General features: G+C 71.4%; 107 protein-coding genes and 2 pseudogenes (2 of these 109 only partly in view). 43 read left to right on the forward strand and 66 right to left on the reverse strand.

Annotated features, from left to right (window positions below; all coding sequences use genetic code 11):
• Both QF037_RS10365 and QF037_RS10370 read right to left on the reverse strand, forming a co-directional pair.
• A protein-coding gene (locus QF037_RS10365) for a DMT family transporter (RefSeq protein ID WP_307023863.1) crosses the window boundary here: on the reverse strand, positions 1-493 show its 5' portion. It extends 455 nt beyond the left edge of the window; the window shows 493 of its 948 coding nt (coding positions 1-493); its start codon is at positions 491-493; its stop codon lies beyond the left edge, outside the window.
• Between the two features lie 90 nt (positions 494-583).
• A complete protein-coding gene (locus QF037_RS10370; RefSeq protein WP_307023864.1) occupies positions 584-1285 on the reverse strand; it encodes an SDR family oxidoreductase in 702 nt (233 codons plus the stop codon).
• A gap of 247 nt (positions 1286-1532) precedes the next feature.
• On the opposite strand from QF037_RS10370, the gene QF037_RS10375 reads away from it, so the two are divergent.
• Entirely contained in the window at positions 1533-1667 is a 135-nt protein-coding gene (locus QF037_RS10375; RefSeq protein ID WP_307023865.1) for a hypothetical protein, read from the forward strand.
• 3 nt (positions 1668-1670) lie between these two features.
• Here the strand turns inward: QF037_RS10375 and QF037_RS10380 are convergent, their stop codons facing one another.
• From QF037_RS10380 to QF037_RS10390, 3 genes are all read right to left on the reverse strand, one after another.
• A complete protein-coding gene (locus tag QF037_RS10380; protein ID WP_307023866.1) occupies positions 1671-2579 on the reverse strand; it encodes a class I SAM-dependent methyltransferase in 909 nt (302 codons plus the stop codon).
• A gap of 189 nt (positions 2580-2768) precedes the next feature.
• A complete protein-coding gene (locus tag QF037_RS10385) occupies positions 2769-4481 on the reverse strand; it encodes a glycoside hydrolase family 6 protein (RefSeq protein WP_307023867.1) in 1713 nt (570 codons plus the stop codon).
• 57 nt (positions 4482-4538) lie between these two features.
• On the reverse strand, positions 4539-5948 hold the full coding sequence (locus QF037_RS10390) for a cellulase family glycosylhydrolase (protein WP_307023868.1): 1410 nt from the start codon (positions 5946-5948) through the stop codon (positions 4539-4541).
• 251 nt (positions 5949-6199) lie between these two features.
• Here QF037_RS10390 and QF037_RS10395 point away from each other — a divergent pair, with 251 nt between their 5' ends.
• Together QF037_RS10395 and QF037_RS10400 are read left to right on the forward strand one after the other, a co-directional pair.
• Entirely contained in the window at positions 6200-9115 is a 2916-nt protein-coding gene (locus QF037_RS10395; RefSeq protein WP_307023869.1) for a glycoside hydrolase family 48 protein, read from the forward strand.
• 281 nt (positions 9116-9396) lie between these two features.
• The gene (locus tag QF037_RS10400; protein WP_307023871.1) at positions 9397-12057 is read left to right on the forward strand and encodes a cellulose binding domain-containing protein; all 2661 of its coding nucleotides are present in this window, start codon (positions 9397-9399) and stop codon (positions 12055-12057) included.
• Between the two features lie 63 nt (positions 12058-12120).
• Here QF037_RS10400 and QF037_RS10405 read toward each other — a convergent pair whose 3' ends face one another.
• Positions 12121-14004 (reverse strand): rhamnogalacturonan lyase, encoded by a 1884-nt coding sequence (locus QF037_RS10405; protein ID WP_307023874.1) that lies wholly within the window; start codon positions 14002-14004, stop codon positions 12121-12123.
• A gap of 57 nt (positions 14005-14061) precedes the next feature.
• On the reverse strand, positions 14062-15012 hold the full coding sequence (locus tag QF037_RS10410) for a helix-turn-helix transcriptional regulator (RefSeq protein ID WP_307023876.1): 951 nt from the start codon (positions 15010-15012) through the stop codon (positions 14062-14064).
• Positions 15013-15074: 62 nt separating this feature from the next.
• On the opposite strand from QF037_RS10410, the gene QF037_RS10415 reads away from it, so the two are divergent.
• Both QF037_RS10415 and QF037_RS10420 read left to right on the forward strand, forming a co-directional pair.
• Positions 15075-15554: a hypothetical protein gene (locus QF037_RS10415; protein ID WP_307023877.1), complete on the forward strand. Its 480-nt coding sequence runs from the start codon at positions 15075-15077 to the stop codon at positions 15552-15554.
• On the forward strand, positions 15551-16012 hold the full coding sequence (locus QF037_RS10420; RefSeq protein WP_307023879.1) for a hypothetical protein: 462 nt from the start codon (positions 15551-15553) through the stop codon (positions 16010-16012). Before QF037_RS10415 ends, QF037_RS10420 begins: the two co-directional genes overlap by 4 nt.
• Here QF037_RS10420 and QF037_RS10425 read toward each other — a convergent pair.
• Positions 15996-16736 carry a class I SAM-dependent methyltransferase gene (locus tag QF037_RS10425; RefSeq protein WP_307023881.1) on the reverse strand — a complete coding sequence of 247 codons (741 nt, stop codon included), beginning with the start codon at positions 16734-16736 and terminating at the stop codon, positions 15996-15998. The two genes, QF037_RS10420 and QF037_RS10425, sit on opposite strands and share 17 nt — an antisense overlap.
• Position 16737: 1 nt before the next feature.
• A complete protein-coding gene (locus QF037_RS10430; protein WP_307023883.1) occupies positions 16738-17043 on the reverse strand; it encodes a 4a-hydroxytetrahydrobiopterin dehydratase in 306 nt (101 codons plus the stop codon).
• 118 nt (positions 17044-17161) lie between these two features.
• Between QF037_RS10430 and QF037_RS10435 the strand changes: the two genes are divergently transcribed.
• Positions 17162-17959, forward strand: a complete 798-nt coding sequence (locus QF037_RS10435; protein WP_307023884.1) for a helix-turn-helix domain-containing protein — start codon at positions 17162-17164, stop codon at positions 17957-17959.
• Here QF037_RS10435 and QF037_RS10440 read toward each other — a convergent pair.
• The gene (locus tag QF037_RS10440; RefSeq protein WP_307023885.1) at positions 17941-18366 is read right to left on the reverse strand and encodes a hypothetical protein; all 426 of its coding nucleotides are present in this window, start codon (positions 18364-18366) and stop codon (positions 17941-17943) included. The genes QF037_RS10435 and QF037_RS10440 overlap by 19 nt on opposite strands.
• A 239-nt stretch (positions 18367-18605) precedes the next feature.
• Here QF037_RS10440 and QF037_RS10445 point away from each other — a divergent pair, with 239 nt between their 5' ends.
• The 3 genes and pseudogenes from QF037_RS10445 to QF037_RS10455 form a co-directional block, all read left to right on the forward strand.
• On the forward strand, positions 18606-19469 hold the full coding sequence (locus tag QF037_RS10445; protein ID WP_307023886.1) for a helix-turn-helix domain-containing protein: 864 nt from the start codon (positions 18606-18608) through the stop codon (positions 19467-19469).
• A 101-nt stretch (positions 19470-19570) separates the two neighbouring features.
• Positions 19571-20380 carry an SAM-dependent methyltransferase gene (locus QF037_RS10450; protein ID WP_307023887.1) on the forward strand — a complete coding sequence of 270 codons (810 nt, stop codon included), beginning with the start codon at positions 19571-19573 and terminating at the stop codon, positions 20378-20380.
• Positions 20381-20594: 214 nt separating this feature from the next.
• Positions 20595-20786 (forward strand): annotated as a pseudogene (locus QF037_RS10455) (respiratory nitrate reductase subunit gamma); the annotation flags it as partial.
• Between the two features lie 4 nt (positions 20787-20790).
• Here QF037_RS10455 and QF037_RS10460 read toward each other — a convergent pair.
• The 7 genes from QF037_RS10460 to QF037_RS10490 form a co-directional block, all read right to left on the reverse strand.
• Positions 20791-21003 (reverse strand): hypothetical protein, encoded by a 213-nt coding sequence (locus QF037_RS10460; RefSeq protein ID WP_307023889.1) that lies wholly within the window; start codon positions 21001-21003, stop codon positions 20791-20793.
• Between the two features lie 38 nt (positions 21004-21041).
• Positions 21042-22895: a molecular chaperone DnaK gene (gene dnaK, locus QF037_RS10465; protein WP_307023891.1), complete on the reverse strand. Its 1854-nt coding sequence runs from the start codon at positions 22893-22895 to the stop codon at positions 21042-21044.
• Between the two features lie 150 nt (positions 22896-23045).
• Entirely contained in the window at positions 23046-23474 is a 429-nt protein-coding gene (locus QF037_RS10470) for an OsmC family protein (RefSeq protein WP_307023893.1), read from the reverse strand.
• A gap of 49 nt (positions 23475-23523) precedes the next feature.
• Positions 23524-25338: a vWA domain-containing protein gene (locus QF037_RS10475; RefSeq protein WP_307023895.1), complete on the reverse strand. Its 1815-nt coding sequence runs from the start codon at positions 25336-25338 to the stop codon at positions 23524-23526.
• Positions 25335-26396 carry an ATP-binding protein gene (locus QF037_RS10480; protein ID WP_307023897.1) on the reverse strand — a complete coding sequence of 354 codons (1062 nt, stop codon included), beginning with the start codon at positions 26394-26396 and terminating at the stop codon, positions 25335-25337. The genes QF037_RS10475 and QF037_RS10480 overlap by 4 nt, the downstream gene beginning before the upstream one ends.
• 288 nt (positions 26397-26684) lie before the next feature.
• Positions 26685-28760, reverse strand: coding sequence for an alkaline phosphatase family protein (locus QF037_RS10485; protein WP_307023899.1), 2076 nt, complete (start codon positions 28758-28760; stop codon positions 26685-26687).
• Between the two features lie 86 nt (positions 28761-28846).
• Positions 28847-29248: a hypothetical protein gene (locus QF037_RS10490; protein ID WP_307023901.1), complete on the reverse strand. Its 402-nt coding sequence runs from the start codon at positions 29246-29248 to the stop codon at positions 28847-28849.
• Between the two features lie 83 nt (positions 29249-29331).
• Between QF037_RS10490 and QF037_RS10495 the strand changes: the two genes are divergently transcribed.
• Both QF037_RS10495 and QF037_RS10500 read left to right on the forward strand, forming a co-directional pair.
• Positions 29332-30105 carry an MBL fold metallo-hydrolase gene (locus QF037_RS10495; protein WP_307023905.1) on the forward strand — a complete coding sequence of 258 codons (774 nt, stop codon included), beginning with the start codon at positions 29332-29334 and terminating at the stop codon, positions 30103-30105.
• Positions 30102-30716 carry a DedA family protein gene (locus tag QF037_RS10500; RefSeq protein ID WP_307023907.1) on the forward strand — a complete coding sequence of 205 codons (615 nt, stop codon included), beginning with the start codon at positions 30102-30104 and terminating at the stop codon, positions 30714-30716. Before QF037_RS10495 ends, QF037_RS10500 begins: the two co-directional genes overlap by 4 nt.
• A 96-nt stretch (positions 30717-30812) precedes the next feature.
• On the opposite strand, the gene QF037_RS10505 is transcribed toward QF037_RS10500, so the two are convergent.
• From QF037_RS10505 to QF037_RS10520, 4 genes are all read right to left on the reverse strand, one after another.
• Positions 30813-31880, reverse strand: coding sequence for an MBL fold metallo-hydrolase (locus QF037_RS10505; protein ID WP_307023908.1), 1068 nt, complete (start codon positions 31878-31880; stop codon positions 30813-30815).
• Positions 31877-33124, reverse strand: coding sequence for an aminotransferase class I/II-fold pyridoxal phosphate-dependent enzyme (locus tag QF037_RS10510; protein ID WP_307023910.1), 1248 nt, complete (start codon positions 33122-33124; stop codon positions 31877-31879). The genes QF037_RS10505 and QF037_RS10510 overlap by 4 nt, the downstream gene beginning before the upstream one ends.
• Positions 33125-33279: 155 nt before the next feature.
• Positions 33280-33903, reverse strand: coding sequence for a hypothetical protein (locus QF037_RS10515; RefSeq protein WP_307023913.1), 624 nt, complete (start codon positions 33901-33903; stop codon positions 33280-33282).
• Positions 33904-34040: 137 nt separating this feature from the next.
• Positions 34041-34835: an RNA polymerase sigma factor SigF gene (locus QF037_RS10520; RefSeq protein ID WP_307023914.1), complete on the reverse strand. Its 795-nt coding sequence runs from the start codon at positions 34833-34835 to the stop codon at positions 34041-34043.
• Between the two features lie 236 nt (positions 34836-35071).
• Here QF037_RS10520 and QF037_RS10525 point away from each other — a divergent pair, with 236 nt between their 5' ends.
• Positions 35072-36865, forward strand: a complete 1794-nt coding sequence (locus tag QF037_RS10525) for a thiamine pyrophosphate-requiring protein (RefSeq protein WP_307023916.1) — start codon at positions 35072-35074, stop codon at positions 36863-36865.
• Here the strand turns inward: QF037_RS10525 and QF037_RS10530 are convergent.
• Complete coding sequence (locus QF037_RS10530; protein ID WP_307023918.1) at positions 36819-36980, reverse strand: hypothetical protein; 162 nt, start codon at positions 36978-36980, stop codon at positions 36819-36821. The genes QF037_RS10525 and QF037_RS10530 overlap by 47 nt on opposite strands.
• Positions 36981-37112: 132 nt before the next feature.
• On the opposite strand from QF037_RS10530, the gene QF037_RS10535 reads away from it, so the two are divergent.
• The 5 genes from QF037_RS10535 (at position 37113) to QF037_RS10555 (ending at position 41298) form a co-directional block, all read left to right on the forward strand.
• Positions 37113-37493 (forward strand): DUF2795 domain-containing protein, encoded by a 381-nt coding sequence (locus QF037_RS10535; RefSeq protein ID WP_307023920.1) that lies wholly within the window; start codon positions 37113-37115, stop codon positions 37491-37493.
• Between the two features lie 63 nt (positions 37494-37556).
• Positions 37557-37988, forward strand: a complete 432-nt coding sequence (locus QF037_RS10540; protein WP_307023922.1) for a CBS domain-containing protein — start codon at positions 37557-37559, stop codon at positions 37986-37988.
• Complete coding sequence (locus tag QF037_RS10545) at positions 37985-38644, forward strand: diguanylate cyclase (protein ID WP_307023924.1); 660 nt, start codon at positions 37985-37987, stop codon at positions 38642-38644. The genes QF037_RS10540 and QF037_RS10545 overlap by 4 nt, the downstream gene beginning before the upstream one ends.
• A gap of 6 nt (positions 38645-38650) precedes the next feature.
• On the forward strand, positions 38651-39193 hold the full coding sequence (locus QF037_RS10550; RefSeq protein WP_307023925.1) for a type 1 glutamine amidotransferase domain-containing protein: 543 nt from the start codon (positions 38651-38653) through the stop codon (positions 39191-39193).
• Entirely contained in the window at positions 39193-41298 is a 2106-nt protein-coding gene (locus QF037_RS10555) for a catalase (RefSeq protein WP_307023927.1), read from the forward strand. The genes QF037_RS10550 and QF037_RS10555 overlap by 1 nt, the downstream gene beginning before the upstream one ends.
• Before the next feature lie 33 nt (positions 41299-41331).
• Here the strand turns inward: QF037_RS10555 and QF037_RS10560 are convergent, their stop codons facing one another.
• The 3 genes from QF037_RS10560 to QF037_RS10570 all read right to left on the reverse strand — a co-directional run bounded on the left by QF037_RS10560 (position 41332) and on the right by QF037_RS10570 (position 44201).
• Positions 41332-41610, reverse strand: coding sequence for a DUF6158 family protein (locus QF037_RS10560; RefSeq protein ID WP_307023929.1), 279 nt, complete (start codon positions 41608-41610; stop codon positions 41332-41334).
• A gap of 120 nt (positions 41611-41730) precedes the next feature.
• Positions 41731-43350 (reverse strand): ABC-F family ATP-binding cassette domain-containing protein, encoded by a 1620-nt coding sequence (locus QF037_RS10565; protein WP_307023932.1) that lies wholly within the window; start codon positions 43348-43350, stop codon positions 41731-41733.
• A gap of 185 nt (positions 43351-43535) precedes the next feature.
• Positions 43536-44201: a histidine phosphatase family protein gene (locus QF037_RS10570; RefSeq protein ID WP_307023934.1), complete on the reverse strand. Its 666-nt coding sequence runs from the start codon at positions 44199-44201 to the stop codon at positions 43536-43538.
• A gap of 69 nt (positions 44202-44270) precedes the next feature.
• Between QF037_RS10570 and QF037_RS10575 the strand changes: the two genes are divergently transcribed.
• From QF037_RS10575 to QF037_RS10585, 3 genes are all read left to right on the forward strand, one after another.
• Positions 44271-45764 (forward strand): bifunctional phosphatase PAP2/diacylglycerol kinase family protein, encoded by a 1494-nt coding sequence (locus tag QF037_RS10575; protein ID WP_307023935.1) that lies wholly within the window; start codon positions 44271-44273, stop codon positions 45762-45764.
• Positions 45765-45864: 100 nt separating this feature from the next.
• Positions 45865-46686 carry a class I SAM-dependent methyltransferase gene (locus QF037_RS10580; RefSeq protein WP_307023938.1) on the forward strand — a complete coding sequence of 274 codons (822 nt, stop codon included), beginning with the start codon at positions 45865-45867 and terminating at the stop codon, positions 46684-46686.
• Positions 46687-46728: 42 nt separating this feature from the next.
• Positions 46729-46899, forward strand: coding sequence for a hypothetical protein (locus QF037_RS10585; protein ID WP_046257982.1), 171 nt, complete (start codon positions 46729-46731; stop codon positions 46897-46899).
• Positions 46900-46924: 25 nt separating this feature from the next.
• Here QF037_RS10585 and QF037_RS10590 read toward each other — a convergent pair whose 3' ends face one another.
• The 13 genes and pseudogenes from QF037_RS10590 to QF037_RS10650 all read right to left on the reverse strand — a co-directional run bounded on the left by QF037_RS10590 (position 46925) and on the right by QF037_RS10650 (position 56576).
• Positions 46925-47221 carry a gas vesicle protein K gene (locus QF037_RS10590; RefSeq protein ID WP_307023941.1) on the reverse strand — a complete coding sequence of 99 codons (297 nt, stop codon included), beginning with the start codon at positions 47219-47221 and terminating at the stop codon, positions 46925-46927.
• Positions 47218-47407 (reverse strand): annotated as a pseudogene (locus QF037_RS10595) (gas vesicle protein). Before QF037_RS10595 ends, QF037_RS10590 begins: the two are co-directional and overlap by 4 nt.
• Positions 47404-48168, reverse strand: coding sequence for a GvpL/GvpF family gas vesicle protein (locus tag QF037_RS10600; protein WP_307023942.1), 765 nt, complete (start codon positions 48166-48168; stop codon positions 47404-47406). Before QF037_RS10600 ends, QF037_RS10595 begins: the two are co-directional and overlap by 4 nt.
• A complete protein-coding gene (locus QF037_RS10605; protein WP_307023944.1) occupies positions 48168-48494 on the reverse strand; it encodes a gas vesicle protein in 327 nt (108 codons plus the stop codon). The genes QF037_RS10600 and QF037_RS10605 overlap by 1 nt, the downstream gene beginning before the upstream one ends.
• Complete coding sequence (locus tag QF037_RS10610) at positions 48491-49597, reverse strand: SRPBCC family protein (protein WP_307023945.1); 1107 nt, start codon at positions 49595-49597, stop codon at positions 48491-48493. The genes QF037_RS10605 and QF037_RS10610 overlap by 4 nt, the downstream gene beginning before the upstream one ends.
• The gene (locus QF037_RS10615) at positions 49594-50271 is read right to left on the reverse strand and encodes a DNA primase (protein ID WP_307023947.1); all 678 of its coding nucleotides are present in this window, start codon (positions 50269-50271) and stop codon (positions 49594-49596) included. The genes QF037_RS10610 and QF037_RS10615 overlap by 4 nt, the downstream gene beginning before the upstream one ends.
• On the reverse strand, positions 50268-50531 hold the full coding sequence (locus tag QF037_RS10620; protein ID WP_307023949.1) for a gas vesicle protein GvpG: 264 nt from the start codon (positions 50529-50531) through the stop codon (positions 50268-50270). The genes QF037_RS10615 and QF037_RS10620 overlap by 4 nt, the downstream gene beginning before the upstream one ends.
• A 4-nt stretch (positions 50532-50535) precedes the next feature.
• Entirely contained in the window at positions 50536-51306 is a 771-nt protein-coding gene (locus QF037_RS10625) for a GvpL/GvpF family gas vesicle protein (protein ID WP_307023951.1), read from the reverse strand.
• The gene (locus QF037_RS10630) at positions 51303-51734 is read right to left on the reverse strand and encodes a gas vesicle structural protein GvpA (protein ID WP_307023953.1); all 432 of its coding nucleotides are present in this window, start codon (positions 51732-51734) and stop codon (positions 51303-51305) included. Before QF037_RS10630 ends, QF037_RS10625 begins: the two co-directional genes overlap by 4 nt.
• Positions 51735-51783: 49 nt before the next feature.
• Positions 51784-52137 carry a gas vesicle protein GvpO gene (locus QF037_RS10635; protein WP_307023957.1) on the reverse strand — a complete coding sequence of 118 codons (354 nt, stop codon included), beginning with the start codon at positions 52135-52137 and terminating at the stop codon, positions 51784-51786.
• A 61-nt stretch (positions 52138-52198) separates the two neighbouring features.
• Entirely contained in the window at positions 52199-53125 is a 927-nt protein-coding gene (ligD, locus tag QF037_RS10640; RefSeq protein WP_307023959.1) for a non-homologous end-joining DNA ligase, read from the reverse strand.
• A complete protein-coding gene (locus QF037_RS10645) occupies positions 53122-54975 on the reverse strand; it encodes a transketolase (protein ID WP_307023962.1) in 1854 nt (617 codons plus the stop codon). Before QF037_RS10645 ends, ligD begins: the two co-directional genes overlap by 4 nt.
• Positions 54972-56576, reverse strand: a complete 1605-nt coding sequence (locus tag QF037_RS10650; RefSeq protein ID WP_307023964.1) for an FAD-dependent oxidoreductase — start codon at positions 56574-56576, stop codon at positions 54972-54974. The genes QF037_RS10645 and QF037_RS10650 overlap by 4 nt, the downstream gene beginning before the upstream one ends.
• A gap of 138 nt (positions 56577-56714) precedes the next feature.
• Here QF037_RS10650 and QF037_RS10655 point away from each other — a divergent pair, with 138 nt between their 5' ends.
• Complete coding sequence (locus QF037_RS10655; RefSeq protein ID WP_307037096.1) at positions 56715-57674, forward strand: LLM class F420-dependent oxidoreductase; 960 nt, start codon at positions 56715-56717, stop codon at positions 57672-57674.
• 2 nt (positions 57675-57676) lie between these two features.
• Positions 57677-58768 carry an enolase C-terminal domain-like protein gene (locus QF037_RS10660; RefSeq protein WP_307037098.1) on the forward strand — a complete coding sequence of 364 codons (1092 nt, stop codon included), beginning with the start codon at positions 57677-57679 and terminating at the stop codon, positions 58766-58768.
• Positions 58769-58802: 34 nt separating this feature from the next.
• Here the strand turns inward: QF037_RS10660 and QF037_RS10665 are convergent, their stop codons facing one another.
• Both QF037_RS10665 and QF037_RS10670 read right to left on the reverse strand, forming a co-directional pair.
• Positions 58803-59840, reverse strand: coding sequence for an SDR family oxidoreductase (locus QF037_RS10665; RefSeq protein ID WP_307023966.1), 1038 nt, complete (start codon positions 59838-59840; stop codon positions 58803-58805).
• A gap of 3 nt (positions 59841-59843) precedes the next feature.
• Positions 59844-60365 carry a phage holin family protein gene (locus QF037_RS10670; protein WP_307023967.1) on the reverse strand — a complete coding sequence of 174 codons (522 nt, stop codon included), beginning with the start codon at positions 60363-60365 and terminating at the stop codon, positions 59844-59846.
• Positions 60366-60459: 94 nt separating this feature from the next.
• Between QF037_RS10670 and QF037_RS10675 the strand changes: the two genes are divergently transcribed.
• Together QF037_RS10675 and QF037_RS10680 are read left to right on the forward strand one after the other, a co-directional pair.
• Complete coding sequence (locus QF037_RS10675; protein ID WP_307023969.1) at positions 60460-61008, forward strand: hemerythrin domain-containing protein; 549 nt, start codon at positions 60460-60462, stop codon at positions 61006-61008.
• A 97-nt stretch (positions 61009-61105) separates the two neighbouring features.
• On the forward strand, positions 61106-61453 hold the full coding sequence (locus QF037_RS10680; protein ID WP_307023971.1) for a VOC family protein: 348 nt from the start codon (positions 61106-61108) through the stop codon (positions 61451-61453).
• 8 nt (positions 61454-61461) lie between these two features.
• Here the strand turns inward: QF037_RS10680 and QF037_RS10685 are convergent, their stop codons facing one another.
• From QF037_RS10685 to QF037_RS10745, 13 genes are all read right to left on the reverse strand, one after another.
• The gene (locus QF037_RS10685) at positions 61462-63372 is read right to left on the reverse strand and encodes a DUF5107 domain-containing protein (RefSeq protein ID WP_307023973.1); all 1911 of its coding nucleotides are present in this window, start codon (positions 63370-63372) and stop codon (positions 61462-61464) included.
• Between the two features lie 46 nt (positions 63373-63418).
• Positions 63419-64312, reverse strand: coding sequence for an arginase family protein (locus QF037_RS10690; protein WP_307023975.1), 894 nt, complete (start codon positions 64310-64312; stop codon positions 63419-63421).
• A gap of 5 nt (positions 64313-64317) precedes the next feature.
• Positions 64318-64878, reverse strand: a complete 561-nt coding sequence (locus tag QF037_RS10695) for a GNAT family N-acetyltransferase (protein ID WP_307023977.1) — start codon at positions 64876-64878, stop codon at positions 64318-64320.
• 19 nt (positions 64879-64897) lie between these two features.
• Positions 64898-65140, reverse strand: coding sequence for a LapA family protein (locus QF037_RS10700; protein WP_307023979.1), 243 nt, complete (start codon positions 65138-65140; stop codon positions 64898-64900).
• Between the two features lie 58 nt (positions 65141-65198).
• Complete coding sequence (locus tag QF037_RS10705; protein ID WP_307037828.1) at positions 65199-65513, reverse strand: hypothetical protein; 315 nt, start codon at positions 65511-65513, stop codon at positions 65199-65201.
• A gap of 118 nt (positions 65514-65631) precedes the next feature.
• Positions 65632-66555: a S66 peptidase family protein gene (locus QF037_RS10710; protein ID WP_307023981.1), complete on the reverse strand. Its 924-nt coding sequence runs from the start codon at positions 66553-66555 to the stop codon at positions 65632-65634.
• Positions 66552-68504: a dipeptidyl-peptidase 5 gene (locus QF037_RS10715; RefSeq protein ID WP_307023983.1), complete on the reverse strand. Its 1953-nt coding sequence runs from the start codon at positions 68502-68504 to the stop codon at positions 66552-66554. The genes QF037_RS10710 and QF037_RS10715 overlap by 4 nt, the downstream gene beginning before the upstream one ends.
• 15 nt (positions 68505-68519) lie before the next feature.
• Entirely contained in the window at positions 68520-69824 is a 1305-nt protein-coding gene (locus QF037_RS10720; RefSeq protein ID WP_307023985.1) for a M20/M25/M40 family metallo-hydrolase, read from the reverse strand.
• The gene (locus tag QF037_RS10725) at positions 69817-70650 is read right to left on the reverse strand and encodes a M55 family metallopeptidase (RefSeq protein WP_307023987.1); all 834 of its coding nucleotides are present in this window, start codon (positions 70648-70650) and stop codon (positions 69817-69819) included. The genes QF037_RS10720 and QF037_RS10725 overlap by 8 nt, the downstream gene beginning before the upstream one ends.
• Before the next feature lie 82 nt (positions 70651-70732).
• Positions 70733-71458 (reverse strand): class I SAM-dependent methyltransferase, encoded by a 726-nt coding sequence (locus QF037_RS10730; RefSeq protein ID WP_307023989.1) that lies wholly within the window; start codon positions 71456-71458, stop codon positions 70733-70735.
• A 153-nt stretch (positions 71459-71611) separates the two neighbouring features.
• Positions 71612-74089 carry an ATP-binding SpoIIE family protein phosphatase gene (locus QF037_RS10735; RefSeq protein ID WP_307023991.1) on the reverse strand — a complete coding sequence of 826 codons (2478 nt, stop codon included), beginning with the start codon at positions 74087-74089 and terminating at the stop codon, positions 71612-71614.
• 189 nt (positions 74090-74278) lie between these two features.
• Positions 74279-76708: an MFS transporter gene (locus QF037_RS10740; RefSeq protein WP_373463696.1), complete on the reverse strand. Its 2430-nt coding sequence runs from the start codon at positions 76706-76708 to the stop codon at positions 74279-74281.
• Positions 76709-76859: 151 nt separating this feature from the next.
• Positions 76860-77303: an SRPBCC family protein gene (locus QF037_RS10745; protein WP_046257957.1), complete on the reverse strand. Its 444-nt coding sequence runs from the start codon at positions 77301-77303 to the stop codon at positions 76860-76862.
• A 157-nt stretch (positions 77304-77460) separates the two neighbouring features.
• Here QF037_RS10745 and QF037_RS10750 point away from each other — a divergent pair, with 157 nt between their 5' ends.
• The 4 genes from QF037_RS10750 (at position 77461) to QF037_RS10765 (ending at position 81190) form a co-directional block, all read left to right on the forward strand.
• A complete protein-coding gene (locus QF037_RS10750; RefSeq protein ID WP_307023993.1) occupies positions 77461-78501 on the forward strand; it encodes an Rv2578c family radical SAM protein in 1041 nt (346 codons plus the stop codon).
• 135 nt (positions 78502-78636) lie between these two features.
• Entirely contained in the window at positions 78637-80208 is a 1572-nt protein-coding gene (locus QF037_RS10755) for an alpha/beta hydrolase (protein WP_307023995.1), read from the forward strand.
• Positions 80209-80276: 68 nt separating this feature from the next.
• Positions 80277-80675 (forward strand): RidA family protein, encoded by a 399-nt coding sequence (locus tag QF037_RS10760; RefSeq protein WP_307023998.1) that lies wholly within the window; start codon positions 80277-80279, stop codon positions 80673-80675.
• Between the two features lie 20 nt (positions 80676-80695).
• On the forward strand, positions 80696-81190 hold the full coding sequence (locus tag QF037_RS10765) for a GNAT family N-acetyltransferase (protein ID WP_307023999.1): 495 nt from the start codon (positions 80696-80698) through the stop codon (positions 81188-81190).
• On the opposite strand, the gene QF037_RS10770 is transcribed toward QF037_RS10765, so the two are convergent.
• On the reverse strand, positions 81187-81762 hold the full coding sequence (locus QF037_RS10770; protein WP_307024003.1) for an adenylosuccinate lyase: 576 nt from the start codon (positions 81760-81762) through the stop codon (positions 81187-81189). The two genes, QF037_RS10765 and QF037_RS10770, sit on opposite strands and share 4 nt — an antisense overlap.
• Before the next feature lie 378 nt (positions 81763-82140).
• Between QF037_RS10770 and QF037_RS10775 the strand changes: the two genes are divergently transcribed.
• The 9 genes from QF037_RS10775 (at position 82141) to pssA (ending at position 93092) form a co-directional block, all read left to right on the forward strand.
• Positions 82141-83946, forward strand: coding sequence for a 3-hydroxyacyl-CoA dehydrogenase family protein (locus tag QF037_RS10775; RefSeq protein WP_307024004.1), 1806 nt, complete (start codon positions 82141-82143; stop codon positions 83944-83946).
• A 136-nt stretch (positions 83947-84082) separates the two neighbouring features.
• A complete protein-coding gene (locus tag QF037_RS10780) occupies positions 84083-84892 on the forward strand; it encodes a TetR family transcriptional regulator (RefSeq protein ID WP_307024006.1) in 810 nt (269 codons plus the stop codon).
• Between the two features lie 419 nt (positions 84893-85311).
• On the forward strand, positions 85312-86649 hold the full coding sequence (gene ccrA, locus QF037_RS10785) for a crotonyl-CoA carboxylase/reductase (protein ID WP_307037102.1): 1338 nt from the start codon (positions 85312-85314) through the stop codon (positions 86647-86649).
• Positions 86650-86666: 17 nt separating this feature from the next.
• Positions 86667-88715: a protein meaA gene (locus QF037_RS10790; RefSeq protein WP_307024008.1), complete on the forward strand. Its 2049-nt coding sequence runs from the start codon at positions 86667-86669 to the stop codon at positions 88713-88715.
• Positions 88712-89671: an HpcH/HpaI aldolase/citrate lyase family protein gene (locus QF037_RS10795; protein ID WP_266820829.1), complete on the forward strand. Its 960-nt coding sequence runs from the start codon at positions 88712-88714 to the stop codon at positions 89669-89671. Before QF037_RS10790 ends, QF037_RS10795 begins: the two co-directional genes overlap by 4 nt.
• Before the next feature lie 4 nt (positions 89672-89675).
• Complete coding sequence (locus QF037_RS10800; RefSeq protein ID WP_307024013.1) at positions 89676-90203, forward strand: MaoC family dehydratase; 528 nt, start codon at positions 89676-89678, stop codon at positions 90201-90203.
• A gap of 3 nt (positions 90204-90206) precedes the next feature.
• Positions 90207-91421, forward strand: a complete 1215-nt coding sequence (locus tag QF037_RS10805) for an acyl-CoA dehydrogenase family protein (RefSeq protein ID WP_307024016.1) — start codon at positions 90207-90209, stop codon at positions 91419-91421.
• 170 nt (positions 91422-91591) lie between these two features.
• A complete protein-coding gene (locus tag QF037_RS10810; protein ID WP_307024018.1) occupies positions 91592-92251 on the forward strand; it encodes a phosphatidylserine decarboxylase in 660 nt (219 codons plus the stop codon).
• A 22-nt stretch (positions 92252-92273) separates the two neighbouring features.
• On the forward strand, positions 92274-93092 hold the full coding sequence (gene pssA / locus QF037_RS10815; protein WP_046257944.1) for a CDP-diacylglycerol--serine O-phosphatidyltransferase: 819 nt from the start codon (positions 92274-92276) through the stop codon (positions 93090-93092).
• Between the two features lie 70 nt (positions 93093-93162).
• On the opposite strand, the gene QF037_RS10820 is transcribed toward pssA, so the two are convergent.
• The 5 genes from QF037_RS10820 to QF037_RS10840 form a co-directional block, all read right to left on the reverse strand.
• Positions 93163-94434, reverse strand: a complete 1272-nt coding sequence (locus QF037_RS10820; protein ID WP_307037105.1) for an ABC transporter substrate-binding protein — start codon at positions 94432-94434, stop codon at positions 93163-93165.
• A gap of 86 nt (positions 94435-94520) precedes the next feature.
• Complete coding sequence (locus tag QF037_RS10825) at positions 94521-95594, reverse strand: branched-chain amino acid ABC transporter permease (RefSeq protein ID WP_307037107.1); 1074 nt, start codon at positions 95592-95594, stop codon at positions 94521-94523.
• A 40-nt stretch (positions 95595-95634) separates the two neighbouring features.
• A complete protein-coding gene (locus QF037_RS10830) occupies positions 95635-96525 on the reverse strand; it encodes a branched-chain amino acid ABC transporter permease (RefSeq protein WP_307024020.1) in 891 nt (296 codons plus the stop codon).
• Positions 96522-97286 (reverse strand): ABC transporter ATP-binding protein, encoded by a 765-nt coding sequence (locus tag QF037_RS10835; RefSeq protein WP_307024022.1) that lies wholly within the window; start codon positions 97284-97286, stop codon positions 96522-96524. Before QF037_RS10835 ends, QF037_RS10830 begins: the two co-directional genes overlap by 4 nt.
• Positions 97287-97290: 4 nt before the next feature.
• Positions 97291-98085, reverse strand: coding sequence for an ABC transporter ATP-binding protein (locus QF037_RS10840; protein ID WP_307024024.1), 795 nt, complete (start codon positions 98083-98085; stop codon positions 97291-97293).
• A 181-nt stretch (positions 98086-98266) separates the two neighbouring features.
• Between QF037_RS10840 and QF037_RS10845 the strand changes: the two genes are divergently transcribed.
• A complete protein-coding gene (locus QF037_RS10845) occupies positions 98267-99463 on the forward strand; it encodes a PucR family transcriptional regulator (protein WP_307024026.1) in 1197 nt (398 codons plus the stop codon).
• Here the strand turns inward: QF037_RS10845 and QF037_RS10850 are convergent, their stop codons facing one another.
• Positions 99464-100582: a glycerate kinase gene (locus QF037_RS10850; RefSeq protein WP_307037109.1), complete on the reverse strand. Its 1119-nt coding sequence runs from the start codon at positions 100580-100582 to the stop codon at positions 99464-99466.
• Positions 100583-100887: 305 nt separating this feature from the next.
• On the opposite strand from QF037_RS10850, the gene QF037_RS10855 reads away from it, so the two are divergent.
• Together QF037_RS10855 and QF037_RS10860 are read left to right on the forward strand one after the other, a co-directional pair.
• On the forward strand, positions 100888-101958 hold the full coding sequence (locus QF037_RS10855) for an ADP-ribosylglycohydrolase family protein (RefSeq protein WP_307024028.1): 1071 nt from the start codon (positions 100888-100890) through the stop codon (positions 101956-101958).
• Positions 101959-102064: 106 nt separating this feature from the next.
• The gene (locus QF037_RS10860) at positions 102065-102559 is read left to right on the forward strand and encodes an NUDIX domain-containing protein (RefSeq protein WP_307024029.1); all 495 of its coding nucleotides are present in this window, start codon (positions 102065-102067) and stop codon (positions 102557-102559) included.
• Positions 102560-102581: 22 nt separating this feature from the next.
• Here the strand turns inward: QF037_RS10860 and QF037_RS10865 are convergent, their stop codons facing one another.
• On the reverse strand, positions 102582-103727 hold the full coding sequence (locus tag QF037_RS10865; RefSeq protein WP_307037111.1) for an RNA polymerase sigma factor: 1146 nt from the start codon (positions 103725-103727) through the stop codon (positions 102582-102584).
• Positions 103727-104140: a YciI family protein gene (locus QF037_RS10870; protein WP_307024031.1), complete on the reverse strand. Its 414-nt coding sequence runs from the start codon at positions 104138-104140 to the stop codon at positions 103727-103729. Before QF037_RS10870 ends, QF037_RS10865 begins: the two co-directional genes overlap by 1 nt.
• A 186-nt stretch (positions 104141-104326) precedes the next feature.
• Here QF037_RS10870 and QF037_RS10875 point away from each other — a divergent pair, with 186 nt between their 5' ends.
• On the forward strand, positions 104327-105073 hold the full coding sequence (locus QF037_RS10875; RefSeq protein ID WP_307024033.1) for an SIR2 family NAD-dependent protein deacylase: 747 nt from the start codon (positions 104327-104329) through the stop codon (positions 105071-105073).
• A 37-nt stretch (positions 105074-105110) separates the two neighbouring features.
• Here the strand turns inward: QF037_RS10875 and QF037_RS10880 are convergent, their stop codons facing one another.
• Genes QF037_RS10880 through QF037_RS10890 form a run of 3 tightly spaced genes read right to left on the reverse strand, consistent with a single transcriptional unit; the run spans position 105111 to position 109260 of the window.
• Positions 105111-105638, reverse strand: coding sequence for a methylated-DNA--[protein]-cysteine S-methyltransferase (locus tag QF037_RS10880; protein ID WP_307024035.1), 528 nt, complete (start codon positions 105636-105638; stop codon positions 105111-105113).
• A gap of 9 nt (positions 105639-105647) precedes the next feature.
• Positions 105648-107132: a DNA-3-methyladenine glycosylase 2 family protein gene (locus QF037_RS10885; RefSeq protein WP_307024037.1), complete on the reverse strand. Its 1485-nt coding sequence runs from the start codon at positions 107130-107132 to the stop codon at positions 105648-105650.
• Positions 107133-107181: 49 nt separating this feature from the next.
• Positions 107182-109260 carry a heavy metal translocating P-type ATPase gene (locus QF037_RS10890; RefSeq protein WP_307037114.1) on the reverse strand — a complete coding sequence of 693 codons (2079 nt, stop codon included), beginning with the start codon at positions 109258-109260 and terminating at the stop codon, positions 107182-107184.
• A 57-nt stretch (positions 109261-109317) separates the two neighbouring features.
• Between QF037_RS10890 and QF037_RS10895 the strand changes: the two genes are divergently transcribed.
• On the forward strand, positions 109318-109674 hold the full coding sequence (locus QF037_RS10895; RefSeq protein WP_307024039.1) for an ArsR/SmtB family transcription factor: 357 nt from the start codon (positions 109318-109320) through the stop codon (positions 109672-109674).
• A 16-nt stretch (positions 109675-109690) separates the two neighbouring features.
• Positions 109691-110842 carry an MFS transporter gene (locus QF037_RS10900; RefSeq protein WP_307037115.1) on the forward strand — a complete coding sequence of 384 codons (1152 nt, stop codon included), beginning with the start codon at positions 109691-109693 and terminating at the stop codon, positions 110840-110842.
• A 39-nt stretch (positions 110843-110881) separates the two neighbouring features.
• Here QF037_RS10900 and QF037_RS10905 read toward each other — a convergent pair whose 3' ends face one another.
• Positions 110882-112254, reverse strand: the 3' portion of a protein-coding gene (locus QF037_RS10905) for a SpoIIE family protein phosphatase (RefSeq protein WP_307024041.1). Its footprint extends 370 nt past the window's final position; only the last 1373 of its 1743 coding nucleotides appear in the window; its start codon lies off the right edge, out of view — the gene reads right to left on this strand; its stop codon occupies positions 110882-110884.

A 112254-nucleotide genomic window follows, 5' to 3' on the forward strand; every position in this document is an offset into this window, starting at 1 on the left:
CCGCCGCGGGGTCGCTGCCGCTCGCGCCCTTCTCGAACAGCCCGCCGGTGAGCACCACACCGGCGACCAGGACCGGCAGCCACAGCAGGAAACGGCCCGGCACCCTCTCGCGGTCCACCGCCCAGGCCAGCAACGGCACCAGGACGACCTGCACATTGACCAGCACGGTCGACAGACCCGCGCCGACCTCGGTGATCGCCCTCGTCCACAGCAGCATGTCGCCGGCGAACAGCACCCCGCCCGCCAGTCCGTACGCCAGCTGCCGCCGGGGCGGCGGGCCTTCGCGCCGGTACTCCGGGAGGACCAGCAGCACCAGCGCGGGCAACGCGAGCAGACACCGGTACACCGAGGCCGTACCGGCGTCCGCACCGGACAGTTCGATGCACACCGGCGACACGGCCAGCATCAGCGCTGCGACCGCCTGCCCGGCTCGCGGGCCCATGGGTTCCCGGGGCGGGCGCAGACGGTCTCGGACGGTGTCGGTACGTGCCACGGAGCGGGTCCTCGCGACGGTTACGGAGATCGCCCGCCTACCCGCGCACCGACGGTCCATGCATCGGCCACCGGTCCGGCCGGGCGGTCGTCAGTTGGGCTGGCCGATCGGCCGTACGACCACGGTGTTGACGTCGACGCCCTCGGGCTGCCGGATGGCCCACACGACCGAGTCGGCGATCTGGTCGGCGGTGAGGAGGTGGCCGGGCGGGAGGCTGCCGTAGCTGTCCCAGAAGGGGGTCTCCACCCGGCCCGGCGCGATGTGGGTCACGCCGACGCCCCACTCGGTCACCTGGCGCCGGGTGTTCTCGGCGAGCCCGGTCACCGCCCACTTCGTCGCCCCGTAGATGTTGCCCGGACCGGGCACGAACCCGGCGACGCTCCCGACCAGGACGATCCGGCCGCGAGTCTCCTTCAGGGCGTCGATGGAGGCGCGGATGAGCAGCGCCGGGCCCAGCACGTTGGTCAGCACCATCTCGGTCCAGCCGGCGGGGTCGCCTTCGGCGACGGAGTCGTGGGTGGCGAAGCCGGCGTTGGCGACGACCGTGTCCAGCCGGCCGAATTCCTTGAGCGTACGGTCGACCGCCGACCGCACACTGTCGTAATCGGCCGCGTTGCCGACGAGCGTCAGCAGCTCGGCCGGGTTGCCGAGTTCCCCGGCGAAGCCGTGCAGCCGCTCCTCGCCTCGCCCGGTGACGGCCACCCGGTGGCCCGCCGCGAGCAGTTGCCGTGCGACCGCGGCGCCGATACCGCTGCCGCCGCCGGTGATCAGTGCGACCGGAGAGTCGGTCATGGTTACCCCCTGTGGTGTCCTGCGGATGCCGGGGAGTAGATCACTTGGAGCATTCTCGAAGTCAAGTACCGCAGCCGGCACGGTAGTCGGCGAGCCGTGGTGAGCATGGGTCAGTCGGCTCAGGTCGCGTGGATCGGCGGCGTGGGCGGCGACCTTGCGGGCTTCGCCGGGGTGACCGTGCTCGGGCTGGTCTGCGCTGCCCGCGCTCCCGCTGCCGCTCTCCACCCCGTTCGTGATGAGAGGCCCAGTGGGTCAGCCACTCGACCAGACCGCCCAGGAGCAGGCCAAGCGACCGGTGCTGACCGAGCACTTCGTGCAGTGCGGCACCCGCCGGGTGCAGGGCGCGGAGATCAGCGTCTGCGCCCGACCGGGCCGCTGCTGAGTGTCACACCCCGCGGGCGGCCGTGTGCACTGTGCGTGCCGCCAGGACGAAGACGTCCGGCCGGTGGTGGATGCTCGCCTTGTCGTCGGGGTCGACGAGCCGGTCGAGGGTGGCGCGGTCCTCGGCGTCGAGACGGTCGCCGAGGACCTCGTGCATCCGGGTCAGCGTGTTGACGGCGACATGGCGGGCCCGGTCCGTGGTCGGCGCGGGCAGGTCGAGCAGGAAGCTGCGGGTGCCGGTGGGCTTGAGGCCCACGGAGGCCAGTAGCGCCGGCCAGTCCTCGATCACGTCGACGGTGCCGGGCAGCCCGGCCCGCATCTGGCTGAACCAGTCCTCGTGCAGCGCGTCGAGCCGGGCCTGGAGTCCGGGACGGCCGATGCCGATGTCGCGCGGCAGGTACCGGGTGGGCAGGCTGCCCTCCAGCAGGGCCAGCGTGCCGCCGGGCGCGAGCCGGTCGGCGAACGAGGCGAGGGCGGCCCGCTGGTCGCCGAGGTGGTGCAGGCTCCAGCTGGCCCAGATCAGATCGGCCGGATACTCCAACTCCTCCAGTACGCCGGGCAGTTCACCGGTGAGGGTGCCGAACCGGTCCGCGACGCCGAGTCGGCCCGCCCGCTCGCGGGCCCGCTCCAGAAGCGGCTCGGAGCCGTCGACGGCGACGATCCGGGCGCCGGGAAAGTTCTCGGCGAGCAGACAGGAGGCGACACCGGGTCCGCTGCCCGCGTCGACGACCAGCCCGGGCTCGGTCTGCCGCTTGGCGAGCCAGGCCATCGCCCGCTCGTACATCGGCAGGTACAGCTCGGCCTGCTCCTCCAGCATCGGGGCCATCTCGGCCCAGTCGATGTCGGCGTGGTCGTGGGGGTGGCCGTGATCGTCGTGGGTGTGGCCGGGGTGGTCGTGGTGGTCGTGCGCCATGGGGGTCAGCCTCTCGTCCGGTTGCGGCCAGCGTGCGCCGACGCACCGTGGGGAGGCCACCACTGTTGCCGGGACGGCAAAAAATCGGGGGCGTCCCGGCTGACGGACCCGGTGGTCCCCCGCGCCCGCAAAGGGGCACGGGGGACCTGCGCGACCGGCCGTGACGGTCCCGCAGCCGCGTTCACGGTGTTACGACAGCGGCGGGTACGCGTTCGTCATCAGCTGCTGGAACTGCGCCGAGAACCAGTGCCCGGCGACCGGGGCGTTCGGCAGGGCGCCGGACATGTTGTTGTTGTTGCGCGGGTTGCCCGTGTACGTCGGGTCGCACATCCGGTCGAAGCCCTTGCCCTCGTCGTTGGGAATGGCAGAGCTCGAACCGTCGGACTCACCCGGGGGCTTCATCCACACGTAGGCGTCGATCCCTGCGGCCGGGCTGGCCTTCGGGCGCTCACCGAGACCCGCACCGGACTGGTTGCACCAGTTGCCGGTGTTGAAGCGGCGGTCGTAGCGGCCGCCGTCGACGTAGGTGTCGACGCTGGTCATGGCACCGGGGCCGGTGGGGCGGGCCGAACCGCCCCAGCCATTGCGGGAAGTGTCGATCAGCATGCCGACGCCGGAGTTGAAGCCGGTCGTCACCAGCTGGTTGCGGAAGGCCTGGGCGAAGGAGAGCTCGTCGACGTAGCGGTTCCAGTCGACCCACTTGGACTCGCGGACGGACTTGTCGGCCACGGAGTCGTTGATGGTGAAGTTGTTCTCCTTCAGGGCGCTGTAGTTGGCCGTGTTGGTGATGAAGCCGTGGACGTCGTTGACGGTGGCGCCCTCCGTGGTGGCCGCCTCCTTCATCAGGGTGGCAGTGGGCCCGAAGTTGTCGTCCCAGCCGATCCAGCCGTGGTGCCCGGCGTCGATGTAGTTGTAGACGTTGGGCACGTCACCGAGCTTGTTCAGGGCGTAGCCGACGCCCTTCTGGTAGTTGCCGTTGGCCTTCATCACGTCGCACTGCGGGGTGGCGGTGACCCGGCTGCCGGTGTTGGTGACGAGGTTGGGCAGCGAGTCGATCTCGATGGTGGTGACGATCCGCAGCCCGGCGTACTTGGAGTCGGCGAGGATCGCCTTGATCGGGTCGATGTACTGCGTCTTGTACTTGTCGATCTCCGTCGGGCCGAGCTCACCGTTGGAGGAGAGAGCCGCGCAGTCGCGTCCGGGCAGGTTGTAGATGACGAGCTGGACGACCAGTTCGCCGGAGCCCTTCTGGGTGAGCGCGGCGTCCAGGTGGTCGCGCAGGCCCATGCCGCCGTTCACGCCGTTGATGGCGGCGATCCGGTCCAGCCACACACCGGTGGGCTGGTTGGAGATACGGCTGCCGCCCGGTTCGGCGGCGGCCTTCGCGGACCACTCGGGGTTCACGTACACCTTGGCGCCGCTGTACGGGTTGTCGACGCGGGTTCCGGTCCCGGGGTCCGGCGGGTCCGTCGGACCGCCGCCGCCGTCGACGTTGCAGGTCACCCCGTCGAGGGTGAAGGTGGCCGGGATCGCGTTGGTGCCGCTGTAGGTGCCCTGGAAACCGAAGCTGGTCGAACCGCCGGTGGCGAGTGTGCCGTTGTAGGACTCGTTGGCGGCGGTGACGGCGGTGCCGCTCTGGGTGATCTTGGCGTTCCAGCCACTGGTGACCTGCTGATTGCCGGCGTACGCCCACTTGACCGCCCAACTGCTCTTGGCGGCACCGTTGTTGGTGATCGTCACGGCGGCGGTGAAGCCGGTGCCCCACTGGTTCTGGATCTTGTAGTCCACGGTGCAGGGGACGGCGGCCGCGCCGACGTCCGCCGGATTGACGGCGAGCGCCGTCCCGGAGGCCCCGGCGACCAGGGCTATGGCTGCGAGCAGCGCAGTTCTGGTACGACTCATGAGTGCGGGTTTCCTTCTCCGTCGCGAGGTTCTCGGATTTCGGTGGTGCGTGAGCGGTTATCCGTCGAGCGAGCGCAGGTGGTCGCGCAGCCCGGTGCCGTACGCCGTCGGCGTACCGCCGTAACTGGAGATCAGGGCGGGACCCGAGGTGCAGCTCCATGTGTTCCAGGTCCAGCCCAGGTAGGACAGGCCACGGTCGTCGAACCACTTCATGACCTGGTCGACGAAGGAGTGACCGCAGGTGTTCTCGCCGATCTCCCCGGCGACCAGCGGCACTTGGGCCGCCACCGGGGCGAGCTGGGAGTTCCGGCAGCTCTCGTTCGCGCAGGTGTTGACGTTGTAGACGTGCCAGGCGGCCGCGAGATTGTGCTTCGGATCGTCGGGCTTGTACGTCAGCCATTGGCTGAGGTCGTTCGAGTAGGCGATCCCGCCGGCGAGGATCAGGTTGCCGGCGCCGGTCGCCCGTACGGCGTCGACGAGATCCTGCATACCGGCGACCTCGTAGCCGATACCGGGGCAGGTGCCGCCGTCCCGCCAGCACTGCCAAGCCTGAGTGGTCGTGGCGGTGGCGCGGTCCGGGTAGGGCTCGTTGAACAGGTCGAGGACGACGGTCGGGTCGACCTTGAAGGTGTTGGCCACCGACGTCCAGAAGGACGGGGTGTACTGCATGCCGGGCATCGGTTTCTGGCAGGTGGCGTGCACGTCGGAGCAGCCCGCCGAGTTGCCCGTGTACTGACCGTGGGTCCAGTGCAGTTCGAGCATCGGCGTCATGCCGTTCGCCTTCACCTTCGCCACCAGGTCCTTGACGGCATCGATGTAGTGCGAACCGGCGTACTCCGGCTTGATGTTGGACAGGCCGAGCCAGCACTCGTCGTGCAGCGGAATGCGGACCGTGTTGGCATTCCAGTCGGCGATCGCCCTGAAGGCGGCGTCGTCGACCGGCCCGTCCCAGATGCCGTAGCCCTGCACACACATGAACTCGCCGCCGGAGCGGTCGACGCCGAGCAGACGACGGGTGGTGCCGTCGGCGTCCACGAGCTTGTTCCCCGAGGCCCTGAGGACCGGGGGTGTTCCGTCACCGGTGTCCGGTGGACCGGTCGGTGTCGGTGTGGGTGTCGGCGTGGGCGAGGGGTCCGCGTCGACGTTGCAGGTCGTGCCGTTGAGCTTGAACGAGGTCGGTGACGGGTTGCTCCGGGTACCGGACTGGGACCACTCGGCGTTCCAGCCCTGGCTCAGCTCCTGTCCGCCCGCGAAGTCGAAGGTGAGACTCCAACTGCTCACGGCGGCGGTGTTGTCGGTGATCGTCACGGCACCCTGGAAGCCGGACTCCCACTGGCTGGTGACGAAGTACTCCACCGTGCACGCGGGGGTGGCTCCCGACGCCGTGACCACCGGCACCGACACCGACCCGAGAAGGGCCACGGCGCCGACGCCGGCTAAAAGTACTGAACGCGGGGGGTGTCGCATGAGCGACTCCTTGCAGATCAGCGCGCCGTGACCGACACGTCGACTGATGGAACCGCTCCCACTGGTGTCACCGAAGTTAGCGCCAAGTGACGGCAAAGAACAGAGGAGTCACTTGACTTTTCCTCAACCACATTCATCGAATCTTTTCGACTCTTCAAGCATCTTGACCCCTCTCACCCTCATCCTCACTATGGGAGCGCTCCCACTGGTTCAAGCCTTGACTTCTCCGAGCCGCAAGGAGGAACCAGCACATGGCACCGAGAAGGAGACGCCGGACTGTCCGGCGCTTATGGACGGCTGTCACAGCCGCCCTGGCTCTGCCGTTCGCCATGCTGAGTGTGGCTTCAACTCCCGCACAAGCAGCGGCAGTTCAGTGCAGCGTCGACTACAAGACGAACGACTGGGGCTCCGGCTTCACCACGGACGTGACGATCACGAACCGCGGTACGGACGCCATCAGCGGCTGGACCCTGACGTATGCCTACGCCGGCAACCAGAAGCTGTCGAACGGCTGGAACGGCACCTGGTCCCAGTCCGGCCAGACGGTCACGGTGAACAGCGCGAGCTACAACGGGAACATCGCGGCCGGCGCCGCGGTCTCCACCGGCGCGCAGTTCACCTACAGCGGCACCAACGCCGCCCCGAAGTCCTTCGCGATCAACGGCACCACCTGCACCGGCGCGCACCAGCCGCCGATCACCGTGCTGACCAGCCCGGCTGCGGGCGCCGTCTACACGCAGGGCAACGCCGTCCCGCTCGCGGCGACCGCCGCGGCCGCCGACGGCGCGACGATCAGCAAGGTGGAGTTCTACGACAACACCACGCTGCTCGGCACCGACACGACCTCGCCGTACTCACTCTCGGCCTCCAGCTTGACCGTGGGCAGTCATTCGCTGCTGGCGAAGGCGTACGACAGCCTGGGCGCGTCGGCGGAGTCCACACCGGTCGGCATCACGGTCGTCTCGGGCCCCGCCATCGTGGCCTCGGCGACCCAACTCGCCGTGCAGCAGGGCGAGACGGGCACGTTCGCGGTGAAGCTGTCGACGCAGCCGTCCGCGAACGTGACGGTGACGACCGCCCGCACCGGCGGCAACTCGGGCCTGTCCGTGACCGGCGGGGCTTCCCTGACCTTCACCCCGTCGAACTGGAACACCGCCCAGAACGTGACCATCACGGCCGACTCCTCCGGCACCGGAGCCGCGACCTTCGAGTCGACGGCGACCGGGCACGCCAAGGCGTCGGTGACGGTCACGCAGATCGAGGCGGCGGGCGAGTACGACGCCCGTTTCCTGGAGCTGTACGGCAAGATCACCAACCCGGCGAACGGCTACTTCTCACCCGAGGGCATCCCCTATCACTCGGTGGAGACGCTGATCGTCGAGGCGCCGGACCACGGTCACGAGACCACGTCCGAGGCGTACAGCTACCTGCTCTGGCTGCAGGCCATGTACGGCAAGGTGACCGGCGACTGGACCAAGTTCAACGGTGCCTGGGACATCATGGAGAAGTACATGATCCCCACGCACGCCGACCAGCCGACCAACTCCTTCTACAACGCCTCGAAGCCGGCGACGTACGCGCCCGAGCTGGACACGCCCAACGAGTATCCGGCGAAGCTGGACACCGGGGTGTCGGTCGGTTCGGACCCGATCGCCGGTGAACTGAAGAGCGCCTACGGTACGGACGATGTCTACGGTATGCACTGGTTGCAGGACGTCGACAACGTCTACGGCTACGGCAACGCGCCCGGCAAGTGCGAGGCGGGTCCCACGGACACCGGCCCGTCGTACATCAACACCTTCCAGCGCGGTGCGCAGGAGTCGGTGTGGGAGACGGTGCCGCAGCCGACCTGTGACGCCTTCAAGTACGGCGGCAAGAACGGGTACCTGGACCTCTTCACCGGTGACGCCTCCTACGCCAAGCAGTGGAAGTTCACCAACGCCCCGGACGCCGACGCGCGTGCGGTGCAGGCCGCGTACTGGGCCGACAAGTGGGCCGACGCCCAGGGCAAGGGCAGCCAGATCTCCGCGACCGTCGCCAAAGCCGCGAAGATGGGCGACTACCTGCGCTACTCGATGTACGACAAGTACTTCAAGAAGATCGGCAACTGCGTCGGTCCGACCACCTGTGCGGCCGGGACCGGCAAGGACGCCTCGATGTACCTGATGTCCTGGTACTACGCCTGGGGCGGCGCCACCGACACCTCGGCGGGCTGGGCCTGGCGCATCGGCTCCAGCCATACGCACGGCGGCTACCAGAACCCGATGGCCGCGTACGCGCTGAGCGCCTACGCCGACCTGAAGCCCAAGTCGAGCACGGGTGCCGCCGACTGGGGCACCTCGCTGACCCGGCAGATCGAGTTCTACCGCTGGCTCCAGTCCAACGAGGGCGCCATCGCGGGCGGTGCGACCAACAGCTGGGCGGGCCGTTACGCGACCCCGCCGGCCGGCAAGTCCACCTTCTACGGCATGTACTACGACCAGCAGCCCGTCTACCACGACCCGCCGTCCAACCAGTGGTTCGGCTTCCAGGCGTGGTCGATGGAGCGGGTGGCCGAGTACTACCAGCAGACGGGGAACGCGGCCGCGAAGACCGTCCTCGACAAGTGGGTGGACTGGGCACTGGACCACACCACCATCAACCCCGACGGCACCTACCAGATCCCGTCGACCCTCCAGTGGTCGGGCCAGCCCGACACCTGGAACGCGTCAAGTCCCGGCTCCAACAGCGGACTTCACGTCACCGTCGCCGACTACACCAACGACGTCGGTGTGGCCGCCGCGTACGCCAAGACCCTGACGTACTACGCGGACCGCTCCGGTGACACGGCCGCCGCGACGACGGCCAAGGCGCTCTTGGACGGCATGTGGGACAACCACCAGGACGCCCTGGGCATCGCGGTGCCGGAGAACCGGGCCGACTACAACCGGTTCGACGACGGCGTCTACATCCCGAGCGGCTGGACCGGCACCATGCCGAACGGCGACGCGATCAACTCGTCGTCGACCTTCGACTCGATTCGGTCGTTCTACGAGGACGATCCGGCGTGGTCGAAGATCGAGGCGTATCTCGCGGGCGGCGCGGTGCCGTCGTTCACGTACCACCGGTTCTGGGCCCAGGCGGACATCGCCCTGGCCATGGGTTCGTACGCGGAGCTTCTCGAATAGCCCCCGCGAAGCGTTCCACGAGAAGGCCGGTGGTCGACGTGCGGGCCGTCTGCGGCTGGTCGCGCGGTTCCCCGCGTCCCTGACAGGGCGCGGGGGGCACCGCCCCTTCTCCGGAACCGCTTAACGGCTCCGCGTACGAGGTCTCGCCACCTGACGGCGAGGCCGACTCGCCGGGCGGCCCCCTCCCGCACTGGGGGTCGCCCGGCACCTCTCACCTCACATGGCAAGCGCTTGCTATTCGCACTTTCCCCTCCTCCCCCCACGTCCCGGAAAGGACCCCCGTGCGAAGAACACGCATCCTCACGGCCGTGCTGGCGCTCGCGGCCGGCCTGCTCGCGGGCACCCCGCCCGCACTGGCCGCCGACAGTCCGAAAACGGCCCTCGCCGCCGACACCTACACCTGGAAGAACGCCCGGATCGACGGCGGCGGATTCGTCCCCGGCATCGTCTTCAACCGCAGTGAGAAGAACCTGGCCTACGCCCGCACCGACATCGGCGGCGCCTACCGCTGGGTGCAGTCGAGCAAGACCTGGACGCCCCTGCTGGACTCGGTCGGCTGGGACGACTGGGGGCACACGGGGGTGGCGAGCCTGGCCTCCGACTCCGTAAACCCGGACCGGGTGTACGCGGCGGTCGGCACGTACACCAACAGCTGGGACCCCGGGAACGGGGCGATCCTGCGCTCCTCCAACCGGGGCGCGAGCTGGCAGAAGACCGATCTGCCGTTCAAGCTGGGCGGCAACATGCCGGGGCGCGGCATGGGCGAGCGGCTGGCGATCGACCCGAACAAGAACAGCGTGCTGTACCTGGGCGCACCGAGCGGCAAGGGCCTGTGGCGGTCGACGGACTCCGGCGTGACCTGGTCGCAGGTCGCGAACTTCCCCAACGTCGGCAACTACGTACAGGATCCGAGCGACACGTCCGGCTACGCCAGTGACAACCAGGGCATCGTCTGGGTCACCTTCGACGAACGCACGGGGGCCTCGGGCAACGCGACACAGACGATCTACGTCGGGGTGGCCGACAAGGACAACGCGGTCTACCGCTCGACGGACGGGGGCGCGAGCTGGTCGCGGCTGGCCGGGCAGCCGACGGGATACCTCGCGCACAAGGGCGTACTGGATACCGTCAACGGCTATCTGTACATCGCATACAGCGACAAGGGCGGTCCGTACGACGGCGGCAAGGGCCGGCTGCTGCGGTACGCGACCTCGACCGGTACGTGGACGGACATCAGCCCGGTCGCCGAGGCCGACACGTACTACGGCTTCAGCGGGCTGAGCGTCGACCGGCAGGATCCCGGCACGGTGATGGCCACGGCGTACAGCTCCTGGTGGCCGGACACCCAGATCTTCCGTTCCACCGACAGCGGCGCCACCTGGACGCGCGCCTGGGACTACTCCTCGTACCCCAACCGCTCGAACCGCTTCACGATGGACGTCTCGTCGTCGCCGTGGCTGACCTGGGGCGCGAACCCCTCGCCACCCGAGCAGGCGCCGAAACTCGGCTGGATGACCGAGGCGTTGGAGATCGACCCGTTCAACTCCAGCCGGATGATGTACGGGACGGGCGCGACGGTCTACGGTACGGAGAACCTCACGAACTGGGACTCCGGCAGCCAGTTCACCATCAAGCCGATGGCGCAGGGCCTGGAGGAGACCGCGGTCCTCGACCTCGCCTCGCCGCCGTCCGGCGGCGCCCAACTCTTCAGCGCTCTGGGGGACATCGGCGGTTTCCGGCACACGGACCTGACCAAGGTGCCGACGATGATGTACACCCAGCCGAACTTCACCACGACGACGAGCCTGGACTTCGCCGAGTCCAACCCGAACACGGTGGTCCGGGCCGGCAACCTCGACGCGGGCCCGCACATCGCCTTCTCGACGGACAACGGCGCCAACTGGTTCGGCGGGAGCGACCCTTCGGGGGTCAGCGGCGGCGGCACGGTCGCGGCGGCCTCGGACGGCAGCCGCTTCGTGTGGAGCCCGGCGGGCACCGGTGTGCAGTACACGACGGGCTTCGGCTCGTCCTGGGCGGCGTCGAGCGGCATCCCGGCCGGGGCGATCGTCGAGTCCGACCGGGTCGACGCGAAGACCTTCTACGGCTTCAAGTCCGGGAAGTTCTACGTCAGTACGGACGGCGGCGCGACCTTCACGGCCTCGGCGGCCACCGGGCTGCCGAGCGGCGACAGCGTCCGGTTCAAGGCACTGCCCGGCACCAAGGGTGACGTCTGGCTGGCGGGCGGCGCGACGGACGGCGCGTACGGGCTGTGGCACTCGACCAACGGCGGTACGTCCTTCACCAAGCTGTCCAACGTCGAGCAGGCCGACACCGTCGGCTTCGGCAAGGCGGCGACGGGGGCGTCGTACCAGACGCTCTACACCAGCGCGAAGATCGGGGGCGTACGCGGCATCTTCCGTTCCACGGACCAGGGTTCGACCTGGACGCGCATCAACGACGATGCCCACCAGTGGGGTTGGACGGGCGACGCGATCACCGGTGATCCGCGAGTGTACGGCCGGGTCTATGCGTCGACCAACGGCCGCGGCGTCATCTACGGCGACTCCTCCGATGCGGGCGGTGGCGGCGGTGGCGGCACCGACCCCACGCCGACGCCCACGGGTGCCTGCGCGGTGACGTACAAGATCACGAGCCAGTGGTCGGGCGGCTTCCAGGCGGACGTCCAGCTCAGCAACACCGGCTCCAGCGCCTGGAGCGGCTGGTCACTCGGCTGGACTTTCCCGGGCGGCCAGACCATCGGCCAGCTGTGGAACGCCGAGTTCACCCAGTCGGGTTCGGCGGTGACGGCGAAGAACGTCACCTGGAACGCGAACGTGGCGGCGGGCTCCTCCGTGAGCTTCGGCTTCACGGGGAACTGGTCGGGGACAAACACGAAACCGACGGCGTTCAAGCTGGGTGACCAGTCCTGCACGGTCCTCTGAGCGGACCGCGCACGAGGAGGCCCCGTCCGCTCCCGGACGGGGCCTCGTTGTATGTCGGTCAGGTCAGGGGGTGTAGACCGTCGGCCTCGGTGCCGTGGGCATGCCGTTGCCGATGAAGAAGCTCGGGTGCGGGGGCTGGTTGTAGGCGGTGTTCTGCCAGGCCAGGCCTGTGCGGTACATGGTGTCGTGGAGCAGGGTCGTGATCTTCGTGGTGGTCTCGTACGGCGTGGAGTAGATCCGCAGGGCCGTGTTGTCGGAGGTCGGCCAGACGACCTCCTCGCGCCAGTCGCCGAAGAGGTCGCCGGACAGGGACGGGGTGGCCTTGGTGCTGTTGTTGGAGTGGACGCTCGCGCCGGTCAGCAGGCGGGTGTCGGAGGAGGTGCCGTACTTGTCGATGTGGGTGCCGTCGAGGAGTTCGCGGGTGGTGTCGCCGTCCCACCAGGAGAGGAAGTTGACCGACGACGGTTCGCGGCCCTTCGTCGCGCCGCCCTCGTCGCGGATGGACGAGTCGGAGGCGGACCAGACCTCCGCGCCGTCATTGCCGGCGTAGATGTCACCCGCGACCCCACGGCCGTTGTCGCAGCAGGCGGCAAGCTTCCAACGGACCGCGCCTGTCGCGGGGTTGATGTAGAGCTCGGCGGGCTGGGAGGACGACTCCGAGACCTTGAAGTACTCCAGGCCGGACGTCGACGGGTCCAGGTCGCCCAGATGCTGCGCGTCGCCGTGGCCCGTCTTCGTGGTCCACAGACCGTTGCCGTTGTCGTCCACGGCCATCGCGCCGTACACGATCTCGTCCTTGCCGTCGTTCTCGACGTCCCCGACGGACAGACTGTGCGAGCCCTGACCGTCGTACCCCTTGCCGGAGTTGGTGGAGGAACTGGTGTCGAAGGTCCAGCGGCGGGTGAAGGTTCCGCCCCGCCAGTCCCAGGCCGCGAGCACCGAACGGGTGTAGTAGCCCCGCGCCATGATCAGCGAGGGCCGGGCGCCGTCCAGATACGCCGTGCCCGCCAGGAAGCGGTCGACGCGGTTGCCGTACCCGTCTCCCCACGAGCTCACCGTGCCGCGGGCCGGCACGTAATCGACACTCTGCATCGCCTTGCCGGTCTGGCCGTTGAACATGGTCAGGTACTCGGGTCCGGACAGGACGTACCCGCTGGAGTTGCGGTAGTCCGCCGACGAGCTGCCGATCACCGCGCCCGTCCCGTCGACGGTCCCGTCCGCGGTCTTCACGGCGACCTCGGCCTTGCGGTCGCCGTCGTAGTCGTACACCTGGAACTGTGTGTAATGCGCGCCGGAACGGATGTTGCGGCCCAGGTCGATGCGCCACAGCCGGGTGCCGTCGAGCTTGACGCCGTCGAGGATCGTGTTGCCGGTGTAGCCGGACTGGGAGTTGTCCTTGGCGTTGGTGGGCTGCCACTTCAGCACGAAGTCCAGCGCCCCGTCACCGTCGAGATCCGCGACGGAGGCGCCGTTGGCCTCGTAGGTGTAGGCGACTCCGTCGGGGGTGGTGCCGCCCGCGGGCGGGCTGATCGGTACGTCCTTGTAGCCGGTGCGGAACTGGATCGCGTGCACCGAGTCGGCCTGCTCCACACCGCCGACGATCGCGCGGACCGTGTAGTCGGCCTGGGAGGGGGCGCCGGAGTGGAAGTAGTTGGTGGAGCCGGTGACGGGCGTCGAGTTGACCTTCGTACCGGCCCGGTAGACGTTGAACGACACGTCGTTCGGGTCGGTGCCGAGCCAGCGCCAGCTGACCAGGTTGCCGGCGTCGGTGTGGACGCTGACGACGCCGCGGTCGAGTGCCTCCACCTGCCGGGCGGTCGCGGCCTCGGCCGTTCCGGTGGCGAGCTGGGTGAGACCGGCGGCGACGAGCGCCGTGGCGGCGGTCAGCGCGGACAGGACGGCCCTTCGTCTGCGGCGTGGGGGCGGCTGCGGGTGCGGGTGCTGCACGAGACGTACCTCCTGGGAGGACGGACGGAGTCCGTGAGGACGTGCGGGTTCCGTTCCTCAGTGGCCGCCGCGCGCGCTCGGGTTGCCGTACATTTCGGCCAGTTCCGCCGCCGTGCGGGCGAGCCGCTCGCGCAGCTCGGGCGGCTGGAGGACCTCGATGTCCGTGCCCATGCGCAGGAACTCCCCCAGGGCGTGGTCGACGGACTCGATGGGGACCGTGGCCACAGTCCCCCCGTCCTCGTCGGTACGGACGTCGGCCGCTCTGGCGAGCGTCACGCCCGGCGCCAGCCGCACCACCGCCTCGGCCCGGTACAGCCGCTCGTGGAAATCCCGCTGATGGGCCGCCCAGTACGCGGCCAGATCGAAGTCGCCGGGGCGCGTGAACTCTCCCTCGGTCACAGTGAGTTGGAGAATCTGGTCGACCCGGAAGGTGCGAGGCCCCGGGCCGGCCACGACGTACCAGCGCCCCGCCTTCAGCACCAGCCCGTACGGCTCCAGCCGACGCTCCACATCGGTCGGCGCACGCCAACGACGGTATACGATATTCAGTACACGGTTGTTCCACACCGCGTCGGCGACCGCCGGCAGATACGGCGTCTCCTCCGCCTCCGCGTACCAGCCGGGTGCGTCCAGATGGAAGCGCCCGCTGATCCGGTCGGCGTGCGCCCGCAGCTCCACCGGCAGCGCCGCCCGCACCTTGAGCTGCGCCGCCGCCAGCACCGAGCCCAGACCGAGCTCGGCGGCCGGACCGGGCACACCCGCGAGGAACAGCGCCTCGGCCTCGTCGGCGGTGAGACCGGTCAGACGGGTGCGGTAGCCGTCGAGCAGCCGGTACCCGCCGGCGTGGCCCGCGTCGGCATACAGCGGGACCCCGGCCGCGCTCAGCGCCTCCACGTCCCGGTAGACCGTACGCACCGACACCTCCAGCTCCTGCGCGAGCTGGGCGGCGGTCATCCGCCCCCGGGTCTGGAGCAGAAGCAGGATCGAGACGAGCCGACTGGACTTCACCCCCACAGAATCCCAGACTTCACTGACAGAGGATGTCAGTGAAGCGGCCCTAACGTCCCGGCATGAGCTTCACCGAGAAACTCCTCACCGTCCCCCCACCCATCGAGGTGGACGGCCGGCACATCAAGCGTTACCACGTCACCGCCGACCCGGCGGGCATCGCGCCCGACGTGGAGAAGGCGGCGTACGAGATCCTCCCGGAGCTGCTGCCTGAGCCGGACGGCACTCCGCCCGCGACCTTCGTCGTCCTGCACCGGGGCGGCGACGACGGCGCCTACCTCAACGCCTACAGCTGGGTGTGGGACAACGTCCTGCACTTCCGCGGCGCCTGTGCCGGGCAGCCCGTGCTCGGCTGCCCCGACCGCGACCCCACCCACTTCATCAGGCCCGACCTGCCGTGGATCGGCTGTGTCTGGGAGCTCCCGCCGATCCTGCACGAACGAGACGCGTGGGTGCGGCATCTGCTGGCCCCCGAAGTCCCGGACCTGGCCGCCTACTTGGCCGACTCCCTGCCCGAGGGAACCACGGGGGACCGCGCATGAGCAGCCCGCACGACTTCGACTTCTTCCACGGCGAGTGGCAGGTCCGCAACCGCCGCCGCACCGACTTCCTCGACCCGGACAGCGCCTGGGAGGAGTTCCCGGCGACCAGCCGCTGCTGGCCGTTGTTCGACGGCGCCGCCAACGTCGACGAGATCGACATGCCGCATCTCGCCGCGAAGGGCGCGACCCTGCGGCTGTTCGACCGGGAGAGCGGGCAGTGGTCGCTGAACTGGGCCTCCAGTCACAGCGGCACCCTCTTCCCGCCGGTCTTCGGCCGGTTCGACGGCGACCGCGGCGAGTTCCACGGCGACGACACGCACGACGGGAAGGACGTGCGGGTGCGGTTCGTCTGGTCCGACGTCTCTGACACCGGGGCCCGCTGGGAGCAGGCCTTCTCACTCGACGGCGGGGACACCTGGCTGACCAACTGGGTCATGGAGTTCACCCGGGTTTCCTGAAGGCCCGCAGCGCGAACACCGGGTCGGCGCGCGGCCGGTCCTGGTCCGGCAGGGCCTCGAGGCGAGCGGCGAGCGCGTCGGTGCGCGGGTCGCCCGGCGGCAGCAGGGTGAACCAGCCGCGCCGCAGGTCAGCGGCCGTCCGGCGAGGGCTGCGGCCCTGCCCCCGGCCCGGAAACCGGGCCCGCCCGGCGTCCACCAGGCCCTGCGCTGCGGCGTGTGCCTCGACGCGGGGCTCGGCGTCCGGGGCGGGCCGGCGGGGGCGCGGGGCGAGGACGGCGTCGATGTCGCTGCCGACGTCGTGCGCGGCCGCCTTGTCGACGGTGGTGACGTACACACCGCCGGGCCGCAGCACCCGGGCGCACTCGGCGACGATGCTGCGCACGTCCTCGGCGTCGACGAGATGCAGCAGCCACACACTGGTCACTGCGTCGAACACCCCGTCGGGGAAGGGCAGTCGGCGGCTGTCCGCGAGGACGATCGTCCCCGGCAGGCGGGCCGCGGCCGTCCGTGCCATGCCGTACGCCAGGTCGGCGCCCGCGACCCGCAGCGCGGGCCGTGCGCTCGCGAGCCGCCGGGTGACGATTCCGGTGCCGCAGGCCACGTCGAGCAGGCGGCGGGCGACCTCGGGGACGAGGCCCAGGACGGCGTCGGCGGCCGCGGCGGCGCGAGGTTCGCCGCCGCGGGTGATGTCGTAGGCGTCGGCCTCCTTGTCGTAGTCCAGCACCTCACCGGGCTCCGTGGCCGGGGGCGAGCGCCTCCACCCTCTGCGCGAGTTCGAAGTCCTTCTCGGTCACCGCGCCGCCCACGCTGTGCGTGTTCACGGTCAGGGACACCGTGTTGTAGCCGAGCGTGAGGTCGGAGTGGTGGTCGAGCTCCTCCTGGACCCGGGCGATGTGGACGACCATCGCCGTGGCAGCGAAGTGCGAGGACAGACGGTAGGAACGGGCGAGGCGGTCACCGTCGAGCGACCAGCCCGGCAGTTCCGCGAGCCGGTCCTCGATGTCCTTCTGCGACAGCGGTTCGAGGGGCATGACGCTGCTCCTTCCTGGACTGCGGGTTCTCCTTCAGCGTGCCACACGGAGCCCACCGAAGCCCTGGTCAGCCCGGTTCTCTTGCCCGGCGTGCCGCCTCGTCGTCTACGGTCCTCGTATGACCACCACTGCCGCCGACAAGGGCGTCGGCCCCCTGCTGCGGGCCTGGCGCGAGCAGCGCCGGGTCAGTCAGCTGGAGCTGGCGCTGCGGGCCGACTCCTCCGCCCGGCACATCAGCTTCATCGAGACGGGCCGCTCCCGGCCGAGCGAGGAGATGGTGCTGCGGCTGGCCGAGCATCTGGACGTCCCCGTGCGGGAGCGCAACGCGCTGCTGCTGGCGGCGGGTTACGCCCCGCGCTACTCGCAGACCCCGCTGGACGACCCGGCGCTGGACTCCGTCCGGGCGGGCATGGAGCGGCTGATCCAGGGCTACGAGCCGTATCCGGCACTGGTGCTGGACGCGATGTACAACGTGCTCGCGGCCAACCGGGGCATCCTCATGCTGCTCGACGGCATCCCGGAGTCGCTGCTCGAGCCCCCGCTGAACGCGATGCGGCTGACGCTGCACCCCGAGGGCATGGCCCCCCGGATCCGCAACCTCGGCGAGTGGCGCGGGCATCTGCTCGCGCAGATGGAGCGGCAGATCGCGCTGCACCGCTCAAAGCCGCTGCGGGAGCTGTACGAGGAGGTGGCGGCGTATCCCGTGCCGGACGCCGGTTCCGGTGAACCGCTGGAAGAGGCACCGTACTTCGCGCTGCCGATGCTGATCGAGCACGAGGGCCGGGTGCTGTCGTTCATCTCCTCCATCTCCACCTTCAACACCCCCATGGACGTGACCGTCGCCGAGCTGGCCATCGAGACGTTCCTCCCGGCCGACCCGGCGACGGTCAAGTACCTTCAGTCGCTGGTGTCCTGACGGGCCTTCAGAGCCAGGTACTGGAGGACGGCGAACCCGGCGACGGTCAGGGCCTGCACGACGGTCCACACGGCGCCCGCCGTCGAAGGGGTGAGCCACAGGACCAGAGCGAGGCAACTCACCGCGGTCCAGGCGAGGTTGATCTCGACGACGGCCCGGACCGGCAGCGCGGCGGGGCGGGCCCGGGAGGCCAGCAGGCCGACGGCCGCGGCGTACACCGCGAGGAACGCGCCGAGTGCGAGCAGCAGCGTGGAGTCGACCCCCGACAGGCGGCCCAGCGGCCCGGAGAGGGCCAGGTAGGCGAGGGCGTTCGCGCCGGTGACGACCGCGTCGAGGGCGAGGAAGCGTCGCAGCGCGGTGTGCGGGTCGCCGGTGCGGACAAGGGCGGACAGCTGGGCGGCGGACATGGCGAATCACCCTCCGACGGGGTCGAGTTGAGGCACGGAGAAAGGGCGGGACCCGGGTTCCGGACCGGAGTGCGCCGGCCCGGAACCCGGTGTCACCACGATCCCGTCCCGGGCCCGGCCGGTCGATTACCCCCGAAGTAATGCCACACGTGGTGAGCGCCTCACCCCCGACCCTGTGAGACCGGAAGCGGAACGTGGCACACTGCCCTGCATACTTCGGCGCGTAGGGGAGGCGTGGCGTGAGTGAGCGGCGGCCTGCGCCCACCGTGGGTCAGGTGGTGCTCGGCAGACGGCTCCAGGAGTTGCGGGAGGCGGCCGGGCTCAAGCGCGAGGAGGCCGCGAAAGTCCTCCGTGTGGCTCCCGCGACCGTACGGCGCATGGAGATGGCCGAGGTCGCGCTGAAGATCCCCTACGTGCAGCTGCTGCTGTCCACGTACGGCGTCGCGGAGGAGGAGACGGACGCCTTCGTCGCGCTGGCCGAGGAGGCGAACCAGCCGGGCTGGTGGCAGCGGTTCCACGATGTACTGCCGGACTGGTTCAGCCTGTACGTGAGCCTGGAGGGTGCCGCCCGCATCATCCGCTCCTACGAACCGCACTTCGTGCCCGGCCTGTTGCAGACCGAGGCGTACGCCCGCGCCGTCATGGAGGCGGGCACGATCGCGCAGCAGGGCTGCGACACCATCGAGCGGCACGTGTCCCTGCGGATGACCCGGCAGCAGCTTCTGGAGAAGCCCGATCCGCCCCACCTGTGGGTGATCATGGACGAGACGGTGCTGTGCCGGCCGGTCGGACAGGGCGGCGAGATCATGCGGGAACAGCTCGACAGACTCCTGGAGTTCGCCGAGCGCGACCGGGTCACCCTGCAGATCGCGGAGTTCGCCGCGGGCCCGCACCCGGGGACGTACGCGCCCTTCTCGCTGTTCCGTTTCGCCGAGCCGGAACTGCCCGACATGGCGTTCACCGAGTATCTGACCGGCGCCCTGTACCTGGACTCCCGCGCGGAGGTCTCCGCGCATCTGGAGGTCCTGGACCACATGACGGCGCGCGCCGCGTCGGCCGAGCGCACCAAGAAGATCCTGCGGGAGCGCCGCGCGACCTATTGAGCCACGCACCACTCGGGCCGCGCACGGCAACCTTCCCGTCATCCCCCGACGACTTGCGAGCAGACCCCGTCAGGCACCGCGCACCGAGGAGAAGACACCGCATGACCGGATCCGGATCCGAAGCCGCGCCCACCACCGTCGACACCAGCCGGCCGCATCCGGCGCGGGTGTACGACTGGTGGCTGGGCGGCAAGGACAACTACCCGGTGGACGAGGCGCTGGCCCGCAGGATCCTCGCCACGGACGGCACCGCGGTGCGCGGGGCGCGCGCCAACCGCCGGTTCATGCACCGGGCGGTGCGGACGGCCGCCGAGGCCGGGATCCGCCAGTTCCTGGACATCGGCACCGGCATCCCCACCGAGCCGAACCTCCACCAGGTCGCCCCGGAGTCGAGGGTCGTGTACGCCGACAACGACCCGATCGTCCTCCGGCACGCCCAGGCACTGCTGCACAGCACCCCCGAGGGCGCCACGAACTACGTGCACGCCGACGTCCGGGACCCCGGCACCATCCTGCGGCTGGCCGCGGAGACCCTGGACTTCGCGCGGCCCGTCGCGCTGTCCCTGGTGGCGCTCACCCACTACCTGGACGGCGAGCCCGACGGCGACGACGTGTACGGCCTGCTCGCGCGGTACGTCGCCGAACTCGCGCCCGGCAGCTTCGTGATCCTGTCCCAGGTCACCCCCGACCTCAGCCCGGAGGCGATCGCCAGGGCCGCGGAACATTTCCGGGCCGGCGGCACACCGTTCTACCCGCGGTCGCTGGCCGAGTTCTCGCGGTTCTTCGACGGTCTGGAACTGCTCGGCCCCGGCGTGATCCCGGTCTCCGGCTGGCGCCCGGGCCCCGAGGACGTGGCCGCCCAGGCGGAGGGCATCGTGCCCGTCTACGCGGGGGTCGCCCGCAAGGCGTGACCTGACCCGAACGGGTGCCGCCGACGGGTGCGCTCCGCCGCCCCGCCCTGGCTTCGAGAGGCACGGGCCGGCAAGGGAGCGCAGGTGACCGGCATCCGGACCCCGCCCTCGGGTTCTTCCGGCCCGGCACGCCCTCGTCCGACCTGCACAGCATGGGCCTGACGGGTGGCCGCGAGGCGGACCCGGGTGCGCTACCCCTACGTCCGCGGTGGCTCCGGTGCTGTACCAGGTCCACGCGGGCAGCGGGACGGCGCTGATCGCGTTCGTGCCGTACAGCCGGCCGGTGCACATGTTCAGCGCGCCGGTGCCGTACCTGTTCCGCCCGTATGTCGTGTACCGCGGCCGCGGCCCCGAGGAGCTGGGGCCGCGGCCGGAGCGGCGGGGTCGGGAGAAGACGGGCGCGTAGTTCGTCAGCCGCCGTCGATGTGGCCGGCCGGGGCGGCGCCGTCGACGTGGCCGTCCGTGCTGTTCTCGTGGTGGCCGGCCGGGGCCGCGTCCACGGACCAGTCCCGGTTGTCCGGCGTGTCCCAACCCCCGGCCACACCCACGGCCGCGGCCCCCGCGAGCAGCGAACCGGCCGCCAGAGCGGCTGACCGTGCGCGTCGTGTCCTGTGGTCACCCATGCGCGTTTCCCTCCGTGAAGCCCGCTGCGGCCGGTCTCTCAGGCCGCCCCGCCCTTGGGGTCCTTGTCGTCGTCGACGATCTCCGCGTCCACGACGCCTTCCTCCCCGGGAGGCGCGGGCTGCTGGTCGGTGGGTTCCGACTGGGCCTGGGCGTACATCGCCTGGCCCATCTGCTGGCTGACGGTGGCGAGTTTCTCGACGCCGGTGCGCAGCGCGTTCGTGTCGGCGTTCTGCTCCAGGAGCGTCTTCAGCTCCGAGATCGCCGACTCCACCTCGGACTTGGTGTCGGCGGGGACGCGTTCGTCGTTGTCACGGATGAACTTCTCGGTCTGGTAGACGAGTTGCTCGGCCTGATTGCGGGTCTCGGCCGCCTCCCGGCGGTTGTGGTCCTCCTCGGCGTACTGCTCCGCCTCTCGCATCATGCGGTCGATGTCGTCCTTGGGCAGGGCCGAGCCGCCGGTGACCGTCATCTTCTGTTCGCGGCCGGTCGCCAGGTCCTTGGCGGAGACGTGCATGATCCCGTTGGCGTCGATGTCGAACGCGACCTCGATCTGCGGGACGCCGCGCGGCGCGGGCGGCAGTCCGGTCAGGTCGAAGACGCCCAGCTTCTTGTTGTACGCGGCGATCTCCCGCTCGCCCTGGTACACCTGGATGCCCACCGAGGGCTGGTTGTCGGTCGCCGTCGTGAAGATCTCCGAACGGCGGGTGGGGATCGTGGTGTTGCGCTCGATGAGCTTGGTCATGATGCCGCCCTTGGTCTCGATGCCCAGGGACAGCGGGGTGACGTCGAGCAGCAGGACGTCCTTCACATCGCCGCGGATGACGCCCGCCTGGAGGGCCGCGCCGACGGCGACGACCTCGTCCGGGTTGACGCCCTTGTGCGGGTCCTTGCCGGTGAGTTCCTTGACGAGGTCGGTGACGGCGGGCATCCGGGTGGAGCCGCCGACGAGGATGACGTGGTCGACCGCGGCGAGCTTGATGCCGGCGTCCTTGACGGCCTGGTGGAAGGGGGTCGTGCAGCGGTCGAGCAGGTCGGCGGTCAGCTCCTGGAACTGGGCGCGCGTCATCTTCTCGTCGAGGTGCAGGGGGCCCTCGGCGGAGGCGGTGATGTAGGGGAGGTTGATCGTCGTCTCCGACGAGCTGGACAGCTCGATCTTGGCCTTCTCGGCTCCCTCGCGCAGCCGTTGCAGCGCCATCTTGTCCTTGCCGAGGTCGATGCCGTACTGCCCCTGGAACTTCTTCACCAGGTGCTCCATGACCCGCTGGTCCCAGTCGTCGCCGCCGAGATGGGTGTCGCCGTTGGTGGCCTTGACCTCGATGACGCCGTCACCGATCTCCAGCAGGGAGACGTCGAAGGTGCCGCCGCCGAGGTCGAAGACGAGAACGGTCTGCTCCTCGCCCCGGTCCAGGCCGTAGGCGAGTGCGGCGGCCGTCGGCTCGTTGATGATCCGCAGCACGTTCAGGCCCGCGATCTCCCCGGCCTCCTTGGTGGCCTGGCGCTGCGTGTCGTCGAAGTACGCCGGGACGGTGATCACCGCGTCGGTGACGTCCTCGCCGAGATAGGACTCGGCGTCCCGCTTCAGCTTCTGCAGGACCCGCGCGGAGAGCTCCTGCGCCCGGTAGCGGGTGCCGTCGACATCCCCCTGGTCCGGGAAGCGCCAGCTCCCGTCGCCCATGTACCGCTTCACCGAGCGGGCCGTCCGCTCGACGTTCGTCACCGCCTGCCGTTTGGCGACCTCCCCGACGAGCACCTCGCCGTTCTTGGCGAAGGCCACGACCGACGGTGTGGTCCTGGCCCCCTCCGCATTGGCGACGACTGTGGGGTCGCCGCCCTCCAGGACGGCCACCACGGAGTTCGTGGTCCCCAGATCGATCCCGACCGCGCGTCCCATCGCTGTCCCCTTCCGCCAGGGCACTTCCCGGACTCCAGCACAAAACTTGAGTGGGCTGTTGTCAATGCCGCGTACCCATTCCGGGTACCCGGAAATGCGCGCTGCCGCGCCCCTCGAGAGGGGGACGCGGCAGCGCGGGACGTACGAGTGTCAGGCGAGCTTCGCCGACAGGGTGATCGGTACGGCCTTGAGGGCCTGGCTGACGGGGCAGTCCACCTTGGCCTGCTCCGCCGCGGCGACGAAGCCGTCCTCGTCGAGGCCGGGCACGGTGCCCTCGACGGTGAGGTGGATGCCGGTGATGCCCTCGCCCGGCTGGAAGGTGACGTCGGCGGAGGTGACGAGCTTGGTGGGCGGGGTGCCGGCCCCCGCGAGGGCGTGCGAGAACGCCATCGAGAAGCAGCTGGAGTGGGCGGCCGCGATCAGCTCCTCGGGGCTGGTCTTGCCGTTGGCCTCCTGCGTGCGGGCAGCCCACGTCACCGGCTGCTCGGCGATGGCGCCGGAGGAGTCGAAGGTGACGACTCCGTTGCCCTCGAGCAGGTTGCCTTCCCAGACGGTGTGTGCGGAGCGCGTGGTAGCCACGGTCAGTCCTTTCGTGTGGTCCCGGTTCCGGGTGATGCACCCCATCCGATCACACTCCGGCGCGGCTCACCCTGAAGACCGGCCCGCGCGGGCTGAAGGGCAGCCGCGCGCCCTCCGGGATCAGATACGCGTGTTCGCGCCGCACCCTCAGCACGTCGCACCAGCCGTCCGTGATCACCAACACGGGCGCGCCGGGCGGGAAGTCGTCGGCACGGTGCAGCAGGTCGATCCCGGGCTGCAGGACCGTACCGCCGCGACCGCGCACCCGGACCCGGCCCGCGATCTCGGTGACCGGCAGATAACCGGCGTCGTAGGGGGCCGCGTCGCAGAACACGACGCGCGCCGCCGGTACGTCCCGGGCCTCGGCGTACGAGGCGATCGCGCCGAGCGCCTTGCCGAGCAGGGTCCGGTCCATGGACCCGGAGGTGTCCAGGACGACGCCGAAGGTGCAGCGGGCGATCTCCTCGGGCGGGAAGTACCGGCCCGCGCGCGGGATGTCGGGGGTGGACGACTGGCGGCGGGAGGGGCGCGCGTACGTCCGCAGCGGCTCCGGGCGGGGCACGAACTCGTCGAACCAGCGGGCCAGTCGGGCGTCCCACGGCAGCGGCGGGTGGCTGAGCGCGCGGATCTCCTCGACGAGGCCGCCGGGCAGGAAACCGCGGGCCTGCCGCTGGTGCAGGTCCAGGCCGTGGCCGAGGCCGCGGCGGTAGAACTCGTCGAGGTCGACGTAGTCCCGGGGCGAGCCGAGCGGGCCGCCGAGGACGTCGCCGAGGCCCTTGCCGCGCAGGGTGCCCAGGCGGCGCATCCGGCGCATGTCGCCGGCGATACGGTCGTAGACCTCCTCCGCGGACAGGTCCTTCAGCCCGGGGTCGTGGAGCAGCCCGTCGGGCATGGTGCCGACCTGCATGTCGGCCAGCCAGCCGTTGATGACGTAGTCGCAGGCGACGTTGAACAGGTACGGGTCGCGGGTGCCGCAGCGGTCGCCGTGGCGCAGGGCGGCGTGCAGCATCTCGTGGGCGAGGACGAACCGCCATTCCTCGTCGTCGAGTTCACGCAGCGGGTTGATGTAGATCTCGGCGAGTTCGGCGTTGACCGCGGCGACGGAGATGTCGTGGGCGCGGGCCAGTTCGGCGTCGGCGACCAGGGTGATGCCGGCCGCGATGCCGCCGAGCAGCGGGTAGGAGGAGACGAACCAGCTCAACGCCCGCTCCCACGGCTGGAGTCGGGTGGAGCCGCCGCGCATCGACGCACGGCGGCCGCCCGCCACGTCCATGGCGGTGGCGACGGTACGGGTGAGGGCGTGCGCGAAGTCCAGCTGCCAGTCCTTCGGGGCGCCGCCCGTCCACACGTCCCAGGGCACGAGCAGTTGGTCCGGTTCGTGGCCCGCCGTGCCGCAGTGCTCGTACACGGGCGGGATGCCGTCGCGGCGCCAGCGGGCGGCGAGCTGTTCCTCGTCGCCGTCGGGGTAGGACGGCGGCAGGTCCTCGGGGGTGCGGCCGATGGGGAAGCCGAGCAGGAAGCGGTTGACGACGGCGCAGCGGGCGGCCCGTTCGAACCGGTCGGGCTGGGTGCGGTGGCCCTCCTTCGCCGGGACGTGGCCGAAGCCGAGGTGGATGATGGCGTGGGCGACCGCCCAGGCCCAGTCGACGGGGTCGGCGCGCCGGGTGGGGTGGACGTGCAGGGTGCCGTCGGAGTCGACGCGGACCAGCCCGGAGGCGGGCGAGTGCGGGCAGTCCGCCTTGCGGCAGGTGCTGAACCCGATCGCGGCGAGGGCCCGGTTGGCCCGCACCAGCCGCAGTCCCTCGGCGAAGGCCTCGGCCGCGAGGTCCTTCTTCGGCGGCTTCGCGGCGCGCGTACGGCTCACTGCCGCGCCTCCACCAGCCGCGGCATGTCACGGGCCGCCTCGACCAGGAACCAGGCGGGCAGCAGCGGGTTGCCGTCGGTGTCCGGGGCGATGACGCTCTGCGCGACCTCCACCGAGATCTCGGCGAGCTGGACGAGCAGCGACTTGGCGCGGTACGCCGTCTGCTGGGCGGACGCCGAGAGGTGCTCCTTGCTGGCGGGCAGCTCCTTGACCAGACGGCCGCGGAAGGACTCGGCGAGGTAGTACAGGAGGTCGCGGTCCGCCATGCGGTGCGGCCAGCGGGCGTCGCCCTTGATGATCGCCTCGATGCCGTACTGGCCGCGCACGATCTTGACGTAGCCGCAGAACGCGACGGCGTGCGCGGGGGTCAGCGTGCCGTGCGCGATCACCTTCAGCGTCTCCTCGTCGAGGCCGCGGCCGAAGGAGTGCAGGGCGTCGGAGAGCATGTGCCAGGAGCGGGGCGTGGAGAACGGCTCCTCGGTCTTGGGCGGCTTGGACCACAGGTGGTCGGGCCGGTCGATGAGGTGGTCCAGGACCCAGGGGTGGATGCCGTTGCCCGCGGCCCAGACGAGCCAGTCCTTCGCGGAGGCCTCCAGATGGACGTGGGCGAGCCGGTTGACGAGCGCGGAGGCGATGGGGCGGGCGAGGGCGTTGTCGGTGGCCCGGTTGCCGGCGCCGATCACGATCGAGCCGGCCGGGAGGTCGTAGCTGCCGATACGGCGGTCCAGGATCAGCGAGTAGAACGCCTTCTGCACATCCGGGGTCGCCGCGTTGAGCTCGTCCAGGAACAGGCAGTAGGGCTCGTCGCGGGCGATCGCCTCCGGCGGGCAGAACACCGAGCGTCCGTCACGGATCTGCGGCACGCCGATCAGGTCCTCGGGAGCGAGCTGGGTGCCCAGCAGACTCACGCACTCCAGTCCCAGGGACTCGGCGAACTCCCGTACCAGTGAGGACTTTCCGATGCCGGGGGCGCCCCAGATGAAGACCGGCCGCACGGTCGCGAGACCGAGCAGCAGCTCCGGGATCCGGGCGGGAGTGACGGTGACGGCAGCCTGCACGCAGTGGCTCCAGGGGATGTTCGAGAAGGGCGCGCTGGTGCGCGGGGTCCGATGCGAACAGTGTGTGCGCAGCCGCCGCGGGACGCACACGATTTTCCGGGCCCGGGGCGCGGGGGGCGTACCACCGGAGCCGCTCACGGGTGGGACGGGCCGGCACGTGCGGGGTGCGCGGCAGTGACCGGAATGTGCCCTGGGCAAACCCGTGCCGCGGTGACACGGTGTGCGCGGTCCTCCGTGTGAGCCGCTCCTCCGTTCATGGGGGTATGGAGGAGCGGCGGACGCCGAGAGCTAGGCCGCGCGCCGCTCCTCGTCCTGACGTGCCGTCACAGGCACCTGGGGGCCGTCGGATTCGCGCAGCCAGCGGCACAGGACGCGGTGGACCTGCTCGGCGCCGACGAGCTCCTCGGTGTCCGCCACGGGCGCGGACAGGACGACGGGCGACAGCAGGAACGGCCGGCCCTGGGCGCCGCCGAGCCCGCCGTGCGAGCCGATCTGCTCCTCGAAGGCGAGGACTTCGCCGTCGACCGGGTCGTACCAGGAGTTGACCATGATGTCGGCGGTGTGCGCGAAGCCGTGCGTGCGGCGTACGACGTCGGCGGCGCCGGGCCCGAAGGCGGCCAACGGGCCCGGCTCCTCGTCGAGTCGGCCGACCGGGATCTCCGTACCGAACGGCCCGAGGACCACTCCGCCGTGCTCCTCGCTGCGGACGAGGAGGAACCCGATGCCCGGGTGGTTGGCGAGCGTGGTCAGCAGGGCGGGGTGGCGGGCGTCGATCTCCTCCTTGGTCATCCGGTGGGGCACGTCCGGGAAGGAGACCAGGCCGAGGTTGCCGGAGGCCAGCACGAGCGGCTCCGAGCGGCGGTGCGAGGGCCGGCGCTGCTCGTCGCGATCCTCGACGGGGATGCGCAGCGCGGCCCGCACGGCCGCGCGGGCCTCGGCGCCGCTGTGGGTGCGCTGCGCCTTGCGGGGCACCGGCAGCCCGCAGCCCGCCCGCACCAGGTCGCCGAGGGAGAGGCCGTAGCGGGTGCGGAAGGTCTCGCCGGGGCTCTGGCCGTGGTCGGACAGGACGACGATCCGGTACGGGCGCGGGGCGTGCTCGACGACGTTCTCGATCAACGCGAGGGAACGGTCGAGGCGTTCGAGGACCTTCTCGGCGTCGCGGCTGTGCGGTCCGGAGTGGTGGGCGACCTCGTCGTAGGCGACGAGGTCGGCGTAGACGGCGGTGCGGCCGGCGAGCATGTCGCCCATCACCGCGGCGACGACGACGTCCCGTTCGACGACGGTCGCGAAGGCGCGGATGAGGGGGTAGAGGCCGCCGCGCTTGACGCGCGGGCGGGCCCGGCGGGCACGGCTCCTGGTCGACTGCGCGATCTCCCGGCCGACCTCGGCGAAGAACGACAGGGCCGTGCGGACGGCGTTGGCCGGGTCGGAGAAGTACGCGAAGTAGCCCGCGCGGGACCGGGTCTCGCGGCTGCGGCGGCGGGTGGCGATGGACAGCACGAGGGCCTGCTCGTCGGCGCCGCCGCTGAAGAGGTTGCCGCGGCTGGCGCCGTCGGCGCTGAGCAGCCCGCCGTCACCGGTACGGGCCACCGCCCGGCGCTGGAGCTCGGCGGCGCTGGTGGGGCGGTTGCAGACCATCACCTCCTGGCTGTCCTTCTCGTACCAGCGGAAGGCCGGCACGTCCTCGTTGCTGCCGTGCAGGATGCCGAGCTGGCTGGCGCCGGTCTGGCTGGACCAGTCGGTGCGCCACGGGGTGAGCCGGTGGGTGCCGTCCAGCCACTGGGCGACGGTGGGCATGAGGCCCTTCTTCACCGCCGCCTCCAGGACGTCGTGGCCGACACCGTCCAGCTGGAGGAAGACCGTCCCCGGCGTGACGGGGCCGCCCGGTCCCGCGCTGCGGCGGCGGTCGGCGAGCCGGTAGAGCCGGCGCCGGTAGGCGTCGTCGTCGCGCACGGCCAGGGCGGCACCGGTGGCGGAGGCGACGGCCGACATCACGGCGGCGACCACGACCGCGGTCTCCCACGCGGCCGCGCCCCGCTCGGTCGGGTTCAGCCGCAGCGCCACGAGGAGCAGCGCGCCGTTGAGGAAGAACACCAGCAGACCCAGCACGAGGGCGGGCACCAGCAGCAGGAGCCGTACGAGAAGCGGCCAGACCAGCGCCGACAGCACACCGAAGGCGCCGGCGCCCAGGGCCGCGGTGACCGCGATGTCGGTGGCGCTGTCACCGTCCGCGGACCGGAGCTGGAACTCCGGCAGGATGCCGGCGAGCACGAGCATGGTGAGCGTGGAGACCGCCCACACCGCGACGCTCCGCCCCGTCTGACTGGCGACCCGCCGCCAACGCCCGCCTCGCACGCCCCGCACACCTCACGTCCCGGGCCCGTCGTCGGTGCGGGCCTGCACCCACCCTGTCACAACGGGCGGAGGCCCCCGGCGTCCCCGGGCAGGTGTCAGCGGCCGTCGTAGCCCGCGGTCGGCATCGACAGCCGGCGGTGGATCCTGGCCTTCATCTGGGCGTCGTACGACGGTTCGGCGCGCCCCACGGTCTCCACCCGCACCCCGCGCCGTGCGCACTCGGCGGCGAACTCCTCGACGGAGGACAGGGCGCTCTCCAGGACCCGGTGGCTGGGTGCGACGAACAGGTCGCTGCCCGGGCGGACGCCGTCCCACAGGACGCAGTGGTCGGCACGCAGACCCCGCACGAGGAGTTCCCGGCTGACGATGTAGCCCCGCTCCGCCGCCCAGCGAGCGCACATCGCGTGCTGGCTGCGGGAGTCCACCAGGAAGGGATCCGCCTCCAGCTCCTCCAACGGCGTCAGACTCGCGATCGCCGTGACCCGCATCGGTCCCATGGCGTCCCCCTCACCTCCGGGTTTCGCCGCCGACCATACTCCTGCCCGTAGGCTTCGGGGAGTCGCGCGAAGGAGGCAAAGAGGTGCCGGTGGAGATCACCTGGTGGGGTCACGCCACCTGCACGGTCGAGGACTCGGACGTCCGCGTGCTCACCGATCCTCTGTTCGCCCGCCGACTCGCGCATCTGCGCCGCCGCCGCGGGGCGGTGCCGGCGCCCGCCGCCTGGCGCGCGGACGTGGCGCTCGTCTCCCATCTGCACGCCGACCACCTGCACGTTCCCTCGCTGGCCCGGCTCGCACCGGGCACGCGCCTGCTCGTGCCCCGGGGCGCCGCCCAGGCCGTACCCGGGCTGCGCCGCCTCGCCCATCTCCAGGTCGACGAGGTGGCGCCCGGGGACGAGACGGTGATCGGGAACGTGGTCGTACGGACCGTCCCGGCCCGGCACGACGGGCGACGGCTGCCCCTGGGACGACACCGCTCCCCCGCGCTCGGCTACGTCGTCGAGGGCGAGGCGCGCACCTACTTCGCCGGGGACACCGGGCTGTTCGACGAGATGGCCAAGGAGGTCGGGCCGGTCGACGTGGCGCTGCTGCCAGTCGGCGGCTGGGGGCCGTACCTGGGCGAAGGGCATCTGGACGCGGGGCGGGCGGCCGAGGCGCTGGCCCGGCTCGAACCGGTGAGCGCGGTGCCGGTGCACTACGGCACGTACTGGCCGATCGGGATGGACGCCGTGCGCCCCCATGAATTCCACGCCCCCGGCGAGGAGTTCGTGCGACTCGCGGCCGAGCGTGCGCCGGGCGTGGCGGTGCATCTGCTGGAGCACGGTCAGACTGTGCGCCCCAGGGTGGCCCGGTGAGCTGGCTGGCGGCGGCGTCGACGGCGCCGGAGTCGACGCAGCAGGCGCTCGGGTATCCGTCGTTGTTTCTGCTGGTGTTGATCGGGGCGTTGGTGCCGGTGGTGCCGACGGGGGCGCTGGTGAGTACGGCGGCGGTGGTGGCGTTCCATCAGACGGCGCCCTTCTCTCTGGCCCTGGTGTTCGTGACGGCGTCGCTGGCCGCGTTCCTCGGGGACGCGACGCTGTACTGGCTGGGGCGGCGTGGGATGAAGTCGAAGAACGGGTCGCGGTGGCTGGAGGCGATCCGGTCGCGGGCGCCGGAGGAGCGGCTTGCGCAGGCGCAGGAGAAGCTGGCCGATCATGGGGTGACCGTCCTGGTGTTGTCCCGGCTCGTGCCGGCCGGTCGCATTCCGGTGATGCTGGCGTGCCTCATGGCGAAATGGCCGATGCGGAGGTTTGTCCGCGGCAACTTCCCGGCGTGCCTGGCCTGGGCGGTCACCTACCAGCTGATCGGGATTCTGGGTGGGTCGCTGTTCAAGGAGCCTTGGGAGGGGGTGGTGGCGGCGGTGGTGCTGACCGTGGTCATCAGTCTGGCGCCCAGTGTGTGGCGGCGGGTCCGGCCTGCCGCTTGAGGCTTCGTTGCGGGGTGCGGGTGTGCTGTGGCTGGTCGCGCGCCCAGCGGCGGAGCCGCTGATTGACACAGCCCCGCGCCCCTGGGTGAGTCCCCATCAGCGTCGGCCAAGCAGGACCCGGGATCCTCCTACCGGTAGGTCCCACAGGTTCTCCCTGTTCAGGCCCGCCTTCGCCCACGCCGCCCGCACCCTGGTCAGGGGTTCCAGGACCGGTTCTGCCGACAGGACGAACGTGCCCCAGTGCATCGGTGCCATTCTGCGCGCGCCCAGGTCCTGGGCCGCTCGTACCGCTTCCTCCGGGTCGCAGTGGACGTCGCTGAGCCACCAGCGGGGGTTGTAGGCGCCGATGGGGAGGAGGGCGAGGTCGATGCCGGGGTAGCGCCGGCCGATGCGGGTGAACCAGTGGCCGTAGCCGGTGTCGCCGGCGAAGTAGACACGCTGTCCGTCCCGGTCGGTGAGGACCCAGCCGCCCCACAGGCTGCGGCAGGTGTCGGTGAGGCTGCGCTTGGACCAGTGGTGCGCGGGGACGAAGTCGAGGCGAACGCCGTCGAGTTCGGCCGCCTCCCACCAGTCCAGCTCGGTGATGCGGGTGAAGCGGCGGCGGCGGAACCAGGGGCCGAGTCCGGCGGGCACGAACACCGGGGTGTCGCGCGGGAGCCGGCGCAGGGTGGGGGCGTCGAGATGGTCGTAGTGGTTGTGGCTGATGACGACGGCGTCGACGGGGGGCAGCGCGTTCCAGGCGACACCGACCGGGGTGATACGGGCCGGAGTGCCGAGGATGCGGCGGGACCAGACGGGGTCGGTGAGGATGGTCAGCCCGCCGATCCGCACCACCCAACTGGCGTGCCCCGCCCAGGAGACGGCGACCGTGCGGGCGTCCACGCGGGGCAGCGGGCCGGGCTCGAACGGCAGGCGAGGGATGTCGGCGAGGCTCTCCCGGCCGGGCCGGACGGAGCCCTCGCGGGCGAACCGGGCCATGGCCTTGAGGCCGGGCAGCGGGGCGGTCAGTCGGTCGTGGAAGGTCCGCGGCCACACCCGGTGTTCGCCCAGCGGCCGGGGTTCGGCGAGCGGCGGGACGGGCGGCGCGAAGGGCGAGAGGGCCGCCGGCTCGTCGGCGTCCCGGACGGTCGTACTCGTGCTGGTCGACTCGGACTGCTGCGTCATCGAGGAGGCTCCCATCGCTGAGCGTCATCGCGGAGGTCGTCGAAGACCGACTTCACAGTGATCAACGCGCGCTGCGTGTACGGCAGTTCCACCGGTGAGGGCGAACTGAGGCATTCCTCGAGTTCCGTGTCCGTTCCGGCGAGCAGCGAACCGGTCGACAACCGCACGCGCAGGGCGCCCAGGTCGTCGCCGAAGCGATGGCCGCCCGGGGCGGGCAGACCGAGCCGGGCCGTGAGGAACTCCTCCAGGTCCTGTGCGTCGCCCACCCCGTGCGCGCCGAGCGCGGTGCGCAACGGGCCGAGGTCGACGTAGAGATGCCGGCCGGCCCGCGGGGGCCGGGCCAGGGCGCCGGACGGAACGACGGCGGCGTGCGCGGCGGCGGCCACGCGCGCGTGCAGACGCACGGTGGCCGCCACGCGCGTGGTGACCGGTTCGGGTTCTGTCAGCGCGTACCCGGCCGCGGCGGCGACGGGGGCGGCGACGCGGGCGCCGAGGGCGGTGAGCACGTCCAGCACGCGCGCGTGGAGGTCGTCGGCGATCTCCCCCTCGGGGAAGCGGGCGACGGCGGCGGGCCAGCCCGGCGGCAGCAGGGCACCGGCCAGGTCGGTGACGACGGTGACCCGCTCCGGCAGCATCTCGGCGGGTCCGATCAGCACGGTGTCGTGCGGGGCGTGCACGGTGTCGCGCCAGGTCTCGTCGCTGACCACATGCAGTCCCTCGCCGACGGCGGCCTCCACGGCCTCGTGCACCGCCTCGGGCGGGGCCACCGTGGCGGTGGGGTCGTCGGCGACGGACAGCACGAGCAGCCGGGGGTCTCCGCCCTCGTCACGGACCCGGCGCACGGTCTCCAGCAGGGCGTACGGGTCCGGTACCCCGCCGCACTCCGCCGGTGTCCCCACATGGAACACGGGTCTTCCCAACAGCCGCGCGTACGGCGCCCACCAGGCCGCGCAGGGCCGGGGCACCAGGACGTCCCCGCCGAGGGCGGCGGTCAGGGCGAGCAGCAGCGAGGGGGCGCCGGGCGCCGCCACCACACGCTCGGGCCCGGCGGACAGTCCACGCCGGGCCCAGTATGCGCACGCGGCCTCCAGAAGGGCGGGCCCGCCGCCGACGGGTTCGCTCCCTCCGAGGGGCGCCGCGGCGGCGAGCACGGCCGACAGTTCGGGGAGCACCGGCAGTCCGTCGGCGGGCAGTGGCGGCCCGAAGCGGACGGGGCCGTGGCCTTCGGGATCCGTCCGCCGCATCCGTACCTCCGGGTGAGCTGCTGGGTCACGGTGCCGTCGGGTGTGCTCCCCGGTTCTCCCTCCGTACGACGGGGGCGGCGCCTCGGCGTCCGGGTACCCAGGGTGGCGTACGCCGATAGGAATCCGCTCGAGTTGCGCCGGTCACACTCCCCGGCTCAGACGTCCGCGCGGGACTCCTTGCGGCGCACCCGGTACACGGCCCCGCCGAGGGCGCCCGCGATCAGGAGGCCGCCGGTGACGAGGGCGGGTACGGAGTCGGTGAAGGCGCCGCCCTGGCCCGCCTGTACGCCGCGCTGGACGGTGGTGGCGGCGGAGCAGCTCTCGGTGCGCGGCTCGGTGCACGCGTGGCTCTCGCCACCGTGGGTCACCGTCAAGGTCGCGCTCCACTGTTTGCCCTGGCCGCCGGGCGCGTCCGGACAGGTGCCGTCGACGGTCCACGCGGAGTCCTCGCCGGCCGCGTCGGAGCCGGTCTCCAGATCCTGGGCGGAGGCGATCCGGGCGGTCCCGCGATAGGCGGGCCCGGACACCGCGGCGTCGTTCCCGGCGACCAGCTGGAGCGGCACGGTCTCCTCGTCGAAGGCCTGTGAGGTGGCCTCGAGGGTGGCCGGTGCCGTGCCGCCGGTGGGGTCGCAGGCGACGGACACGGTGACACTGGCGCCCGGCTGGACGGTACTCGGGCCGACCTCCGCGGCCGGGTCCGCGAAGGCGACCGGCACGGCGACGCCCACGGCGACACCGGCCAGAACGGCGACGGACAGGGCACGGGCGGTGCGGCGCATGGGGTGGGCTCCTTAGGCCTGCGGCTGCGAGGGCACGCAGCCATCACAGCCCGGCGAACCCGGCCCCGCGCGCGGCCGGACCCCATTGGCGGGACGTGCACGGCCAAGCGGGTGACGTCGGACCCGTCTCCCACGCGCTACGCGGCGTCCCTCATCACTTGTTCCCGCACCCGCCCGCAGCACCGGCTGATCAGCCGCGACACATGCATCTGCGAGATCCCCAGCTGCTCGGCGATCCGCGACTGCGTCATGTCGCCGAAGAACCGCATGTACAGGATCGCCCGCTCCCGCTCCGGCAACGCGGCGAGCCGAGGCTTCACGGCCTCCCGGTCCACCACCGTGTCCAGCGCCGGATCCGCCGACCCGAGAGCGTCGCTCAGCGAGTACCCGTCCTCGCTCCCCGGCAGTTCCGCGTCCAGCGACAGCGCGGTGAAGCTCTCCAGCGCCTCGAGCCCCACGAGGACGTCCTCCTCGCTCATGTTCGCGTGCGCGGCGATCTCCGCGACGGTGGGCCGCCGCCCGGAGATGGTCTGCGACAGGTCCTGGGAGGCGAAGCGCACGCGGTTGCGCAGGTCCTGGACCCGCCGGGGCACGTGCAGCGTCCACATGTGGTCGCGGAAGTGCCGCTTGATCTCGCCGGTGATGGTCGGCACGGCGTAGCTCTCGAAGGCGTTGCCGCGCTCCGGGTCGTACCGGTCGACGGCCTTGACCAGGCCGAGGGCCGCGACCTGGCGCAGGTCGTCGAAGCTCTCGCCGCGGCTGCGGAAGCGGCCCGCGAGCCGGTCGGCCATGGGCAGCCAGGCCTCGATGATCCGGTCGCGCAGGGCGTCGTGCTGCGGGCCCGGGGGCAGTGCGGCGAGCCTGCGGAAGGCTTCCGCGGTGTCGGGGGCGTCGTCGTGCGGGTGGTGCTTCGCGCTCACTCGAAGGGACATGGTGCGTCGCAACTCCCTAGTCGGTGCTCTGGGTTGGACGGTCACCGTGGGAGCGCGGCCGGACAGACACAGTCGGGGCGGCCTCGGAGCCTTTCCCACGGACGTGCCTCCTGTCCGAAGCACTGTGGGTGCGCCTGCCCCCGGCCCCGGGCCGCAAACCCGGGCCCAGGTTTTCCGGGAGCCCGCACGGTCACTCGTAAGGGGCCGTATGCCCCTATGTCCGGGAGGTCCCGTCCATGAGCACCAAGGTCTCCGACCACGTCCTGCAGCGGTTGCGCGAGTGGGGTGTGGACCATGTCTTCGGTTATCCCGGTGACGGCATCAACGGCCTGCTCGCCGCGTGGGGCCGGGCCGAGAACCGGCCGCGGTTCATCCAGTCGCGGCACGAGGAGATGTCGGCGTTCGAGGCGGTCGGCTACGCCAAGTTCAGCGGTCGCATAGGAGTGTGCGCGGCCACCTCGGGACCCGGCGCGATCCATCTTCTCAACGGTCTGTACGACGCCAAGCTGGACCATGTGCCGGTGCTGGCGATCGTCGGCCAGACGCACCGCACCGCGATGGGCGGCTCGTACCAGCAGGAGGTGGATCTGCACACCCTGTTCAAGGACGTCGCCTCGGACTTCGTGGAGACGGTGACGGTCCCCGAGCAGCTGCCGAACGTCCTGGACCGCGCGATCCGCACCGCGTACGCGCGCCGCGCCCCCACCGCGATCATCATCCCGGGCGATGTCCAGGAGCTCGAATACTCGGCCCCCACCCACGAGTTCAAGATGGTGCCGTCCAGCCTGGACCGCAGTTCCTGGACGGCCGTGCCGTCCGAGGAGTCGCTGCTGCGGGCGGCCGAGATCCTCAACTCCGGTGACAAGGTGGGCATTCTGGTCGGCCAGGGCGCCTCGGGCGCGCGGGACGAGGTGGCGCGCGTCGCCGAACTGCTCGGCGCGGGCGTCGCGAAGGCGCTGCTCGGCAAGGACGCGCTGAGCGACGAACTCCCGTACGTCACCGGCTCGATCGGCCTGCTGGGCACCCGTCCGTCGTACGAGCTGATGCGCGACTGCGACACCCTGCTGACCATCGGATCGTCGTTCCCGTACACGCAGTTTCTGCCGGACTTCGGCCAGGCGCGCGGGGTGCAGATCGACATCGACCCGCACATGGTCGGGATGCGTTATCCGTACGAGGTGAATCTCGTCGGCGATGCCAAGGCGACCCTGGAGAAGCTGATCCCGCTGCTGAACGCGGAGCGCGGACGCGAGTGGTACGACACGGTGTGCGACAACGTACGGCGCTGGCGCGACATCATGGAGCGGCGGGCGCTCCTGTCGGCGGACCCGATCAACCCGGAGTACGTGGCCCATGTCCTGGACCCGCTGCTGCCCGGGAACGCGGTCGTCAGCTCCGACTCCGGTTCCGCGGCCAACTGGTACGCGCGCCACCTGACGATGCGGGACGGCATGCGGTCCTCGCTGTCCGGCACGCTCGCGACGATGGGCTGCGGGGTGCCGTACGCCATCGGCGCGAAGTTCGCTCACCCGGACCGGCCGGCGATCGCGCTGGTCGGGGACGGCGCGATGCAGATGAACGGCATGGCGGAGCTGATCACGGCGGCCAAGTACCGCGACCAGTGGGAGGATCCGCGGCTGGTGGTGGCCGTGTGGAACAACCACGATCTCAATCAGGTCACCTGGGAGATGCGCGCCATGGAGGGCGCCCCTTCGTTCCTGCCCTCGCAGGAACTCCCGGACGTGCAGTACGCCGCGTTCGCCCGTTCCCTGGGCCTGACCGGCATCCGTGTGGAGAAGCCCGAGGACGTGGAGGCGGGCTGGCGTGCCGGGCTCGAGGCCGACGGGCCCGCGGTGATCGAGTTCCTCACCGACCCCGCCGTGCCGCCGATCCCGCCGCACGCCACCTGGGACCAGATGGAGTCGACGGCCGCGTCGATCCTGAAGGGCGACGCGGACCGCGGCTCGATGATCAAACAGGGGTTCAAGGCGAAGGTGCAGGAGTTCCTGCCGGGCCGGGAGAAGAAGTAGGCGGCAGCGGGACCGCCTCCTCCCGCTCCGTGGGCAGGAGCAGCTCCTCGTAGCGGCCCAGTGCCAGCACCGTGCCGAGCATGAGGAGCGGGATGAGCACAGCGAGTAGCACCATGGCGTTTCCCTCCCCGGGGATCGCGTGGGGGGCGTCCGGCCGGGTCTCCCCCGAAAGGGAGGACAAACCCCCGTGTCGGGGTCCGGTCCTCGGGTACGCGGAGCCCACCCCCGAAGATCTGGAAGGAGCGCCATGCAGCGTGGCAGCGACCGGCTGAGCGTCCACCGCGACGACGAGATGAAGCACGAACTACAAGGCCTGCTGAGGTCCGGGCATCCCACCCGGAGCGAGGAGTGGCACGACCCCGAGCCGACCGCCGACGACGATCCGGAGATCGCGGGCGGGCCCGTGGCGCCGGGCGGCTCCCGGGCGTCCCTGGGAGTGGTCCGGATGGAGCTGGCCCGGCATCTGAACCGCAGCGCGTTCCCGGCGAGCGCGCACCACCTGGCCGGCACGCTGCGCCGCGCGTACGCGCCGGACACCCTGGTCGACGCCGTGGCGCGGCTGCCGCACAAGGAGCACTACGCGACCGTGCAGGAGCTGGCCCAGGCGCTGACCCGGCCCGGCGCATAGGGCCCGGCCCCCGGGGTACTGCGGGCGGCGTCAGCCGAGAAGACCGAGGAAGGGCCCACAGTGATGGCTGAACTCGTGAAGGACGTCATGACCCCGGGGGTGGTCGCCGTCCGCCCGGACGCCTCGCTCGTCGAGGCGGCGCAGCTGATGCGCGCGCAGGACATCGGCGACGTCCTGGTGGCCGACGGACAGCGGATCGTCGGGATGCTCACCGACCGCGACATCACGGTGCGGGCGGTCGCCGAGGGCGTCGATCCGCTGACGGCGAGCGCCGGATCGGTGTGCACCCCGGACCCGGTGCTGGTCGCCCCGCACGACCCGGTGGCCGCCGCGGCGGCGCTGATGCGGGCGCACGCGGTGCGCCGGCTGCCGGTCGTCGAGGAGGGGCTGCCGGTCGGCGTGGTCAGCCTCGGTGACCTGGCCGAGGCGGAGAACCCCGGCTCGGTGCTCGCCGAGATCAGCAGGTCCGCACCCGACCACCAGGACACCGTGTGAGCCGGGACCAGGCCATGGAGGTCCGGGCCACGAGCGCCGGCGGTGTCGACGTCGGCGAGGTCACGACCCGCTATCTGCTGTACGGGCTGCTGCCGAGCTGGTTCGTGCCCGGACTCGCCGACTGGATGATGCACCGGCGCACCCGTATCGAGGACACGGCGGGCACCAAGGAGTCGGTGATCCACGCACTGATGATGGCCGAGGTCGGCATCCCGATCGCCGCCACGCTGCGCTACGAGGTCAACCCGGCCCTGCTCGCCGTGCAGCTGGGCGGCGCGGCGGTGCACGAGGCGACCGCGCTGTGGGACGTGCGGACGGCCGTGGACAGCGGCCGTGAGGTCCGGCCGATCGAGCAGCACATCCACAGCTTTCTGGAGTCGCTGCCGTTCGGTGCGCTGGCCTCGCTGATGTGTCTGCACGCCGACCAGGTGAAGTCCCTGCTGCGCGGGGGCCGCGGCGATCCGGACGCATGGCGTCTGGTGCCGCGGCGGCGGCCGCTGTCCCGTGCCTATCTGGCGGGCGTCGCGGCCGCGATCGGCAGCTGTGTGCTGCTGCCGTACGGCGAGGAGCTGTTGCGCTGCCGGCGGGCGGCCCGACGGAACAAGAAACGCGCGCCGAGCGACGAGGCCGAGTGGCGTGCCACGAAAGGACGTTGAGGATTCATGCGTATCGCATTCCTGACCGCGCCCGAGGGCGTCGAGCAGATCGAGCTCACCGAGCCGTGGAAGGCCGCCGTGGACGCGGGCCACGAGCCCGTCCTGGTGTCCACGAAGCCCGGGACCATCCAGGCCTTCCACCACCTCGACAAGGCGGACACGTTCCCCGTCCAGGAGGTGGTGGGCGAGACGACGGCGGACTCCTTCGGCGGGCTCGTGCTGCCGGGCGGCGTGGCCAACCCGGACAACCTGCGGACGGACGAGAAGGCGGTCCGGTTCGTCAGGGACTTCTTCGAGCAGGGCCGGCCGGTCGCCGCGATCTGCCACGCCCCGTGGACCCTCGTGGAGGCGGACGTGGTCCGCGGCCGGGTGCTGACCTCCTGGCCGAGTCTGGCGACCGACATCCGCAACGCGGGCGGCACGTGGGTCGACGAGCAGGTGAGGATCTGCGACCACGGCGCCGGCAAGCTGGTGACCAGCCGCAAGCCGGACGACCTGAAGGCGTTCGACGAGGCGTTCCTGGACGTGTTCGCGCGGGAGGCCGCCTGATGGACACCCCGCGCGACCGCAAGCAGGAGCAGCTCGAGGCCCACCGGGCGCAGGACCCGGCGGGCGGCCCGCTCACCACCGACCAGGGCGTGGAGGTCGACCACACCGACGACTCCCTCGCCGCCGGTGAGCGCGGTCCGACGTTGATGGAGGACTTCCACTTCCGGGAGAAGCTGACCCGCTTCGACCACGAACGCATCCCGGAGCGGGTGGTGCACGCACGCGGCGCGGGCGCGTACGGCTACTTCGAACCGTACGAGTCCTGCGCGGAGTTCACCCGTGCGGCCTTCCTCCAGGACCCGGCTGTGCGGACACCGGTGTTCGTGCGGTTCTCGACCGTGCAGGGGCCGAAGGGCTCGGCGGACACCGTGCGGGACGTGCGCGGTTTCGCCACCAAGTTCTATACGTCGGAGGGCAATTACGACCTGGTGGGGAACAACTTCCCGGTCTTCTTCATCCAGGACGGCATCAAGTTCCCCGACTTCGTGCACGCGGTGAAGCCCGAGCCGCACAACGACATCCCCACCGGCGCCTCCGCCCACGACACCCTGTGGGACTTCGTGTCGCTGCAGCCCGAGACGCTGCACGCGATCATGTGGCTGATGTCGGACCGGGCGATCCCGCGCAGCTACCGCATGATGCAGGGCTTCGGTGTGCACACTTTCCGGTTCGTGAACGCCGAGGGACGCGGCACGTTCGTCAAGTTCCACTGGAAGCCCAGGCTGGGCGTGCACTCGCTGGTGTGGGACGAGGCGCAGGAGTGCCAGGGCCGCAACCCGGACTTCAACCGGGGTGACCTGTGGGACGCGATCGAGGCCGGTGAGTACCCGGAGTGGGAGCTGGGTGTCCAGCTGGTACCGGAGGAGGACGAGTTCGCCTTCGACTTCGACCTGCTCGACGCCACGAAGCTCATCCCGGAGGAGCAGGTGCCGGTGCGGCCGATCGGCCGGATGGTCCTGAACCGCAACCCGGAGAACTTCTTCGCCGAGACCGAGCAGGTCGCCTTCCACACGGCCAACGTGGTCCCGGGCATCGACTTCACCAACGACCCGCTGCTCCAGGCCCGCAACTTCTCCTATCTGGACACCCAGTTGATCCGCCTGGGCGGCCCCAACTTCGCCCAGCTGCCGGTGAACCGGCCGGTGGCGCCCGTGCGGACCAACCAGCGTGACGGGTACGGCCAGAGCACGATCCACAGGGGCACGAACTACTTTCCGAACTCGCTCGGCGGCGGCTGCCCGGCCCACGCCGGTGCCGACGCCGGCGCGTACTCGCATTACGCGGAGCGCGTCGACGGCGCCAAGATCCGCCGCCGCAGCCCGAGTTTCCAGGACCACTACAGCCAGCCCGCGCTGTTCTGGAAGAGCATGAGCGAGTGGGAGCGACAGCACATCGTCGCGGCCTTCCGGTTCGAGCTGGGCAAGGTCGACGCGATGGCGGTCCGTGCCCGTACGGTCGAGCAACTGGCCCAGGTGGACGGTGAGCTGGCGGTCCAGGTGGCCCGTGGCATCGGGGTGCCGGATCCGGCCGTGCCCGGCGAGACGCCGAACAAGCTGCTCTCCCCCGCGCTGAGTCTTGAGTCCCTGCGCGGCGACGGCTCGATCCGCACCCGGCAGATCGCGGTGCTGGTCACCGACGGCGTGGACGCCGAGCAGGTGGTCTCGGTACGGGATGCGCTGGCCGCCGAGGGGGCGATCGTGGAGGCGCTGGCGGCGACGGACGGCACGGTCGCCGGTGCCGACGGTGAACGGTATACGGTCGACCGCGCACTGCCGACCGTCGCCTCCGTGCTGTACGACGCGGTCCTGCTGCCCGGCGGCCCCACGGGCACCCCGCCGCTCACCGCCGACCAGGACGCGATGCGCTTCGTCCGGGACGCGTACCGGCACGGCAAGCCGGTGGGCGCGCTCGGCTCCGGCGTGGGCGTGCTGTCGGCCCTGGAACCGGAGGGTCTCCAGGTGTCCACGGAGTTCCACCGCGTGGTCCGCGACCAGGGCGTCGTGACGGACACCTCGCCCGGAGCGGCGAGCGAGGAGTTCGTGCGCGCCTTCGTGGAGGCGGTCGGGGCGCACCGGCACTGGGACCGGCCGCCGGCCCGCCGCTAGCGGGCGCGGTCAGAGGGCCAGAGGGTCAGAGGGTCAGAGGCGGGGAGTCGCCGACTCCCCGCTTCCGCGTTGCCTGGCACCCTCGCGGGTGCGGCCGGCGGCGACCGGGCGCCGGGGGTTGCGGCGCAGGTACTCGCCCTCCAGCTCGGCCATCCGGCCGTTGTGGGCGCGCAGCGCGTCGTTCGAGGCGTGGAGCAGCGTGTCGTGGCGCGTGCGGTGGATGGTCTCCAGCTCTTTCATGAGCTGCTGGTCGTCCAGCCTGCTGGGGTCGACTCCGGTCATGGCGGTTTCCCACTCGTCGTGTGCGTTCATGGGCTTCGAGTACCCGCTCGGTGAGCAGTACCCCCGAGCGGCATCGGGACAGAACCGTGGATCTCGCCTTTCCGCACCCACTCTACGAACATCCGGGCCCCCGGGCCCGCGTATCGGGAACTACCGCGCCCGTTCCACCCGCCGCTCGTCCCACACCGGCTCCTGCGTCTCGCGGACGCGGCCGTCGCTGCCGAAGACCAGGTAGCGGTCGAAGGAGCGGGCGAACCAGCGGTCGTGGGTGACGGCGAGGACCGTGCCGTCGAAGGCCTCCAGGCCCTCCTGGAGGGCCTCGGCGGACTCCAGGTCCAGGTTGTCCGTGGGCTCGTCCAGGAGGAGGGCAGTGACGCCCTCCAGCTCCAGCAGGAGGATCTGGAAGCGGGCCTGCTGGCCCCCGGAGAGGCGGTCGAAGGTCTGCTCGGCCTGCTGGGTGAGCTCGTAGCGGCGCAGCCTCGACATCGCCGCGCCCCGGTCCTGGGAGTGTTCTGTCCACAGGATGTCCAGGAGCGTGCGGCCCAGCAGCTCGGGGTGCGCGTGCGTCTGGGCGAAGTGCCCGGGCACGACGCGCGCGCCCAGCTTCCACTCCCCCGAGTGCGCCACGGTGTCCCCGGCCAGCAGCCGCAGGAAGTGCGACTTGCCGGAGCCGTTGGAGCCGAGCACGGCGACCCGCTCGCCGTAGAAGACCTCCAGGTCGAAGGGGTTCATCAGGCCGGTCAGCTCGAGCCCCTTGCAGGTGACGGCCCGCACTCCGGTACGGCCGCCCTTGAGCCGCATCGTGATGTCCTGCTCGCGCGGCGGCTCGGGCGGCGGGCCGGCCTCCTCGAACTTGCGCAGCCGGGTCTGGGCGGCCTGGTAGCGGGAGGCCAGCTCATGGCTGATGGAGGCCGCCTGCCGCAGGTTCAGGACGAGCTTCTTCAGCTGGGCGTGCTTCTCGTCCCAGCGCCTGCGCAACTCCTCGAAGCGGGCGAAGCGTTCACGCCGGGCGTCGTGGTACGTGGCGAAGCCGCCCCCGTGCACCCAGGCGTCGGCGCCCGTCGGCGAGGGCTCCACCGACACGATCTTCTCGGCGGAACGGGCGAGGAGTTCACGGTCGTGGGAGACGAAGAGGACCGTCTTGCGGGTCTCCTTCAGCCGCTCCTCCAGCCAGCGCTTGCCGGGCACGTCGAGGTAGTTGTCGGGCTCGTCGAGCAGCAGCACCTCGTCGTTGCCGCGCAGCAGCGTCTCCAGCACGAGCCGCTTCTGCTCGCCGCCGGAGAGGGTGCGCACCTCGCGGAACTGGGCCTTGTCGTAGGGGACGCCCAGCGCGGCCATGGTGCACATGTCCCACAGCGTCTCGGCCTCGTACCCGTGCGCCTCGGCCCAGTCGGAGAGGGCCTGCGCGTACTGCATCTGCGCGGCCTCGTCGTCCACGGTCATGATGAGGTGCTCGGCCTTGTCGACGGCCCGCGCGGCCTCGCGGATGCGGGGCTGCGCCACCGACACCAGCAGGTCCCGTACGGTCGTCTCATCGCGTACGGAGCCCACGAACTGGCGCATCACGCCGAGGCCGCCGGTGACGGTGACGGTCCCGCCGTGCGGTTTCAGCTCTCCGGAGATCAGCCGCAGCAGGGTCGTCTTGCCGGCGCCGTTGGGTCCGACGAGGGCCACGACGGACCCTTCGCCCACCCGGAAGGACACATCGCCGAGCAGCGGCCTCCCGTCGGGGAGGTAGTACTCGAGGTGTGCGGCTTCCAGATGTCCCATGGGGCCGCATTCTGCGGCCCGGGGGCCGGGACGGGCAAACGCATATCCGACGCCGCGGCAGCTCGGCCGCACCCGGCGAGCCGTACACGGCCGACCGTATGCGGTCGACAGCCGACCGTACGCACCGGGCCCGGTACGTGCCGCCCGCTCCCGGCCCGGCATCGTCGCGGCACGCCACGTCGCGGCTATTCGACCTCGTCCAGCGGCCGACCGGCCGGTCCGCTCTGCGCCCCGCGCCCCGCGGAGTCCACGACCGCGCCCTCCCACGACAGGACCTTCCAGCCGTCGGCCGGGGAGCCCTCCAGGACCACCACGCCGGTGTTGTCGAGCGGGCGGGCGGCGGCGAAGCCGATGTCGATGTTGTCGGCGCGGGCCGAGGTCCACAGCCGGATCACCGCGCCATGGCTGACCAGGGCGGCCGTGCCGACCCCGAGGGCGGCGGCCTCGGCGACCACCGCGTCGTAGCGCGCGAGCACCTCGGCGCCGCTCTCGCCGCCCGGCATCCGCAGCTCCGTGTCGCCGGCCGGCCAGGCGAAGATCGTCTCCATGTAGGTCCGGCCCGCCTCCGAGTGCCCGTCCAGCATCTCCAGGTCCCCGGCGGACACCTCGCGGATGCCGTCGCGGACGACGATGTCGAGGCCGCGCGCGGCCGCCAGCGGGGCGGCGGTGAGCTGGGTGCGTATCAGCGTGGAGGCGTAGAGGGCCTCGATGTCCTCGTCGGCGAGGGCCTCGGGCAGGGCGGCGGCCTGGCGTTCACCGAGGGCGGTCAGGCCGGGTCCCGGGACGGCGGTGTCCAGCAGGAAGTCGACGTTGGACGGGGTCTGACCATGGCGGACGAGGAGCAGTCGCATGCAGAAAGCCTCCGGTGTCGGGTCCCGCCTCCGCACAAGAAACGGCCGCCTCAGGGTACCCGCCACCGCATGACCCCTGACGTGGACCTCACCCTCCTGAAGCCCGGCCGGCACGCCGTCCGCGACACGCTGCTGGCGCTGGACTGCCGGCTGTTCGAGTTCGCCGCCGCGCGGAACTGGCCGCTCGCCGAACCCGTGCTGCCGCGGCTGAGCCGGAGCGCGAACCACGGTGTGCTGTGGTTCGCCGCGGCGTCCGCGATGACGGCGAGCCGCACCCCGCGGGCCCGCCGGGCCGCCGCCCGCGGACTCGCCTCGCTGTCACTGGCCTCGCTGACCATCAACACCCTCGGCAAGCGGTCGGTACGCCGTACCCGGCCCGTCCTGGACCCGGTGCCGCTGGTGCGGCGGCTGAAGCGGCAGCCCATCACCACCTCGTTCCCGTCCGGACACTCCGCGTCGGCCGCCGCGTTCGCCGCCGGGGTCGCGCTGGAGTCGCCGGCCTGGGGCGCGGCGGTGGCGCCGATCGCGTGGTCGGTGGCGCTGTCCCGGGTCTACACCGGTGTGCACTTCCCGAGCGACGTGCTGGCCGGTGCGGCGCTCGGGGTGGGGGCCGCGTACGCCGTGCGGGGCATGGTGCCGACACGCGCCCAGATCGTGCCGCCCGCCCGGCCCCGGGCCGAGGTCCCGGCGCTGCCCGACGGCGAGGGTCTGGTCGTGGTGGCCAACGACGCCGCGGGCAGCGCCGACCGGGTGCACGCCCTCCAGGACGCCCTGCCGGGGTGCGAGGTCGTGGAGTGCCGGCCCGAGGACGTCCCGGCCGAACTGGAGAAGGCGGCGGCCCGTGCCCGGGTGCTCGGCGTGTGCGGCGGCGACGGCACGGTGAACGCCGCCGCCGAGGTCGCCCTGCGCCACGACCTGCCGCTCGCGGTCCTGCCGGGCGGCACGCTGAACCACTTCGCCTACGACCTGGGCCTGGAGAGCGCCGGTGATCTGGCCAAGGCCGTCCGGGGCGGCGAGGGCGTACGGGTGGACGCGGGCCGCTTCAGCTGCGGCGACGCCAAGGGGATCTTCCTCAACACGTGCAGTCTGGGCGTCTATCCGGAGCTGGTGCGCGAGCGGGACCGCTGGTCGCGCCGGATCGGCGGCTGGCCCGCCGGGGTGCTCGCGGCCCTGCGCGTCCTGCGCGCCGACCGGCATCCGCTGGAGGCCGAGTTCCGGGGCCGGGCACACCCGCTGTGGCTGCTGTTCGTCGGCAACGGCACCTACCAGCGGGTGGGGCTGACGCCGGGCCGCCGTCATGATCTCGCGGACGGCCAGCTCGACGTACGCGTGGTGCACGGCGGGCGGCGGCCCGCGGTACGGCTGCTGGCGGCCGCCCTCGCCGGGCCGCTGACCCGCTCCCCCGTGCACGCCGCGGTCCAGGTGGGCCGGCTCCGTCTGGCGGGCGTGGCACCGGGCTCGCTTCTCGCCTACGACGGTGAAGTCACCCGGGTGGAAGGGGAGGTGACGCTGGAGAAGCTGCCCGAGGCGCTCACGGTCTACCGCCCACTGCCCGGCAACTGATCACCCGTCAGTCCACATGGCAAAACACGGGTCTCACCATTCGACATGCGGGCGTACCGTGTCGATCACCGACAGGACGTCGAAACAGGGGAGTTCAGCCATGTCGAAACCGCAGGAGACCGCCGTCTACACGCACGGGCACCACGAGTCGGTGCTGCGCTCGCACACCTGGCGCACCGCCGCCAACTCCGCCGCCTACCTGCTCGGTTCGCTGAAGCCCCACATGAAGATCCTGGACATCGGCTGCGGCCCGGGCACGATCACCGCCGATCTGGCGGAACTGGTCCCCGACGGCCAGGTCACCGGTGTCGACCAGGCGCCCGGCGTCCTGGAGCAGGCCCGGGCCACGGCCGCCGGGCGCGGCCTGGGGAACGTCGACTTCGCGGTCGCGGACGTACACGCCCTGGAGTACCCGGACGACACCTTCTGCGTGGTCCACGCCCACCAGGTGCTGCAGCACGTGGGCGATCCGGTACAGGCGCTGCGCGAGATGAAGCGGGTGACGAGGCCGGGCGGGTTCATCGCCGTGCGCGACTCGGACTACGCGGCGATGACCTGGTACCCGGCATCCCAGGGCATGGACGACTGGCTGGACCTGTACCGCCGCGTGGCCCGCGCCAACGGCGGCGAGCCCGACGCCGGGCGCCGGCTGAAGTCCTGGGCCCTGGAGGCGGGCCTGACCGACATCACGGCCACCTCCGGCACCTGGACCTACTCCACCGCCGAGGAGCGGGCCTGGTGGAGCGGACTGTGGGCCGACCGCACCGTGGCCTCGGCGTACGCCGGACGGGCCACGCAGGGCGGGCACGCCACACCGGAGCAGTTGACGGCCGTGTCGGAGGCCTGGCGGGAGTGGGGAAAGCAGCACGACGGCTGGTTCGCCGTGCTGCACGGAGAAATTCTGTGCAGAAAGAGTGCCTGAATCTCCGTTTCCTGGAAACCCGGAAAGCAGGAGGTTCACATTATGGTTCCCATCCTGCTCGTACTGCTCCTGGTGTTGATTCTTTTCGGCGCCGGATTCGCAGTGAAGATTCTCTGGTGGATTGCAATCGCGGTGCTCGTGCTGTGGCTGCTGGGGTTCCTGATGCGCAGCACTACGGCGGGCGGAGGCAGGGGACGCTGGTACCGATGGTGAATCACCCCGGATAGTCCGGAGGAGTTCACTCCCGGGGAAGCAGCGGTCCGAGCGGCCCGAGGTCCAGATTCAGGTCCTCGGGCCGCAGTCCGTAGCGCTCGCGCAGCTCGGTCATACGGTCGTCGAGCAGCATCAGGGTGAGCCCGATCCGCTCCTCCTGCTCCTCGGTGAGTCCGCCGTCGTCGAAGCGGCGCAGCGCCTGGCGTTCCATGAGCTGGCGCAGCAGCTCCACCACGGTCAGGACGAGTTTGACGAGGTCGCGCTCGACGGTGTCCGGCTCGAGGTCGAGGCGATTGCGATTGCGGTTTCGGGCCTGGGTCACGAGGATTCCCCCCACGGCGACGGGACGTTCGCGTTCACGGAGCTGATCAGGGCGTTGAGGTCGATGCGGACGAGGTCGACGTCGGCGATGGCGCAGGGTGATGTCGCCGGTGATGACGACCCCGCCGGCCAGCAGCCGGTCCAGCAGGTCCACGAGGGCGATCTCTCGGCGTTCGACGACGGTCACGGCTTCTCCCCCGCGAAGGAATAGGCGGCCCACGGGCCGGTGAGTTCGACCCGCATTCCGGGGACCTCGCCTTTCGTACGGTCGACCAGTTCCACGAATTCCTCGGACACGGCCCGCGGCACGAGATACGCGGCATTGAGCACATTGCGCCCGGCCGCTCCGGAGAGCTTGGCATTCTGCGGCGGGTGCAGCCGGGAGTCCTCGGCGAAGGCGGACAGTGTTGCGTGCAGTCCGCTCGCGAATTCCTCGGCCCGCTGCCACTGGTCCTCGTGCGCCCGCACGCGGGAGCTGCGCCGGCGAAGGTAGTCCCGGCCGCTGGTGGCCTTCGCCGGCTCCTCCGCCGGTGCGTCGTCACCGGGCGGCTCGGTCTCGACGTACACCTTGACGCCCCACTCGACTCGCCCGGTCAGCCGGTCGAGGGTGCGGCAGAAGTCCGCCTCGCGGGCTTCCAGCATGGTGCGGACGCCGCTGTCGTCCCGGAAGACGGTGGCGAGCCGGAGCGGCAGCGGCGTCGTGACGACGGTGAGGGCGTCGATCACGCCCTGGTGGGCGCGGGCGGTCTCGGAGAGCCAGTCCAGGTCCTCCAGGTGTGCGTGGAGCGGGCCTTCGGCGAAGTCCCGCTCCGGCACGTGGCTGACCACCGCGACGAGGTCGTGGTGGACCAGCAGTCTGGGCGGATCGCCCGCCACTCCTGTCAGCTGGGACTGCAGGGGCGCCTTGAAGGGCCGGCAGACGGCATACACGTAACGCAGGCCGGTCATCAGGTCTCCTTCTCGGCTGTGCCGGGCTCCAGCCGGGCGATCCGCTCACGCAACTCGGCGTTCTCCCGGGTGAGTTGGTCACGACGGGCCTTGGTGGACAGGGCGGGGTCGTCCTCCCACCAGTCGATACCCATCTCCTTCGCCTTGTCGACGGACGCGATGATGAGGCGCAGTTTGATGGTGAGGAGTTCGATGTCGAGCAGATTGATCCGGATGTCGCCGGCGATGACCACGCCCTTGTCGAGGACGCGCTCCAGGATGTCGGCGAGGTTCGCGCTGCCGTCACTGCGGCCGTAGGGCTCGGGCAGCCGTCCGGGGGTCGTCATCGACGGCTCCCGCCCTCGGCGTACTCGTATTCCTCCTCGTCCGCGCCTTCCTCCTCGTACTCGCCCTCAGGCTCCTCTTCCAGCTCCTCTTCGCCTTCGGCCTCCTCCAGTTCGTACTGCTCCTTGCCGCCCTCCTCCTCGTCCTCCTCGGCGTACGGGCCGTCCTCCTCAGCTTGCTCTTCCTCGCCCTCGTACGCCTCCTCCTGCTCCTCCTGCCCGGCCTCCTCCTCGGCGACCGCGTCGTCGTGGCTCCGGACGACCTCGCCGTCGCGGATCTCACCGCGCCAGCCGTCCTCGACCTCGCCCTTGAGCGTGACGAAGCGGACGTAGTTCTTGAGGTCGAGGCGGGCCCGGCGGCCCTGGGCGCGCCAGATGTTGCCGGTCTTCTCGAAGAGGCCCTTGGGGTAGTACTCGATCACCAGCAGGACCCGGGTGAGACGGTCGGCGAGCTCGTGGAAGGAGACCACGCCCTTCGTGGTGCCCTTGGCGCCCTCCGAGGTCCAGGCGATGCGGTCGTCGGGGACCTGTTCGGTGGTTTTCGCCTTCCAGCTGCGGTTGGACCAGAAGATCTTCATCTGCCAGTCGGAGGTCGTGTCGTCGGCGCGGTTCGCGCTCTTCACGCCCTTCGCGAAGGTGCTGAAGTCCTGGAACTGGGTCCACTGGTCGTAGGCGGCACGCAGCGGCAGGCCGACGTCGACGTACTCCATGATGACGGTCGGCTTCTTGCCCGCCCCGCCCTTGCGCTTGCCCTTGCCGCCGAGCCCCTTGACGGCGTCGGCCACGTTGTCCTTGACCCGGGTGGCGCCCAGCTCCACGGCGGAGCGCAGCGGTCCCTTGCCCTCGGCGAGCTTGCGCCCGCCGTCGACGGCGAGCTTGGCGAAGCCGGGGCTCTTGCCGTCGGCGATGTCGTTGAGCTTGACCGTGGTCTCGCCGAGCTTGCGGCCTGCGCCGATCAGCAGCCGCTGGGCCTGCGCGGCGAGGTACTCCTGCGCCTCAGCCTTGAGCCGGTCGGTGGCCTCGCTCTGGGCGATACCGCCGAGCGGGCCCGCCTTCTTCGTCGCTCCGCTCGCCGCGGAGGTCGCGGATCCGACGGTGTCGGTCATCGCTCACCGCCTCCCTTCGGCACCCTGGACCTGGCTCCGCGGGCGGCGGTGCGGGCCGGGGCGGTCTTCTTGCCGGTCGTCTTCTTGGCCGTCGCCGCCTTCTTGGCGGCGGTCTTCTTCGCCGGAGCCTTCTTGGCGGGCGCCTTCTCGGCGGTCTTCCTGGCGGTCTTCTTCGCCGGAGGCTTCTTCTCCGCCGCCTTGCGACGCGGCTCGGGCTCCTCCTCTTCCTCCGGTTCCTCGTCCCTGTCCTCGGGCTCCTCGTCCCTGTCCTCGGGCTCCTCGTCCCTGTCCTCGGGCTCCTCGTCGTACTCCTCCTCGGACTCCTCGTCCTCACCGAGGTCCGACGTGTCCGGTACGACGCCCGCGATCTGGTCGCGGACCTCGGCGGTACGCCCGTGCAGCCGGTCGGCGATCGCACCGATCTGCCGCTCGACCATGGCACCCGAGGCCGCCTTGCCGACACCACGCAGGTCCTCGCGCAGCTGGTCGCCGATCTCCTTGAACTGCGGGTTGTCCCGCAGCTGCCCAGACACCAGGTCCGCGAGCGCCCGCGGACTCAACTGCATCCGCTTGCCGGCCACCAACGTGCCGACGGCGAACGCCAGTTTCATCTTCTTCGTACGCCCGAGGACGTATCCGGCCCCTACCGCGAGGCCCAGTCCGAGTCGGTTCATCCTGATGTCCAGTCGTCGGTTCCGGCACGATTGCGCGAGCCGATCTCCAGGCGGTCCAAGAGCTCGTCCTCCAGTCGGTCGAACTCCTCCTCGTCGATCTCCCCCGCCTCCAACCGCTCTTCCAGCCGGCCGAGTTCGGCCCGTATCGTGGCCGGGTCGTAGTAGATGCGTTCCGCCTCGTGCAGCACCTGCCCGATCACCCACGCGCTGCCACGCACCGGGGCGAACGGCAACAGCAGCACCTCGCCGATCAGGCCCACGTCCTCACTCCTTCGAGCTCTCGGCGCCGATCGTGCTGCCCGCGTGCTCGGCGGGGCCGGGCTCGACGAAGCTGTACGGCGGCAGCGGGCCGTTGACCCGCAGTTCCAGGTGGGGGTGGGACTTGCGGACCTGCTCCACCGCAGCCATGAACGCCTCGGCCGATTCGCGGTCCACCAGGAACGACACATTGGCGAGCCAGCCCGTGGACTCGGGACCCGCGCTCACGGCCGTGGCAGCGGACTCCAGCTCGCGCTGCACCTCGGCCGCGTCCTCGGCCTCCCGTGCCTTCACGGCGGAGACGACCATCTCGCCGAGCCTGAGCTTGTCCTCGTAGGAGCCGCCGCTCGCCTGCCGGTTGGCCTCGGTGAGGGCCCGCAGCTCGGGGCTCTCGGCCATCACGCGGTGCAGTACGGCCTCTTCGTCGTGCGTCGCCTTGACGTTGTACTCGACCTTGCCGTCCAGCGTCCGCAGCCGCTCCTGGTAGTGCTCGGCGCGTTCGCCGAGGACGTTGACGACGGTCTCGTCGTCGGGTGCGACGCTGCCGAACCGCATGGGCAGCACACAGCCGTCGGAGCCGGCCTCGGCGAGCACCGCCTGGTGGGCGAGCAGATCCTTGCGCTTGGGCCGCAGCCCCTCGGGCGCATCGCTCACGACGGCCGCGAGATCACCCGCCGTGAGGACGCGCACGGGCCGCGGCGGGTCGCCGACTCCCGTCAGGTCCTCGGACAGCGAGACTCCGGAGCCGCCGATGATGCCGTACACATAGGTGCTCACTCCTGCTCCTCCTTCCGGCGCGAGGCGGTCGACTTGCGGGCGCGCGGCCTGGGCTGCGACTCGCCCTCGCCCTCCTCGCGGGCCTGCTTGAAGGCGTCCGAGACGGTCTGCGCGGCACCGCTCAGCGCACCCTTGGACTTGCCCCGGGCGCCGGACTCGGTGACCTCACCGACCAGGTCGGGCAGTCCGGGACTGCGGTGCGGACCGGCCTCGAGGTCGAGGCGGTTGCACGCCTCGGCGAAGCGCAGATAGGTGTCGACGCTGGCGACGACGACCCGGATGTCGATCTTGAGGATTTCGATGCCGACCAGGGATACCCGTACGAACGCGTCGATCACCAGGCCCCGGTCGAGGACCAGTTCCAGAACGTCGTAGAGGCCGCTGGTGCCGCCCGAGCCGCCGCTCTGTTGTGCCGGGACAACGGTCATGCCGACCGCGCCTCCTTTTCTGTGAGTGTGAGGGGAACGAGAAGGCGACCTAGCGGCCGCCCGCCCTGTGCGAGTCGGCCCGCCCGCGTTCGTAACGGCGAACGCGCCGGTAGCCGGTGAGTTCTCCCTGCGGGTCCAGTTCGACCTGATAGCTCGCCATCAGGCTCATCGTGTCCGGAACCCTGGCGAGCTCGAGGACCTCGACCTCCAGGGACCAGCCGTCCTCCGTCTGTCCGAAGGACGACACCGACTCGGCGGGCATGCCGGTGAGCTCCTCGAGCTGGGTGCGCCCATGACGCAGCACCTGCATGGGGCTCGGCCGGTCTTCCGCGGTGTCGCTTTCCGATCCTTTGCGTGATTCCTGTGAGCTCTGTGTGTCTGATGTGTTTTTTGTGTTCGACATGGCCACCTCTTACTCCGGGTGGCCGTAAGTCCGCTGGCCAAACCTGCGCAACGTAGCCGGGTCAGCCGCGCAACGCGTTGAGCCTGCGCCGGGCGGGGCCGAGGGCGCGGCCCTTGGCCATCACGCCGGCCCAGGGATTGGTGCGGGCCTGCTCGACGGCGTCCTCGATGCTCCAGCGGCGGGCGTCGAGGCCCGGGTCGTCGAGCTGGGTCCAGGACATGGGCATGGCGACAGGGGCGCCCCGTTTCGCGCGGACGGTGAACGGCACGACGGCGGTCTGGGCGTAGCCGTTGCGCTGTACGTCCAGGTAGAGCCGCTCGCCGCGGTCCTTCTTGCGGGCGGCGGTGGTGAACTTCCCGGGGTGGGCGGCGGCGAGGGTGTCGGCGACGTCCTTGGCGAATTCCCGCACCTCGTCGAAGTCGTGGTGCCCCTGCACCGGGACCACCACATGCAGACCGCGCGAACCGGTTGTCATCAGCGCGGAGGGCAGTTTCAGCTCGTCGAGCAGCTCCGCCAGCAGCCAGGCCGCCTCGTGGACCGGCGCGAAGTCGTCGCTGAAGGGATCGAGGTCGAAGACCATCCGGTCGGGCTGCTCCACGCGTCCGACGCGGGACATCCAGCGGTGCAGGGTGAGACAGGCCTGGTCGGCGAGGTAGACCAGGGTGGCGGTGTCGTCGCACACGGTGTGGCGGACGGTGCCGCCCTCCTTGGTCACCTCGACGCGGCTGATCCAGTCGGGATAGCTGTCCGGGGTGTTCTTCTGCATGAACGTCGGGCCGTCGACGCCGTCCGGGAGCCGTTCCAGCATCAGGGGGCGGCCGCGCAGGTGCGGCAGCATGAAGGGGGCGACGGCCCGGTAGTAGTCGACCAGGTCGGACTTGGTGTACTCCTTGCCCGCCCCGTCGCCGGGGAAGAGGACCTTCTCCGGCCGGTGCACCTCGACGGTGCGGCGCCCGGCCCGCACCGTCCGGGTGGCGTCCTCGCTCACCGTACGATCGCCTCCTCCACCAGCAGCCGTGCGGCGGCCGCGATGGACTCGGCGTCGATGCCCGCGGCGTGCAGCTGCTCGTCCGGCGCGGCCGAGCCCGGCATCGTCCGGACGGCCAGACGCACCAGCCGCGGGACGGGCCGCCCGTCGACGAAGGCGTCGAGCACGGCGTCCCCGAGGCCGCCCTCCTCGTGGTGGTCCTCCACGGTCATCAGGCAGCCGGTCTCCTCGGCGGCCCGGCGCAGGGTGAGCCGGTCCACGGGCTTGACCGAGTACAGGTCGACCACCCGGACGGCGATCCCCTGCCCCTGGAGCGCGTCGGCGGCGGCCAACGCCTCGGGCACGGTCACTCCGGCCGCGACGAGGGTCAGCCGGTCCCGGTCGGAGGGGCGCAGCACCTTGCTGCCGCCGACCGGGAACTCCTCGTCGGGCCCGTAGATCACCGGGCTCTTGCCGCGCGAGGTGCGCAGATAGCGGACGCCCTCCAGGCCCGCCATGGCGCCGACGAGGTGCGCGGTCTGGTTGGCGTCGCACGGGTACAGCACGGTCGAGCCGTGCACCGCCCGCATCATCGCCAGGTCCTCCAGACCCATCTGCGAGGGCCCGTCCTGTCCGATGGCGACGCCCGCGTGCGAGCCGACCAGGTTGATCCCGGCGCCGCTGACCGAGGCCATGCGCACGAAGTCGTACGCGCGCGTGAGGAAGGCCGCGAAGGTGGAGGCGTACGGCACGAAACCGCGCGCGGCGAGTCCCACGGCCGCGGCGACCATCTGCTGCTCGGCGATGTAGCACTCGAAGTAGCGGTCGGGGTGTTCCTTGGCGAAGAACTCCGCGCGCGTGGAGTCGCTCACCTCGCCGTCCAGGGCGACGACGTCGCCGCGGGCGGTGCCGAGGGCGGCGAGGGCCTGGCCGTAGGCGTCCCGGGTGGCGACGCCGCCCTCGGCTCCCTTGTCCCAGCGGGGCAGCTCGAGGTGTCCGGCGCGTACGGCGTGCAGCATGCGGGCGGCGGGCGGCTCGTGCACATGGATGCGCAGATCGCGACGGCCGCCGAGTTCGGCGATCGCCTCGTCGGCGTCGGGCAGCGGCTTGCCGTGCAGGCCCTCACGGTCCTGGACGGCCTCGACGCCCTTGCCCTTGAAGGTGCGGGCGAGGATCACGGTGGGCTGCCCGGAGGTGGAGATCGCCTCGCCGTACGCGCGGTCGACGGCATCCACGTCGTGTCCGTCCACCTCGATGGTGTGCCAGCCGAAGGCCTGGAAGCGGCGGGCATAGGCGTCCAGGTCGTGGCCGTGCCGGGTCGGGCCGCGCTGGCCGAGCCGGTTGACGTCGACGATGGCGGTGAGGTTGTCGAGGTGCTCGTGCGCGGCGTGCTCGGCGGCCTCCCACACCGACCCTTCGGCGAGTTCGCTGTCCCCGCACAGCACCCACACCCGGTAGCCGGTGCGCTCCAGCCGCTTGCCGGAGAGCGCGATCCCGACACCGACCGGCAGGCCCTGCCCGAGCGATCCGGTGGCCGTCTCGACCCACGGCAGCCGCCGGGGTGTGGGGTGCCCCTCCAGCCGGCTGCCGAGCCCGCGGAAGGTGGCCAGCTCGGCGTCGTCGATCGCGCCGACGGCTTTGTAGGAGGCGTAGAGGAGGGGCGAGGCATGCCCCTTGGACAGGACGAAGCGGTCGTTGCCGGGGTGGGCGGGGCGGTCGAAGTCGTAGCGCATGTGATGGGCGAGCAGTACGGCCATCAGATCGGCGGCGGACATCGACGACGTCGGATGCCCCGACCCGGCGGCATCGGCGGCGCGGACGCTGTCCACGCGCAGCTGCTGTCCCAGGTCGACGAGTTCGGCGGTGTTCATGAGTCTCCCTCTGCGGGGGTGGCGGGGCGGTCCTCGGGGCGCTTGACAGGGCCGGGGGCGGTGTCGGGGTCCGGGCCGGGTGCCCCGGCGGGGCCGGGGTTCGCGGCGGGCTCGCCGCCGGGCTGGTTCCTGGCCGGTTCGCCTCCCGGCTGGTTCTTCGCGGGTTCGCCGCCGGGCTGGCCCTTGGCAGGCTCGGCGGTCCCTCCGATCCCGGTGGGTCCCTCGCTCGCGGCGCTCTTCGCGGGCTCCTCAGCGGGGCGGTCCCGCACCTGTCCCCGTGCGCTCACGTCCGGCCCCCGCTCCGGCCGCCCCGGCACCCGTGCCAGTTCCGGCGACGCCGTGTCCAACGGCACCGACCAGGACCGGACGAGCCCCAACTGCACGGCCTGGCGCGGGAGTACGGAGTCCAGCAGCCAGTCCGCGGCGACCCGGACCCGGTTGCCGGGCATCGCCGCGAGGTGGTAGCCGCGGGTGACGAGACCGGCCAGCGGCCCGGGCAGCGGGACGCCCAGCGGGTTGGCCGCGGCCTTGGCGCCGCCGAGGTCGACGACGAAGCCCAGGTCACGGTGGCGGTACGCGCGGCGGTCGCCGATCCCCAGCGACGCGGCGACATTCCGTGCCGCGATCTGTCCGTGCCGCCAGGCGTGCTGCGCGGTCATCGGGGTGAAGGAACCGGGGTCGTTCAGATCGGGCACGGCGGCGGCGTCCCCGCAGGCGAACACCTCGGGCCGGCCCGGCACCTGGAGGTACGGATCGACGATCAGCCGCCCCCGCTCCAGGGGCTGCCCGACACCCTCGACCAGCGGATCGGGCCGTACGCCGACGCACCACACCAGCGTCCGCGTCTCGACGAACTCCCCGTCGGTCAGCAGGACTCCGTCGTGCGTGGCCTCCTTCACGGAGGTCCCCATACGGACGTCGACACCCCGCTCCCGCAGCACCCGGTCGGCGGTGCGCGAGAGCCGTTCGTCCATCTCGGGCAGGACGCGCGGCGCGACGTCGAGCAGCAGCCAGCGCGGCCGCACCCCGTCCCGCGGCGGGCGCCTGCGCGCCTGGGCGTCCGTGTACATCTGCCCGTGCGCGGCGACCTCGGTACCGGTGTAACCGGCGCCGACCACCACGAACGTACAGCGGGCGGCGCTGTCCTTCGCACCGCCCGCGAGTTCCATCTGCCGGGTGACGTGATCGCGCAGATACAGCGCCTCGGGCAGTCCCCGGAACCCGTGCGCGTGCTCGGCGACACCGGGGATCGGCAGGAGTTTGTTGACGCTGCCGACGGCGATCACCAGCCGGTCGTAGGGCAGCGTGCCGACACCGCCCTCGGGGTCCGTGTAGCGCACGGTGCGCCCGTCCAGGTCGATGCCGTCGGCCTCGCCGAGCACCAGGCGCACCCGGGGCAGCGTGGCCGAGAGGGACACGGTGACCCGGCGCGGCTCCAGGACGCCGGCGGCGACCTGGGGCAGCAGGGGCAGGTACAGGAAGTAGTCGGTCGGGTTGAGCAGGGTGATCTCGGCCTTGTGCCGGGTGAGCCGGGACAGGGTGCGGGCCGTCCGGTACCCGGCGAAACCGGCGCCGACGATCACGATGCGGGGTCGACTCACAGTGCGCCTCCGGGGCTGTCGCGTACCTCGGGAGCCTTCCGCGTAACCCTGGTCAGGGGGCCCAAACGTGCGCCGGTTTCCGTGGATGCCACCGGGTACCCGGACCGCGTCCCGTCCGTGGAACCACCGGAGGCACCCATGCCCGAGTACGGCTACTTCCTGTCCTGCGAGGAGTTCGGCCCCGCGGATCTCGTCGAGCAGGCGAGGATGGCGGAGCAGGCCGGGTTCCGCTCGCTGTGGATCTCGGACCACTACCACCCGTGGAACGACGCCCAGGGCCAGAGCCCGTTCGTCTGGTCGGTCCTCGGCGCACTCTCGGAGGCGGTGTCGCTGCCCGTGGAGACGGCGGTGACCTGCCCGACCGTGCGCACACACCCGGCGGTCGTGGCGCAGGCCGCGGCGACCACGGCGGTGATGACGGAGGGCCGTTTCCGGCTGGGGGTGGGCAGCGGCGAGGCTCTCAACGAGCACATCCTGGGCCACGTCTGGCCGCCCGCGCACATCCGGCTGGAGATGCTGGAGGAGTCGATCCAGATCATGCGCCGGCTCTTCACCGGCGAGGAGGTCAACCACCACGGCACCCACTACACGGTGGAGAACGCCCGCCTCTACACGGTCCCCGACCAGCCCGTCCCCATCGACATCTCCGGCTTCGGCCCGGCGGCGACCTCGCTCGCGGCCCGGGTGGGCGACGGCTACATCACGATGACGCCGGACGAGTCGATGGTGACCCAGTTCCGCAAGGGCGGCGGGGGCGCCAAGCTGGTCAGCGGCGGGACCAAGGTCTGCTGGGGCACGGACCGCGAGGAGGCGGTACGGACCGTGCACCGGCTGTGGGGGAATCAGTTCCTGCCCGGTGAGATGGCCCAGATCCTGCCCTCGCCGCGCCACTTCGAGCAGCTCCAGCCGCTGGTGACCGAGGAGACGGTGCGTGAGAAGGCGGTGTGCGGGGACGACGTCGACGAGCACGTGGCGGCACTGTCCGCGTTCGCCGACGCCGGTTTCGACCGGGTCTACGTCAACCAGATCGGCCCCGACCAGCGCGGCTTCTTCGACTTCTACCGCACCAAGGTGCTGCCCCAGCTGCAGCAGACATGACGATGAAGCTGCGGCTCCCGGCGGTGTCCGTGTACACGGCGCCGACCGACGCCCCCGAGGCCGACGGCACCTTGGCCTGGCAAACCACGACCATGGTGGTCACCGAGGTGACCGCGGGCGACGCGACCGGCACCGGCTGGACGTACGGCCCGCGGGCGGTCGGCGACTTCCTGCGCGGAGAGCTGGCCCCGCTGGTGGAGGGCCGCGACGCGCTGGACATCCCCGCCGTGCACGACGCGATGTGCAGGTCGGTGCGGAACGCCGGCCGCCAGGGCATCGCCGCCTGTGCGATCTCGGCCCTGGACATCGCCCTGTGGGACCTCAAGGCCCGTCTCCTGGAGGTCCCCCTCACCGGGCTCCTGGGCGCCGCCCGTCGGCGGGTCCCGGTCTACGGCAGCGGCGGCTTCACCACGTACGACGACACGCATATGGCCGCCCAGCTGGGCGGGTGGGTACATGGGCAGCAGATCCCCCGGGTGAAGATCAAGATCGGCGAGAGCTGGGGCCGGGCGGTCCCCCGTGATCTGGCCCGGGTCCGCGCGGCGCGCCAGGTCATCGGCTCCCGTGCGGAGTTGTACGTCGACGCCAACGGCGCGTACACCCGCAAGCAGGCGGTCCGGGTCGGCGGGGTCCTCGCCGAGCTGGGTGTGGGCTGGTTCGAGGAACCGGTGTCGTCGGACGACCTGACGGGACTGCGCCTGGTGCGGGACGCGGTGGTGTGCGATGTGACGGCGGGCGAATACGGCTACGACCTCCCCTACTTCGCCCGCATGATCGCCGCCGGAGCCGTCGACTGCCTCCAGATCGACGCCACCCGCTGTGGCGGCCTGACGGAGTTCCTGCGCGCCGCCGCGCTGGCCCACGCCCACGGCCTGGAGATCTCCACCCACTGCGCCCCGCACGCCCACGCCGCGGCCGCCGCCTGCGTACCCAACCTGCGCCACATCGAGTGGTTCCACGACCACGTCCGCATCGAGTCGATGCTGTTCGACGGGGCGCTGGATCCGACGGGCGGTACGGTCCGGCCGGTGACGGGCATCGGTCACGGGCTGACGCTACGGGTGGAGGAGGCAAGGGAGTTCAGGGTCGCCTGACGCCGTACGTCGAGTTCAACGCTGTACGTCGCGTTCAACGCCGTACGAGACGGGCGAGCCTGCGGGCCGCGAGCGCGCCCGCACCCACCACGAGAACCTTCCCCACCTGACCCCGCCTGAGGGACATCCACTCCTGCCGGCTGACCGGACGGGACTCCTCGTCGAAGCGCCCGTGCGCCCCGAAGTCGTGACCGTGCGGGCCGTCGGCCGGACTCCACAGGTTTCCGGTGGCGCCGTGCGCCCCCTCGTCCTGCTGTGCCTCGAACGCGGTCCGCGCCAGATAGCGGTCCAGCACCCCGGGCACCACGGCGTTGGCGATCAGCGTCGCCGCGGTGGAGCCGCCCACCCAGTACTCCCGCCGCCGTCCATGAGCCGCCGCATGCACGACCGCGCGGGCCGCCACCTCCGGCTGGTACACCGGTGCGACGGGCCGGGCCCGTCCCGGCATCCGGTTCAACACCCAGTCGAACTGGGGGGTGTTGACGGCGGGCAGCTGCACCATCGTCGTACGGACACCACTGCGGGAGTGCAGCAGCTCGCAGCGCAGCGACTCGTTGAAGCCCTGGATGGCGTGCTTGGCACCGCAGTACGCCGACTGGAGCGGAATGCCGCGGTACGCGAGCGCCGAGCCGACCTGCACGATCGTGCCCCGGTCGCGCGGCAGCATGTGCCGCAGCGCGGCCCGGGTGCCGAACACATAACCCAGGTACGTCACTTCGGTCACCCGGCGGAACTCGTCCGGGGTGATCTCCGTGAACGGCGCGAAGACCCCGGCGAAGGCGTTGTTGACCCACACGTCGATGTGGCCGAACGCGTCGGCGACCTTCTGCGCCGCGTCGTCGACCGCCTTGGCGTCGGCCATGTCCACGGTGACGACGAGCGCCTCACCTCCGACGCGCTGCACCTCGTCCGCCGTCGCGGCGAGGCCCTCGCGTCCCCGGGCCAGCAGGGCGACCCGGTCGCCGCGGGCGGCGAAGGCCAGGGCCGTGGCCCGCCCCACGCCGCCGCTGGCCCCGGTCACCACGACGGCCCTGCCCCGACGGGGCAGGGCGTTCCGCAGCCGTTCCACCACGCATCACGCCCGGTGGTGCGGCTGTTCGGGGTCGATGTCGTCGGGACGCGGCGGTACGCCGGGGCCGGGCATTCCGGCTGCCGGTGTGCCCGCGCCGGGCGCCCCGGTCGCTCCGCCCGCGCCGCCGGGCGCGACGGGCGGCACCGGCGGATACGGCATGCCGGTCCCGCCGGGCGGGGTGGCCGGTGCGCTGCCGCCGACGACGTGGTCGCTTCCCGGCGTGTGCCGGGACGCGGAGGGCCGGGCGGCGCCGCGCAGCACATAGGCGACAACCCCGAGGATCGCCGCGGTGATCAGCGCGGCGGCCCAGTCCGGCAGGCCGAGGGCGAGGGCGAGCCCCACGGCCAGCGCCAGGGCGGCGCCCGCGTAGAGGGCGACGGCGCCGGACGCGGCGTACAGCATGGCCTTGCGGCGCTGCTTGCGCGTCTGCTCGCGCAGTTCCTCGCGTACGGTCTCGCGCGTCACCTGGGCCAATTCCTCGACCAGGTGCTTGTCCAGATGCTCAAGATGATCCAAGCGGTCCATGGCCGACGGGTACCCGTACACCCGTACGCATAACGCGGTCCGTCACGGCCACCCGTACGGCAACGCACCCCTACAGGAGGAAGAAGAGAAGAGGATGACCGAGCGCACCGACGTAGTGGAGCTGCTCAAGGCGCAGCACACCCGGATCCGAGAACTGCTCGACGAGGTGGCGGCCACCAAGGGCGACGAACGGAAGCACGCCTTCCATGACCTCGTCCGCCTCCTCGCGGTGCACGAGACCGCTGAGGAAGAGGTCGTCCATCCCTTCGCCCGCAAGAACATCGACGGCGGTGAACTCGTCGTCAAGGACCGGATCGAGGAGGAGGAGAAGGCCAAGCGGGTGCTGTCCGAACTGGACGACATGGACCCCGACTCGGCCCAGTTCCTCGACACGTTCGCGGCTCTGCGCGAGGACGTGCTCACGCACGCCGCCAACGAGGAGCGTCACGAGTTCGCGCACTTCCACAAGGTCGCCGACCGCGGCAGGCTGGAGAACCTGGCCCGTGCCGTGCAGGCCGCCGAGGCCTTGGCACCGACCCGCCCGCACCCGGGCACCGACAGCGCGGTGAAGAACGTGGCGGTGGGTCCGGTCGCGGCCGTCGTCGACCGCACACGGGACATCGTGCGCAAGGCCATGGGCTGATCCACTGACCCACTGAGGCATGCGTGTCCGGCGGCCGGGGTGCGGGGATCGCGTGAAACGATCTCCTGCGCCGGCCGCCCCTATTAGGCTCGTCCGCATGGACATTCTGGGAGCCACGCTGCGCGTCTGCGTCGACGACCTGGAGACCGCGGTCCCCTTCTACGAACGCCTGGCCGGCGGCCCGGCCCTGCGCTTCGAGCGCGGCGGGGTCCAGGTGGCCGCCGTGGGCTGCTTCCTCCTGATGAGCGGTCCCGAGGCGGAGTTGGAGATCCTGCGCAAGGTCGCGGCCACGATCGCCGTCAAGGACGTCGACGAAGCCCATCGGGTACTAACCGAACTGGGCGCGCACGTCATCGCGGGGCCGGTGGGGACACCGGCCGGGCGCAATCTGATCGCGATGCATCCGGACGGCGCGGTGTACGAGTACGTGGACCGGCGGGCGTAGACCGGGGGTCACCGCATACGGAAGTCGTAGCGGTCCGGGAGCGGTTCGTCGCTGACCCGCTCCCACAGCCGCCCGACGGCCTCCGCGCCTTCCCTCAGATCGGCGACCTCGAAGCCCTCCTCGAACACGGCCCGCGCCTCCTCCCGCCTGCCCTCGGCGACCAGCAGCCCGGCCTCGATGAACCGGAACCGCCCGCGGGCCCGCGTCGCGGGACGCAGCCGCGCCCACACCGACCGCGCGTCCCGCGTACGCCCCACCGCGAGCAGCGCCTCGATGGCCTCGCGGCCGAGCGCGGCCATGGCCGCCGTCCAGGCCTCCCCCGCGTCGCGCCGCTCCCGGCACAGGTCGTCGAAGGCCTCGGCGTACCGGTCGGCGGCCCGCTCACGGTTGCCGACCTCCTGGTCGAAGACGGCCAGGCAGCGCAGCAACGGCCAGACGGACGGGGCGAGTTCAAGGGCCCGCTCCCAGCTCCGCACCGCCTGCGCCCGGTCGCCCGCATGCCACTGGGCGACGCCGAGATGGTACTCGCCGTGCGGGCCCGCGGGCGCGGTCTCCAGCATGTCCCGCCAGTGCGGGGCGACGAGCGTCTCGCCGGGCGGCCGCACTGTGCGCGGCTCCGGCAGCGCTCCGGCCCGCAGCAGCTCCAGCCAGGGTTCCTGCGCCTCGCCGAGGGTGCTGTCGTCGAAGGGCGTGCCGGGCAACTTCAGGTCGGCGCACAGCACTTCGAGGGCGCCCCAGCCGGAGCCGGTGGCCAGGATCTCGCCGGGTGCGGTGTCGGCGTGCGGTTTCCAGGCGGCGTACGCGGCGTCGACGTCGGCGCGTGGGAGCACGGCTTCGAGCCGCTCCTCCGCCTTACCCGCCTGTGCCGGGGAGTTCAGCGGCCCGTACGCCTCCAGCCACGACACCTCGCTCTCCGGGTCCAGCCGTGCGTGCTCCAACTGCGTGCGGGCGAGGCCCGCCTGGATCTCGCAGTAGTCTTCGGTGCCGGGTTCGGTGAGCCATTCCTGCCAGCGTCGCCCGCCCGGCCCTGATCCCCAGACGAACAGCTTGCGTCCGCGCAGTACGTCGGTGGACGTCTGCACCAGTCCGTGACCGTCCTCGTCGAGGGCGGCGATCCAGCGGCGCCGGGCATCGGGTAGGTCGTAGAAGTAGTCGGCCGCGTGCGGGAGTTGCCGGATCTCCTCGTACGACGGCACGGGCACCGTCCGCAGTCGTCGCTCGTATCCGAAGTACCAGGCCTCCTGCGCCGGTGCGAGGACCCGGCGTCGCTCCGGCACGGCGATGTTGGACCACCAGTACGTCGGCACCGGTTTCTCGTGCGGATTGCGGATGCGGACGCCGACGTACAGGAAGTCGGAGCCGTCCGGCAGCCAGAGGTCGACCTGGAAGGGCAGGTCGCGCAGCCGTTCCCACTCCCACAGGCGCAGCATCTCTCCCCCGTCGGGGGCGGTCACGCGGGCGGCGTGCAGGGGTGCGCAGGCGAGGGTGGTGTGGCCGGTGGCACCGATGTTCCATTCGATGCCGCCGGAGAACCAGGCGCCGTTGAGGGCGAACGCGGCGGGCTGGAACACCGGGTTGCGGTACAGGAGTTCGCGCTCGGACGGCTTGTGGAGGAGGGAAGCGATCCGGCCGCCGAGACCGGGGAGCACGGTGGCGCGCAGCCGGTCGTTCTCGATCACGAGGGCATCGACCCCGCGCGGCGCGCGCACCCGCTCGTAGCCGTCCCGCAGGTGCACGGGAAGCAGGCTGCGCAGGGGCTCGTAGCCGATCTGGCGGGCCATGTCCGGGGGCAGGTCGTCGCGGTCGTCGACGCGGTGGAGCTCGTCGAGCGGCCGCAGCGGGGGCAGGGGGTTGTCGGGCCCCAGCTCCGCGGCGGGCAGCGTCAGTACCTCACGTCGGATCGTCGTCACGATCGCCATGGAAGCCGCTCGCCGGGGAGCTGAACAGGGGCACTACAGGTCAGGATTACGCAAAGGCGGACACCACGATGTCGGCGAGGAGGGCGCCCGCCGTGCCGTCCGGGTCGAGATCGGGGTCGTAGATGGTGACGTTCAGCCCGACGCAGTGCGCGGAAGCGAGCAACGGCCGCAGCAGCTCGACGAGTTCGCCGGGCAGGAGTCCGTCCGGGTCGGGGCTGTCCACGGCCGGCATGACGGACGGATCGAGGACGTCCGCGTCCAAGTGCACCCAGAATCCGTCGAGTTCGGGGATCTCGAAGGCTTGGGCCGTGGCCCGGGCCAGGGCGTCCGCGCCCCACTCGCGGATGTCCCCGACGGTGACGACGGGGATCTTGAGGGCGGCGAGTTCACTGTGGTCGTCCTCGAACGCGTCGCGGTTGCCGAAGAGCCGTACGTCCTCGTCCCTCAGATACGGCTTCAGCCCCTCCAGGTTCGTCAGGTCGTCCTGCCCACGCCCCGTCGCCAGCGCCATCTCCTCACCGCCGGCCGCACCGATCCGCTCGGAGTTGCCGGGGTGGCGGAAGTCGGCGGAGGCGTCCACGGCGGCCAGGCCGTACCGGCCGAGGCGGCGCAGCGCGAGGGAGGCGCCGAGCTGGATGGAGCAGTCACCGCCGAGCACCACCGGGAACTCCCCGGCGCGCACATGGCGTTCGATACGGTCGGCGAGCTTCACCGTGTAGGCGGCGATGGCGGCCGCGTTGAAGACGCCGTCGCCCTCCTGCCAGTCCCCCCGGTCGTAGCGCGGCGGCACCACCACCCCGCCCTCCAGCGCGCCGAGCCGCTGGACGATCCGCTGCTCGCGCAGGGCACCGGCGAGCTTGTAGCAGCCCGGGACGGTTCCCGGCGCGGGCGGACGCAGCCCGAGATTGGACGGGGCATCCAGCACCACCCTGGTACGCATCGGCCTCACTTCCGGATCATCTCGGCGGTGACGGCCCACCGCTCGTGGTCCCGCCATGCCCCGTCGATGTAGAGCATCTTCGGCGAGAAGCCCTCCCGGCGGAAGCCGCAACCGCGGGCCAGGGCGATCGAGGCGGTATTGGCCGGCTGCACGTTGATCTCCAGCCGGTGCAGCCGCATCCCACCGAAGGCGTAGCGCACGACCAGCCCCAGCCCCTCCCGCATCAGACCGCGCCCGGCGGCATGCGCGAAGGCCCCGTATCCGAGCGCCCCGCACAGGAAGGCGCCCTCGACGATGTTGTTGATGTTGATGAACCCGGCGACGGCCCCCTCGCCGTGCCCCCCGTCCTTCTCGCAGACCAGGAACCCCGCCTTGGTCGGGTCCTCGATCAGCCGGCCCGCGTACGCGGTGAACGCGTTGGCGTTGTCCGGCGGGAAGAGCCAGGGTTGGTGCAGTTCCTTGCTCTCCCGGGCCCGGGCGGTGAACTCGGCACCGTCCTCGTAGGTGATGTGGCGTATGCCCACGCGGGGGCCCTCGACGAGATAGCGGGACGCGGTGTGCGGCATCCCGTCACCCTACGACGGACTAGCGGCGGCGCTTCATGAAATACGCCCCGCACAGGGCGCCGATGACGCCGGTGGCCAGCAGCGCCATCCACAGGGGCATCGTCACCTCGGGGATCAGCAGTCTGATCCTGGTGGCGCGGGTGTTCTCGAAGATGAAGATCAGGGCGAGGACGGCAAGCAGCAGGACGACCGCCCGGGCGGGCGTCACGGGGCCGCCCTTGCCGCTGGTGGCACCGACGCTCTCGGAGGTCTTCGGGCTCATGCGACCAGGGTGGGCCCGAAGACCCGGCCCCGCGCGGCGGGGCCACCCACCGGGTGAATCAGCCGCCGGCCACCGGCAGCTCCAGCACTCCGGTGTTCCCGGGCGAGCTGACCACGGTCACCGGTTTGATCCCCCGGTTGCCGACGTAGGCGTCGTCACTCGCCGCGACTTTGGTGGCGAGCAATGCGGGGGCGCGGCCGGCACCGGTGGGCCGGTACAGATCGGCGTCGATCGTGCAGGTGCGGTCGCCTGCCCGCACGGTGAACTTCAGGGCCGTGACGGTGTACTGGCCGGTGGCGGGGGCGAGGGCGGCGAGTGTGGCACCGAGCAGGAGAGCGAGCGGAACGCGGTATCCGAGCACTCGACGAGACACGAGACCTCCACGCTGAGGACAACTCGGCTTACCGGCCGGTAAGAACCGGCCAGTGGTCAGGGTGTGACACGTGTCAAAGGAGGTCAATCACCGGGACGGGAGTCTTCTTGACGATGATTCAGCGCAGGGCCGGTTCGTCGAGTGTCAACGTGCGTGCGTCGGCGTCGAGTTCGGCCGCCACTCCGAAGGGCATGGTCAGCGCCCCGTCGCAGTGCCCGAACCCGAACTCCTCCACGACGGGCACCCCGAGCCCGCCGAGCCGGTCGGCGAGCAGCGCCCGCACCTTCTCCTCGGGACCGCACTCCCGCCACGACCCGAGCAGTACCCCTCGCACCCCGTCGAACCAGCCGGCGCGCAGGAGTTGGGTGAGATAGCGGTCCAGGCGATACGTCTCCTCCCCCACGTCCTCCAGGCACAGCAGCCCGCCGCGCGCGGAGGGCCGGGCGTGCGGCGTGCCCCGTTCGGCGGCGAGCAGGCACAGGCAGCCGCCGAGCGTGACGCCCCGCGCCCGCCCGGGGGCCAGGGTCCTGCCACCGGAGACGATCGTGCGGACGGTCTCCGGTGCGAAGAGCGTGGCCTTGAGGTGCTCCTGTGCCCGTGCGTTCTTGATGAAGTCGATCCCCGCGGCCATCGGCCCGTGGAGCGTGACGAGGCCCAGCCGGGTGGCGAACGCCTCGTGCAGCGCGGTGATGTCGCTGAAGCCGACGAACACCTTCGGCCCGGCCGCCCGCATCGCCTCCCAGTCGAGCAGGTCGGTCATCCGCTGCACGCCGTACCCGCCCCGTGCGCACAGCACCGCGTCGACGGACGGGTCGCACCAGGCGCTCTGCAGATCGGCGGCCCGGTCCGCGTCGGTGCCCGCCAGGTAGTCGAGGTCGCCGTGCCGCTCCAGCACATGGGGGCCCACCACGGGGTCGAGGTCCCAGCCGCGCAGGATGTCCAGTCCGGCCTGCAGCCGCTCCTCGGGAACGGGTCCGCTGGGCGCGACGACGGCCACGCGGGCGCCGGGCGCGAGTCTGGAGGGCCGGACGGATCTCTTCACTTGTCGAGCTCCAGGGTCGGGATGCCGGGCGGGTTCAGGACGAAGACCTGGGCGTACAGGGAGAGTTCGGACTCCAGAGCACGGGTCATGGTCTCCGCCCGCCGGAACCCGTGTCCCTCCCCCTCGAAGGCGATGTACGCGTGCGGCACCCGCCGGTCCTCCATGCGGGCCAGGAACCGCTCGCACTGGACGGGCGGGCAGATCACGTCGTCCAGGCCCTGCAGCAGCAGGAAGGGCGCGGTGATCTGGTCGGCGTGTTCGGTGGGCGAGCGCTCCGCGTACCGTGCGGGCACCTCGGCGAGGGGGCCGACCAGGGTCTCCAGGTACTGCGACTCGAAGTCGTGGGTCTCGCCCTCGCCCCAGCCGGTCAGATCGAGGATGGGGTAGATGATGGTGCCGCAGGCGTAGACGTCGGTCGCGGCGAGGGAGACGGCGGCGGTCCAGCCGCCTGCGCTGCCGCCGCGGATCGCCAGCCGGTCGCGGTCGGCGGTGCCCTCGTCGGCGAGGGCCTGGGCGACGGCCGCGCAGTCCTCGACGTCCACCACGCCCCACTGCTCGCGCAGCCGGTTGCGGTACTCCCGGCCGTGTCCGGTGGAACCTCCGTAGTTGACCTCGACGACGCCGATGCCGCGCGAGGTGAAGTAGGCGATGGCCAGGTCGAGGACGAGGGGTGCGCGGCTGGTGGGTCCGCCGTGCGCCCAGACGACGTACGGCGGCAGTTCGTCGCCGGGGGCCACGCAGGTGGGGTGGTGGGGCGGGTAGACGTGGGCGTGGATGTCGCGTCCGGCGGGTCCGGTGAAGGTGCGGATCTGCGGCTCGGGGTAGTACGCGGGGTCCACGGCGTCGTCGTGTCCGGCGCCGATCACCCGGGCCCGGCCGGTCCGGGTGTCCAGCTCCACCAGTTCGTGGGCGCTGCGCGGGCTGGCGCCGACGGCGACGACCCGCTCGCCGTGCACCGCGAGGGTGGGCGCGAACTCGGTCCAGGGGCCCGCCGCGTCGACGACCTCCGCGGTCTCGGGGTCCAGTATCCCGAGGGCGGTGGCGCCGCGGCCGTGCACGACGGCGATCAGGCCGCTCTCCAGCGGGGCGAACCAGCGATGGCCCAGCTTCCAGAGCGGACCGCCGAACTCCTCCTCGCGCCGGCACAGCGGTTCGCCGTCGCGGTAGAGGTTCCACCAGCCGGTGCGGTCGCTCGTGTACAGCAGGGCTCCGTCGTGGGCCCAGTCCACCTGGACGATCGACTCCTCGGGCCCGCCGGCGATCGTCCGGGGTTCGCCGAGTGTGCCATCGGCCCGGACACCGGTGAGCACCAGCTCCGTGCCGTCCCACGGCATCCCCGGATGGTCCCAGGCGAGCCAGGCCGCGCTGCGCCCGTCGGGTGAGATCCGGGGGCCGGTCACGAACCGGTGCCGGGCGTCGGTGAGTTCGCGCACGGCGTCCCGGTCCTGGGCGGCCGAGCCGTCCAGCGGCACCGCGGCCAGCACCCGGCGCACGTCGCCGGGCCCGTCGCCGGTGAACTCCTCCAGCACACACCACACTTCACCGCGGTCCGGGAGCAGCACCGGGTCCGCCCAGCGCAGGCCGCCGCCGACCGGGGAGACCGGGGTGAGGGGTCTGGGGTCGCCGTCCGGCGCGTACCGGTACAGCCGCTGGTCGGCGAAGTTCACGAAGACCACCAGCGGTCGGCCGTCCACGACGGTCCCCGCCCAGGGCTGTCCGCCGTACTCGATGACCCGGCTGCGGACGTTCCACGGCGTCGGCAGCACCGACTCCGTCGCGCCGTCCGTGCGCCGCCGCACCAGCGTGCGTCGGCCGCCCTCGGTGGGGCGTGGCTCGGTCCACCAGGCCTCGTCGCCGACGAAGCCCACGAACTCGGGATGCCCGTCGTGCGCGGCGGCCAGTGCCGCGTCGATCGGCGAGGGCCAGGAACCGTACGCCAGCGTCTCCATTTCTCCCCCAGTCGCTCAGGCCGTGCGCAGAAATCGGTCCAGGACCCGGACGCCGAAGTGCAGTGCCTCGACCGGGACCCGCTCGTCCACGCCGTGGAAGAGGGCCTGGTAGTCGAAGCCCTCCGGCAGCTTCAGCGGTGTGAATCCGTATCCGGTGATGCCGAGGCGCGAGAACTGCTTGGCGTCCGTGCCCCCGGACATGCAGTACGGCACCACGTGCCCCTCCGGCGCGAACTCCTCGACGGCGGCCCGCATCCTCGCGTACGTCGCCGAGTCCACCGGTGCCTGGAGCGCGACCTCGTGGTGCTGGAACTCCCACTCCACGTCCGGCCCGGTCAGCACGTCGAGGGTGGTACGGAACTCGTCCTCGCCGCCGGGCAGATACCGTCCGTCGACGTGGGCCACGGCCTCGCCCGGGATGACATTGACCTTGTAACCGGCGTCCACCATCGTCGGGTTGGCGCTGTTGCGGACCGTCGACTCGACGAGCTTCGCCGCCGGGCCGAGCTTCTCCAGGAGCCGGTCGACATTGCCCAGGTCGGGCTCGATGCCGTACAGGAGGGCGAGTTCGGTGAGGGCGGCGCGGACGGTCGGGGTGAGCCGCAGCGGCCACTCGTGCGCGCCGATGCGGGCGATCGCGGCGCACAGGCGGGTGACCGCGTTCTCCTGGTTCACCTTGGAGCCGTGCCCGGCCCGTCCGCGCGCGGTCAGCTTCAGCCAGCCCGTGCCCCGCTCGCCCGCCGCGATCGGATAGATCTGCCGCCCGGCACCGTCGTGGAAGGTGAACGCCCCGGACTCGCTGACGCCCTCGGTGCAGCCCTCGAAGAGCCCGGGATGCTCGTCCGCGAGGAACCCGGAGCCGTCCACGGCGCTGGCCTCCTCGTCGGCGGTGAACGCGACGACGATGTCGCGCCGGGGCCGTACCCCTTCGCGCGCCCAGGCCCGGACGATCGACAGGATCATCGCGTCCATGTTCTTCATGTCGACCGCGCCCCGGCCCCAGACGACCCCGTCACGGATCTCCCCGGAGAACGGATGCACGCTCCAGTCCCGGGCCTCGGCGGGCACCACGTCCAGGTGACCGTGGACGAGCAGCGCGTCCGCGGAGGGGTCGGTGCCCTCGACGCGCGCCACGACATTGGTGCGGCCCCTGGTTCGCTCCAGCAGCACCGGCTCCAGGCCCGCCTCGGCCAGCCGCGCGGCCGCGTACTCGGCGGCCGGCCGCTCCTGGCAGTCGCCGCCGCCCCGGTTGGTGGTGTCGATGCGGATGAGGTCGGAGGTGAACGTCACGACCTCGTCCATTGCCTGTCCGTCAGCCATACTGCTCCTCCACCGCGGCCGAGACGATCGTGGTGACCGCCTTGAAGGTGCGAATTCCCTCGTACATGGTGGCGCTCGTGTACCCCACCTTCCGCTCACCGATCCGGTCGACACCCGGAACGACGGTCGCGGCCAGGGCGAGGTGCTCGGCGTCGAACTCCACGGCGACGGTGAACGGCCCCGCCTGCACGGGTGGGTGACGCACCGCCAGCGCGGCCGCCTCCTTGGCCGCCGCGCGGATGTCGGCGGCGGTCCTGGCCGGTGTCCGGCACACCGCCGCGTACCGCGACACATGGTCCTTGACCGCGACCTTCAGCGCCTCGGGCGCGTAGCCGAGCGCGTCCTCGCAGGCCACGTCATCGCCGGTGACGAGGACGACCGGCACACCGTACTCGGCGACCACATGGGCGTTGAGCAGGCCCTCGCTCGCGCGTACGTCGTTCAGCCACACCCCGGTGATGGAGTTGGCGAGGTAGGTGTGGGCGAGGACGCCCTCCGCTCCGGCGCCCGCGTGGTAGCCGACGAAGGCGATGCCGTCCACGTCACCGTGCTGCACGCCCTCCACCATGGACAGGGACTTGTGCCGTCCGGTGAGCATCTCCGCCCGGTCGTCGAGCCGCTCCAGGAGCAGGTTGCGCATGGTCCAGTGCGCCTCGTTGATCAGCACGTCGTCGGCGCCGCCGTCGAAGAAGCCCTGTACCGCCGCGTTCACGTCCGAGGTGAACATCGCGCGGCACCGCTCCCACTGCGGCGTCCCCGGCAGCACGTCGGCCGGCCAGGTGACGCCCGTGGCGCCCTCCATGTCGGCGCTGATGAGGATCTTCATGCCGACTCACGCTACGCGTTCGCGCCACGTCCCGTCAGGCCTGTGGACAACCGTCACCGCCTCGGACCAGTTCGGGGGTCCCTCAGACCGTACGCCCCACCACCAGCCACTTCGACGGCAGCTCGATCCGGGCGCCGTCGGGGGTGTACTCCGTGGTCACGAGGGGCAGTTCGCCACCGGCCAGGACGGTGAGCCCGGCCGTGCCCAGGTACTGGGGCACCGCGTCGTCGGAGACCTCGCCGGGAGCGATGCCGTGCCGGAAGATCGGCGCCAGCTTGGGCGGCGGGCCCGAGGGATGCCGGGCCAGGCCCATCAGGATCGGCTTGGCGGCCTCGGACAGCTCGACGAGGAAGCCCCGGCCGTGCTCGCCGAGCAGCGCGGCGAGCCCGTCGACGAGCGGTTGCCGGTCGTCGGGTTCGCACTGGTGGAGCACGCCCCGCATATAGACGTTGGCGTCGCCCAGCTCCGCGTGCAGCGACTCCGCCCCGCCCTTCTCCACGGCATCCAGCACCCGGTAGGTGGCCTGGCCGGCCGGATCGGCGTCCCGGGCGCGGTCGACGGCGGCCTCGGACAGGTCGACGCCGAGAACGTGCCGGAAGCGGTCGGCGAGGAAACGTGTCTGGGTGCCGTTGCCGCAGCCCAGGTCGACCAGGGGCAGGGCGGGGGCGGTCACATGCGGTTCGAACAGGGCGAGGTGGAGACCGGCCGTCACCGCGGGCTCCGCGTCCCAGAACACCGCCCCCTGTCCGTCGGGAGCTTCGCTCCAGAAACTCTCCCAGGCCCCCCGGTACCGACTCGTCACGCTCATGCCCAACTCCCCAGGACGCGGCAATGGCCCGCCGCAAGTGACGGGCCAGTACGGTCTATCGCGCCCCGGTCACGGCTACAAGCGCGCGGCGCAATCCTTCACGCCGGGTGCGACACGCGTACGCCCTTACGCCCCGTGCGCCCCTGGGGCGCCTCAGCGTCGCGGCAACGTCAGTTCGAACCAGACGGTCTTGCCGGCCTTCGTCCGGCTCGTGCCCCACTCCCGGGCCAGGGTGGAGACGACGCGCAGGCCACGCCCGAACTCGTCCTCGGGACCGGCGCTCAGCAGGGTCGGCAGGTCGTGGTCGTCGTCGTCCACCTCGCACAGCAGCGTGTCACCGCGAACGAGGCGCAGCTGGAGGGGACGGCTGCGGGAGTGCCGTACGCCGTTGGTGACGAGCTCGCTGACCATCAGCTCGGCCGTGTCGGCGAGCCTGGCCAGCCCCCAGTCGTGGAGCTGTTCCCGCACCACGGAGCGCGCCCGGCCGACCTCGACCGGGTCCGGGGAGAGCCGCCACTCGGCGACGTCGTCCGGCTCGATGCCGTTGAGGCGGCTCATCAGGAGGGCGACGTCGTCCTTGCGGCCGCCGCGGCCCTCTTCTGAAAACGTCGCAGCGAGGGCGCGGATGATGGTGTCGCAGGCGTCGTCCATGGACGCGGCCGGGTGGGCGGCGGACTCGCACAGCGTCGCGAGGCCCACGCCGATGTCCTCGCCACGCACCTCGACCAGGCCGTCGGTGCACATCACGAGCCGGTCGCCGGGCTGCACGCGCACGCGTACCGACTCGAAGGGCACCCCGCCGACGCCGATGGGCGCCCCCGTGGGCAGGTCGAGGAGTTCGCTGCGGCCGTCCTCGGCGTGCACGATCACCGGTGGGATGTGGCCGGCGTTGGCGATGTGCAGCTCGCTCGCGATCGGGTCGTACACGGCGTAGAGACAGGTCGCGAGGTAGGTGTCGCCGAGCCGCTGGGCGAGGTCGTCGAGGTTGCGCAGCAGCTGGGCGGGCGGCAGGTCGAGGGCGGCCATGGTCTGTACGGCCGTACGCAACTGGCCCATCATGGCGGCCGAGTTGAGGCCGTGGCCCATGACGTCGCCGACGACGAGGGCGGTGCGGGCACCGGGCAGTTTCACCGAGTCGAACCAGTCGCCGCCGACCCGGCCGAGCAGGGTGCCCGGCAGATAGCGGGTGGCGATGTCGCAGCCCGCCATGTGCGGCGGAATGTGCGGCAGCATGCTGTCCTGGAGGGTCTCGGCGACGGACTCCTGGTAGGTGTACATGCGCGCGTTGTCGAGCACGAGGCCCGCGCGGGCGGCGAGTTCGGCGCCGGTGACCCGGTCCATGTCGTTGAACTCGACGCGCTCCGGGTGCCGCAGCAGGATCATGAAGCCGAGGACCACATGGCGGGCCTTGAGCGGTACGACCAGCATCGAACGGCCCGTGATCAGCGGCCGGATGTCGCGCTTTTCGAACTGTGAGGCGATGGCGTGCCCCATCTGCTCGCTGATGCGCGGCACGAGGACGGGCTCACCGGTGGTCATGCACTGGAAGAACGGGGTGTGGGCCGGGAACGGCATGGCCTCGCCGACCGGCACGACGTCGTCCCAGCGGCCGGGTTCGTCGGTGTGTTCGAGGGCGACCCGGTGCCACATGGTGGTGGTGTCCGGCACCCCCTCGGGGAACCCCTCGCCCGCGACGACCTGCTCCCGCAGATAGGTGCCGGCGACGTCGGTGAAGCGGGGCACGACGGCCCGGCTGACCTCGATGATGGTCTTGGACAGGTCGAGGGAGGTGCCGATACGGCCGCTGACCTCGGTGAGGAACTCCAGGCGCTCGCGTACGGCGGTGTACTCCAGGTCCTCGCCCTCGTCGGCGAGTTCCTGCGGGACGGGCCGCCCCTCGGCCACGGCCCGCGCGGCCCGCTCGCGGCGCGCCCTGCGTTCGATGCGGCGGGGCACGCCCCAGTCGGGGGTGACGGGCACCCGGTCGTTCTGGCTGAACTCCAGGACGGGGTAGCCCAGTTCGAGGATCTGGGCGACGATGCGGGCGCCTTCCTCGACGCTCATGCTGGGCAGGATCTCGGCAAGCCGCCGGGCCAGTTCCTCGGCGCCCGGGAAGTCGGTGTGCAGCGCGAAGGCGGGCGCGATGCGCTCACCGGCGATCTCGTCGTCCGGATCGTCCGCGCGCAGGGCGCCCGCGTCGGCGGCGAGCACCAGCAGCCGCTCCCGTCCGGGGCCCACCAGGGGGTAGGCCCACCACAGGACGTCGAGACGGTCGGGTTCGGACACCGTGATGCGGGCGCGGCCCGCGGCCGGGTAGGAGACCCTGCCGTCGAGGGAGGACTCCAGATCGGGCCCCAGCCCGTCGTAGGCCGCGTAGACGCCGTACGGCATGGGGTCGTCCTCGTCGGGCAGGGCGCCTGCGACGGGCAGCAGGTCGGCCGCCGGGCGGCCGAGCGCCTCTTCCTTGGCGGCGCCGAACAGCCGTCGCGCGCCCCTGCTCCAGTGGGACACCAGGCCGTCGCGGTCCACCACGACGACGGCCAGCGGGATACGGCCGGCCGCGGCGTGCTCCACCGCGCCGTCCCCGGCCCCGCGGCCGGGAGCTGCGTCCCTCTCGGTGCCATGGTCCATGGCCCAGGCCCTCTCTCCCCACGGCTCCGCAAGATCTGTGCACCCTCATCCACCGTACGGCCGTGGGTGGTTGTGATGTGGGGCAATGCGGGAATCGGCGGGGGGCGGATCACCCCGGCGTGCGCCCCCGCGCCCCCGATCCGGGCAGAACCTGCCGGTGGGAGGCGGGTCGGGGTTACTGACGGGTTTTCAGTCCTCGTGCCCGAGTTGGAGATCCCGTTCCGTACGGCCGCCGCCGGCGACCTGGAGGACGGTGGCGACGGGCGGGTAGCCCGCGGCGATGACGGTGTACTCGCCGGAGGACAGGTCGACGAACCGGAAGGTGCCGTCGGCTCCGGTGGTGAGGGTGTCCACGACGTTGCCGGCGGCGTCGAGGAGCGTCACGCGCGCGTCCTCGACCGGCCTCCCCCACCCTCCGGGCGGGGGGACCCCCATCTCGCTTCGCTCGCCGCCGGCCCGCACGGTGCCGCGCAGCACGGCGCCGCCCGCGAGTTCGACATCCTGGCGGGTCTCCCGGGAGGCCTGCACGGTGACGGGCAGAGCCGCGGGGCGGTGCGCGGGGGCGCCGGCCGCGAGGGTGTACTCGCCGGCGACGAGTTCGGTGATGACGTAGCCGCCCTCGCGGCCGCTGCGGGTGGTGGCGACCACCTGGCCGTGGACGTCGGTGAGGGTGACGGTGGCGTCGCGCACGGGGGTGCCGTCGGCGGTCAGCACGCTTCCGGCGAGGCGTCCGGCGCCGCCGAGGACGACATCGAGCTCGACGGGCCGCTCGCCGACGGTCACGGAGACCGCCTGCGGCTGGTGTCCCCCGGCCGCGGCGATCAGGACGTACGCCCCCGAGCCGGGCGTCGACAGCGCGTACCGCCCGTCCTCGCCGCTCGCCCCGCGCCCGGTCTGCTGCCCCACGGCGTCGATCAGCGTGAGCGCCGCGCGCGGTACGACGGTCCCGTCGGGGTGCTGCACCGTGCCGCAGACGGGGATTCCGGCGAGGTGGGGCGCACGGGCCTGCGGGACCGGGGCGTTCACGGGCGCGGGCTCGATTTCGGCGGCGTTGTGGGACACCAGGGGTTTCTCCTTGAGGAAGAAGGCGATGAGCAGGCCGAGGACGAGTACCGGCACGAGGTAGAGAAAGATCCGCGGCATGGCGTCGGCGTACGCGCGGATGTACGCGTCCCGCAGCTCGGGCGGCAGCGCGTGGACGAGCTGCGGGGTGATGGACTCGGCGTCGGGAAGCCCTGTCGTATCGGGCAGGCGCTTCGCCAGGGCGTCGGTGAGCCGGTCGGCGAGGAGGGTGCCGAAGATCGCGGCGCCGACGCTTCCGCCGATCTGCCGGAAGTAGTTGTTCGCGCTGGTGGCGGTGCCCAGGTCGGCGGGGCGCACCGAGTTCTGGACGGCGAGGACGAGGACGGGCATCACCATGCCGATGCCGGCGCCGAGGACGGCCATCCAGAGGCTGTAGTGCGGCCGGGGCGTGTCGGCCTCGAGCCGGGACAGCAGCCACATGCCGAAGACGGACAGGGCGCTGCCCAGGACCGGGTAGATCCGGTAGCGGCCGGTGTGGCTGATGAGCTGCCCGGCGATCACCGAGGCGCCGACGATGCCGCCCATCATGGGCAGCATCAGCAGCCCGGACTCGGTGGCGCTCGCGCCGTCCACCATCTGCAGGAAGGTGGGCAGATAGCTCGCGGCGCCGAACAGGGCCACGCCCACCACGAGGCCCACCAGGCCGGTGACGGTGAAGACCGGGTCCCGGAACAGCCGCAGCGGGATGAGCGGTTCGGCCGCGAAGTGCTCGGCGACGAGGAACAGCAGGGCCGACGCCAGCGCGCCCGCGCCGAGTCCCAGGATGACGCGCGAGTCCCACGCGTACTCGGTGCCGCCCCAGCTGGTCAGCAGCACCAGGCAGGTGGAGGCGGCGGCGAGCAGCAGCGCGCCGAGGACGTCGAGCCGGGGCTTCGCCGTCGGCTTGGGCAGCTTGAGGACGACGGTGACGACGGCCAGGGTGAGAACGCCGAAGGGGACGTTGAAGTAGAAGCACCAGCGCCAGGAGTGTTCGTCGGTGAAGTAGCCGCCCAGCAGGGGTCCGGCGACGGAGGCGAGGCCGAACGCGGCACCGATGAGGCCCATGAAGCGGCCGCGCTCGCGGGCGGGCACGATGTCGGCGATGATCGCCTGTACGCCGATCATGAGGCCGCCCGCCCCGACGCCCTGTACCGCGCGGAAGGCGATCAGCTGGTCCATCGTCTCGGCCCGCCCGGCGAGGGCGGAGCCGACGACGAACACGACGATCGCGAACTGGAAGACGCCCTTGCGGCCGAGGAGGTCGCCGAGTTTTCCGTAGATCGGCAGACCGATCGTGGAGGTCAGCAGGTAGGCGGTGATCGTCCAGGACATCTTGTCCAGGCCGTGCAGTTCACCGACGATCTTCGGCAGCGCGGCCGCGACGATCATCTGCTCCAGGGCGGCCAGGAGCAGCGCGAGCATGAGCACGAAGAAGATCAACCGCACCCGGCGCGGGCCGAGTTCGACGGCCTGGGCGGGTGCCGGGGCGGGGATCGGCGGGGGTTGCTCGGCCGGTTCGCCCCGCGGTCCGTCCTGCACCAGAGTGGTCCCGCGCACTGTGCCGCTCCCCTCGTCGCACCCTCACAATTCCCGCGTAAAGCGACAACTGCGAGCAAGCGCGACGAGTTACGGCAGACCGGGGCGGCGCCCGGAGATCCACTCGATCCGGTGAGAGGCTCAACACCCCTCGGACACCGGGGACTTGTCCTTACTTCTCGACCTCGGCGGCGAGCTTGTCGAGCACCTCGTCGTAGATCCGGCCGAGCCCCTTGGGGGCGAAGGTCTTCTCGAAGAAGCCGCCGATGCCGCCGGCGCCGTTCCAGACGGTGCTCACGACGACGCGGGACTTGCCCTCGCCGGCCGGGGTGACCCGCCAGGTGGTGACCATGGAGGAGTTGCGGTCCTTCTCGACGAGCTCGCCGTCGGTGGGCTCGCTGACCTCGAGCAGGCAGTCACGGATCCGCTTGCTGGTGGCCTGGAGCTTCCAGTGGACGAGGGTGCCCTCGCCGTCGCCGCCCTCGCGCACCTCGTACTCGCTGAAGTGCTGGGGCAGCACCTTCGCGCGCGTGCCGCTGTAGTCGGCGAGGGCGTCGAACACCTTCTCCGCGTCCGCCGCGACGACCCGCTCCGTAGTGGCCTCGACCTGCGCCATTTTTCCTCCAGCACCTGAGTTATCGGGGGTGGGGGCAAGCCAATCACCCCGGTCCCCGCCCGCCCAAATCGGGGCCCCGCAATCCCTTCACATCCGCACGCGCACGATCAAGGGAACATGTGTTCTATTCTGGGAACAGTGCTACCGAGGAGGCGTCATGCGCTGGGAGAACCTCACAGCGGACTCCGGCCACAGCCGGGCCGACGACACCGCGCTGTTCGGCGCGGACGCGGTCGTCACCCGTACCTTCGACACACCGGAGTTCAGCGGGATCACCTTTCACGAGATCCGGGCCCGGTCGATCATCAACCGGGTGCCGGCGGTCTCTCGGATGTCCTTCCAGTGGACGGTCAATCCGTACCGCGGTTGCTCGCACGCGTGCGTGTACTGCTTCGCGCGCAAGACGCACAGTTATCTGGACCTCGACACAGGTCTCGGCTTCGACTCGCAGATCGTCGTCAAGACGAACGCTCCCGAACTGCTGCGCCGCCAGCTCGGATCGCCGCGCTGGCAGGGCGAGCACATCGCGATGGGCACGAACGTCGACTGCTACCAGCGCGCGGAGGGCCGCTACCGTCTGATGCCGGGCATCATCGGCGCTCTGCGCGACCACGCGAACCCGTTCTCGATCCTGACCAAGGGCACGCTGATCCTGCGCGATCTCGACCTGCTGAAGCAGGCGCACGCGGTGACGGACGTCGGTATCTCCGTCTCGGTCGGCTTCGTCGATCCGGAGCTGTGGCGCACTGTGGAGCCGGGCACGCCGGCCCCTGAGCGCCGCCTCGACGTCGTACGGACCCTGGCCGAGCACGGCATCGGGTGCGGGGTCCTGATGGCGCCGGTGATCCCGTTCCTCAGCGACGCACCGGACCAGCTCCGGGCCACCGTGCGGGCGATCGCCGCCGCCGGGGCCACGTCCGTGACCCCGCTGGTGCTGCATCTGCGGCCCGGGGCGCGGGAGTGGTTCATGACCTGGCTGGGCCGGCACCATCCGCACCTGGTGCGCCGCTACGAGCGGCTGTACGCGGACGGCTCCTACGCGCCGAAGTGGTACCAGCGCCGGATCACCCGCCAGGTCCACGAGTTGGCCCGGGAGTACGGCATCGGGCCCGCGGACCCGGTCATGCCCCGGCGGATGCCCGAGCCCGAACCGCCCGCGCCCGATCTGCCCGAAGGAACCCAACTCACGCTGATCTGACAGCGTTCGAGGGCATCCCACGGCCCAGTAGGGTCAAGTCTTGCCAGAACGCGTTCTTCCGGGCGCGCTTTCCGGGACGATGCGGCGTGGACCGTGACACCCGCGGTCCGAAACCCTCCGTCCTGGGAGGACGCCATGAGAAAACGCGCAGCCGTGCTGTGCGGCGTTTCCGTCGTCGTGGCCGGTTCGTTCACCGCCCTGCCCGCCGACGCGAGCACTCCGCGCACCGCGGACGCCACTCAGGCCGCGAAGCTCACCTGGAAGAGCTGCGGCACCACGAACTACCCGACGCTCCAGTGCGCGTCCCTCAAGGTCCCACTCGACCACCACCACCCGCACGGGCGGCAGATCACCCTCGCGTTGTCCCGTGTCCCGCACACCGCGAAGAAGTCCCAGGGCCCGCTGCTGGTCAACCCCGGCGGTCCCGGCGGCAGCGGTCTGACCCTCGCGGGATTCGTCGCCGGCTCGCTGCCCAAGGCGGTCGCGGCGCAATACGACGTCATCGGCTTCGACCCGCGCGGTGTGGGCAAGAGCAAGCCGGCGCTCGACTGCAAGCCCGGTTACTTCAACCCGGTCCGTCCGGACTCGGTGCCGAGCACCCCGGCCATCGAGAAGGCCAACCTGAAGCGGGCCAAGTCCTTCGCGCAGGCCTGCGGCAAGAAGTACGCCGATGTGCTGCCGTACATCAACACGGTCCAGGCCGTACGGGACATGGACTCGATCCGTGCCGCCCTGGGCGCGAAGAAGATCAATTACTTCGGTTACTCCTACGGCACCTATCTCGGCGCCGTCTACGCCAAGCTCTTCCCCGAGCGGGTGCGGCGCCTGGTCCTCGACTCGATCGTCGACCCCACCGGTGTCTGGTACGACGACAACCTCGCGCAGGACTACGCCTTCAACGACCGCCACCGCGCGTTCCTCGCGTGGGTCGCCAAGTACGACTCCACGTACAAGCTCGGCACCGATCCGGAGAAGATCGAGGCCAAGTGGTACGCGATGCGGGCGGCCCTGGCCAAGAAACCGGCCGGCGGGAAGGTGGGCGCCTCCGAGCTGGAGGACACCTTCATCCCGGGCGGCTACTACAACGGTTACTGGCCGTATCTGGCGGAGGCGTTCGCGGCGTACGTGAACGACAAGAACTCCGACCCGCTGGTCGAGGCGTACGAGAACTTCGCCGCCGTCGACGCCTCCGGCGACAACGGCTACAGCATCTACACCTCGGTGCAGTGCCGTGACGCCGACTGGCCGCGCGACTGGAGCCAGTGGCGCAATGACAACTGGACGGTGTACGAGAAGGCGCCGTTCATGACCTGGAACAACGCCTGGTACAACGCGCCGTGCGCGTTCTGGCCGACGAACTCGCTGCGGCCGGTGAACGTGGCCAACACCAAGCTGCCGCCGGCGCTGCTGTTCCAGGCGACGGACGACGCGGCCACCCCGTACGAGGGCGGCGTGACGGTCCACCGTCTGCTGCGCGGCTCCAGCCTGGTGGTCGAGCAGGGCGGCGGCAACCACGGCATCACGCTGAGCGGAAACGCCTGCCTGGACAAGTACCTGGCGGCGTATCTGACCGACGGCACGGTGCCGCGCGGCGGCGGCGAGGCCGACGCGGTGTGCGACACCCTGCCCGACCCGGAGCCGCTGAGCTCGGCGTCGGCCTCCGCGCGGGGCTCGACGCTGCACGGCATGCTCGGCTTCCGCGGCTGAGCGGTCCGCCGAGCAGGGTCTGAGGGCCCGTCGGGGGCATTGTCAGTGCCATGGTCCACCATGGACGCATGAGTGAGCTGACCAGGATTCCCGCCCCCGACGGGCTCGCCCCCGCCGCCCAGTACTCCCATGTCGTGCTGGGCACCGGCACGTTCGTCGCGATCTCCGGCCAGCTCGCCCTGGACGCCGACGGCGAACTCGTCGGCGAGGACGATCCCACCGCCCAGGCCCGCCAGGTCTTCGAGAACCTGCGCCGCTGCCTGGCCGCCGCGGGCACGACCTTCGACGACGTCGTCAAACTCACCTACTTCGTCACGGACATGGCACACCTGCCCGCCATCCGCACCGCCCGCGCCGAGCACATACCCGAGGACCGCCTGCCGGCCGCGTCCGCGGTCCAGGTGGCCGCGCTGGTGCGGCCCGAGTTCCTGATGGAGGTCGAGGCCTTCGCGGTGGTGGCTTCGTGAGCGGTCCTCGGGTACGCGAGATGACACTCGCGGACTGCGACCGTGTGGCCGAGATCCGGGTCCGGGGCTGGCAGAGCGCGTACCGGGGCCTCATGCCGCAGCCGTATCTGGACGCGCTGAGCATGAGAGAGGACGCCGAGCGCCGTCGCGAACGTCTTCGGCGGTCGGACGGCAGCGTGGTGAACCTCGTCGCGGAACAGGACGGAGACCTCTTCGGCTGGTCAGCGCACGGCCCCTACCGGGAGGCTGAAGTGCGCACCGCGGACGCCGAGTTGTACGCGATCTACGTGGACACCGGGCGGTACGGCGCGGGCATCGGCCACGCGCTGCTCCAGGAGTCGGTACGCCGCTGCACCGCCGCCGGGCACGACCGCATGTACCTCTGGGTCCTCAAGGGCAACGTCCGCGCCCGCGCCTTCTACGAACGGGCGGGGTTCCGGCCGGACGGCGCCGAGGAGCCCTTCGAGGTGGACGGGGTCGCGGTGCCCGAGGTGCGGTACCTGCGCGCGCTCTAGCGCGGCCTCGGGATCCGTCCCAGCGCCCGCACCGCCGCCTCCGCCAGCACCGGATGGGCCAGGGCCTCGTTCAGTACGGGGCGCGCGCGGGCGTCGCCCAGCTCACCGAGGCCCTCCACACAGGCGAGCGCCACCCGCCGGTACGGGTCATGCGGGCGCAACCGCCGCTCCAGCGTGGTGACGAGCGCGGGCACCGACTCGGGCGCGCGCAGTTCGGTCAGGAGTCTGACCGGGTGCAGGGCGTAGGCGACGCGCAGTTCGTTGGTGGCGAGGGCCGCGGCCGCGCGGGCGGTGCGCGGGTCGCCGAGGCGGGCCAGGGCGTACGCGGCGGAGGCGCAGCGCTGCGGTTCACGGTGGTTGAGCAGCAGGACGAGGGACTCGAAGGCACGGGAGTCCCCCGCGACCCCCAGCCGGAACGCGGCCAGCTCCCTCGCCCACAGCGGCCGCCCGGCCTCGACCAGCACCCCGGCCAGCTCGTCGAGGTCCTTCGTCTCCGCCAGCCGCCCGTACGACGCCGACTCCCCCGACTCCTGCCGTAAGCGCTCCGTGAGCGACCGCAACTCTTCGTCCATGACACGCAGCCTAGGGGGGTCGCGAGCGCCTCGGGACGTACATCACAAACACGGGGACTAGCGCGCTCGTTACCCGCCGGTTAAGCTCAGACGAGCGAGTTACCCACTCGCGGAACTCCTCGCGCCGGCCTGGTGACGCAGCCGTCGTGAGCGCAGTCGGTTCGGTACCTCTCAGGTATCGCAGTACGACGTGGCCCCGGGACAGGGCCGGTCGGTTTCACCGTTCTCCGGGCGTGTGCACGCCTGTGACGACGGCACCGCACCACCGGGCGTGTGCGCTTGCAGCCCGGCAACACCCGCATCCTCCACGCCACCCGGTGCGCCTTCGGGCGTACCGGGTCGCGCTCCCAGTCGTCACCTCATTCCTGGAGTCCCGCGATGGCCGCTCCCCTGTCCGACACCCCTCTGTCCCCGCTGCAGACCATTGCCGTCATCGGCCTCGGCACGATGGGCACCGGCATCGCCGAGGTCCTCGCCAAGGCCGGCCGCGAGGTCGTCGGCATCGACATCAGCGAGGCCGCGGCCGCCCAGGCCGTCACCGCCCTGGAGACCTCGACCGCCCGTGCCGTGGAGCGCGGCAGGCTGACCGAACAGGAGCGCGCCGGCATCCTCGCCCGGGTCCGCACCTCAACCGACCTGCGCACCGCGGCCGACGCCGACCTCGTCATCGAGGTGGCGCCGGAGTCGTACGAGATCAAGCACCAGATCTTCCGTGAACTCGACGGGATCGTGCGCCCCGAGACGATCCTGGCGACCGGCACCAACGCCCTGTCCGTCACCCGGCTCGCCGCCGACTCGGCCCGTCCCGAGCGCGTGCTCGGACTGCACTTCTTCAACCCGGCGCCGGCGATGAAGCTGGTCGAGGTCGTCTCCTCGGTGCTGACCGCGCCGGCCGCCGTCAGCGCGGTCACCGACCTCGCCCTCGCCCTCGGCAAGGAGCCCGTGGCGGTCGGCGACCGGCCCGGATTCGTCGCCGACGGACTGCTGTTCGGCTACCTCAACCAGGCCGCCGCGATGTACGAGGCGAGGTACGCCTCCCGCGAGGACATCGACGCCGCGATGCGGCTCGGCTGCGGACTGCCCATGGGTCCGCTCGCCCTGCTCGACCTGATCGGCATCGACACCGCGCGCACGGTCCTGGAGGCCATGTACTCCGAGTCCCAGGACCGGCTGCACGCCCCCGCGCCGATCCTCAAGCAGCTCAGCGAGGCGGGCCTGACGGGCCGTAAGTCGGGCCGCGGTTTCTACTCGTACGAGGCTCCGGGCAGCGCGACGGTCGTGGCGGACACCCTGACGCCGGCCGCCGGGGATTCCGGGACCCCCGGCCGTCCGGTCCGTTCCGTCGGCGTCGCGGGCTCCGGCACCATGGCGTCCGGCATCGCCGAGGTCTTCGCGAAGGCCGGTTACGAGGTCGTCCTCGCCGCCCGCAGCGAGGAGAAGGCCGAGACCGCCAAGGCCCGTATCGGCAAGTCCCTCTCGCGCTCCGTCGACAAGGGGCGGATGACCGCCGAGGCCGCCGCGCAGACCCTGGACCGGATCACGGCGGCGGGCTCGTACGACGCCTTCGCCGACGTCGATCTGGCCGTCGAGGCCGTCGCCGAGGACCTGGAGGTCAAGCAGCAGCTCTTCGCGGCGCTGGACAAGGTCTGCAAGCCGGGCGCGGTCCTGGCCACGACCACCTCGTCGCTGCCGGTCGTCGCCTGTGCCCGTGCCACCTCACGCCCCCAGGACGTGATCGGCATGCACTTCTTCAACCCGGCGCCGGCGATGAAGCTGGTCGAGGTCGTCCGCACGGTGCTCACCGCCGACGACGTCCACGCCACCGTCCGCGAGGTCTGCGCGAAGATCAGGAAGCACGCGGTCGACTGCGGCGACCGGGCCGGCTTCATCGTGAACGCCCTGCTGTTCCCCTACCTCAACAACGCCATCAAGATGGTCCAGGAGCACTACGCGTCGCTCGACGACATCGACGCCGCGATGAAGCTGGGCGGCGGCTACCCGATGGGTCCCTTCGAGCTCCTGGACGTCGTCGGGCTCGATGTCTCGCTCGCCATCGAGAAGGTCCTGCACCGCGAGTTCCGGGACCCGGGCCTGGCTCCGGCCCCGCTCCTGGAGCACCTGGTGGCCGCGGGCTGCCTCGGCCGCAAGACCGGCCGTGGCTTCCGCGAATATGCCCGCCGCTGAGCCGTCCGGCGACTGGTTCAAGGACGCCGAGGACTGGGGCGGACTGCTCGACCCCCACGGAACCCCCCTGCCCGCACCGGGCGGGGGGCGCCCAGGACATGAGCGCCAACCTGCGCACATGCAGTACGTTCGGGTCATGCCCCAGCCCGCCAAGTCCTCACGTACACCAGCTACGCCCGACGCGCCGGAAAGTGCCGCAGGCAGCCGTGCTGCCGCCCAGCGGCTCAAGATGCGCCGAGAACTGGCGGCCGCGGCGATGGAGCTGTTCTCGACCAAGGGGTACGAGGCGACGACCGTCGACGAGATCGCGGCGGCGGCCGGAGTCGCCCGCCGCACCTTCTTCCGCCACTTCCGCTCCAAGGAAGAGGCGATCTTCCCCGATCACGACGACACGTTGATCCGCGCCGAGGCCGTCCTCAACGCGGCTCCCCCGCACGAGCACCCGCTCGACACGGTGTGCAACGGCATCAAGGAAGTCATGCGGATGTACGCGGCCCGGCCGGAGATCTCGGTCGCCCGCTACAAGCTCACGCGCGAGGTGCCCACCCTGCGCGAGGCGGAGATCGCGTCGGTGGCCCGCTACGAGCGTCTGTTCACCCGCTACCTCCTCGGCCACTTCGACGAGCACGCGCACGACGACGACGCCAACGACGACCCGCTGCTGGCGGAGGTCGCCGCGTCCGCGGTCGTCACGGCCCACAACCACGTGCTGCGGCGCTGGCTCAGAGCCGGCGGACAGGGCGACGTGGAGTCACAGCTGGACCACGCCTTCGCGATCGTGCGCAAGACGTTCGGCTCCGGCATCGGGGCCGGGCGCAGCACCACCCCGAAGCCGGCCGCCGCGACGGTCTCGGCCCACGGCGAGGTCCTGGTGACGGTCGCCCGCACCGACGCCCCGCTCGACGAGGTCATGAGGACCATCGAGGAGGCGCTCAAGGAGCGCTGAGCACTACTGCATCGCTGTGATGACGGCCACCCCTCGGGGTGGCCGTTTTCGTGTGCCTCCACCCGATTTCCAGGGGGTTTCCAGCGGCGTTCGATCGATCATCGCTCATGTGTTACGTAAAGATTTCATCTGAGAGCTTTTCCTGGCACTCAGTGCCTTGCGGAGTGACACGCGGTGTCATACGTTGAAGGAGTCCGGGCGGCCGGCGTGCAGAGACCATTCGTACGCCGGCTGTCCCAACAAGTCATCGACTTGCCCGCCCGGACGCCTGCGTCACAGGCAACCTCCCGCGCCACAAAGCGCTGCCGAAGCACCACCTCGCCGAACCGACGGCACTTCGAAAAAACCCTCAGCAGCACCGACGTAACCCTCAGCGTCCCTCCCTCAGGACGCGTATCGCCGGAGGCAACACCGTGACCGTGAAGGACATCCTGGACGCGATCCAGTCGCCGGACTCGACTCCGGCCGACTTCGCCGCTCTGCCGCTCCCCGAGTCGTACCGCGCGATCACCGTGCACAAGGACGAGACGGAGATGTTCGCGGGTCTGCAGACCCGCGACAAGGACCCCCGCAAGTCGATCCACCTGGACGACGTCCCGGTGCCGGAGCTCGGCCCGGGCGAGGCCCTGGTCGCCGTGATGGCGTCGAGCGTCAACTACAACTCCGTGTGGACCTCGATCTTCGAGCCGCTGTCCACCTTCGGGTTCCTGGAGCGCTACGGCCGCACCAACGACCTGGCCAAGCGGCACGACCTGCCCTACCACATCATCGGCTCCGACCTCGCGGGCGTCGTCCTGCGCACCGGCCCCGGCGTGAACGCCTGGAAGCCGGGTGACGAGGTCGTCGCGCACTGTCTGTCCGTCGAGATGGAGTCCTCCGACGGCCACAACGACACCATGCTCGACCCCGAGCAACGCATCTGGGGCTTCGAGACCAACTTCGGCGGCCTCGCCGAGATCGCCCTGGTCAAGTCGAACCAGCTGATGCCCAAGCCGGACCACCTCAGCTGGGAGGAGGCCGCCGCACCGGGCCTGGTGAACTCCACCGCCTACCGCCAGCTGGTCTCCCGCAACGGCGCCGGCATGAAGCAGGGCGACAACGTCCTGATCTGGGGCGCCAGCGGCGGACTCGGCTCCTACGCCACCCAGTTCGCCCTGGCCGGCGGCGCCAACCCGATCTGCGTCGTCTCCAGCGACCAGAAGGCGGACATCTGCCGCTCGATGGGCGCCGAGGCGATCATCGACCGCAACGCCGAGGGCTACCAGTTCTGGAAGGACGAGCAGACCCAGGACCCGAAGGAGTGGAAGCGCTTCGGCAAGCGCATCCGCGAGCTGACCGGCGGCGAGGACATCGACATCGTCTTCGAGCACCCGGGCCGCGAGACCTTCGGCGCGAGCGTCTTCGTCACCCGCAAGGGCGGCACCATCACCACCTGCGCCTCGACCTCGGGCTACATGCACGAGTACGACAACCGCTACCTGTGGATGTCGCTGAAGCGGATCATCGGCTCGCACTTCGCCAACTACCGCGAGGCCTGGGAGGCCAACCGGCTCATCGCGAAGGGCAAGATCCACCCGACCCTCTCCCGGGTGTACTCCCTGGAGGAGACCGGCCAGGCCGCCCACGACGTGCACCGCAACGTCCACCAGGGCAAGGTCGGCGTGCTGTGCCTGTCGCCCGAGGAGGGTCTGGGCGTGCGCGACGAGGAGATGCGCGCCAAGCACCTCGACGCCATCAACCGCTTCCGCAACATCTGAGACACCCGGGGTCATAGATGACTGAGCGTCAGCCCGCCGCAGGCAAGCGGGAGAAGGACCGGCCGTGGCTCATGCGCACGTACGCCGGCCACTCCACGGCCGAGGCGTCCAACGAGCTGTACCGGCGCAACCTCGCCAAGGGTCAGACCGGCCTGTCGGTGGCGTTCGACCTGCCGACGCAGACCGGCTACGACTCCGACCACATCCTCGCCCGCGGCGAGGTCGGCCGGGTCGGCGTGCCGATCGCGCACCTCGGTGACATGCGCCGGCTGTTCCAGGACATCCCCCTGGAGCAGATGAACACCTCGATGACGATCAACGCCACCGCCATGTGGCTGCTGGCGCTCTACCAGGTCGTCGCCGAGGAGCAGGGTGCGGACATCACCAAGCTCCAGGGCACGACCCAGAACGACATCGTCAAGGAGTACCTGTCCCGGGGCACGCACGTGTTCCCGCCGGTGCCCTCGCTCCGTCTGACGACGGACATGATCTGCTACACGGTCAACCACATCCCCAAGTGGAACCCGATCAACATCTGCAGCTACCACCTCCAGGAGGCGGGCGCCACGCCCGTGCAGGAGATCGCGTACGCGATGTCGACGGCGATCGCGGTCCTGGACGCCGTCCGGGACTCCGGTCAGGTGCCGGCCGAGAAGTTCGGTGACGTGGTCGCCCGTATCTCCTTCTTCGTGAACGCGGGCGTCCGCTTCGTCGAGGAGATGTGCAAGATGCGCGCCTTCGGCCGCATCTGGGACAAGGTCACCCGCGAGCGCTACGGCATCGAGGACCCCAAGCAGCGTCGTTTCCGCTACGGAGTCCAGGTCAACTCCCTCGGACTGACCGAGGCGCAGCCGGAGAACAACGTCCAGCGGATCGTGCTGGAGATGCTGGCCGTGACCCTCTCCAAGGACGCACGCGCGCGTGCCGTGCAGCTGCCCGCCTGGAACGAGGCCCTCGGTCTTCCCCGGCCGTGGGACCAGCAGTGGTCGCTGCGCATCCAGCAGGTCCTCGCCCATGAGAGCGACCTGCTGGAGTACGAGGACATCTTCGAGGGCTCTCATGTCATCGAGGCGAAGGTCGAGGAGCTCGTCGAGGCGTCCCTCGCGGAGATCGACCGGATCCAGGAGATGGGCGGCGCGATGGCCGCCGTCGAGTCCGGCTACCTCAAGTCGCAGCTCGTCTCCTCACACGCCGAGCGCCGGGCCCGGATCGAGTCCGGCCAGGAGAAGATCATCGGCGTCAACATCTTCGAGACGACCGAGCCGAACCCGCTCACGGCCGACCTGGACACCGCGATCCACACGGTCGACCCGGCGGTCGAGGCCCGTGTGATCGAGAGCCTGCGGCACTGGCGCGACACCCGCTACCAGCCGCCCTTCAACCACCCGCGCCCGTGCAAGGCGCTGGAGAAGCTGAAGGAGGCCGCCAAGGGCACCGGCAACCTCATGGAGGCCACCCTGGAGTGCGCCCGCGCCGGTGTCACGACCGGCGAGTGGTCCGGGGCGCTGCGCGAGGTGTTCGGCGAGTTCCGGGCACCGACCGGGGTCTCGTCGGCGCCGGTCGCGGTGCCGGCGGAGGAGGGCTCGGCCATGGCGGACGTGCGCCGCAAGGTCGACCTGACGGCCCGGGACATGGGCGTCGGCAAGCTCCGCTTCCTGGTCGGCAAGCCGGGCCTGGACGGGCACTCCAACGGTGCCGAGCAGATCGCCGTGCGGGCCCGTGACGCCGGGTTCGAGGTGGTCTACCAGGGCATCCGGCTGACGCCCGAGCAGATCGTGGACGCGGCCCTCGCCGAGGACGTGCACGCGGTCGGCCTGTCCATCCTGTCCGGCTCGCACGCCCAGCTGGTGCCGGACGTGCTGGAGCGGCTGCATGTGGCCGGTGCCACAGATATACCGGTGATCGCCGGTGGCATCATCCCGAACGGGGACGCCGCACAGCTCAGGGCAGCCGGAGTGGCCGCGGTGTTCACCCCGAAGGACTTCGACATCACCGGGATCATCGGCCGCATCGTCGACGAGATCCGCAAAGCGAACAAGCTCGACCCCCTGGAGGTCCCCGCATGACCGTCAACCGTCTGCGTCCCCGCCGCTCGTGTCTCGCGGTGCCGGGAAGCAACCCCCGCTTCCTGGAGAAGGCGCAGGGCCTCCCGGCGGACCAGGTCTTCCTCGACCTGGAGGACGCGTGCGCCCCGCTCGCCAAGCCCGAGGCGCGGCACACCATCGTCAAGTTCCTCAACGAGGGCGACTGGACGGGCAAGACGAGGGTCGTGCGCGTCAACGACTGGACCACCGAGTGGACGTACCGCGACGTCGTCACGGTCGTCGAGGGCGCCGGCCAGAACCTCGACTGCATCATGCTGCCGAAGGTCCAGACGGCCCAGCAGGTCGTCGCCCTCGACCTGCTGCTGACGCAGATCGAGAAGACGATGGGCTTCGAGGTCGGCAAGATCGGCATCGAGGCGCAGATCGAGAACGCGCAGGGTCTCAACAACGTCAACGAGATCGCGACGGCCTCCCAGCGCGTCGAGACGATCATCTTCGGCCCGGCCGACTTCATGGCGTCCATCAACATGAAGTCGCTGGTCGTGGGCGAGCAGCCGCCCGGCTACCCGGCGGACGCCTACCACTACATCCTGATGAAGATCCTGATGGCCGCCCGCGCCAACAACCTCCAGGCGATCGACGGCCCCTACCTCCAGATCCGCAATGTCGACGGCTACCGCGAGGTCGCCCAGCGCGCCGCGGCGCTCGGCTTCGACGGCAAGTGGGTGCTGCACCCGGGCCAGGTCGAGGCGTCCAACGAGATCTTCTCGCCGTCCCAGGAGGACTTCGACCACGCCGAGCTGATCCTGGACGCGTACGAGTACTACACGTCCGAGGCGGGCGGCAAGAAGGGCTCCGCGATGATCGGCGACGAGATGATCGACGAGGCCAGCCGCAAGATGGCCCTGGTCATCTCCGGCAAGGGCCGTGCCGCCGGCATGCAGCGCACCAGCAAGTTCGAGATTCCGGAGGCCTGAGGCCATGCAGTTCGGGCGCACCTACGAGGAGTTCGAGGTCGGGGCGGTCTACAAGCACTGGCCCGGAAAGACGGTCACGGAGTACGACGACCATCTCTTCTGTCTGCTCACCATGAACCACCACCCGCTCCACATGGACAGCAACTATGCGGAGAGGACGACGGACTTCGGCAAGAACGTCGTCGTCGGGAACTACATCTACTCGCTGCTGCTCGGCATGTCCGTCCCGGACGTCTCCGGCAAGGCGATCGCCAACCTGGAGATCGAGTCGCTGAAGCACGTGGCGCCGACCTTCCACGGCGACACGATCTACGGCGAGACGACCGTGCTCGACAAGTGGCCCTCCAAGTCGAAGAACGACCGCGGCATCGTCCACGTCGAGACCAAGGGCTACAAGCAGGACGGCACGCTGGTCTGCGTGTTCCGCCGCAAGGTCATGGTGCCGACCGAGACCTACATCAAGGAGCGCGGCGGCGAGCAGCCCGGCCGCCCGGAGCTGACCGCACCTGCGGAAAAGAACACGGAGAAGTAAGCCATGGCCCGTCTCGCCCAGACCGCCGGTCTGACCGACATCCAGCAGGAAATCCTCTCCACCGTCCGCGACTTCGTGGACAAGGAGATCATCCCGGTCGCCACCGAGCTGGAGCACCGCGACGAGTACCCGCAGAGAATCGTCGACGGCCTCAAGGAGTTGGGCCTGTTCGGCCTGATGATCCCGGAGGAGTACGGCGGTCTGGGCGAGTCGCTCCTGACGTACGCGCTGTGCGTCGAGGAGATCGCCCGCGGCTGGATGTCGGTGTCCGGCATCATCAACACCCACTTCATCGTGGCGTACATGCTCAAGCAGCACGGCACGCAGGAGCAGAAGGACCACTTCCTGCCCCGCATGGCGGCCGGCGACATCCGCGGCGCCTTCTCGATGTCGGAGCCGGGCCTGGGCTCGGACGTGTCGGCGATCACGTCGAAGGCGGTGAAGGACGGCGAGGAGTACGTCCTGAACGGCCAGAAAATGTGGCTGACGAACGGTGGGACGTCGAGTCTGGTCGCCGTACTCGTCCGAAGTGACGAAGGACTCACTCCCGAAGAGGCGGCCGCCAAGCCCCACAAGTCGATGACGACCTTCCTCGTCGAGAAGGAGCCCGGCTTCGGAGAGGTCCGCCCCGGCCTCACCATCCCCGGGAAGATCGACAAGATGGGCTACAAGGGTGTCGACACCACCGAGCTGATCATGGATGGCCTGCGCATTCCGGCCGATCGGGTGCTCGGCGGGGTCACCGGCCGAGGTTTTTACCAAATGATGGACGGCGTCGAAGTCGGCCGCGTCAATGTGGCGGCGCGTGGCTGCGGCGTCGCTCAGCGTGCTTTCGAGCTGGGCGTCTCGTATGCCCAGCAGCGTCACACTTTCGGCAAGCCGATCGCCCAGCACCAGGCGATCCAGTTCAAGCTCGCCGAGATGGCTACCAAGGTCGAGGCCGCGCATGCGATGATGGTCAACGCGGCACGCAAAAAGGACTCCGGGGAGCGAAACGACCTTGAGGCTGGGATGGCGAAGTACCTCGCCTCCGAGTACTGCAAGGAGGTCGTGGAGGACGCCTTCCGGATCCACGGCGGCTACGGCTTCTCCAAGGAGTACGAGATCGAGCGCCTCTACCGTGAGGCTCCGATGCTGCTGATCGGTGAAGGTACCGCCGAGATCCAGAAAATGATCATCGGTCGCAGGCTGCTCGAAGAGTATCGATTCCAGGGCTGATTGTCCGGATACGGGGTGTTTTCTTGGAGAAGAAGGTCACACCCCGTCAACACTCTTCAGCCGCCGACTCGGCTTCCTGGCTTGCCCAGTTGTGGCCCACGACCGGTACGATCCCGGGAAAGCCGCCGTCCCCCGTTACAGCGCGGCGCCATCCGCTACGAAGGTCATCCATGCCCCACAGCCAAACCTCTGCACCACGCGACAGCCAGGTCGGCGGCGTACGCCTCGCGCGCGGAGCCTCGCCGTGGCTTCTCCCGACGGTCGCCACCGCAGCCCTCAGCCTGGTGCGCGCGCGCAAGTCCGGCGCCGCCAAGGCCGTCGCCGTGCCCGCCACCGCGCTCGCGGCGGGCATGCTGTGGTTCTTCCGCGACCCCGAGCGCGAGATCGCCCAGGGCCGGGTCATCTCGCCCGCCGACGGTGTGGTGCAGAGCATCATGCCGTGGAAGGACGGGCGCACCCGCGTCGCGATCTTCATGAGCCCCCTCAACGTCCACGTCAACCGCGCGCCTCTCTCCGGCACCGTGACGTCGGTCGAGCACATCCCGGGTGGGTTCGTTCCGGCGTTCAACAAGGAGAGCGAGAACAACGAGCGCGTAGTCTGGCACTTCGACACCGAACTCGGTGACATCGAGATGATCCAGATCGCCGGCGCGGTGGCCCGCCGCATCGTTCCCTACGTTCCGCAGGGCACGAAGCTCGAGCAGGGCGACCGCATCGGTCTGATCCGCTTCGGCTCGCGCGTCGACATCTACCTGCCGGAGGGCGTGGACGTCGCGGTGGAGGTCGGTCAGAAGACCGTGGCTGGGGTGACTCGCATTGACCGTGATTGATCCTGAGACCCAAGCGGGCTGGGTGCCCGAGGCCGAAGAGGTCGAGGACGAGGAGGAGATGCCTCTTTCTCTCCGCCTCTCGATAGCGGACACCCTCACCCTCGGCAACGCCACGTGCGGCTTCATGGCGGTGTACTTCACCACCACCGGCATCCTGATCCCGCATCTCACGGACAGCCAGGAGTCCGGCATGGCCCGCAACAGCGCGGCCACCGCGGTCATCCTGATGCTCTGCGCGGCGGTCTTCGACCTGTTCGACGGCCTGGTGGCGCGCAAGCTGCGCTCCTCGCCGATGGGCGCGGAGCTGGACAACCTCTCCGACCTGGTCAGTTTCGGCCTCGCACCGGCGTACTTCGTCCTCGTCTACGGCATGGTCGCCGCCGACGCCTCCCAGCGGGTGGCGGCGGTGGGGGCGATCGTGGTGCTTTTGGCGGTGGTGCTCAGACTTGCGCGGTTCTCCTGTGTGACGGTGAAGGACGGCACCTTCCAGGGCATGCCGTCACCGTTCGGGGCACTGACCGTGGTCTCGATCGTGCTGCTCGAGCTGCCCTTCGAGGCGACGCTGATGGCGATCCTGGGGACGGCGTGGCTGATGGTCAGCCGGGTGGAGTACCCGAAGCCGCGGGGCATCCTCGCGGTGGCGATGCTCGGCTGGATCGTGTCGGCCATGGGCCTGCTGGCGGCCTGGGCGTTCGACGCACCGGGCGGACAGCTGCTCCTTCAGACGGGCTGTGCGCTCCAGCTGGTCATGGGCGCGGTGATCCCGCTGTTCGCCACGGCCCGCCGGGTGCACAACTTCCGTGACAACCGGCGCGAGGCACGAGCGACACAACTGCCGTAGGCGCCTGCTGGAAGACGTTCGAAAGGGCCCGAACCGGATATCCGGTTCGGGCCCTCTTCGCTGTGCGGTGTCAGGCTCCCGGTGTGTACGCCTCGGCCACCTCGGACGCCTCCGCCTCCCGTACGACCTTCATGCCGCCCGTCACGCCCTTGTCGGGCTGAAGGATCACGCTCTGCCGGGAGGACGCGGACTTGGGGTCGGTGAAGTCCTGGGCGATGCCGAAGCCGACGTCGAAGGAGTCGATGGCCAACAGGGCCTTGTCGACGCCCTCCCTGGTGAGGTCCTTGGTCTCGCAGGCCTTCTTCAGTGCCTCGCCGAAGGCCGACACGGCGGTCCAGCCGGCGACGATGCCGTTGTCGAGGGCGTCCTTCGGGTAGGCCGCCTGATAGTCGGCGACGAGCTTCTTCGCCTCCGGGGTGTCCGCGCCGATCGGGAGCGAGGGCGAGGCCACGTAGTAGTTCTTCATCAGGGCCGGTCCCGCCTGGGTGGCCAGGAGCTGGGGCGCGAAGGCCGAGTTGTTGCCGATGATCGGCACGTCGAAGCCACCGGCCGCCGCGACGCCGACGAGCGAAGCCGCCTGGCGCGGGCCCGCGCTGATGACGATCCCCTTGACGCCGGCCTGCTTGAGAGCCGCGACCTGGGCGGTCATGTCGTTGTCGGTGGGCTTGATCTTCTGCTCGACGACGGTCAGCCCCTTCTCCTTCGCGATGTGCTTCGAGCCGACCAGGGCGCTCTCGCCGTAGTCGCCCTCGAAGTACACATGGCCGATCTTGTCGCCCTTCCTGACGCCCTTCTCCTGGACCAGGAAGTCGACGGCGTTGATCGTCTCGATGTCGTACGTGGAGCCGATGACCCGGATGTACGGGCTGCCGAGCAGCGCCGACGACCACGCCTGCGGCAGCACGAGCCCCTTGTCCTGGCCGTCGACGCGCTGCTTGACCGCGGCGACGAACGGGGAGCCGATGAACTGCGCGAAGCCCAGCACCTTCGGCTCCAGCTCGGTGTAGCCGGAGACGGCCTTCTGCGGGTCGTAGCCGTGGTCGCGGACCGTCAGGCGGACCTTGTAGCCGCAGACACCGCCGTCGGCGTTCAGCTGCTTCACATACAGCTGCTGGGCCTGGGTGACGCTCTTGCCGAGGGTGGCGTAGACGCCGGTCATGTCGGTGAGGGCACCGAGGGTGATCGTCCTGCCGGAGATGCCGTCGCCGGTCTTCACCCCGCCCGCCGACTGTGTGTCACCGTCCCCATTTTCGGCGTTCTTGGCCTTTGAGCTGCATCCCGCCAGTACGAGCAGTGCGGCGAGCGCGCCCGCGGCGGCCCTAGGGCCTGTCCGGCGGATCATGCCGGCGTCGCGAGGCCTGGCCAAGAAGCGCCGTTTCTTGCAGCTGGCCTGATCCGCCGGACAGGCCCTGGCCGCGTACGTCCTGTTCATCGTTCCTCCCCTGAATGAGTGGTGACGCGACGCCGGGCGGCCATCCTGACCAGGCCGCCGGGCAGGAACAGCACCACCAGCACGACGGCGGCGCCGTAGAGATACCGGGATGCCTCGCCCGGTGCGATCCCGCCCGTGCCGGGGGCGGAGACCAGGGGCAGAGCATCGCTGTAGCGGGTCAGCAGCTGCGGTAGCAGGGAGACGAAGACCGCCCCCGCGACCGCGCCGGAGACCGAGCCGAGCCCGCCGATGACGATCATGGCGAGGTATTCGAGGGACAGCGTGATGCCGAAGTAGTCGGGCACGGTCCGCTGGAAGACCAGGGCGAGGAGCACACCCGCCAGCCCGGCGTACATCGACGACAGCACGAAGACGGCGGCCCGGTGCCGGGCCACGGGTACGCCGATCACTCCGGCGGCGATGCGGTGGTCGCGGATGGCGTTCATGGCCCGGCCCGGACGGCCGCGCAGGACGCCGCGGGCGAACAGCGCGCCGGCCAGGAGGACTGCCAGACCGGCGTACCAGAGTTTCTCCGCCGATCCGAACGGCACGGCGGCCACGAGGAGTTCACGGTCGTCGAAGGTGAGACCGAAGAGGTTCAGCGGCGGCACGTCACGACCGTTCGCCCCGCCGGTCAGATCGTGGGCGTTGAACATGACGTGCTGTCCGATGAAGACGAGCGCGAGCGTGGCGATGCCGAGGTAGGCGCCGCTGAGCCGCCCGGAGATGGGGCTGAACAGCCCGCCGGCCACCCCCGCGACCAGCACCGCCAGCACGGCCGCCAGCCATGTCGGCAGGCCGAGCCCGGTCAGGCCGTCGCCGCCGTCGGCCGCGAACACGCAGTAGGAGTAGGCGCCGACGGCGAGGAAGAAGGCATGGCCCATGGAGAGCTGCCCGGTGGCGCCGGTGAGGAGGTTGATGCCGATCGCGCCGATGGCCGCGGCCATGGTGAAGAGCCCGGCCTGGAGCCAGAAGCGGTCGAGGTAGAAGGGGAGGGCGAGGAGCAGGACCGCTCCGACGGCCCCGACGCAGAAGCGGGGGCTCGTGAGCCGGGCGGGGCGGCGGCGGATGCCGGACGGTGCTTCGCGGGCCTTGTCGCGGCCGAGAACCTCAGACACGGGCCAGCTCCTTCGTCCCGAACAGCCCGGCCGGGCGGATGAGCAGGATCACGACCATCACGAGGTACGGCGCCAGGTCTCCGAGCCCACGCCCGAGGAACGACAGGTCGCTCTGGTAGCCCGTCGCCAGCGACTCCGTGATGCCGACCAGCAGTCCGCCCACCAGCGCGCCCGTCGTGGAGTCCAGCCCGCCGAGGATCGCGGCAGGGAAGGCCTTGAGCGCGGCCAGCGAGGTGGCCCGTTCCAGTCCCGGCGTCGGAAAGACGGTGAGGAACAGTGCGGCCACCGCGGCGAGTCCCCCGGCCACCGCCCACGCTCCCAGCGACACCCGGCCCAGCCGTACGCCCATCAGGGCCGCCGTCTCCGCGCTCTCCGCGGCCGCCCGCATCGCCACGCCCCACGAGGTGTACCGGAAGACCAGCAGGAACGCGGTGATGAGCAGCGCCGCCGCCACGAACGCGGCGATCCGCGTGTGGGCGAGGGAGATCGGCCCGAGCTTGAGCACGGCGTCCCCCCACGGGTCCCCGAGCGGCAGCACGTCGGTGCCCATACGACGGGTCAGTTCGGTGGTGAGCAGGATGTCGACCCCGATGGTGACGATGGCGAGGACGCTGTGGTCGGAGCCCCGGTAGCGCCGCATCACCAGGAACTCCACCGCCGCGCCGACCACGGCCGCGCTCGCGATCCCGACGAGCAACGCGGGCCAGAAGCCGAGGTCGTCGTGGAGGGTCGCGGTGACATAGCCGCCCGCGAGCAGCAGCGAGGCGTGGGCGAAGTTGACGACCTCGGTGGCCCGGAAGATCACCACGAAGCCGAGCGCGATGAGCGCGTACACGGAGCCCAGCGAGACGCCGTTGAGGAGGATCTCGGCGAAGGTGCTCATGACGCCTCCCCCAGGTACGCCCGTACGACGGCCGGATCGTTCTGTACGTCGGCGGGGGCGCCGTCGGCGATCCGGCGCCCGAAGTCGAGTACGGTCACGGCGTCCGCGAGCCGCATCACCACCCCCATGTCGTGTTCCACCAGCACGATCGAGATACCGAGCCCGTCACGGACGCCCGCGATGACGGCGGCCGTCCGGCGCCGCTCATCGGCGGTCATCCCGGCGACGGGCTCGTCGAGAAGCAGCAGGCGCGGCTCCATGCAGAGCGCGCGGGCGAGTTCGGCGAGCTTCTGCTGCCCGTACGGCAGGGAGCCCGCCGGGCGGTCCAGACAGTCCGCGATGCCGACGAACTCGGCGATCTCGCGGACGCGTTCACGGTGCGCCCGTTCCTCTCGTGCGGCCGAGGGCAGCCGCAGTCCCGCCGCCAGGAAGCCGGTTCGGGTCAGCCGGTGCCTGCCGAGGAGCAGGCTGTCCTCGACCGAGGCGAGGGGCGGCAGGGCGAGGTTCTGGAAGATGCGGGCGACGCCGAGGCCGGCGATGCGGTGCGCGGGCATGCCGGTGAGCTCGTGGTCGCCGAAGCGGACGCTGCCCGCGGTGGCCCGGTAGACGCCGGACAGGACGTTGAAGCAGGTGGACTTTCCGGCGCCGTTGGGGCCGATGAGGGCGTGCACGGTGCCGGGGCGGACGGTGAAGCTGACGTCGTCGAGTGCGGTGAGGCCCGCGAACCGGACGGTCAGGTCGCGTACGGCGAGGGTGTCCATCGGCTCACCCCTTCCACGGGGTGAGTGTGCGTCCTACGACCTGGTCGGCGTCGGCCGCCGCGTCCTCGTAGACCACGCCGAGGTAGCGGCGGCGGACCTCGTCGGAGGCGGCCAGTTCGGCGGCCGGGCCGGACAGGGTCACCTCGCCGACCTCGAGGACGTACGCGCGCGTGGCGAGCCGCAGGGCGAGGGCGGCGTTCTGTTCGACGAGGAGGACCGACGTGCCCTGTTCGTTGATCTCGCGGACCGTGTCGGCGATCCGCTGGGCCATGAGCGGGGCGAGGCCCAGGGAGGGCTCGTCGAGGAGCAGGACCTTCGGGACGGCCATCAGGGCCCGGGCGACGGCGAGCATCTGCTGTTCGCCGCCGGAGAGCAGGCCCGCGCGCTGCTGTGCGCGCTCCGCGAGGACGGGGAAGAGTTCGTGGACGCGGGCGAGGGCTTTCGGCCGGCCCGCCCGGCAGCCGCCGAGGCTGCCGGCGCGCAGGTTGTCGGCGACCGTCATCCGGGAGAACACCTGCCTGCCTTCCGGCACATGGGACACCCCGGCCGCCACCACCCGGTCCGGCGCGAGCCCGTCCAGGCGGCGGTCGTCCAGACGTACCTCGCCCTCGGTGACCGTGCCGCCGTGGAAGGACAGCGTGCGGCTGATCGCCCGCAGCAGCGTCGACTTGCCCGCGCCGTTGGAGCCGAGCACCGTCACCACGCTCCCCTCGGGCACCTGAAGGGACACCCGGCGCAGGGCGCGTACGGGCCCGTATCCCACCGAAAGCTCCCGCACCACGAGTCCGGATCCGCCCATGAACTTCCCCTCTGCCCTCACTCCGTGTGGCGCTCACCCCAGCACCGGTGCGAGCGCGCGTCCACGGCCCGTGGCAATGTCGCGGCGGGTGCCCAGCGGCCCGGTGCCTGTGTTGTGCGCGCGCACAACACCGCGTGTCAGGGGCCTGTGCGGGGGCCCGCCCCGATGGCATCCTCCGGGCATGGGTGGGCGAAGGCTGCGGACCGGGCACGACTGGAAACTGCTCGCGGAGTCCTGCACGGCTCTGCTGGAACGGGTGCCCGAGCTCGTCGACGAGCACCTACGGCAACTGGCCGAGCACTCCCCCGTCTACGCGGGAGTGCTCGCGCCCGACCTCCAGTGGCGGGAGGCGGAGGAGGCGATCCGGATCGGCATCGAGACCCTTTCGGCGCCACGGGAGTCGCCCCGCCGCGACCTGGAGCACGCCGAGGACCTGGGCCGGCACCGGGCCCAGCAGGGGCTGCCGCTGGATCTGCTGGTGCACGCCTATCGCAACGCCGGCTATCTGGTGTGGGACGCGCTGGTGGAGGGCGCCGCGGGGCGGGAACCGGAGCGGCTGGCGGCGCTGATGCGGTCGGCGACGGTGGTGTGGTCGGCGGTGGACGCGCAGACCCAGACGGCGTCGGAGGCGTACCGGGCGACCGAGGCGGAGCTGCGCCGGCGTACCGACGAACAGTTGCAGGCGCTGCTCGACGCGCTGCTCGAGGGGCAGGCGACGCCGGGGCTGGCGGCGCGGGCGGCCGCGGGGCTCGATCTGCCGGAGCACGGCCCTTACGCGGTGGTGGTCCTGCGGGCGGTGCGGCGGGATGCGCACGGGCAGCCGTTGCGGGGAGCGGGGTTCCGGTTCATCTGGCGGATGCGCGCGGACTGCGAGATCGGGGTCGTCGCGCTGACCCCCGGCCAGGGGCTGGACGGAGTGGCCCAGGCGCTGGACGGGCGGTGCTCGGGGCCCGGCGGGATCAGTCCGGTGGTGCCGGGGCTGGCCGAACTGGGGCGGGCCCGGCGGCTCGCGGAACTGGCGCTGCGGACGTGTCCGCCGGACGCGAGCGAGGTCGTACGGCTGGATCAGCGGATGCCGACGGCGCTGGTGGTGAGCCAGCCGGAGCTGGCCGACCGGCTGGTGTCGGACGTGTTCGGCGAGCTGCTGGCGCTGGAGCCCGCCGACCGGGCCGTGCTCCTGGAGACCCTCGATGTGTGGCTGACGTGCGAGGGCTCCGCGGGGCGGGCCGCGGGACGGCTGTACTGCCATCGCAACACGGTCTTCAACCGGCTGCGACGACTGGAACAGCTGACGTCCCGGTCGCTGGCCCGGCCCCGGGATCTGATCGAGATGACGTTGGCGCTGGACGCGTACCGGCTCTCGGGTGCCCGGAGGTGATCAGGTCAGGAAGTCCCGGCCGATCTGCTCCGCCACCCGCTCCAGGATCGGCCCGGCGTCCGCGATGCACTTCGCCACGTCGGGCTCGATCTCGGTGAGCGGGTACGCCCGCCGGATGCCCGCCCGGCCGAGCGCCTGCGGGGGCAGGGCCAGGCGGCCGCAGACCGCGATGACCTCCTTGTTCGCGGCGCGGGCCGCGGCGGCGACGCCCGCGGGGGCCTTGCCGTGGAGGGTCTGCTCGTCGAGGGAGCCCTCGCCGGTGATGACCAGGGTGGCCCGCTCCAGCGCGGGGGCGAAGCCGAGGACGTCGAGCATGACCTCGATGCCGGGGCGGAACCGGGCGCCGACCAGCAGCGCGCCGTAGCCGATGCCGCCCGCGGCGCCCGCGCCCGGGGAGGCCGCGTGCTCGGCGGCCTTGGCGCCGATGGCGTTCTCCAGCACGCGCGCGTAGTGGGCGAGGGCCTCGTCGAGGGCCTCCACGTCGTCCGGGGAGGCGCCCTTCTGCGGGCCGTAGACCGCGGGCGCGCCCTTCGGGCCGGTCAGCGGGTTGTCGACGTCGCTGGCGAGGACCAGCTCGACGTCGGCGAGGCGCGGGTCCAGGCCCGACAGGTCGGCCGTGGCGAGGTCGGCGAGACCGCCGCCGCCCGGGGCGACCGGCTCGCCGTCCTTGTCGAGGAACCGGGCGCCGAGCGCGGTCAGCATGCCGGCGCCGCCGTCGGTGGTGGCGCTGCCTCCGACGCCGAAGACGATCGTGCGGGCGCCCGCGTCGAGCGCGGCCCGCAGCAGCTCGCCGGAGCCGTACGTGGAGGACGTGAGCGGCGCGAAGACGCCCTTGGGGAGGCGCTGGAGGCCGCTGGCCTCCGCCATCTCCACCACGGCCGTGTCGCCGCGCAGCGCGAAGGCTGCCGTGACCTCCTGGCCGAGGGGCCCGGCGGCCTTGATCTCGTGCCGCTCGAAGCCGGCCGCGACCGCCGCGTCCACGGTCCCGTCACCGCCGTCGGCCACGGGCAGCGCCTCGACCTCGGCGCCCGGCACGACCCGGCGCAGCCCGGCCGTCACCCGCTCCGCGACCTGCACGGCCGTCAGCGACCCCTTGAACTTGTCCGCGGCGATGAGCACCCTCTGGGCACCGTTGCCTGCAGCGTTCGCCACCTTGCATTCCCCTTGCTCTCCGGGCCTCACGCATGTCAGGCCAGTCGCGCCGCTGCGACCTTAACCGGAGGTGCGCCTCGCCGTCATGCCCCGCCCGGACCTTGAGAAGCCGCTACGACCCCGCTGTGCGGTGGCCCGGAATCGGGTGCTGCATTTTTCCGGGGGCGTAGACATCGGCGGCTGCCGCCGCGGGCCCCCGGACCCCCAGCAGAAAAACACGTCCCGCGTGACCGGTGTGGACATCGCTAGGCGAACCTGAGTAAACCGGTCCTATGACCCCTGTGGGTAGCGCACCAGAGCTCGCCGACCGCGTCCTCGGGGGCTGGCTGGGCCGGATCGCCGGCAACATGCTCGGCAAGCCGGTCGAGCAGGGCGACCTGTGGACGCGGGACCGGATCGACCACTATCTGCGGCAGGCCGCCGCCCTGCCGCTGACCGACTATCTGCCCGAGCCGCCCAGCGAGAGCGACGGTTTCGAGCTGCGCCCGGAGTGGCGCCAGTGCGTGCGCGGCCGGATCCACGGCAGCTGCCGTGACGACGACGTGGACTACGCCATCCTCGGCCTGGACCTGCTGGAGACGCACGGCTTCGCCTTCAGCACCGAGCAGGTCGGTGACCTGTGGCTGCTCAGGCTGCCGTATCTGCAGACGTTCACGGCGGAACGGGCCGCCTACCGCAACCTCGCCAACGGGCTGAAACCGCCGCTGACGGCGACGTACGACAACCCCTACCAGGAGTGGATCGGCGCCCTGATCCGCGCCGACATCTACGGCTGGACCTGCCCCGGCGTCCCGCGCCGCGCGGCCTCGCTGGCCCGCCGGGACGCGGTGCTGTCGCACACCGGCAACGGTGTGTACGGCGCGATGTGGGCGGCCGCGCTGGTCTCGGCGGCGTTCACCGCGCCGACCGTGCGCCACGCCCTGGACCAGGCGCTGACCGTGATCCCGGGGAGCAGCCGCCTTGCCCGGACCGTGCGCCGGGTGATCTCCCTCCACGACACCCGGATGACGTGGGAGGACACCCTCGGCACGGTGGCCGAGGAGACCTCCCGGATGGGCTGGATCCACACCGTCCCGAACGCCGCGGTGCTCACCGCCGGGCTCCTGTACGGCGACGGCGACTTCACCCGCACCGTCACGCTGACGGTCCGCGGCGGTCTGGACACCGACTCCAACGGGGCGACCGCCGGGTCGGTGGCCGGGGTGCTGAGCGGCGCCGAGGCGATTCCGGCGCAGTGGAAGGAGCCGCTGGAGGACACGGTGCGCAGCGCGGTGTTCGGGTTCGACGGGGTCCGGATCAGTGAACTGGCGGAGCGGACACTGCGGTTGGTGGAGGCCGAGTGACTTCGGCTGCGCGGCGCGCGGGAGGCGTGCGGCCGTGTCCCGCGGGCCTGCGGGAGCCCCTCGGCGCGCTCTTACCGCTCCGGGACGGCCTGGTTACCCTTCGTGGATGACCGCTGCTGACTTCGCCACGTACATCGCGGGCCTCCCCCGTGTCCTCGCCGGTGCCGCCGCCCTCTTCCGGGACGCGGCGGGCCGGGTGCTGCTCGTCGAGCCCAACTACCGTGACGGCTGGGCGCTTCCGGGCGGCACCGTCGAGTCCGACGACGGCGAGACCCCGCGCCAGGGTGCGCGCCGGGAGACCGCGGAGGAGATAGGCCTCGACCGGGAGCTCGGCCGGCTGCTCGCGGTGGACTGGGTGCAGGGGACGGCGCTGCGGCCGCCGCTGGTGGCGTACCTCTACGACGGCGGGGTGCTCGGCGAGGATGACTTCAAGGCGATCCGGCTGCAGGAGGAGGAGCTGCTGTCCTGGCGGCTCGTACCGCGCGAGGAGCTGGCCGAGTATCTGCCGGATGCCCTGGGCCGCCGGGTGCTGGCCGCGCTGGACGTGCTCGCGGGCGGCGCGGGGACGGCCGAGCTGGAGAACGGGCACCGGGCCGTCTGACTCCGCCCGGCAGCGCGGCCCGTCAGCGCCGCAGCCGGGTGTTGAGGCGGGCGGCCTGCCGGGTCAGGTGGTCGCGTTCGGCGAGGTCGGTGGCCTTGCGAGCGGCCTCGGCGTACAGCCGTGCCGCCGCCTTCAGGTCGCCGTCGCGCTCGTGGAGGTACGCCGCCACCGCGGTGTGGCGGGGCAGGGAGTCCTCCAGCGCCGCGAGCGCCGCGAGGCCCGCGCGCGGTCCGTCGGCCTCCCCGACGGCGACCGCGCGGTTGAGCCGGACGACGGGGCTGTCGGTCAGCCGGGCGAGTTCGTCGTACCACTCGACGATCTGTACCCAGTCGGTCTCCCCGGCGGTGGGCGCGTCCGCGTGGAGCGCCGCGATGGCGGCCTGGGCCTGGTACTCGCCCAGCCGGTCGCGGGCCAGGGCGGCCTGGAGGATCTCGACGCCCTCGGCGATCGCCCGGGTGTCCCAGCGGCCGCGGTCCTGCTCGGCGAGCGGCACCAGGCTGCCGTCGGGCGCGGTCCTGGCGGCACGGCGGGCGTGGTGGAGCAGCATGAGGGCGAGCAGCCCCGCCACCTCGGGGTGGTCGATGACGGCCGCGAGCCGGCGGGTGAGCCGGATGGCCTCGGCGGCGAGGTCGAGGTCGCCGGAGTAGCCCTCGTTGAAGACCAGGTAGAGGACGCGCAGCACGGTGGCGACGTCGCCGGGCCGGTCGAACCGGACGCCGGAGACGGTGCGCTTGGCGCGGCTGATGCGCTGCGCCATGGTCGCCTCGGGCACCAGGTACGCCTGGGCGATCTGCCGGGTGGTGAGGCCGCCGACCGCGCGCAGGGTGAGGGCGACCGCGGACGACGGTGTCAGCGAGGGGTGGGCGCACAGGAAGTACAGCTGGAGCGTGTCGTCCGCCGCGGGCGCGGGTCCGGGCGCCGGCTCGTCGTCGAGGCGGTCCTCCCGCCGGCGCCGGGCGGTGTCCGCGCGGGTGGCGTCGAGGAACTTGCGCCAGGCCACGGTGACCAGCCAGCCCTTCGCGTCCCGCGGCGGGTCGGCCGGCCAGCCGCGGACCGCCTCCACGAGCGCGTCCTGCACGGCGTCCTCGGCCGCCGCGAAGTCGGCTCCGCGGCGGACGAGGACGGTGAGCACGCTCGGCGTGAGGCTCCTCAGCAGGGCCTCGTCCATCAATGGCACTCCGCGATGGTGGGGGGTACGGACAGGAACGGGCGCAGTTCGAGCCACTCGTGGATCGGCTTCCCGCCCGCCCCGGGAGCGGCGGACAGTTCCCCGGCCAGTTCGACGGCGCGCTCGTAGGTGTCGACGTCGATCACCATCCAGCCGGCGATGAGGTCCTTGGTCTCGGCGAAGGGGCCGTCGGTGACCGGCGGGCGGCCCTCACCGTCGTAGCGGACCCACGCGCCCTCGGGGGCGAGCGCCTGCCCGTCGACGAACTCGCCGCTCTTCTCCAGCCGGTCCGCGAAGTCCCGCATGTACTGCACGTGCGCCGAGATCTCCTCCGGCGTCCACTGGTCCATGGGGACGTCGTTCACCGCGGCCGGGGCTCCCCGGTAGTGCTTCAGCAGCAGGTACTTGGCCATGGTGGTTCTCCTCGGTACTGGTGCGGCCCATTGTGGTCGCGTTCACCCCTGGGACGGAGCGGCTCACGGGTTCTCGACATCACCGTCCAAGATTTTTTCGGGGCCGGGTGCGGCCGTACGACGACGAGGCCGACGGCCCGCATAACCGCTCGCTCCCGACAACCCCGCCGATCTACCCTCGGCCCCATGGACAAGCCTCTCGTCGCCCTGCTCAGTGGCGCAGGTATCTCGACCGATTCCGGGATTCCGGACTATCGCGGTCCCAACGGGCTGTGGCGGCGGGATCCCGAGGCCGAGAAGCTCGTGACGTACGGGTACTACATGGACGATCCGGAGATCCGGCGCCGCTCGTGGCGGATGCGGCGCGAGAACCGGACGCTCCGGGCCGAGCCGAACGCCGCGCACATCGCCGTGGCCGAGCTGGAGCGGTCCGGCGTGCCGGTGCGGGTCATCACGCAGAACGTGGACGGGCTGCACCAGCTCGCCGGGATGCCGGCCCGCAAGGTGCTCGAACTGCACGGCTCCGCACGGAGTTTCGTGTGTACGAAGTGTCATGCGCGCGGGCCCATGGAGGACGCCCTCGCCCGGGTCGAGGCCGGCGAGGACGATCCGGCCTGCCGGGAGTGCGGCGGGATCCTCAAGTCGGCGACCGTGATGTTCGGTGAACGGCTCGACCCGGTGGTGCTCGGCGAGGCGGTCTCGATCACCAAGGCGTGCCAGGTGTTCATCGCCGTCGGCAGCACCCTCCAGGTCCAGCCCGCCGCCGGGCTCGCCGGTGTCGCCGCCGACCACGGGGCGCGGCTGATCATCGTCAACGCCGAGCCGACGCCGTACGACGATCGCGCCGACGAGGTGGTGCGGGAGCCGATCGGGACGGCACTGCCGAAGCTGCTGCGGCGGCTTCGGGAGGAGGGCTCTCCTCGTCCGATGTGACGCGGTGCCGTCCTGGGCGCGTGCCGGGCCGGCCGCCTCAGAACAGTGCCGCTCCCCGCTCGAGGTCCAGCAGCCGCTGCTTGCGTTCCAGGCCGCCGCCGTAGCCGGTCAGGCTGCCGTCGGCGCCGACGACGCGGTGGCAGGGGACGATGATGCCGATCGGGTTCTTGCCGTTGGCGAGGCCGACCGCGCGGGAGGCGCCGGGGTTGCCGAGGGCGTCGGCGAGCTCGCCGTAGGTGCGGGTCTCACCGTGGGGGATGCGGAGCAGCTGCTGCCAGACGCCGCGCTGGAACGGGGTTCCGTCCAGGTGGAGTTCGAGGGTGAACTCCTTCAACTCCCCGGCGAAGTAGGCCGCCAGCTGGTCGGCAGGCTCGCCGAAGGGGCGGTCGTCGTTCCCCCACGCTCGGCTTCGCTCGCGCGGGGGGACCCCCATGCCGAAGTTCTCCTGGGGCGGGCGGTGGCGCTGGCCGGTCATGTAGAGGCCGCTGAGGATGCCGTCCGTCGCGACCAGGGTCAGCGGGCCGTACGGGCTGTCGATCGTGGTGTGCTGTTTCGCTGAACTCACGGAACGTCCTTATACCGGGAGGAAATTGATCGGGTGACTGTCGGTCGCCCACAGGTACTGGACCGCATACGCCCGCCAGGGCCGCCAGGCCGCCGCCCGCGCGGTGAGCGCGGCCGGGGTCGAGGGAAGACCCAGCTCCTGGGCGGCCTTGCGGATGCCGAGGTCGGTGGGGAGGAAGGCGTCGGGGTCCCCGAGGGCGCGCATCGCGATGACGTCGACGGTCCAGGGACCGAAGCCGGGCAGGGCGAGGAGGCGGGCGCGGGTCTCCGCCCAGTCGCCCTCCACACCCAGGTTGAGCGATCCGTCGGCGAGTTGGGCGACGAGGGTGGTGAAGGTGGCCCGGCGGGTGCGGGGCATCGCCAGCGAGTCCGGGTCGAGGGCGGCGAGCGCCTGCGGGGACGGGAAGAGGTGGGTCAGGCTGCCCTCGGGGTCGTCCAGCGGCTCACCGTGCGCGGTCACCAGTCGGGCCGCGTGGGTACGGGCCGCCGCCGTGGACACCTGCTGTCCGAGGACCGCCCGTACGGCGAACTCCGCCTCGTCCACCGTCCGCGGCACCCGCCGCCCCGGAGCCTTGTCGACCAGCGGCGCCAGCACCGGGTCCGTGCGCAACTGGTCGTCGATCGCGACCGGATCGGCGTCCAGGTCGAGCATGCGCCGGCAGCGGCTGATGGCGACGGTCAGGTCGCGCAGGTCGCCGAGGGTGAGCCGGCAGGCGATGTGGTCGGGGTTCGGGATGAGCGTCACGATGCCGTGGCCGTACGGCAGTCGGAGCGTGCGCCGGTACGCGCCGTCCCGCCACTCCTCCACCCCCGGTACGGCGGTCGCCGCGAGGTGGCCGAAGAGGTTGTCGGGGTTGAGGGGGGCGCGGAACGGCAGACGCAGGGTGAGGACGCCCGGAGTGCTCGCAGTGGCGCCCTTCTTCGGCGCCCGGGTGCGCAGTTCGCTCGGCGAGAGGGCGAAGACCTCGCGCACGGTGTCGTTGAAGGTACGGATGGAGGAGAAGCCGGCGGCGAAGGCGATCTCCGCCATCGGCAGTGGGGTCGTCTCGATCAACAGCCTTGCTGTCTGGGCCCGTTGGGCCCTGGCGAGGGCGAGCGGGCCCGCCCCGAGCTCGGCGAGGAGCTGGCGTTCGATCTGCCGGGTGCTGTAGCCGAGCCGGGAGGCGAGTCCGGGCACGCCCTCGCGGTCGACGATGCCGTCGGCGATCAGCCGCATCGCCCGGGCGACCAGGTCCGCGCGCTGGTTCCACTCGGGGGAGCCGGGGCTGGTGTCCGGGCGGCAGCGCTTGCACGCCCGGAAGCCGGCCTGCTGACAGGCGGCCGCGCTCGGAAAGAACGTCATGTTCTCCGCCTTGGGCGGCACCACCGGGCAACTGGGCCGGCAGTAGATCCGGGTCGTCAGGACCGCCGTGAAGAACCACCCGTCGAACCGGGCGTCCTTGGACTGGACCGCGCGCACGCAGCGCTCGGTGTCGGTGTGCATGCCCTTCTGCATACGTTCAGCATGGTCCAGTCACCCGGCACGGGCTGGCGGGAATCCGACATCAACCTCGCGCTTCCTGCGCCGTTCCGGATCGCCACGCGGATTCGCGCAGCAGACGCAGCCCGTTCAGCCCGACCAGCACGGTCGAGCCCTCGTGACCTGCGACGCCGAGCGGCAGGGGGAGATGACCGACGAGGTCCCACACGACGAGCACGGTGATGCACGTCCCCGCGATGACGAGATTCTGCACCACGAGCCGACGGGCGGCCCGGGACAGCCGTACCACGGCGGGCACGGCCGTCAGCTCGTCGCGGACCACGACCGCGTCCGCCGTCTCCAGCGCCAGGTCGGACCCGGCACGCCCCATCGCGACCCCGGCGTGCGCGGCGGCGAGGGCGGGCGCGTCGTTGACCCCGTCGCCGACGAACAGGACCTTGCGGCCCGCATCCTGCATACCGCGTACGGCATTCACCTTGTCCTCGGGGAGGAGGTCCGCGCGGACGTCGGTCAGGCCGGTGGCCTCGGCGACGCGGGCCGCGGCGGACGCGTTGTCGCCGGTGAGGAGGACGGGGGTGGTGCCGGTCAGAGCGGTGAGGACGGCGGTCATGGAGGGGGCGGCCGGACGGAGGCGGTCGGTGAGGGCGAGGGTGCCCACGGGGGTTTCGTCGCGGGTGACGAGGACGACGGTTGCGCCGCCGGCGATGGTGGCGGTGAGGGCGGTTCCGGTGACCGGGGCGTGCATACGATCACCGAGATCGTGCATACCATCGCCGGCCGAGTGCATACAGTCGCCCGTCTTGCCCGGCTCCCCCGTCTTGCCCGGCTCCCCCGCCCCACCGACGTGAGCCTCCACCCGTCCGACCCTCACCACCCGCCCCTCGACCACAGCCGTGACCCCGCGCCCCGGTTCGGCCGCGAAGTCCTCCGCGTCGGCGATCCGCAGCCCCCTCCCCCGCGCGGCCCCCACGATCGCGCGTGCCAGCGGATGCTCACTGGGGTGTTCGGCCGCGGCGGCCAGCGCGAGCAGCCCGTCCGCGTCCAGCCCGGAATCCGGCAGCGGCCGTACGTCCGTCACCTCGGGCGCCCCCTCCGTCAGCGTCCCCGTCTTGTCGAGCGCGGCCACGTCGATCTCCCCCAGCCGCTCCATCGCCACGGCGGACTTGACCAGCACACCGTGCCGGCCGGCGTTGGCGATGGCCGACAGCAGGGGTGGCATCGTCGCGAGCACGACCGCACACGGCGAGGCGACGATCATGAAGGTCATCGCCCGCAGCAGCGCGTCCGTGAGGTCGGCGCCGAAGGCGAGCGGCACGGCGAACACGGCGAGCGTGGCGGCCACCACGGCCACCGCGTACCGCTGTTCGGCCTTCTCGATGAACAGCTGGGTCGGCGCCTTGGTGCGGGACGCCTCCTCGACCAGGGTGACGATGCGGGCGATGACCGAGTCGGCGGGGTCGCGTGCGACGCGGACGCGCAGGGCGCCGGTGCCGTTGAGGGTGCCGGCGAAGACCTCGTCGCCGGGGCGCTTGAGCACCGGCAGCGGTTCGCCGGTGATGGTCGCCTGGTCGGCCTCGCTCGTGCCGTCGAGCACCTGGCCGTCGGCGCCGATACGTTCGCCCGGGCGGATCAACAGGACGTCGCCGACGGCGAGTTCGGCGGTCGGGACCGTCTCCTCGGCGTCGGCGCCCGTGACGCGGGTCGCGGTGGTGGGTGCGAGGTCCAGCAGACCTCGTACCGAATCCGCGGTGCGGGCCGTGGCCAGGGCCTCCAGTGCGCCGGAGGTGGCGAAGATGACGATCAGCAGGGCGCCGTCCAGTACCTGTCCGATGGCTGCCGCGCCGAGGGCGGCGACGATCATCAGCAGATCGACGTCGAGGGTCTTCTCCCGCAGGGCCCGCAGCCCTTCCAGCGCGGGCTCCCAGCCGCCCGCCCCATAGGCGACCGCATACAGAAGCCCGTAGACCCACGACGGACCGCCGACGACGGTATCCAGCAGCAGGCCGGCCAGGAACGACACCGTCGCCCCCAGCGCCCACCGGGCCTCCGGCAGGGCGAGGACACGGGTGCGGCGGCGAGGGGCCGTCGAGGGGGTCGAAGGGGCACGGCTGGGGGCAAGGGTCGCTGACACCCGGCCCACCATACAGGAACACATGAAGACTCATTCATCTGTTCATGTACGGTGAGTAAGATACCCCGCATGGGTCATGGAGCCGTCACCACCACCGACGACGAGCGGGTTCGCCTCGATGCGGGCAATGTCGCGAAGGTCGCCACCACGCTCCAGGCCCTCTCGACCCCTTCCCGGCTGCTGATCCTCGCGCGGCTGCGTGAAGGCCCGTTGCCCGCGACGGAGTTGGCGGCCGCGGTGGGGATGGAGCAGTCGGCGTGTTCGCACCAGTTGCGGCTGCTGCGGAATCTCGGGCTCGTCGTCGGCGAGCGGAGCGGCCGGTCCGTCGTGTACGCGCTCCACGACCACCATGTCGCCGAGTTGCTCGATCAGGCCGTCTACCACGTGGAGCATCTGCGCCTTGGTCTCAGTGACGCCACCGAGTGAGGCGCCCGCGCGCCGGATGTGGCCGCTGTACGCGGCCGGTTTCACCACCGCGTTCGGGGCGCACGGCATCGCCGCGAACCTCGGCGGGGACACGGAGGACGCGGTCACCTCGCTGCTGGTGCTGGGCGGGCTGCTCGCGCTGTACGACGGCGCCGAGGTCCTGCTGAAGCCGGTGTTCGGCACGATCGCCGACCGGATCGGGGCGCGCCCCGTCCTGCTGGGCGGGCTGGTGGCGTTCGCCGTCGCGTCCGCGCTGTACGCCCTCGCCGACAGTCCGGGATGGCTGTGGGCCGCGCGGCTCGGCCAGGGTGCGGCCGCCTCGGCCTTCTCCCCCGCGGCTTCCGCGCTGGTGGCCCGGCTCAATCCGGCGGCCGAACACGGGCGGGCGTTCGGGAGTTACGGCTTCTACAAGTCCATCGGCTACACGCTCGGCCCGCTGCTCGGCGGGGTGCTGGTGTGGGCGGGCGGACTGCGGCTGCTGTTCACGGTGCTGGCGGTGCTGGGGGCGTCCGTGGCGGTGTGGGCGCTGGTCGCCGTACCCGTCGTACCGCCGCTTCCGCGGGCCCGCCAGACGGTGGTCGACCTGGCGCGGCGGCTGGCCGATCCCGTGTTCCTCGTGCCGACGGCCGCGCTCGCGGGGGCGACCGCCGCGCTGTCGGTGGGCGTCGGTTTCCTTCCCGTGTCGGGTGCGGTGGCCGGGCTCGGGACCGTGGCGACGGGTGCGGCGGTGTCGGTGCTTGCGGCGTGTGCGGCGGTCGTGCAGCCGCGGGCGGGGCGGGCGTTGGACGCGGGGCGCATCACGGCGCGCGGCGGGCTCGTCGTGGGACTGCTGCTCGCGGCGGCGGGCCTGGCCTGCGCGATGCTGCCGGGCCTGACGGGCGTACTGCTCGCCGCGGCCCTCATCGGCGCGGGCACGGGCCTGATCACCCCGCTCGGCTTCGCGACCCTCGCCTCGGCGACCCCTCGGGAACGGCTGGGGCAGACCATGGGTGCGGCCGAACTGGGGCGTGAACTGGGCGACGCGGGCGGGCCGTTGCTGGTCGCGGGGGTGGCCGCGGCGGCGACGCTGGCCTACGGGTACGGGACGCTGGCGCTGCTGCTGACGTGCGGGCCCGTGGTGGCCGTGCTGGTGGGGGTACGGCGACGGGTGGGCGCCGGACGCGGCTGACAGTCCCGCGCCGGTACGGGCACCCTGTATGCGGCCCGCTCACACCCCCCGCGTCCGGGCCGCCAGCAGGGCGATGTCGTCGCGCGCCGATCCCGTCGCGGCGTGCGCCAGGATCCCGTCGAGGATCTCGTCCAGGCCTCCGCCGGGCGGCAGGCGCAGTTCCGTCAGCCGGTGCAGGGAGACGTCGATGTCCTCGCCCCGGCGTTCCACGAGGCCGTCGGTGTAGAGGAGCAGCACCCCGCCCGGGACGCCCGGGCGGGAGACCGTCTCGTAGACGCCCATGCCGGTGCCGAGCGGTGGGCCGGCCGGCAGCGGGACCAGTTCCACACGGCCGTCGGGCAGGATCCGCAGCGGTGGCAGATGGCCGGCGTTCGCGTAGCTGACCGTGTCCGTGGCCGGGTCGCCCAACGCCAGCAGACAGGTGGCGACGCGCTCGAAGCCGGACCCGGCGACCATGCGGTCGGCGGCGGCGAGCATCTCGTGCAGGGGCATTCCGGAGGAGGCGAGGGCGCGCAGCATGGAGCGGTAGTGGCTCATCGCGACCGCGGCCTCGACACCGTGGCCCATGACATCGCCGATGACCAGCAGGTTGCGGCCCTGCGGAAGCGCCAGCGAGTCGTACCAGTCGCCGCCCACGACCGCGCTGTCGTCGGCCGGGAGATAGCGGGAGGCGGTCTCCAGGTCCGGGTGCGGCAGCGTCGGCTCGCTGAGCAGGGCCCGCTGGAGCTCCAGGGCCATGGTGTGTTCGCGGGTGTAGCGCTGGGCGCGTTCCATGGCGTGGGAGGCGCGTCCCGCGAGTTCCTGGGCCACCACGGCGTCCTCGGCGGTGAAGGCGGGTGAGGAGCCCGCCCGGACCATGGCGAGGACGCCCACGCTGCGGGAGTCGGTCCGCAGGGGCACGACCAGCGTGGAGTGGATCCCGGCGGCGCGGTAGAGCGCCAGCCGCTCCGCGTAGGGCCCCCTGGGCCGGGCCCGGGAAGGCAGGCTCGTCACGAAGGGCCGCCCGCGTTCCAGACAGCGGCGCATGGGGGACGTCGGCCCGTGGTCGTTCACGTCGTCCGGGCCCGCCAGTCCGCCGAGGCGCACGGCGAGCTCCGGCCGGGCGCTCACGGCGGCCCGCCGCATCCGCATCACCCCGGCCGAGGGGGCCCGCGGGGACCTCACGGGTTCGTTCTCCACGACCAGCTCGACCGAGGCCCCGTCCGCGAGGTCGCGTACGACGAAGTCGACGAGTTCCTGGCAGGTGGTCTCCAGGTCCAGTGTGGTGCCGATGCGCAGGGTGGCGGCGTGCAGCATGGCCATCCGGCCGTGGGCCCGTTCCAGCTCGTTGAGATAGCGGCGCGGTTCGGTGACCTCCACGCCGATGGCCACGAGTCCGACGATCTCGCCGCGCTCGTTCTGGAGCCGGTGGT

The sequence above is a fragment of the Streptomyces canus genome (genome assembly GCF_030815415.1).
Classification (GTDB): domain Bacteria; phylum Actinomycetota; class Actinomycetes; order Streptomycetales; family Streptomycetaceae; genus Streptomyces; species Streptomyces canus_F.

What these genes read in the sequence shown, in the direction of transcription:
- QF037_RS10370 (WP_307023864.1), bottom strand. Translation starts at nt 1,285, where the DNA reads ATGACCGACTCTCCGGTCGCACTGATCACCGGCGGCGGCAGCGGTATC.
- QF037_RS10380 (WP_307023866.1), bottom strand. Translation starts at nt 2,579, where the DNA reads ATGGCGCACGACCACCACGACCACCCCGGCCACACCCACGACGATCAC.
- QF037_RS10385 (WP_307023867.1), bottom strand. Translation starts at nt 4,481, where the DNA reads ATGAGTCGTACCAGAACTGCGCTGCTCGCAGCCATAGCCCTGGTCGCC.
- QF037_RS10390 (WP_307023868.1), bottom strand. Translation starts at nt 5,948, where the DNA reads ATGCGACACCCCCCGCGTTCAGTACTTTTAGCCGGCGTCGGCGCCGTG.
- QF037_RS10395 (WP_307023869.1), top strand. Translation starts at nt 6,200, where the DNA reads ATGGCACCGAGAAGGAGACGCCGGACTGTCCGGCGCTTATGGACGGCT.
- QF037_RS10415 (WP_307023877.1), top strand. Translation starts at nt 15,075, where the DNA reads ATGAGCTTCACCGAGAAACTCCTCACCGTCCCCCCACCCATCGAGGTG.
- QF037_RS10420 (WP_307023879.1), top strand. Translation starts at nt 15,551, where the DNA reads ATGAGCAGCCCGCACGACTTCGACTTCTTCCACGGCGAGTGGCAGGTC.
- QF037_RS10430 (WP_307023883.1), bottom strand. Translation starts at nt 17,043, where the DNA reads ATGCCCCTCGAACCGCTGTCGCAGAAGGACATCGAGGACCGGCTCGCG.
- QF037_RS10435 (WP_307023884.1), top strand. Translation starts at nt 17,162, where the DNA reads ATGACCACCACTGCCGCCGACAAGGGCGTCGGCCCCCTGCTGCGGGCC.
- QF037_RS10440 (WP_307023885.1), bottom strand. Translation starts at nt 18,366, where the DNA reads ATGTCCGCCGCCCAGCTGTCCGCCCTTGTCCGCACCGGCGACCCGCAC.
- QF037_RS10450 (WP_307023887.1), top strand. Translation starts at nt 19,571, where the DNA reads ATGACCGGATCCGGATCCGAAGCCGCGCCCACCACCGTCGACACCAGC.
- QF037_RS10460 (WP_307023889.1), bottom strand. Translation starts at nt 21,003, where the DNA reads ATGGGTGACCACAGGACACGACGCGCACGGTCAGCCGCTCTGGCGGCC.
- dnaK (WP_307023891.1), bottom strand. Translation starts at nt 22,895, where the DNA reads ATGGGACGCGCGGTCGGGATCGATCTGGGGACCACGAACTCCGTGGTG.
- QF037_RS10490 (WP_307023901.1), bottom strand. Translation starts at nt 29,248, where the DNA reads ATGGGACCGATGCGGGTCACGGCGATCGCGAGTCTGACGCCGTTGGAG.
- QF037_RS10505 (WP_307023908.1), bottom strand. Translation starts at nt 31,880, where the DNA reads ATGACGCAGCAGTCCGAGTCGACCAGCACGAGTACGACCGTCCGGGAC.
- QF037_RS10510 (WP_307023910.1), bottom strand. Translation starts at nt 33,124, where the DNA reads ATGCGGCGGACGGATCCCGAAGGCCACGGCCCCGTCCGCTTCGGGCCG.
- QF037_RS10515 (WP_307023913.1), bottom strand. Translation starts at nt 33,903, where the DNA reads ATGCGCCGCACCGCCCGTGCCCTGTCCGTCGCCGTTCTGGCCGGTGTC.
- QF037_RS10520 (WP_307023914.1), bottom strand. Translation starts at nt 34,835, where the DNA reads ATGTCCCTTCGAGTGAGCGCGAAGCACCACCCGCACGACGACGCCCCC.
- QF037_RS10525 (WP_307023916.1), top strand. Translation starts at nt 35,072, where the DNA reads ATGAGCACCAAGGTCTCCGACCACGTCCTGCAGCGGTTGCGCGAGTGG.
- QF037_RS10530 (WP_307023918.1), bottom strand. Translation starts at nt 36,980, where the DNA reads ATGGTGCTACTCGCTGTGCTCATCCCGCTCCTCATGCTCGGCACGGTG.
- QF037_RS10535 (WP_307023920.1), top strand. Translation starts at nt 37,113, where the DNA reads ATGCAGCGTGGCAGCGACCGGCTGAGCGTCCACCGCGACGACGAGATG.
- QF037_RS10540 (WP_307023922.1), top strand. Translation starts at nt 37,557, where the DNA reads ATGGCTGAACTCGTGAAGGACGTCATGACCCCGGGGGTGGTCGCCGTC.
- QF037_RS10550 (WP_307023925.1), top strand. Translation starts at nt 38,651, where the DNA reads ATGCGTATCGCATTCCTGACCGCGCCCGAGGGCGTCGAGCAGATCGAG.
- QF037_RS10555 (WP_307023927.1), top strand. Translation starts at nt 39,193, where the DNA reads ATGGACACCCCGCGCGACCGCAAGCAGGAGCAGCTCGAGGCCCACCGG.
- QF037_RS10560 (WP_307023929.1), bottom strand. Translation starts at nt 41,610, where the DNA reads ATGAACGCACACGACGAGTGGGAAACCGCCATGACCGGAGTCGACCCC.
- QF037_RS10565 (WP_307023932.1), bottom strand. Translation starts at nt 43,350, where the DNA reads ATGGGACATCTGGAAGCCGCACACCTCGAGTACTACCTCCCCGACGGG.
- QF037_RS10570 (WP_307023934.1), bottom strand. Translation starts at nt 44,201, where the DNA reads ATGCGACTGCTCCTCGTCCGCCATGGTCAGACCCCGTCCAACGTCGAC.
- QF037_RS10575 (WP_307023935.1), top strand. Translation starts at nt 44,271, where the DNA reads ATGACCCCTGACGTGGACCTCACCCTCCTGAAGCCCGGCCGGCACGCC.
- QF037_RS10580 (WP_307023938.1), top strand. Translation starts at nt 45,865, where the DNA reads ATGTCGAAACCGCAGGAGACCGCCGTCTACACGCACGGGCACCACGAG.
- QF037_RS10585 (WP_046257982.1), top strand. Translation starts at nt 46,729, where the DNA reads ATGGTTCCCATCCTGCTCGTACTGCTCCTGGTGTTGATTCTTTTCGGC.
- QF037_RS10600 (WP_307023942.1), bottom strand. Translation starts at nt 48,168, where the DNA reads ATGACCGGCCTGCGTTACGTGTATGCCGTCTGCCGGCCCTTCAAGGCG.
- QF037_RS10605 (WP_307023944.1), bottom strand. Translation starts at nt 48,494, where the DNA reads ATGACGACCCCCGGACGGCTGCCCGAGCCCTACGGCCGCAGTGACGGC.
- QF037_RS10610 (WP_307023945.1), bottom strand. Translation starts at nt 49,597, where the DNA reads ATGACCGACACCGTCGGATCCGCGACCTCCGCGGCGAGCGGAGCGACG.
- QF037_RS10615 (WP_307023947.1), bottom strand. Translation starts at nt 50,271, where the DNA reads ATGAACCGACTCGGACTGGGCCTCGCGGTAGGGGCCGGATACGTCCTC.
- QF037_RS10630 (WP_307023953.1), bottom strand. Translation starts at nt 51,734, where the DNA reads ATGACCGTTGTCCCGGCACAACAGAGCGGCGGCTCGGGCGGCACCAGC.
- QF037_RS10635 (WP_307023957.1), bottom strand. Translation starts at nt 52,137, where the DNA reads ATGTCGAACACAAAAAACACATCAGACACACAGAGCTCACAGGAATCA.
- QF037_RS10645 (WP_307023962.1), bottom strand. Translation starts at nt 54,975, where the DNA reads ATGAACACCGCCGAACTCGTCGACCTGGGACAGCAGCTGCGCGTGGAC.
- QF037_RS10655 (WP_307037096.1), top strand. Translation starts at nt 56,715, where the DNA reads ATGCCCGAGTACGGCTACTTCCTGTCCTGCGAGGAGTTCGGCCCCGCG.
- QF037_RS10660 (WP_307037098.1), top strand. Translation starts at nt 57,677, where the DNA reads ATGAAGCTGCGGCTCCCGGCGGTGTCCGTGTACACGGCGCCGACCGAC.
- QF037_RS10670 (WP_307023967.1), bottom strand. Translation starts at nt 60,365, where the DNA reads ATGGACCGCTTGGATCATCTTGAGCATCTGGACAAGCACCTGGTCGAG.
- QF037_RS10675 (WP_307023969.1), top strand. Translation starts at nt 60,460, where the DNA reads ATGACCGAGCGCACCGACGTAGTGGAGCTGCTCAAGGCGCAGCACACC.
- QF037_RS10680 (WP_307023971.1), top strand. Translation starts at nt 61,106, where the DNA reads ATGGACATTCTGGGAGCCACGCTGCGCGTCTGCGTCGACGACCTGGAG.
- QF037_RS10685 (WP_307023973.1), bottom strand. Translation starts at nt 63,372, where the DNA reads ATGGCGATCGTGACGACGATCCGACGTGAGGTACTGACGCTGCCCGCC.
- QF037_RS10690 (WP_307023975.1), bottom strand. Translation starts at nt 64,312, where the DNA reads ATGCGTACCAGGGTGGTGCTGGATGCCCCGTCCAATCTCGGGCTGCGT.
- QF037_RS10695 (WP_307023977.1), bottom strand. Translation starts at nt 64,878, where the DNA reads ATGCCGCACACCGCGTCCCGCTATCTCGTCGAGGGCCCCCGCGTGGGC.
- QF037_RS10700 (WP_307023979.1), bottom strand. Translation starts at nt 65,140, where the DNA reads ATGAGCCCGAAGACCTCCGAGAGCGTCGGTGCCACCAGCGGCAAGGGC.
- QF037_RS10715 (WP_307023983.1), bottom strand. Translation starts at nt 68,504, where the DNA reads ATGGAGACGCTGGCGTACGGTTCCTGGCCCTCGCCGATCGACGCGGCA.
- QF037_RS10720 (WP_307023985.1), bottom strand. Translation starts at nt 69,824, where the DNA reads ATGGCTGACGGACAGGCAATGGACGAGGTCGTGACGTTCACCTCCGAC.
- QF037_RS10725 (WP_307023987.1), bottom strand. Translation starts at nt 70,650, where the DNA reads ATGAAGATCCTCATCAGCGCCGACATGGAGGGCGCCACGGGCGTCACC.
- QF037_RS10730 (WP_307023989.1), bottom strand. Translation starts at nt 71,458, where the DNA reads ATGAGCGTGACGAGTCGGTACCGGGGGGCCTGGGAGAGTTTCTGGAGC.
- QF037_RS10735 (WP_307023991.1), bottom strand. Translation starts at nt 74,089, where the DNA reads ATGGACCATGGCACCGAGAGGGACGCAGCTCCCGGCCGCGGGGCCGGG.
- QF037_RS10745 (WP_046257957.1), bottom strand. Translation starts at nt 77,303, where the DNA reads ATGGCGCAGGTCGAGGCCACTACGGAGCGGGTCGTCGCGGCGGACGCG.
- QF037_RS10750 (WP_307023993.1), top strand. Translation starts at nt 77,461, where the DNA reads ATGCGCTGGGAGAACCTCACAGCGGACTCCGGCCACAGCCGGGCCGAC.
- QF037_RS10755 (WP_307023995.1), top strand. Translation starts at nt 78,637, where the DNA reads ATGAGAAAACGCGCAGCCGTGCTGTGCGGCGTTTCCGTCGTCGTGGCC.
- QF037_RS10760 (WP_307023998.1), top strand. Translation starts at nt 80,277, where the DNA reads ATGAGTGAGCTGACCAGGATTCCCGCCCCCGACGGGCTCGCCCCCGCC.
- QF037_RS10765 (WP_307023999.1), top strand. Translation starts at nt 80,696, where the DNA reads ATGACACTCGCGGACTGCGACCGTGTGGCCGAGATCCGGGTCCGGGGC.
- QF037_RS10770 (WP_307024003.1), bottom strand. Translation starts at nt 81,762, where the DNA reads ATGGACGAAGAGTTGCGGTCGCTCACGGAGCGCTTACGGCAGGAGTCG.
- QF037_RS10775 (WP_307024004.1), top strand. Translation starts at nt 82,141, where the DNA reads ATGGCCGCTCCCCTGTCCGACACCCCTCTGTCCCCGCTGCAGACCATT.
- QF037_RS10780 (WP_307024006.1), top strand. Translation starts at nt 84,083, where the DNA reads ATGCCCCAGCCCGCCAAGTCCTCACGTACACCAGCTACGCCCGACGCG.
- QF037_RS10790 (WP_307024008.1), top strand. Translation starts at nt 86,667, where the DNA reads ATGACTGAGCGTCAGCCCGCCGCAGGCAAGCGGGAGAAGGACCGGCCG.
- QF037_RS10795 (WP_266820829.1), top strand. Translation starts at nt 88,712, where the DNA reads ATGACCGTCAACCGTCTGCGTCCCCGCCGCTCGTGTCTCGCGGTGCCG.
- QF037_RS10800 (WP_307024013.1), top strand. Translation starts at nt 89,676, where the DNA reads ATGCAGTTCGGGCGCACCTACGAGGAGTTCGAGGTCGGGGCGGTCTAC.
- QF037_RS10805 (WP_307024016.1), top strand. Translation starts at nt 90,207, where the DNA reads ATGGCCCGTCTCGCCCAGACCGCCGGTCTGACCGACATCCAGCAGGAA.
- QF037_RS10810 (WP_307024018.1), top strand. Translation starts at nt 91,592, where the DNA reads ATGCCCCACAGCCAAACCTCTGCACCACGCGACAGCCAGGTCGGCGGC.
- QF037_RS10820 (WP_307037105.1), bottom strand. Translation starts at nt 94,434, where the DNA reads ATGATCCGCCGGACAGGCCCTAGGGCCGCCGCGGGCGCGCTCGCCGCA.
- QF037_RS10830 (WP_307024020.1), bottom strand. Translation starts at nt 96,525, where the DNA reads ATGAGCACCTTCGCCGAGATCCTCCTCAACGGCGTCTCGCTGGGCTCC.
- QF037_RS10835 (WP_307024022.1), bottom strand. Translation starts at nt 97,286, where the DNA reads ATGGACACCCTCGCCGTACGCGACCTGACCGTCCGGTTCGCGGGCCTC.
- QF037_RS10840 (WP_307024024.1), bottom strand. Translation starts at nt 98,085, where the DNA reads ATGGGCGGATCCGGACTCGTGGTGCGGGAGCTTTCGGTGGGATACGGG.
- QF037_RS10845 (WP_307024026.1), top strand. Translation starts at nt 98,267, where the DNA reads ATGGGTGGGCGAAGGCTGCGGACCGGGCACGACTGGAAACTGCTCGCG.
- QF037_RS10855 (WP_307024028.1), top strand. Translation starts at nt 100,888, where the DNA reads ATGACCCCTGTGGGTAGCGCACCAGAGCTCGCCGACCGCGTCCTCGGG.
- QF037_RS10860 (WP_307024029.1), top strand. Translation starts at nt 102,065, where the DNA reads ATGACCGCTGCTGACTTCGCCACGTACATCGCGGGCCTCCCCCGTGTC.
- QF037_RS10865 (WP_307037111.1), bottom strand. Translation starts at nt 103,727, where the DNA reads ATGGACGAGGCCCTGCTGAGGAGCCTCACGCCGAGCGTGCTCACCGTC.
- QF037_RS10870 (WP_307024031.1), bottom strand. Translation starts at nt 104,140, where the DNA reads ATGGCCAAGTACCTGCTGCTGAAGCACTACCGGGGAGCCCCGGCCGCG.
- QF037_RS10875 (WP_307024033.1), top strand. Translation starts at nt 104,327, where the DNA reads ATGGACAAGCCTCTCGTCGCCCTGCTCAGTGGCGCAGGTATCTCGACC.
- QF037_RS10885 (WP_307024037.1), bottom strand. Translation starts at nt 107,132, where the DNA reads ATGCAGAAGGGCATGCACACCGACACCGAGCGCTGCGTGCGCGCGGTC.
- QF037_RS10890 (WP_307037114.1), bottom strand. Translation starts at nt 109,260, where the DNA reads ATGGTGGGCCGGGTGTCAGCGACCCTTGCCCCCAGCCGTGCCCCTTCG.
- QF037_RS10895 (WP_307024039.1), top strand. Translation starts at nt 109,318, where the DNA reads ATGGGTCATGGAGCCGTCACCACCACCGACGACGAGCGGGTTCGCCTC.
- QF037_RS10900 (WP_307037115.1), top strand. Translation starts at nt 109,691, where the DNA reads ATGTGGCCGCTGTACGCGGCCGGTTTCACCACCGCGTTCGGGGCGCAC.